The sequence below is a fragment of the Microbacterium aureliae genome, from assembly GCF_054780155.1.
The window spans coordinates 623,144-738,486 of record NZ_BAAGWW010000002.1 but is presented as its reverse complement, the minus strand read 5'-3'; the positions used below and the strand labels follow the sequence as shown (position 1 = coordinate 738,486).

Sequence of the window (115,343 nt, the reverse complement as noted above, 5' to 3'; positions counted from 1 at the left end):
CACGGTGTCCTACTGGATGTTCTCCACGGCGCTCGTCGGCCTGTGGATGTGGTCGCTGAGCCTCGCCGATTCCCGCAGCGACCGTGCCATCGGCACCGGAGCCAGCGAGTACGTCCGCATCATCTCGGTGAGCACCCGGCTGTTCGGCTTCATCGCGATCTTCGCCTTCCTGCTGCGCGTGGACGTCGCGCGGGGGTATCTGCTCATCTCCCTTCCGCTGGGGATGCTGGTGCTGCTGCTCGAGCGCTGGCTGTGGCGCCAGTGGCTGGTGCGCCGCCGCGCGCGCGGCGAGTACAGCGCGCGCGTCGTCCTGGTGGGATCGGACCGCTCGATCGCCCAGATCGGCGCGGCGCTGCAGCGGACCCCGAGCGCGGGGTACCGCGTGGTCGGCGCGTGCATCCCCGGCGGGCGGGCGGGCGGCGAGATCGCCGGCACCGGCATCCCGGTGCTGGGAGACGTCGCGTGCGTCTCGGCGGCGATGACCTCGGTGAACGCCGACACCGTCGCGGTGACGAGCACCGACGAGCTGCCGCCCTCGAGCGTCAAGCGCATGGCGTGGGAGCTGGAGACCGGCCGGCAGCACCTCGTGCTGGCGCCGAGCATCGTCGACGTGGTGGGTCCCCGCATCGGGACCCGGCCGGTCGCGGGCCTTCCCCTCATCCACGTCGAGACACCGCGCTACAGCAAGGGCCAGCGAACGGCGAAGCGCACGATGGACATCGTCCTCGCCTCGATCGGCGTCACGTTGCTGGCGCCCGTCATGGCGGTGATCGCGCTCGCGATCCGCGCGCGCACCGGCGGCCCCGCCCTGTTCATGCAGACGCGCGTCGGCCTGGACGGCGAAGAGTTCCGGATGCTGAAGTTCTGCACGATGGTGCCCGACGCCGAGAACCTGCTCACCGGGCTCGAAAACCGCCAGGACGCCGGCAACGAAGTGCTGTTCAAGATGCTCGACGATCCGCGCGTGACCCGCATCGGCCGGTTCCTGCGGCGCTACAGCCTGGACGAGCTGCCGCAGTTGTTCAACGTCCTCGAGGGGACGATGTCGATGGTAGGCCCGCGGCCGTCCCTCCCGCGCGAGGTGAGCCGGTACGCCGACCATGTCCACCGGCGGTTCATGGTCAAGCCGGGCATCACCGGCTTGTGGCAGGTGAGCGGCCGGTCGAGCCTGTCGTGGGAGGAGTCCGTGCGGCTGGACCTGTCGTACGTCGAGAACTGGTCGCTCATCGGCGACGCCGTCATCGTCTTCAAGACGGCCCGCGCGGCGCTTCTGCCCGGACGCACCGCCGCCTGAGCGCCGCCCGCCGGGACGACCCTCAACCGCGGTCCGGCGAACCGGACCGCGGCCGAGGGGGTCGTTCAGGCAGCGAGTGCGCGCACGCCCGCGTAGAGCTCCACCCACGCCCGGATCTTCTCGATGAAGACCGACGTGTCGAACTGACGCGCGCGGGCGACGCAGTCCTCGGGGCGGACCTCGAGCGCACGGCTGACGGCGTTTCGCAGCTCGTCGGGGTGCCACGTGTAGACGTGGACACCCGTGCGGCCGTTCAGCACGGTCTCGGCGGCGCCGCCGACGCCGTTGGCGATGACCGGCGTCCCCGAGGCCATCGCCTCGACCGGCACGATCCCGAAGTCCTCGACGGGTGCGAACACCAGCGCCGACGCCCGGCGGTACAGCGCGCGCAGCAGCGGAGAGGATGGCGTCCGCAGCACGCTCACCCGCACCCCGGACGAGTCCGCGTAGGCGCGCAGGTGCTTCTCTTCGGGCCCGGTGCCGGCGATGACGACCGGCAGTCCCGAGGCCGCCCCGGCATCCACGACCGCCTCGAGCCGCTTGTACGGCACGAAGCGCGAGACGCCGAGCAGGAACTCGCTCGGCAGGGCGTCGAGAGTCCGCTGGTCGGCCTGACCGAGCACCGGCGACGTCATGAAGCGCGCCACGTCGATGGGCGGGTGGATCACGTCGGCCTCGCGGCCCCACGTGTCGGCGATGCGCTCGGCGATGTAGGCGCTGTTGGCGACGATCGCCGTCGCCTCGGCCGCGCGCTGGCGGTCCAGCAGCTTCAGCACGCCCGATGCGGCCCTGGCCACGACGTTGTCGCCGCGGTGGTCCAGCTCGGGCACCCAGATGTAGCGCGCGGGCGTGTGTGCGTACACGAGCTTCGGAGCATCGTGGGCGCGGCCGCCGAACCGGGCGTGGTGGGCGAACACGTGGCTGCTGCACAGCACCCAGTCCGCGTTGCTGGCCGGCAGCTTCCGCCACATCGCAGGCATCAGCGGCAGCGCAGCGGCCTTGCTGTGGCGCAGCGGCGAGCGCGCGAGCGCGCTCTCGGCGACGTCCGTGAACCGGCCGGCGCTGTCATTCCACAGGCAGAAGCGCTCGGCATCCGGGAAAGTCTCGATGAGCGCGTCGAAGACGTTCTCCACTCCCCCGTGCGGCTCGAGCCACTCGTTGACGATCACGCCGCTCATGGCCGCGCGCCGCTTCTGCGCGTACGCGCGCCGTCCCCAAATACCGATACCCCAGACATCAGCCCCCCAGAGGCTCTTTCCCAGTTCGCCTGTCACGACGGTCCATCGGGTCGGTCCGTCGTGCCCAGTACAGGCACTCTCATGGTAGCCACGCCGGGCGTGTCGCGGCCAGGGGCGGCGACGAAATCTTGCGCAGATCTTGCGGTCGGCTCACCCGGTGAAGGTGCCGACCACCTCGCCGCACGATTCCGCGATGCTCACCGGGGTGTCGGTGACCGTCGGCGTGTACCGCAGCGAGATCGCGCCGAGATCCTGCTCGGGCAGCGCGCTGGTGAAGGACACCGTGCGCGTCTGCCCCCGGTCGACGAGGACGGTCACGCTCTCGGCCGCCCGTCCGGCCTCTTCGCCGCTCCGCGCCAGCGCGTCGACGGCTCCGCCGGGGACGTCGATTCGATCGACCGACGCCCCGACGGGGGCGACGTAGACGACGTCGAGCATCATGGTCGTCTTGGCCCCGCCGTAGGTGGGCGAGCGCCGCGCGAGCATGTGGAACGTCAGGTCGTCGCGCGACAGCCGGTTGGCCAGGGTGTACGTCGTCGTCACGGTGCGCTCGGCGGGGTCGCAGGTCACCGCGATCGAAGTGTCCAGGTAGTACTCGAGCTTGCCCACCGCGGAGTCGTTGAGGAAGACGCCGAGCTGGGTCGACTGGTCGTTGTCGATCGCGAACCCGCCGTCGATGCCGAGCTCGACGGCCACCTTCTGCTCGCCCTCGCGCGGGAACCATGCGTACACGCGCTGCTCCCCCACAGAGGTGCGCAGGACCTCGATCATCTGCAGAGGGTCCCAGCGCCCCTTCACCAGGGTGTCGAACACGGCGGCCGAGGCCGCCGCGAAGAACGCGTCGGCCGGGGCCTGATCCCCCGGGAAGCGCAGATAGGTCTCTTCGAGCAGCACCCGCACGACGTTGTCGGACGTGATCCGGATGCCGTCGACGTCCACAGGACCGGCGATGGCCAGCATGTGCGAGAGGGCGACGGGATCCAGCGACAGCACGCCGTCGATCTTGCGGCCCGTCTCGGCGAGGATCCCCTCGAACAGCCGCGCGGCGGTCGGGAAGCTCGGGGTCTTCGTGTAGTTCTGCGAGTACCGGGTCCACTCGTCGTCGTACAGCGCCGCCTGCTCGGCGGGTACGTCGACGAACTGCCGGCCGGTGAGCCCGGGAGCGGCGAAGGTCGTGGAACTGGCCTGCCCCTCGAGGCGAATGCGTCCCTGGTCGACGCGGATGAGGACGGATGCCGCGGGGTTGCCGCCCGTGGCGCGGATCTCGGCGTTGTTCTGGAACATGACGAAGTAGGTGCGCGGCTCGTCCTCGCCCATGATCGTCAGCGCGGTGGGCAGGACCTTCGTCGCGGTGCGGACGAGGGGTGCCGTCTCGTCGATCACCTCGACGATCTGCCCGACCGCCTCGTCCACGACGGGGAGCAGGGCGTCGCGGTCGATGCGCTCGACCCGCTGCTCGGCCGACGCGAACGCCTCGTCGATCTGCGGCAGCACGGCGAGCACCTGACGGAACGGCTCCAGATCGAACCCGCCGTCGGCGAACCGGATGCGGTCGATGTCCACGGCCCCGAGCACCTCGAAGCTCGCGGGCAGGGCGTCCCGGACGAGGATGTGGGTGGCCTCGGTGGCGCCGCGGACGGCGGCGACATTCGGGCCGACCCCGGGCACCCAGGATGCGAACTCCCACAGCGGGCCCTGCACGGTCTCGTCGGCGCGGGAGGTGTGGGAGAGGATGCTTGCCGCGGCCGTGTCGAACCGGGCGGTGTCCCCCTCGCGGACCAGCGCGGGGACGGAGCTCAGCTCGGATCTCGCGGCCTGCAGGTCGTCGCGCACCTCGAGCGCCTGGCCCGCCAGAGCGGCCCCGGCCACCGCGAGACCCCCGAACAAGAGGAGCAGCACGCCCAGGATGCCCAGCACCCACGGCCAGCGTCGACGCCGGCGTCGACGGGGCGGCGCCTCGAGGTCGTCCAGCGAGTCGGGCACGCTCGCATCCTACTGACGGCCCATGGATACCGGCAGGGGCCGTCGCGGCGCACCCCGGCGCCCGGTATACCGCCTGGTACCCTCGAACACGACATCGGCGGCGATGGCGGCTCGCGAATCCGCCGGCACGTGCCACATCGCAGCTCGATGCGCCGACGTGGGGGTGGAAGAATGGCGATCGACGAGCGGCCGGCGACCGCGCAACGGCCGGCTGGCGTGCCCGTGACCACGTCGTCCTACGGCTTCAGCTCACCGGCTGCGCGCGTGCGACGCTGGCAGCGCCTGTTCGCGACGCTCCTCGCGATCACCGACACCCTCGTCATCACCGTCGCCGTCTTCGGCGCCCAGTTCGTGCGATTCGGCTTCGGCGGTCAGCAGCTGCAGATCCCGGGACTGCGCGAGAACGACGTCGCCGTGGCCTACTTCCTCGTCTCGGTCGTCCTCGTCGTCGCGTGGGCGGCTTCGCTGCACCTGTTCGGCACGCGCGACTACCGGATCGTCGGCACGGGCATGCTCGAGTACAAGCGGGTTTCGAACGCGACCTTCGCCTCGTTCGGGCTTTTCGCGATCATCGCCTTCGCCCTCCAGGTGCAGATCGGCCGCGCCTATCTGCTGATCGCCCTGCCGCTGGGGTGGGTCCTGCTGCTGACGAGCCGTTGGCTCTGGCGCCGATGGCTCATCGGCCGCCGGCGACTCGGACGCCTGCTGAGCCATGCCGTGCTCGTCGGCGATCGATCGAGCTCCCTCCACGTGGCCGCGCAGATCCGCCAGGATCCCGGCTGCGGCCTGCAGATCGTCGGCGCCGTCACCGAACACGGCAGCACCCAGCGGTCCTTGACCGAGGACATCCCGGTCCTCGGCGACTGGGACCACGTCATCGACCATGTCGACCGCGTCCGCGCCGACACCGTCATCATCACCGGGAACCACACGCTCGAGCCCCGCCAGCTGCGCGAACTCGGCTGGGCCCTGGAGGAGCGTCGCGCGAATCTCATCGTCGCCCCCGCTCTCACCGACGTCGCCGGCCCCCGCATCCACTCGACGCCCGTCGCGGGTCTGCCCCTCATCCACGTGTCCTACCCGGAGTTCACGGGCGTCAAGCTCGCGCTCAAGCGGGCCTTGGACATCGTGATCGCCGCGGCCGCGCTCATCGTGCTGTCGCCCGTCCTGCTGGGCATCGCGGTCGCCATCCGCGCGACGAGTCCCGGACCGGCGCTGTTCCGGCAGGAGCGCGTGGGTCTGCGAGGGACGCCCTTCCGCATGCTGAAGTTCCGGACGATGGTGGCGGATGCCGAGAACCGGCTGTCCTCGCTGCTGGATGCCTCGGAGGGCAACGGAGTGCTCTTCAAGATGCGCAACGACCCGCGCATCACCCCCGTGGGCCGCTTCCTGCGCCGCTACAGCATCGACGAGTTCCCCCAGCTGTGGAACGTGGTCCGCGGCGACATGTCGCTCGTCGGCCCCCGCCCGCCGCTCGCCAGCGAGGTGGCCACCTACGAGGAGTGGGCCCACCGGCGCCTGCTGGTCAAGCCCGGGATCACGGGTCTGTGGCAGGTGAGCGGGCGGAGCGATCTGTCCTGGGAAGACAGCATCCGCCTGGATCTCTACTACGTCGAGAACTGGTCCATCACGGCCGATCTCGTGATCCTGTGGCGGACCGTGCGCGCCGTTCTGGCGAAGAAGGGCGCGTACTGACGCCGCCCGCACCGCGTTCCCGCCTATCCCGAAGGAAGCTATGTTCGAGATCCTCACCGTCTGCACCGGGAACATCTGCCGGTCCCCGCTCGCCGAGAGCCTGCTGCGCACGCGGCTGGCCGCGTACGATCCCCAGGTCCACAGCGCCGGGACCATGGGACTGGATGCCGCACCGATGACTCCCGAGGCGGTGCGGCTGGCCGTCGGCCTCGGAGTCGCCCAGGACCTGGCCGACCAGCACCGCTCGCGGTACCTGACCGAGGCCGAGCTTCGCTCGCCGGACCTCATCCTCGCGATGAGCCGTGAACACCGCCGACGCGTCGTGGAACTCGCCCCCGCCCGGCTGCGCTCGACCTTCACCGTCCGGGAGTTCGCCCGACTCGCCGCGGACACCCCCGATGAAGAGATCGCCGAGGCGGTCGCGGGCGCCGGTACGGACGGCTCCGCGCGGGCCCGCGCGGCCGTCGCCGCCGTCGCCGCCCAGCGTGGCATGAGCGCGCCCCCGGCCGATCCGGTCGACGACGACGTCGTCGACCCCTACCGGCGGTCGTGGGAGACGTATCAGCGATCCGCCGGGCAGCTCGTGCCCGCGATCGATCAGGTGGTCCGGGTGCTGTCGCTGGCGATGACTGCGCGCTGACTCAGCCGCCGCCCGGTCCCGGCGTCGGGAGCGGGATGACCGGGTCGGTCGGGTCGCTGGGGTCCGTCGGGTCGGACGGCGGGACGGGATCGGTCGGCTCGACGGAGTCGGCGGGCGGGGCCGGGTCGGTCCCGCCGCTGTACTGCTGCTCCTGCTGACGGCGCAGCTCCTCCTCCCACGCGAGGCGCTGGGCCAGTTCCAGCTCGAAGCGGGCCTGGTCCTCGCGAAGCGCGGTGACGGCGTCGGCGAACGCGGTCAGCGACGCCGCGGCGCCCGCCTCGGCGAGATCAGCGCCGGCGACCGCGGACCCGGCGGCCGTGACGGCCTCGCGGAGCTCCTCCGCGGCATCCGGGTTCTCTTCGACGATCACCGCGGCGCGGTCAGGGACGCCGGCGGCGAACTCGGCCATCGCGGCGCGGAACGAGCGCTCGAGCGCGTCGAGGTCGTCCCGGACGGCACGGACGTCCGCCGCGGCCTTCGACACCTCCGTGGCGCGCTCGCTGACCGCGTCGATCGCGGCTCCGATGGAGGCGAGGGAGTCCTGCTCGAACGGCGGCGTCGCATAGTCCTCGAGCGGCGCGGGCAGCACCAGTGCATCCAGTGCGACACGATGCTCGACGACGGCGCGCTCGACGTCTGCAAGCGCGTCCTCGTCGACCATTCCCGCGGTCGCCGCCAGCGGCCCCCGCAGACCCTTCGCGACGGCGATCCCGGCTGCACGGGCTTCGTCGATGCGGACGAGGCCGGCGTTGACCGCGCGGGTCTCGTTGGCCAGCACCGCCTCGCTGCTCGTCAGGGTCGCGAGCGCATCGCGCTCCGGCGACGCCGACGTGATCGAGATCCAGCCGACGACGACGGCCGTCACCAGTGCCGCGACGGAGAGGACGGCGGTGACGACGTTGAGGATGTCGACGGAACCACCCACCCGACGGATGCGAGTCGGCCCGGAGACCGCGCCGGCGGCGGCGGGAATCGCCTGTCCCCTGCCGCCCACCAGCGCCTGAAGCGCCGGAGTGTCGTCGACAGCCGCCGGGGCGGATGCCAAGGCCGACGTCCGCGGCCCCGCGAAGAGCGCACCCACCCGCTCGGAGGACCCGGCGCGGGGAGCCGGTTCGCCGCCCGCGCGCGCCGTCGACTCTTCGGCGAAGAGGTGCGCGAGTGAGCTCATGGGGGCCGTTCGGGATATGCGAGGATCGAGAGCGGATGGGGCTGCGGCATCCGGAGAGGCCGCAGCCAGGATAACCCGGCGCCCGAGCTGCGACCGGCGACACAGTGGGGGCGGCGTGCAGCTGAGGGACTATCTCGCGCTTCTGCGCCGCAGTTGGCTCCTGGTGCTCGCCTGCACCGTCCTGGGCGGATCCGTCGGCGCGCTTGTGGCGCTGACGACCCCGACGACGTATCAGTCCACCGCGCAGCTGTTCGTCTCGGTCCGCAACAGCGGCGCCGCCGGTGACCTCGCCCAGAGCACGAACTACGCCCGTCAGGCGGTCACCAGCTACGTGCGTGTGATTCCGACGGCGATCGTCCTCGAACCCGTCATCGACGACCTCGGGCTCGACGTCACGGTCGGCGAGCTCGCCACCAAGGTCAGCGCGTCCGCCCCCCTGAACACGCAGCTGATCACGATCTCCGTCGTCGATGCGAATCCCAGCTTCGCGTCTCAGCTGGCCAACGCCATCAGCGACAGCTTCGCCACCGCTGTCGCCACCGAGCTCGAGGCACCCACCGCCGGCGAGACCGAGAGCAAGGTCCGCGTCGAGGCGATCTCGCCCGCGAAGGTCCCCACGACTCCGTCCTCGCCGAACCTGCGGCTGGACATCGCGCTCGGGCTGCTCGTCGGCCTCGCCGCCGGGGTCGGCCTGGCGGTCCTGCGGTCCGTCCTCGACACACGCGTGCACACCGTCGCCGACGTGGAGTCGACCGTGCAGGCGCCGATCCTCGGCGGCATCCCGATAGACCCGGAGTCCGCCGAGCGGCCCCTCATCGTGCAGGCCGCACCCCGCGACCCCGGCGCCGAGGCCTACCGCCGACTCCGGACGAACGTGCAGTTCCTCAACATCGACTCCGGGACGCCGAGCTTCGTCCTCACCAGCTCCGCGCCGGCGGAGGGCAAGTCCACCACGGCGGCCAACCTCGCCCTGACGCTGGCCGAGACGGGACTGCGCGTGGCCCTGGTGGACGCCGACCTGCGAAAGCCGCGCCTCGCCGACAACTTCAACATCGAGGGCGGCGTCGGGCTGTCGGACGTCCTGGCCGGGCGTATCCCGCTCTCGGGGGCGATGCAGCCGTGGGGGCGGAGCAAGCTCTTCCTGCTGCCGGCGGGCACGCTGCCCCCCAACCCCGCGGAGCTGCTCGGATCGCGGCGCATGTGGCAGGCACTCGAAGAGATGCGCCGCGCGTTCGACGTCATCATCATCGACGCCCCTCCCCTGCTGGCGGTGACGGATGCCGCGGTCCTGGCCCGCCTGACCACCGGCGCCGTCCTGGTGGCGGCGTCGGGATCGACGCGCAAGCCGCAGCTGGCGGCGGCAGCCAAAGCCATCGAGGCGGCCGACGCGAAGGTGCGCGGCGTCGTCATCACCAAGCTCCCCACGAAGGGCCCCGACAGCGCGGCCTACAGCCAGTACACCTACGGCGTGACCCACGCGGGGGCGTAGCCCTTTCAGGGGCGGCACAGGGGCTGTGGAAGAATTGCCCGCGGCGCGATCTCTCGCGATCCCGCCCGACGACGAAGGACGATACTCGGTGGAACTGCGCGACTACATCAGGATTCTGCACAAGAACTGGATCATCATCCTCGCGCTGACCGTGCTGGGCGCGGCCGTCGGCGCCGCGTACTCCCTGACGCGAACCCCGACGTACGAGTCCACCACGCAGCTCTACGTCTCGGTGCGCTCCGAGGGCGCCGCCACCGGAGACCTCGTCCAGGGCACCACCTTCGCGCGGCAGATCGTGGCCAGCTACGTCGACGTCGTCGACACCGCGCTCGTGCTCGAGCCCGTGATCGAGGAGCTCGGTCTCGACACCACCGTGGCGGAGCTGAGCGGCCAGATCGCGGCATCCGCCCCCCTCAACACCGTGATGATCGACATCACCGCCACCGACACCGACCCCGCGCGCGCCGCGGCGATCGCCGACGCGACGGCGACGAGCCTGGCCACAGCGGTGCAGACCACGCTCGAGCAGCCCGCCACCGAGGACGCGGCCAGCCCCGTGCAGGTGACCACGGTGCAGCCGGCGGTGATGCCGGCGCGCCCGTCGAGCCCGAACACCCCGCTCAACATCGCGCTGGGCACGCTGCTCGGCCTGGCGCTGGGTGTCGGCGTGGGCGTGCTGCGCACGGTGCTCGACACGCGCGTGCGCACGCTGCACGACATCGAGCAGCTGACCACCGCGCCCTTGCTGGGCGGGATCGCGTTCGATCCGGGTGCGCAGAAACGTCCGCTGATCGTGCACGCCGACCCCCGCAGCCCCCGCGCGGAGTCCTTCCGGTCGCTGCGCACCAACCTGCAGTTCCTCAACATCGAAGGCGGTCCGCGGTCCTTCGTCGTCTCGAGCGCGGGGCCCGGTGAGGGCAAGTCCACCACGACCGCGAACCTCGCGATCGCCCTCGCCGAGACCGGCGCGCGCGTCGCGCTCGTCGACGGCGACCTGCGCCTGCCGCGCGTGGCCGACTACATGGGGATCGAGGGCGGCGTCGGGCTGACCGATGTGCTCATCGGCCGCGTCGAGCTCGCCGACGCGCTGCAGAAGTGGGGCCGCGGCAAGCTGTTCGTCCTCGGGTCGGGCCCGGTCCCGCCGAACCCGAGCGAGCTGCTCGGGTCCGTCGCGATGGATCACGTGCTCGCCTCGCTCACCGAGCACTTCGACTACGTGCTGATCGACGCTCCGCCGCTGCTGCTCGTGACCGACGCTGCCGTCCTCAGCAAGAAGACGCGCGGCGTGATCTTCGCCGCCGCGTCGGGCAAGACGCGCAAGCAGGACCTCACCGGCGCCATCCGCAGCCTCGAGACCGCCGGCGGTCAGCTGCTCGGTCTCGTCGTGACGATGCTGCCCACGCGCGGACCCGACAGCTACGGCTACGGCGCGTACACGTACGGTGCGACGCACGAGACCGACGGCTCCAAGAAGCCCGTCGGGCGGCGGCGCCGCTCCGGCGCCCGCAAGACGCGCGCCACCGCCTGACGCTGCGGCGCCCGCGGCGCCATCGCGAAGCGACGAGCACCCCCTGACGAGGCGTCAGGGGGTGCTGCATCCCGCCGGTGATCGGCGGAGCCGGGTGCTTCCCGAGCGGTCCTACTTCGAGGCGAACAGCGCGTCGCACCCGGCGTCGATCGTCACGGCGGTGTCGCGTGCCGTGGGCGTGTGCCGCAGGTTGAGCGGACCCAGGTCGCCCTCGGGCAGCTTGATGGTGGCCGACACCGTGACCGTCTCGTCCTTCGGCACGAAGACCGTGCGGCTCACGGCGGTGTTGCCCTTCTCGCGGCCCGCCCGGTCCCACACCGGGGCATCCCCGCTGGCCGGCGTCGTCTGGGTGATCGACGCGCCCGGCGGGGCGAAGAAGAGCACGTCCAGCATGAGGGTCGTGCGCGGCAGGCCGAAGCGGCCGTTCCGCCACCCCAGGGTGTAGTTGCTGCGGATGTCATCGGTGATGCTGTTGTGCAGCGTCATGGTGGTGGTCATGGTCCGCGCGCCGGCGTCGCACGACGCCGAGATGGCCGACGTCAGGTGGAAGTCGAGCTTGCTGACCGAGGAGTTGTTGAGGTACACGCCCACCTGCGTCTGGGACTCGGTGTCGGGGGCCAGCGCGCCGTCCACGCCGAACTCGGCCGCCAGCGCCTGCGCCTCGGGGTCGGTGAACGCGAGGTACACGCGCTGCTCCTCGGCCGAACGCTGCAGGGCGGCGAGCATCTGCATGGGGTCCCAGGACGAGGACGTCAGGTGATCGAAGACACTCTTGGCCGCGCCCTCGAAGAAGAGGTCCGAGGAGCGCGCGTCGGGGTACCGCTCGTACGACTGGCTCAGCAGCATCCGGACCGCATTGTCTGCGGTCAGCGTCTCTCCCGTGGCGAGCTTCACCGGTCCCGCAACCCCGAGCATGTGCGAGAGCACCACCGGGTCGATCGAGATGACGCCGTCGAACGAGGCACCCGACGTGGCATCCCACACCGCCTGGAAGAGCGTGGCCGTCGTGGGGAAGTCCGGCGTGAAGGTGTAGTCCTGCGAGTAGCGGTTGAGCGTCGGCAGGTAGAGCCCCGTCGTCTCGGCGGGGAGCGGCACGTACACGTTGCCGGCGACGCCTGCCTGGTAGAACGTGGTGGAGCTTGCCTGGTCGGCGTAGCCGAGCTTGCCGTCGGTGAACGTCAGGATCATGCTCGCCGCCGGGTTGCCGCCGGTGGCGCGGATCTCGGCGTTGTTCTGGAAGATCACCAGGTAGGTCTTCTTGCCGTCCGCGCCCGCGATGTCCAGCAGGGTCGGCAGGTACTTCTCGGCGACACCCAGCGCCGGCGTCGCCTGATCGATGACCGTGGTGATCTCATCGACCGGCTGCGCCACCTGCGGGAGCAGCGACTCCGCCTGCAGCGGCGCGATGACGTCCTTCGCGGCGGCGAAGGCCGCGCGGATCTCGGGGATCGAACCCTGCACCTGCCGGAACGGCTGCAGATTGAGCCCGCCGCCCTCGACGGTGAGCCCGTCCAGATCGACGGCCGTCATGAACTGCAGGCCCGGCGGAAGCGCCTGCTGCACGAGGATGTCGACGGCGCGGGTGACGCGCTGCACGGCATCCACGTTCTGGCCCACGAACGGGACCTTCGCCGCGATGTCCCACAGCGGGCGCTCGACGATGTCGGCCGCGAGCGTGACGTTGGCCGAGATGTCGTCGGCGGTCGCCTGGATGGTCTCGGGATCCTTCTCGCCGAGCCCGGTCGTCAGCGAGGTCAGATCGGCTTTGGCGCGCTCCAGCGCGTTCTGGGCGGTGCGCACCTCGGAGAGGAACTGGAACGCCACGACACCGGCCGCGACGGCCGCGGCGACGAAGACGGCGAGGATGACCCAGGGCCACACCCGACGGCGCTTGCGCGGGCCGCTGCCGTCGACGACGCTCTCGAGCGAGGGATCCAGCTCCTGGGTGTCCCAGAAGTCGTCGAGCGTCGCCGCCCGGCGGGAGCGGCGGGTGGGGCTGTCAGGCAAGCGCGAGGGGGTGTCTGGCACTCAGCCATCGTAATCGGCGCCGGTGTGAGCCCCCGGTGAGCCGCCCCACCGGCATCCGTCGCCGTCGTCCTCGTTCTGCCGCCCGTGTCCGCCCGCGGCGCGGTGCGGTGGCTGGTGTCCGCGCGCGGCGCGGTGCGCCGGCGAGTGTCCGCCCCCGGCGCGGTGCGGTGGCGAGGAGAAATGAGGGAGGGAAGGATGCCGGTGCCCGCCGGGATCCTCTCGAGTGCGAATCTCCTCGCGAAGGGTTCGGAGCGGGCCCCCGGTTTCGCGGAGGGGCGGGCAGAGTCTCCGGTGCGGGCGGGATGGGCAGGCGGGGCGGGCGGGGCGGGCGGGCGGGGTGGGCAGGGTCGAGGTCTCCTCCCCAGGGGGCGGCGCCGGCGGATTCCTCCACAAGGTCGCGTCGGGGGTCAAGACGGTCGGCGTGGCGAGGACGATCGAGCGATGGTGCTCCTCGACCCCGACAGCGACACCCAGCGCCGCCGCACCGCGAGCGCTCGGCGGCGCCGCGACGCGGCGGTGAAGACGCTCACCGAGCTCGGGGGAATCGCGCGCGTCGCTGCACTCAACGACGCCGCGCACTCCCGCCGCACGCTCGACATGCTGCGTGCCGAGGGACGCATCGTCACCGTATGCCGCGGCTGGGTCGCCCTTCCGGGAACCGCGCCCGAGCTGCTTGAGGCGGCACGCCACGGCGTGGTCCTCTCGTGCGTGACGCAGGCCAAGCGCCTCGGCCTGTGGGTGCCGCACGGGCTGTCGGACGCCGAACCCCACGTGGCGGCGCCGGCGCATGCCGGCAAGGCGCACCTGCTGCCCGGCCGGGTGCACTGGGGGCGGCCGGTGATCGCGCGGACTCCGAGCGCCGTCGTCGATCCCATCGAGAACGTCCTGGCCCTCGTCGCGATGTGCCAGCCCTACGAGGACGCCCTGGCCACGTGGGAATCTGCGCTCGCCAAGAAGCTGTTCGAGCCGGCGGCACTGAGCCGGCTCGACCTGCCCGCCCAAGCTCGACGGCTGCTCGACGATGCGGCGCTGTACGCCGACTCGGGGCTCGAGACGATCGTGGATCTGCGCCTACGCTGGCTCGGGCTTCCCCTGCGCCGCCAGGCCATGATCGCCGGTCACCGCGTCGATCTGCTCATCGGCGACCGTCTCGTGCTGCAGATCGACGGCGGTCACCACGTCGGCGCGCAGCGCGACGAGGACAACCGGCACGACGCGCAGCTGCGGCTGCTCGGCTACCACGTGATCCGCGTCGGCTATGCGCAGATCCACTTCCGCTGGCATGAGGTGCAGGATGCCGTGGTGCACGCGATCGCGCAGGGGCTGCACCGCGCCGCGTAACGGGCCTCAGGCCCCGCGCATTGCGGCGCCCGCACCGTGACGGCGTCGTCCGCCTGGCACCTACCGCCGCGGCATCCGCCCGCCCTTGCGGCAACGGCACGCCACAGCATCTGCCCCGCGCAGCGCGCGAGGGCAGGGCAGGAGAAATGAGGCTGGGAAGGATGCCGGGGGCAATCTGCATCCTCAGGAGTGCGCATCTCCTCGCGAAGCGGCCGCGGGGACGCGGGGACGCGAAAGGGGCCGGACCCGAAGGTCCGACCCCCTGAAGCCCCGGAGGGCTCAGATCACTTGAGGATCTTGGTGACGGTGCCGGCACCGACGGTGCGGCCACCCTCACGGATCGCGAAGCCGAGGCCCTCCTCCATGGCGATCGGCTGGATCAGCTCGACCGTCATGTCGGTGGTGTCGCCGGGCATGACCATCTCGGTGCCCTCGGGCAGCGTGATGACGCCGGTGACGTCGGTGGTGCGGAAGTAGAACTGCGGACGGTAGTTCGTGAAGAACGGGTTGTGGCGGCCGCCCTCGTCCTTGGACAGGATGTACGCCGTGCCCTCGAAGTTGGTGTGCGGGGTGACCGAACCGGGCTTCACGACGACCTGGCCGCGCTCAACGTCGTCACGCTTGGTGCCGCGGAGGAGCAGACCACAGTTCTCGCCGGCCCACGCCTCGTCGAGCTGCTTGTGGAACATCTCGATACCGGTGACGGTCGTCTTCTGCGTCGGGCGCAGACCCACGATCTCGACCTCGGAGTTGATGCCCAGGGTGCCACGCTCGGCGCGGCCGGTGACGACGGTGCCACGACCGGTGATCGTGAAGACGTCTTCGATCGGCATCAGGAACGGCTTGTCCTTGTCGCGCACCGGGTCCGGGATGGACTCATCGACGGCGTCCATGAGCTCGACGATCTTCTCGACCCACTCCGGGTCGCCCTCGAGAGCCTTCAGGCCCGAGACGCGGACGACGGGGGCGTTGTCGCCGTCGAAGTCCTGCGACGACAGCAGCTCGCGGACCTCGAGCTCGACGAGCTCCAGGATCTCCTCGTCGTCGACCATGTCGGCCTTGTTCAGCGCGACGAGCAGGTAGGGCACGCCGACCTGCTTGGCGAGCAGAACGTGCTCACGGGTCTGAGCCATCGGGCCGTCGGTGGCGGCGACCACGAGGATCGCGCCGTCCATCTGAGCGGCACCGGTGATCATGTTCTTGATGTAGTCGGCGTGACCGGGAGCGTCGACGTGCGCGTAGTGGCGCTTCGGCGTCTCGTACTCGACGTGCGAGATGTTGATCGTGATACCGCGCTGACGCTCCTCGGGAGCCGAGTCGATCGACGCGAAGTCGCGCTGCACGTTGGTGGCCGACGGGTACTTGTCGGCGAGCACCTTCGAGATCGCTGCGGTGAGCGTGGTCTTGCCGTGGTCGACGTGACCGATCGTTCCGATGTTCACGTGCGGCTTGGTCCGCTCGAACTTGGCCTTAGCCACTGGGTCCTCCTCAGGACTGTCGTGTAGATGGTCCGGGCGCTGGTTTGCGACCGGATCGCTACGGGGATGGTTCTCAGTCTAGTTATGAAGTTGTGTGTCTTCCGAGCGAGTGTTCACTCGCCCTTGGTCTTCTGGATGATCTCGTCCATGACGTTGCGCGGGACCTCGGCGTAGCTGTCGAACTCCATCGAGTACACAGCGCGACCCGAGGTCTTCGAACGCAGGTCGCCGATGTAGCCGAACATCTCGGACAGCGGCACGTTCGCGCGGACCACCTTGACGCCGGCGGCGTCCTCCATCGACTGGATCTGACCGCGGCGCGAGTTCAGGTCGCCGATGACGTCGCCCATGTACTCCTCGGGAGTACGGACCTCGACGGCCATGATCGGCTCGAGGATGACGGGGTTCGCCTTGCGGACCGCCTCCTTGAAGCCCATCGAGCCGGCGATCTTGAACGCCATCTCGGACGAGTCGACGTCGTGCGAGGCACCGTCGATGAGGGTCGCCTTCACGCCCACCATGGGGTAGCCGGCGAGCACGCCGACAGCCATCGCGTCCTGGAAGCCCTGGTTGGTCGGCTCGATGTACTCGCGCGGGATACGGCCACCGGTGACCTTGTTCTCGAACTCGTACGTCTTGTCGGCCGTGACCTCGAGGGGCTCGATCGCGAACTGGATCTTCGCGAACTGACCCGAACCACCGGTCTGCTTCTTGTGGGTGTAGTCATGACGCTCGACGGTCTTGCGGATCGTCTCGCGGTAGGCCACCTGGGGCTTTCCGACGTTGGCCTCGACCTTGAACTCGCGCTTCATGCGGTCCACGAGGATGTCGAGGTGCAGCTCGCCCATGCCCTTGATGACCGTCTGGCCGGTCTCGGCGTTCTGCTCGACGCGGAACGTCGGGTCCTCTTCGGCGAGCTTCTGGATCGCCAGACCCAGCTTCTCCTGGTCGGCCTTGGTCTTGGGCTCGATGGCGACCTCGATGACCGGCTCGGGGAAGGTCATCGACTCCAGCACCACCTGGTTGGCCGAGTCCGACAGGGTGTCGCCGGTCGTGGTGTCCTTCAGACCGATGACGGCGTAGATGTGACCCGCGGTGACCGAGTCGACCGGGTTCTCCTTGTTGGCGTGCATCTGGAAGATCTTCCCGATGCGCTCCTTCTTGCCCTTGGTCGAGTTGACGACCTGGGCGCCGGAGTCGAGGTGACCGGAGTACACGCGGATGTAGGTGAGGCGGCCGAAGAACGGGTGCGTCACGATCTTGAACGCGAGCGCCGCGAACGGCTCGTCGCGGTCGGCGTGACGCTCGATGATGTTCTCTTCGTTCTTCGGGTCGTGCGCCTCGATGGCCGGAACGTCCAGCGGCGAGGGCAGGTAGTCCACGACCGCGTCGAGCATGGGCTGCACACCGCGGTTCTTGAACGCCGAGCCGCACAGCACGGGGTAGACCTCGCTGGAGATCGTCATCTTGCGGATGGCGCCCTTGATCTCCTCGGGCGACAGCTCCTCGCCGCCGAAGTACTTCTCCAGAAGCGCCTCGTCGGATTCGGCGACGGTCTCGAGCAGCTTCTCGCGGTACTCGGCGGCCTTGTCGGCGAGGTCGGCCGGGATCTCCTGGATCTCGTACTTGGCGCCCATGGTCACGTCACCCTTGGCGTCGCCGGGCCACACCAGTGCGCGCATGTAGACCAGGTCGATGACGCCGATGAAGTCGTTCTCGGCGCCGATCGGGATCTGCAGCACGAGGGGCTTGGCCTTCAGGCGGTTGACGATGGTGTCGACCGTGAAGTAGAAGTCCGCGCCGAGCTTGTCCATCTTGTTGACGAAGCAGATGCGGGGGACGTCGTACTTGTCGGCCTGGCGCCACACGGTCTCGGACTGGGGCTCCACGCCCTCCTTGCCGTCGAACACCGCGACCGCGCCGTCGAGCACGCGCAGCGACCGCTCCACCTCGACGGTGAAGTCGACGTGGCCGGGGGTGTCGATGATGTTGATCTGGTTCTTCTCCCAGAAGCACGTCACCGCAGCGGAGGTGATGGTGATGCCACGCTCCTGCTCCTGCTCCATCCAGTCGGTGGTGGCAGCGCCGTCGTGGGTTTCGCCGATCTTGTGGTTGACGCCCGTGTAGAACAGGATGCGCTCGGTCGTCGTCGTCTTGCCGGCATCGATGTGCGCCATGATGCCGATGTTGCGGACCTTGTTGAGGTCGGTGAGCACTTCTTGTGCCACGGGGTGTCCTTACGTCTGGATCGGTACAGGGGGCGTTTCGTCTCGCGGCTTCGCCGCCCGCTCGACGGCCGGATCTCCGGTCGCCGAGCGGGCGAAGCGAGACGAAACGATTACCAGCGGTAGTGCGCGAAGGCGCGGTTCGACTCGGCCATCTTGTGGGTGTCCTCGCGGCGCTTGACCGCGGCACCCAGGCCGTTCGAGGCGTCGAGGATCTCGTTCTGCAGCCGCTCGGTCATCGTCTTCTCACGACGACCCTTGGCGTAGCTGACGAGCCAGCGCAGCGCGAGGGTGTTCGCGCGGTGCGGCTTGACCTCGACCGGAACCTGGTAGGTCGAACCGCCGACGCGGCGGCTCTTGACCTCGAGGGTGGGGCGGACGTTGTCGAGCGCCTTCTTGAGCGTGGCGACGGCGTCCTGGCCGTTCTTGGCCTCGACGCCGCGGAGGGCGTCGTAGACGATCGACTCGGCGAGCGACTTCTTGCCGTCGACGAGGATCTTGTTCACGAGCTGGGTGACGACGGGGGCGCCGTACACCGGGTCGTTGACGACGGGACGCTTCGGGGCGGGACCCTTACGAGGCATCTAACTCAACCCTTCTTCGCGCCGTAGCGGCTACGGGCCTGCTTGCGGTTCTTGACGGCCTGGGTGTCCAGGGCGCCGCGGACGATCTTGTAGCGGACACCCGGAAGGTCCTTCACACGACCGCCGCGCACGAGCACCAGCGAGTGCTCCTGCAGGTTGTGGCCCTCACCGGGGATGTACGCGGTGACCTCGGTGCCGTTGCGCAGCTTCACACGGGCGACCTTGCGCATCGCCGAGTTCGGCTTCTTGGGGGTGGTGGTGTACACACGGGTGCACACGCCCGCCTGCTGCGGGTTCGCCTTCAGCGCCGGCGCCTTGGTCTTCGAGACCTTCGGCGAGCGCCCCTTGCGAACCAACTGCTGAATGGTTGGCACGTTCTCTCCTCAGTAGTGCTGCACGGTGACAGCGTCGTGGTTTCACCACAGATCCACCGTCGCGCCATGACTGTCGCGGTTTCGTGGTGGATATGCCGTGGGGGTGGTCTGTTCGCAGACCGTTCCCTTCAGATCGCGGCGGCCGCGGCTCCCTTCTCGGCACCGGGGCACGTCGCAGGGCGCGCGCGAGCGCACACCCGATCAATGATACGCGGGATGCCGAGGGTCGGTCAAACGCGGACGGGAGGGGTCCCGGCATCCGGTGTCGACGCGGTCAGGCCCGCCGGCGCAGCATCGCCACGGACGCGGCGACCGCGCCGGCGGCGAGCAGCGCGAACACCGTGAAGATGATCGCGGCGACGATCGCCGGCGTCTCGCCGGACCCGGTGCCTCGCCCGGAGGTGTCCACCGCCGTCCCCGCGCCCTCGGCGAACACCGTGATCCACGACGAGACCGCGCCCCAGCCGAGGAACACCAGCAGCAGGGCGCCGAGGACGAGGAGTCCGATCCGCAGGATCATGACGCCGCCTCCGCGGTCGCGACGGGTCCGGCCGTCTCGCGCAGCCGGATCGAGCGGAACAGGGTCTCGAGGACCGGCTCGAGCTCCTCGACGACGGCGGTGTGCTCCTCGATCAGCTCGAGGACGAAGACGCACCCCGCCCGCAGGCCGAGGCAGCGCAGCACGGTGAGGGTGCGTCCGGGGATCTCGGTGAGCACGACGGCCCGCATGGCCACGTCGAAACCGGTGTCCTCCAGCACGGTCACGGTCTGGACGTAGCCGCCGACGCCCGCGCGGGCGAGCTCGGCGAGGTCCTCGGCGGTCGTCGCCTCGGTCGTGGTGACGTAGAGGTGCACCAGCCGCTCGGGGCCGCCGTGCTCGGGCAGGTGCCAGAACCGCTCGATCGGCCCCGGGAGCGGGGGCTCGACCTCGGCCATCGCCCGCGCCGAGTCTTCGAGGCCGTCGCGCACCTCGGCCGGCGCATCCACGCCGCGCGTGAGGGCGATGGCGAGGTCGGCCGCCCAGGCGGCGGCGTCGTCGTAGCCGTTCCACGGGAATGCCAGCGGCACCGGGATCCACACGGTGTGGTCGAGTTCGATCGTGTATTCGAGGTTCATCGCCAGCGGAAGGTCTCCATGATCGTGTCGACGCGCTCGGTCAGCGCGGCGACCATGTCGGCGGACGTGTCGTCCAGGTAGGGGGTGGACGCGAGGAAGACGAGTCCGCGCCGCTCGCCCGGTCCGGGCAGCGGGAAGCCGTAGCCGACCTGCCGGCTGCGGATCTCGGCGATCTCGCCCTCGCCGCGCACCTCTTCCACCCAGCGCAGCACGGTCCCGATCTGCGTCTCGAACCGCTCGACGGGCGCCGAGGTGACGGCGGTGAGCGACCCGGCGAAGTCGATGTGGGCCGGCGCGACGTGCTGCCGGACGGCGATGCTCGCCGTCGGCAGGACGGGGTCGGCGGCTCCCGGAAGGTACACCGCGGTCACGCCGGCGGCCCGGAGCTTGCGCCACTGCACCTCGACGAGCGTGCGCGCCTGCGCGTCGAGGTCGGGACGCGAGAGCTCGCGCATGCGCGCGCTCGTCCGTGCGATCAGCGCCTGCTTTCCCTCGTCGTCGACGAGGTACCGCGCCCAGCCCGGCGGCATCATGATGTGGAAGCCCGTGGGCGACGGCGCGGTGGCGGCCCGGTCGGTCATGACCGACTCCTCTCGACGTTCGTGCTCTCGCCGCGGATGCGCGCGCCGGCGATGACGGATGCCGTCACGACGACGATCAGGGACGCCCCGGTGACCGCCAGCGGCAGGAGGTAGGGCTCGGGCGGCGCACCCTCGTACGCCAGGACCAGGAATCCGGGGGTGACCGCGGCGGCCACAGTGGGACCGATGGCGCCGGTCAGGGCCCCCGCGTCGGCGGCCCGCGCGGTGACCGCCCAGATCACGGCGAGGGCGAGGCCGGCGGCGGCCGGGATCGCCGGCATCCACGCCGGCACGGGGAAGACCGGGAACGGCACGAGCGCCTCCCACGCCGGCGAGGCGCTGCGGGTGACCTGCGCGCCCGCGAACAGCAGTGAGGCGACCAGGAAGACCACGAGGATCCCCGCCTGGACGATCTGGCACGCCAGGTACGCCACCGCGACGGCGCGCAGGGGGGCCGAGCCGGAGGTCACCGTCCCCACGGTACCTGGATGTCCTCCAGCACGGGGATGTCGGGCTGGATGCCGGCGACCCCGACGGCGTCGTTGGCGGTGAACGTGGTCCACAGTCCGGCGTTGAGCAGCTGCTCGCCGCGTCCGGGCAGCGTCCCGGTGGTGCGGACGATGAAGTCGCGGACGGCAGGGTTGGACCCCCACTGCGAGGAGCGCATCGTCTGGAGGAAGTTCTGCACCTGCACCGCCTCGGCGCCCCCCATCGCGATGGAGCGGAACGGGTTGACGAACATGCCCGGTCGCGGCAGAGCGAGCCACGAGCGGACGGGGGCGACGAGCGAGCGCAGGGGCGACACCCATGTCGTGGGCCGGCGCAGTGCGACGGCCGGGATGCCGGAGCGGATGGCGGCGGTGACCGTGCCCCGCCCGGAGCGCACGATCGTCGACAGCACCGGCGCGCCCTTGGAGAGCACCTTGCCGATGCCGAAGGGCAGAAGGCCGACGAGGCTCCAGGCCACGTCGCTGAGGGTCGCGCGGCCGAAGGCGAACTTCAGCGCCGTGAGCGCGACGGTCAGGAGCGTGAGCCCGAGGATCACCATGCCCAGCAGGCCGACCAGTGGCGCGCCGATGATGAGGGCGATGACGCTCAGGACGATCAGCACGATCGCGATGACGTTCAGCGCCGAGTCGACGAACTCCCAGAAGCCGTCGTTGTTGTCGGCGCTGTCCATGGCCTTCTGGATGTCGCCGACGGCGTCGTCGTACGCCTCCGACCACGCCTCGAAGACCTGGTCGAACTCGGTCCACAGGTCGTCCCGCCGCGTGGTCGCCCCGGTGAGCGCGCCGTCGGCGTCGGACACCGCGTCGCGTGCGGCCGACAGCTCGGTCTGCGAGGGGTCGTCCTCCCACGGCCACACCCGCTCGAGCGACTCCTGCGCGTCGACGGCCTCGGCCTTGGCGTCGATGGCCGCCTGGTAGTCGCGCTCGGCCCGCTCGACGTCGTCCTTGTTGTGGCGCAGCCACGACTGGGCGGTGTCGAGGGCGTTGCCGTACCGGCGCAGGGCCCGGCCCGTCTGGTCGTACCGGACGGCGGCCTTCTCGAGGTCGCCGGCGCTCTCGGAGGCCATCTCGGCGAGCTTGTCGGTGCCCTTGCTCTTGTGGATCGAGGAGTCCCCGATGGCCTTCAGCTCGGTCGCGGTGGTGTCCATGACGGCGGCGAGCTTGACCCAGGCGTCCCCGCGCTCCCACACCTCGGCGGCGTTGCCGGCGAGTTGGCGCAGTTCGTGTCCTCCGACCGGCGAGCGCATCAGCCGACCCGGTTCACGGTCGTGGTGGCGGTCTGCTCGGTCGCCGAGGCGAGGTCGGCGGCCGTCGTGGTGTCCCACTCGGTCCAGCCGTCGATGATGCTGCGCAGCTGCTTGTCGATGTTCTCGAGGTTCTCGGTGAGCTTGTCGCGCTTGCCGTTCCAGGCCGACTCGAAGTCGCCGACCTTGTCGCGCAGCGCACTGCGGTCATCGGGGCGGTCGATCGCCGACTCCAGCCCGTTGTTGATCTTCGACGCGTCCTTGAACTCCGCCACGGCCGCGGCGACCCCCGCCTGCGCCTGCCGGAGCCGTTCGAGGTCGAGCATGATGTCGGCCATCGTTCCCCCTGATCGTTGTCTGGAATCCACGACGCGGGCGCCGGCGGTCGCCGGCGCCCGCGGATCGGAGTCAGTTGCCGGCGAGCGCCTGGTCGGTGTCCTTGATCGCCTGCATCATCTTGCGCAGCGACTCACCCATGTCCGAGATGCCCTCGATGGCCTTCTCGAGACCCGTGGTCAGCTCGTTGTAGCCCTCACCGAACTTGCCCGACGCGTGCTGGGTCTTGAAGTCGTCGCCCAGCAGACGGTCGACGTCGCTCTTGAGACGGCGCAGCGTGTCGCCGATCTCTTCGCGACCGGAGTCGAGCTTGCCCGCCATGGCTTCCATCTCGCCGTACGAAGCCTTGAAATCAGCCATTGGAAATCCCCTCCAGAAGTCACCGGTCTCTCCGGCTGAACCCACGCTAACCGAACCCTCCGAAAGAGCCGATGGGGAGGAATACCCATCCCCGGGTCCGCCGGCCTCAGCCGGTCACGAGCGGCAGCTGCACGGTGACGATCCGCCCGTTCTCGACGAACAGGCCGCGTCCGGCCGGATACTCGTGCCGCTGCACCTTGGGGAAGGGCAGCTTGAACAGCGCCTCGCCATCGTACGAGTCCGGCCGCAGCGCCACCCCGTGACGGCCCGCCTTCAGCTCGCCGATCAGGCCGAACCCGCTGCCGAGCTGCGCGACGTCGCCGTCGGCCACGAGGAAGTGATCGCTGCGGTTGACCGCCTGGAAGAGCTCCTTGAGGGGCCGCTCGGCGTCGGTGTCGCTGAACTCGGTGACGTTCTCGACGACGATGACGATCCGCCCGGCCGCGGGCTCCTGGCCCACCAGTTCCTTGAGCTCCTTGGCGAGGGCCCGCACCTCGTCGATCTGGGACTCCGCGCGCTCCCAGGCGCGGTGGTCGCGGAGCGCCGCGCGCCGGCCGCCGATGTGGAAGAGGCGGACGGCGGGGTCGAAGCGCTCGAGAGCGGTGAGGATGCCCCGCACCGCCGTGGTCTTGCCGCTCTGCGGGGGTCCGGCGACCACGAACGTCCCGATCGGCTCGAAGCCCTTCGGGCCGAGGGTGTCGTCGCCGATGCCGAGGACGGGGAGCTCCCCCGCCCGCGCGGGCAGCCGTTCCGGATCGAGGTCGGTGGGGAGGGAGCCGACGTTCCCGGCCTCGACCGCGCCCGCGGACCGCAGCGCCTGGGCGAACGCCTCGGCGGCGGCGTTCTGCTCGGCGACATTCGTGGTGCCGCCGATGACGGCGACCTGCGTCTCGAGCCCGTCGACGATGGCGCGCCCGGGAACGCTCCGCTCGTCCAGGACATCCTTGGGCACCCCGAGGATCGAGTACGCCCCCTCGTCGCTCATCCGCAGCACGATGCGCTTGGTGACGTTGGCGCTGACGGCGGTGGGGACCGCGCCGTAGCGGTCGGCGGTGGCGACCACGTGCACGCCGAGCGGCCGGCCCTCCCCCAGCATCCGCATGAAGATCGCGTAGAACGGGGCGCGGCTGGACGTGGTCTCCCAGTCCTGCTTGAACACCCCGAACCCGTCGATGAGCACCAGGATCCGCGGCTCGGCGGTGTCCCCGGTGATCGTGCGGTACTCGCTCAGAGTGGCGGCATTGACCGCCGAGAACCGCTTCGCGCGGTCGTCGAGGACTCCCCGCAGGGTGCGCAGCAGCCGCTGCACGCGCTCGGTGTCGTCGCCCGAGACGATCGAGCCGACGTGCGGCATGATCTCGAGCGACCGCAGAGACCCGGTGCCGAAGTCGATGCCGTACACCGAGGCCCGGCCGAGGTCGGGGCGGGCCCCCGCCCCGATCGCGACCGTGCGCAGGGCCGCCGACTTGCCGGCGCCGCTGGTGCCGTAGACGAGCATGTGGCCGTCGGTGTCGGGTGTGAAGAACACCGCCTCCTGCAGCTGGCGCTGCGGGATGTCGGCCAGGCCCAGCGGGATGCGCCCGTCGCCGTCCAGCGGCAGGTCGCGCAGGTCGATCGTGGTGGCGAGGTCGTCGAGCCACGGGCGGCGCGGGGCGGGGATGCCGGCCTCCTGCGCCGCGTGGACGAGGTTGGCCACGAGGCGCTTCTGGTCGTTCGGCCCGAGGTCCTCGTCGTGGGTGTCGGAATCCCGCTCCCCCTCGGACTCCCACAGCGTCACCGACCCGAAGCGCAACTCGGCGACCCGCACCTGCGCCCGCGCGGGCTCCTCGGTCGTCCAGCCGCCGGCGTAGCCGGACTGGAAGGGGACCAGTCGTCCCGGACCGGTCTTGGCGATGCCGCGGCCGGGGAGGGAGGGGTCGAACGTCGAGGCGACGACATCGCCGACGACGTCCTGGGAGTCGGCGGCGTCGGCCATCCGCAGGGCCACCCGCAGGTTCGTGTTCGCCCGCAGGTTGTCCTTGATGACGCCCGCCGGCCGCTGGGTGGCCATGATGAGGTGGATGCCGAGGGAGCGGCCCCGCTGAGCGATGTCGACGACCCCGTCCACGAACTCCGGGACCTCGGTGGCGAGCGCGGCGAACTCGTCGATGACCAGGACGAGCGCGGGCGGCGTCTCGGGGTCCTGCCGCTTCTCGAGCTCGAGCAGGTCCTTGGCCTTCTTGCGGTTGAACAGGTGCTCGCGGTGGTGCAGCTCGGCACGCAGGCTCGTGAGCGCCCGGCGTACGAGGTGCGGGCTGAGGTCGGTGACCAGGCCCACGGTGTGCGGCAGGTCCACGCAGTCCGCGAAGGCGGACCCGCCCTTGTAGTCGACGAAGAGGAAGGTCACCCGGTCGGGGCTGTACTCGGCGGCCATGCCGAGCACCCACGCCTGCAGGAACTCCGACTTGCCCGACCCGGTGGTGCCGCCGACGAGGGCGTGCGGCCCCTGGGTGCGCAGATCCAGGGTCATCGCGTCGGGACTGCCCTGGCCGACGTAGGCCTTGAGCGTGCCGGCCCGCTTCAGGCGAGGACGGGGCCCGCGCGTGCGGTCGATGACGGAGTTGTTCTGCCGCCACCGCTCCACCGCGGCCTGCGGCTCGGTGGCCATGTCGCCGCCGATGAGGCGCAGCAGCGAGACGCTGGCCGGCAGGTCGGACGAGTCCGCGGCGACCGAGCTGGAGTCCACGACCGGCGCGAGGCGCTTGGCGAAGATCTCGGCGTACTCGCGCGAGACGCCCTCGATCGCGACGTCCTGCGCGCGCTGACCGGCGCGCACCCAGCCGACGACGGCGTCGTCGAGACCCTCGGTGACGTCGATGAAGGTGCGGCACGAGGCCGGGAGCGACTCGACGGTGGGGGCGACGAAGATCGTGTAGACACCGGCATCCGGCCCTCGTTCGATCACCTGGGTCAGTCGCGGCCGGTCGACGGGGGCGTCATGCGTGACGAACAGCACGAGCGAGACGTCGCCGACCGTCGCGCCGCTGTCGGCCTGCTCGCCGACGTACTTGCCGAGCGACATCGAGGCGTTCTTCTCGGCGAGGGGGCCGCGCCGCGTGGCGGAGCCCGACAGCCGCTCGAGGATCGCCTCTTCGAGGCCGTTGAGCAGCGCGGTGCCGGCGGACTGGCTGTCTGCGAGCGCCATCTCGGCGAACGGCGACCGTGGGCTGGTGGTGTGCGGCAGCCACTTCATCCACTCCATGTCGCCCGTCCAGCCGGGGTCGACGATGGCGGCGGTGACGACCTCGTTGGGGGCGTGCAGCCCGAACAGCTGCACGCCGAGGCCGCGCACGACGTCGGCGGCGTACTCGCGCGGCCCGGCGATGCCGATGGCACCCGCAGACGGCAGCAGCTCGATCACCGGGACGCCCTCGATGGTGGCGAAGCGCTCCCGGACGCGCGAGACCTCGCCGGCGTACTGGGCGATGCCGCGCTGATCCGTGGGCTCCTGCACGGTGTTGCGGCTGGTCCCGGTCCCCACGCCCAGGCGCAGGCACAGGAAGTTCCAGTGCTCGGGGCGCCTCGTCCACAGCAGCGGGCCGAGCCCCGTGGCGTCCTCGTACACGGTGGCCGTCGCGGGTGCCTCGGCCCGACGGCGTTCCCGCTCGACGCCCTCCTCGTGCGCGAGGGTGTCCTCGAGCTCCTCGAGCTGGGCCTCGAAGGTCTCGATCTCGAGCCGCAGCTTCTTGCCCTGCTGCGTGCGCTGCCCGATGAAGTTGCCCAGCATCATCAGCGGCGCCATCGCGACGATCAGCAGCGAGGTGGGGCGCTGCGTCAGCGCGAACATGCCGAGGCCCAGCAGCACCGGGGCCATGATCATCGGCCAGGGGAAGATGCGGGGGTCGGCCTCGGTCGGGATGATCGGATGCCGGAACTCGCGGCCCGCGTAGCGGTCCTCGACGCGCGGCGAGCGGTTGAACATCAGGGCGCCGCCCCGCTCGAGCACCCGCGCCTCGCCGGCGCGCGGCACCAGCTCGAACGACACCTCGGTCGCGCCGATCGTGATGGTCTTGCCGGGGATGACCCGCACGCGCTGCACGAGCCCGCCGTCGACGAGGAGCCCGTTGGCGGAGTTGAGGTCGATCAGCTCGATGCCCTGGTCGACCTCGACGCGGGCATGGCGCTTGGACACGAGGGGATCGTCGAGGATGACCTGGGCGGGCGCGACGCGCCCGATGACCGTCGCACCTGCCGAGAGGGCCACGGTCCGCCCGGCCTCGGGGCCGCTGCGGATGCGCATGAGCGCCGCCGCGGGGCCGCCCGCCTCGGCGGCGGGCACGGCGGGGACGATCGACGCGTCGAAACCCGAGCCCAGGGGCGCCTCGCCCACGAGCGCCGCGGGATCCAGCTGGACGGCGCGTCCTGCGGGAGGCGCGACCAGCAGCGTCGGCACCTCGCTGGCGTTGACGCCGCCCGCCCCGGCCAGGGCGTCGCCCTCGCTCAGCGCACGCGCGACGTCCTGCACGGTGGCGGTGGCGTCGGCGGTGACGAGGACGTCGACGGAGTGGCCGACGCCGCGGCGGAGTCCGAGCTTGAGCTTCACGAATCGGCACCTCTCGCAATGACCGTGAACGAACGGCCGCCCACCCGGACGGTCCAGCCCGCGGGGGCGCGCATCGCCTGATCGGCGGGCACGTCGATGCTCTCCCCCTCGGGACCCTCGAGCAGCGTGCCGTTGCGCGAGGCGCGGTCGCGGACCCACACGCCGTCGGCATCCTGCCCGAAAGCGGCGTGCGTCTTGGACATGAGCCGCTCCGGGTCCTCGAGCCGCACGAGCGCGTCGACGTTCTCGCCGGGCACCGCCTCGGGATCGCGGCCGAGCAGCCCGAACACCGGCACGCGCACGAGCGAGCCGTCGTCGAAGCGGACCACCTGCTGAGCGCGCCGCGTCGCGGCGGCGGGGGCGGCGGCACCCGCCGGGAACGCCACGTCGGGAGCTGGCGCCGGCGCGGCCGGCGCGGCGGGGGGGGCGGCGGCACCCGCCGGGAACGCCACGTCGGGAGCTGGCGCCGGCGCGGCCGGCGCGGCGGGGGCGGTCTGGGCGGGTGGGGCGGCAGCAGCGGCCGGCACCGCCGCGTCCGCCGGCGAGACCCCCGGGACGCCGTCGATGAGCGCCGGCTCGGGCACGGCGTGCGCGAGAGACCACCGCGCACCGGTGCCGCCGGGCCCGACGACGCCCGAGCGGGAGCGGTCGTCCGGAATGCGCAGGCCGTCCTCGACGCCGATCCCCGACGCCATCGACGGCAGCTTCTCGTCGAGGTCGTCCCGGCGCGGCCGCAGGGCGCGGCGGGCGTGGCGCAGCGCCTTGGCATCGAACGGGTCCAGGCCCGCGCGCGCATCGATGAGCCAGCACCGGCCGACACGGTCCAGGATGCTGCGCCCGCGGCGCTCGGGATCCCACAGCCCCGAGGCCAGCAGCACCGCGGGACCGGCGACCGGGACGACGCCGCTCACCCACAGCACGAGGGCGCGCAGCAGCACCCGCCGGACCCCGGGCCTGCCGAAGCCGTCGACCGCGACCGACCGCAGGCGCATGGCGGCCTTGCCGGTGGTCACCCCGCGGCGGCCGTGGACGATCAGCTGGATGAGCCCGAACAGCGTCGCGGCGCCCGCGCCGGCTGCCACGAGGACCACCGGAAGGATGCCGGCGGCGCCCTCGGCGCGAAGGATCAGGGCGCCGGCGACAGCCGGCGAGGCCAGCGCGGCGTAGATGACGGCGTCGATCGCGAAGGCGAGGGACCGCACGCCGGGCGGGGCCGGGACGAGTCCGAGCCGGGCGGCGACGGCGGGGTCGGCGTCCTCGAGATGATCTGCCGGTGGCTCGTCGGGGCCGGGAAGGGGCGGCGCGGCGGCGAGATCGGTCATGTCATTCCTCGAGAAGCGCGTCACATCGTCAGCAGAACCAGCAGTGCGAGCGCGGTGAGGACGACCCCCGCGCCCACGATCACTCCGACGACAATACGTCGTCGCGCGCGTGCGCGCGCGCTCCGCCGCGCGGCCTCGTGGTCGACGGCCGGGCCCCCCGAGCGCGGCGGGGCCGGACGTGGGCGCTCCACGCGGACGACGTCGTCGGGTCGCGGGGCGCGCGGCGAGCGCAGGGCCTGGGCATCGGGGACGACCGCCCGGCTCGCCCCGGACTCCGGCTGCGCGGGGGGCTCGGACGCGCGCCGGCGCCCGGTCTGCGTCGTCGCCGGCGCCGTGTCGGCCGACTCCCGGCGGGCCGAGCGGATCGTCCGCTCCGCCCCTCGCGACGACACGATCGTGTCGTCGGCGGGAGCGTCACCCCCGGGGGCCGCGGCGCGCGGGACGCGCCGCGAGATGACGGTGTCGTCGTCCGGGTTCATCGCCCGTGGTGGTCGTCCGTCACCAGGCGCACCTCGGCGTCCCCGACCAGCAGCGTGGCCGATGCCGGGTGCGAGGTGCCGGGTGCGATCTCGGTCTCGGCGCCGTCGGGCCCCACGAGCACCGTGCCGTTGGTGGAGTGCAGGTCCACCACGCGCCACAGCTCGCCGTCCTTCTCGAGCCGCAGATGAGTCTTGGAGACCGTGCCGTCGTCGATCTCGACCAGCTGCGCCCCGGGGAAGGCCGAGGACCGCGCGGGCCGGCGGCCGACGAGCACGACCTCTTCGGTGAGGGGCACGTGCGCCCCGGTGGGGAGGACGAGCGCCCACGCCATCCGGCGGCGGCTGGCGATGACGGTGTGGTCGATGTCGTCGGGGATCCCCGGCATGGCGAACTGCGCCGACACCGACGACAGCGCCGATCGCGGCGTGCCCGACGTGGGAGCGCCGGCGACCGCCGACACCTCGCCGGACGCCTCGGGGAAGCCGTCGGGGTCGGGAAGCGGCGAGCGCGCCGGGGACCAGGGCTGCGCGTCCGGGCGCGCCGGAGCGCGCATCACGGGCGGCGCGAAATCCCCGGATGCCGCTTCCGGCGCCGCCCCGGCCGCCCGGGCGGGCGGGGTCTGGGCGGGCGGGGTCTGGGCGAGGTGCGCCGGTTCGGCGGGTCGCGCCGGATACGCCGGCTCGGCCGGACGCGCCGGGCGGCCCGGCACCGCCGCGATGGGCTCGGGAGCACCGCTGATGGCGCCGGTCACCTCGTCGGCGCGGTCGGCGTCCGCCCAGGACGCCGGCATCGCCGGCGCAGGCGTCGGAGCCCACTCGGCCGATGCCGGGCGCGCAGGCGGCGCGGCCGGGCGCGCGGCAGCCGCCGGCGGGTCGGCGGGTGCGGCCGGCCGGCCGGCCTGACCCGGCAGCGGCGCGGGTCTGGCCAGCACCACCGGCGCCGAGTCGGCAGGCGGCGTCCCGAACAGCGGACCGGGGGTGCGGGGCGGCGGAGTGAGTGCGGCGTCGCCGGTCCGGCGCGGCCCGGCCGCGTCGGTGCCGAGCCAGCGCGCCGGCCCGAAGCCGACGATGGTCGCCCACACCGGCAGCAGGAGCGCCGCGAGCACGGTCATCCCCACGCCGAGCCCGAAGGACGCGTTGATGCGGTGGCACGCCACGATCAGGGCGATCCACAGCGCCACCGGGCCGAGGAACGGAAGGAAGATCAGCAGCACCAGCCAGCCGGACATGCCGCCCAGCTGCAGCAGCGTGAAGACGTTCAGGAAGGGGATCCACGCTTTGAAGGCCTCTTCGCCGCTCTTGCGGAAGACCGCGCTCAGGGCGACGGCGAGCCACACGTACAGCACGATCGACAGCAGCGTCGAGGTCCAGACGATCGTGGTCAGCGCAGAGGTGTCGGTGCTCATGGCTCTGGTCGCACGCGGGCGGCGCGCTTCCCCCTCTCGGCGAGGCGTTTGGCGGCACCGGCGGGCGCCGCGGGGCGGACGAACGATCTCAACGATACGGTCATGGCGAGCCGGCGCCAGAACCCTTGCGCGCGGGCCAAGGTGCGTCTCTCGTCGTCGACGATGCGCCAGAAGGCCGCCGCGTCCTCGTCGCCGAGGGGCACGTCCGAGAACACCGCGCGGTCGGCGGCGGTCGCCAGGCGCGTGCCGGCGGGTGTCGCGAAGGCGGTCGCGAGCTCGGTGCGGGTGGCGCGGGCGGGGGCCTGGCGCCCGGCATCCACCGCCGCATCGACGTACTCGTCCCAGCCGCCGGCGACGCGCGCGACGGGACCGGCGGCACGTCGGCGCGCCCGGCGCCGGACGGCCTTGGCCAGCAGCACGACGGCGAACGGCCCCGCCACCAGCAGCAGGATCAGCACCCCGATCGCCGCGGCCCGCACCGCCGCCCAGAGCGCCGTCAGATCTGCGCCGTCGTCGGCGACGTCGTCGCCCCGCGCGCCGGAGTCCTCTTGCAGCGAGTCGGGCGGGACGACCTCTTCGACGGCGTCGGGGCGGACCTCGGTGACGTTCTCGGGATCACGCTGCTCGGTGACCTCGAGCGCGGGCGACTGCGCGTGCTGCGGCGTGACGTCCACCGGCACCCACGTGCCGTCGACGTCCTGCACCTCGGTCCAGGCGGTGATGTCCTGCGCACGGCACACGCCCTGCTCGCACACGGCGAGCCCCGGATCGTCGGTCCACAGGCGCGCACCCACCACCACGCGGGAGGGGAAGCCGAGCTCGCGCGCGAGGAGCGCGGTCGCCACGGCGAACTGCTCGTCGTCTCCGACGGCGGCCACATACGACCCGGATGCCGCGGCCCGGGGATCCGCCTCGCGTTCGAGCAGCCGCGTGAACATCGCCTCGATGCGGGCGAGCGAGTGACCCGCCGCGCTCGGCTGGAAGGCGTAGTCCTCGAGCGCGGTCATCCACACGGCGGGCTCCTCACCCACCGACAGCGCGTGGCTGAGGTAGCCGCGGTCGCGCAGGAGGGCGACGGCGCCGGCGAGGGCCGCCCCGGACTCGTCCGCCTCGCGGCGCTCCAGCCACGTGCGCAGCGCGTCGGGCGTCTTGTCGCCCGCCGCCACCCCCGGCGCCGCCGACGCCGCGAGATCGGGCACCGCCGGCTCCACGGCCTCCACGTGCACGACGTCGCCCGCCGCCAGGCCGCCGCCGGCGGTCTGCACGCCCGCGGCGGCGGCGGGGTTGTAGTAGAAGCCGTCGGCGAGCTCGGCGGCCCGGGGACCCTCGAACCGCACGGAGCCGAGGCGGCCGGCCGTCGGCATCCAGATCCCCAGCGAGTCGTTCATCGTCACGGTCATCTCGACCGGGTCGCCCGGCCCGGCATCGAGCCGGGCCGGGACGCGCTCATACCGCGCGTCCTGGGCGGCGGCTGCTCCCCCGGCGCGGAAGACCGTGCCGTCGTAGTCGTCGAGGGTGGCCAGCCGGACCCGCTGCGGGAGCACGCCGTCCGCCGCCTCGACGGTGAACAGCACATCGTCGGCGCGGTCGTCGGCGAACAGGGACCGGTACTCCACCAGCGGGCTGATCGCGCGGGCCAGCGCGACCTCGGGACCGGTCGCCGCGCGCAGCACCTCGCGCTCGGTGCCGCGCGCCGCGAAGGGCACCACCGCCACGGCCACCACGAGCGCGGCGACGACGATGCCGGCGCCCAGAGCGGTGCGGCGGCGGTCTGCTCCCGAGGACCTGCGCGAGGTCCGCAGCCCGCCCGCCTCGACGGCGCGCGCGAGCGCCCGCATCCGCTCGTCGTGGCTGCGCCACGACAGCCACAGCAGTCCCGCCACCAGGGTTCCCGCCCCGATCGCGGTCTCGCGCGGCGCGGGCAGCGCGACGCCCGCCGCCACGAGCGGGTCGCTGACCTCGCGGCTGCCGAACAGCAGCCCGAACGCCACCATCGCGATCGACACCGCCACGGCGGCGTAGGCGAGGCGACCCGGACGCCACGCCAGGCGCAGCAGGGCGCACGTCCCGACGAGGAAGACGGCGAAGGCGGGCACGAGAAGGTTCCGGTAGGTGCCGACGGGCAGGTCCACCGTCAGCAGGTCCTTGCCGCCCGTGACCAGGCCCGCCCCGAGGTCGAGCAGGCCGCGGGCGAACCCGGCGGGATCGGTCGCCTGGGACGGGACGGCCAGCGGCACGCCGAGGACGGCGAAGACGACCAGCAGCGCGGCGGCCGTCGCCCACCCGCCCCACTTCAGCCGCGCCGTCACGGCGGCGACGATCACCGCGGCCGCGACCGCCCCGCCGGCCGTGACCGCGAGCCACCCCGTGCGGTACACCGGCCACGCCGACGCCGCGGCCAGCAGCACGGTGGCCGCGGCGAACGCCGACCCCGCGATCACCCGCGCCCCGGCGGCTCCGCGCTCCGCGGCATCCGCCCTCACGATGCCGCCCCGCGCAGCAGCAGGCCCGACAGGTCGTCGGGGGTGCCCACAGTGAGGACGGTCATCCCCGGCAGCGACTGCATCCGCGGGTGGGCGCGCTCGTCGCAGACGACGGCGACGACCACGGTGTCGCCTGAGAACGCCAGCGCCGCCTGCTGCAGGACCGGGAGCCCGACCGGCGACCCGGCCACGATGACCGCCACCGACAGCTGGGCGCCGCTCTCGGCGACGGAGCGGCACACCTCGGCGACGCCCATCGTGCTCTCGAGCTGCGCCGTGGCGCTGAACCCGTCCAGCAGGGTCCGCGCCGAGGTCGACGGCAGGTGGCGCAGCGCCCGCAGCCGCCCGCGGACGGCACGCGGGATCTCGCTGCCGGTGACCACCGCGACCTCGCGCGCATCGCGGACCGCCCGCAGCCCGAGGGACGCCGCGCACGAGACGGCGAGCTCGAACTCGTCGGCATCCAGGTACTCCGCCTCGGCGACGCCGAGCACCACCGCCATGCGCGAGCGGCGCGACTCCTCGTACTGGCGCACCATGAGCCGCCCGGTCTTGGCCGTGGACCGCCAGTGGATCTGCCGGCGGGCATCCCCGGGGGCGTATTCGCGCAGCGCGTGGAACGACATGTCCGCGTCGACGAGGCGCCGCGTGGGGCTCCCCTCGAGGTCGCGGATGAGACCGGCGCTCATCGAGGGCAGCGGCACGGTCCTCGGGTGGACGTACAGGTCGTGCACATCGGCGAACGCGTGCTCGCGCCGCAGCAGCCCAACCGGGTCGCCCCGCACGGTCGTCACCGGGCCCACCCGGACGATGCCGCGCCGCAGCGCCGGGATCTCGAACGGCTCGGCGACGTGGTGGCCGGGCCGCAGCAGGGGCACGCCGAACTCCACCAGCCCAGACCCCACCGGGATGTCCAGGCGCCCGGGCAGCGCGGGGCGGCGACCGGTGTTGCGCACGACGATCCGCCCCGTCACGCCGTCGCCCGCGACGACCCGCTCATGGGCGAGCGTGAGGTCGACGTCGTACGCGCGCGCGCCGAAGAGGAACGGCACGGCGGCCAGCAGCAGCAGAACGGATGCAGTCCCAGCCGTGAGCGCTTCGACCCACCCGAACAGCCATCCGAGGGCGAGCCCCGCGGTCGCGGCGAGCGCCACGAGCACGCCGGCGGGTCGGATCGTGCGGGCGCTCCACTCCGTCGCCCGCACCAGGGCCTCGTCGACCACGCGCGACGCCTCGGTCCACCCCACGACCGCGCGGACGAGGGCGCGGTCGCGACCCGGCGCGGCGATCGCGGTCGCCGTGACGTCGGTGCGCCCGGCGGTGGTCGCCCCCGCCGAGGTGCGGGTGAGGCGGGATTCGGTCAGGCTCATGCGGCCTCGGGCGCGCTCATCCGGCCTCGCGGCGGCGAGGGGGCTCGACATCCAGCAGCACCTGTCCGATGACGGCCTCGGGGGTCACGCCGTCGAACTCCGCTTCGGGATGCAGGATCAGCCGGTGGGCGAGCACGGCCACCGCGAGCGCCTTGACGTCGTCGGGCGTGGCGAAGGTGCGCCCCTGCGAGGCCGCGCGGGTCCTCACCGCCCGGGTGAGGGCGAGAGCCCCGCGGATGCTGACCCCCAGCCGCACCTCGTCGGCCGACCGCGTCGCGTCGACCAGCCGCGCGATGTAGTCCAGCACGAGCGCGTCGACGTACACCTGGGCTGCGAGGTCGGCCATCCCCACCAGCGACTGCGGGCTGATCACCGCCTCCAGGTCCGCCGTGGCGACGGCGGCGCCGTCCAGGATGCGGACGGTGGCGGCGTGATCGGGGTAGCCGAGCGAGGTCCGCATCATGAACCGGTCCAGCTGCGCTTCGGGCAGCCGGTAGGTGCCGGCCTGCTCGACCGGGTTCTGCGTGGCCAGCACGAGGAAGGGCACACCCACCGGGCGGCTGACGCCGTCGATGGTCACGCGTCCCTCCTCCATGACCTCCAGCAGCGCCGCCTGCGTCTTCGGGCTCGCGCGGTTGATCTCGTCGGCCAGCACGATGTTGGCGAACACCGGTCCGGCGTGGAACTCGAAGACGCCCTGCTTCTGGTCGTAGACGCTCACGCCCGTGATGTCCCCGGGGAGCAGGTCCGGGGTGAACTGGATGCGTGTGTTGGTCCCCCGCACCGACTGGGCCATCGCCCGGGCCAGCGACGTCTTGCCGGTGCCGGGGACGTCCTCCAGCAGCACGTGCCCCTCGCTCAGCATCGCCGTGAGCACGAGTTCGACCACGCGCCGCTTGCCGAGGAGGGCGCGCTCGACGTTGTCGGCGAGCTGGGCGAACGTGCCGGCGAACCACGTGGCCTGTTCTGCGGTGATGCTCATGCGCGAAAGTTCCTCAGGGTGTCAGGGCTTTGCGGGCCCGGGCTCGTCGGGGGGCAGGTTGGGGGTGCAGGCGGCCGAGAAGGCGGTGGCCGCGGGGGCGAGGTTCCATCCTTGCGCGTTCCAGTTCGCCGTGACCGAGATCCCGTCCACGCGGGCGGCGCCGACGGGCACATCCCACGTGCCGGCGGTGTGCGGCAGCAGGACGCCCGCGGCGTCGTAGTAGCGCAGCGCGGTGTTGCCGAAGGCGATGGCCGCGGTGCCGCCGCCCGGGGCGCTCGAGGAGTCCCCGCGGGGGGTGAGCTGTCCCCCGCCGACGCAGGACTCCACCCACCAGCGCGCCTGCACCTGGTAGGGCGCGCTGCCGGCGGCGGGCACGACGGTGGCCCACGGCGTCGCGCGGTCCCAGAACCGGTGGACGTATCGGACCTGGATGCCCGGGTCCTGCCCGAACACCGACGTGGGCGGTCCGCCGACGATCTCGACGTCGTTGTTGTTGGGCACGCGCTCGGTGGACGTCGGCTGCTGACGGATGATCCAGTCCGCACGCTCGGCCGCGACGTTCGGGACGGCATCCACCACGAACGTCCAGCCGCGGGGAGCGCGGCCGGTCTGCTGGGCCTGAACGGTGGCGGTCGCGGTGCTGCGCCCGAACGACGTGCCGTCCACCACGCTGTCCACGCACGCGGTGTAGCGGTACTCCTCGCCGTCGGGGAGGTTGGGGAAGGTCGCCGTGGCGCCGTCCGCCGAGGGCAGGCAGGGCGCGCCGTCGGGCACGATGTCGTAGCGCAGGGTCGAGCCGTCCCCGTTGAGGCGGGCGGTGGCCAGCGCGGTGACCGTCGAGGTGCCGTCGCCGTTGGAGACCGAGCTGAGGCTCAGCTGCGGGTCCAGGGGCCGGCCGACGCCGTTGGTCTGGATCGTCACGCCGGCCCCGGACGTCGACCCCTCCAGGCCCGGCGGCAGCGAGAAGCGCGACAGCGGGGTGACGGTGACCGCCGTGCGGGTGTTGGCGCCGACGCGGAACGAGCCGATCTCGACGCGGGTCTGCCCGCGCCCCACCGGGACGCGGACCGTCTCGCCCACGGGACTCGCGACCTCGATCGCGCCCGTCTGGGCGCCGTCGATGCCCTGCACCGTGACCGAGACGAGACCGCCGGCGCCGTCCGAGGTGACCACGGGGCGGGCCGACACGCTCTCGGGGGCGGGCGGCGGGTCGTACGCCCAGGCGGTGGTGCGCACGGCCTGGCGCGACTCCCCCACCGCGTTGACGGCGACGGCCGAGTACGAGCGCTCCTCGCCGTTGGGCGCGGCGATGGCCGGGCACGCGCCGTCCGCGCCGCAGCGGGCGACCACCTGATCCCCCGCACGGACGAGGAAGCCGGTGAGCGCCGGGTAGGCCTGCCGCGCCGGCCCGGGGTCGACCCGCAGAGTGACCGAGCCGTTGTCGTAGCCGGTCTGGCTCAGGCTCGCGGGAGCCTTCGGATACCCCTGCAGGTCGAGGGTCAGCGAGCCGTCCCGCGCACCGTTGGTGCGGCGCTGCTGGGCGTCGCGGACCGAGAAGGACGCGGTGCACGTGGCGCCCGGGGCGTCGTCCCGCCACGAGGCGACGACGGAGTCGGTGCCCGCCACGCGGAAGCTCACCCCGATGCACTCGCCGGTGGGACGGACGTCCACGACCTCGAGCGGCGTGCCCGGCAGCGGATTGACCTCGCCGGCCGCGCCGATGACGGCGATCGTGCACGACGAGCCGGCCGCCTGCGAACACTGCTGCGCCACCGCGCCGCCGCGCGGCAGCGCCTGCGGGGCGGCGCCGACGCGCAGGATGAGCCGGACGGGGGCCACGGCCGGGTGCGAGGTGACCGACACCACCGCCGCCTCGTCGGTGCCCGGGACGGCACGGTCGGCACCGGTGATGGTGAGGGTCGAACCGCTGCGGGTGACCTCGAACGCGCTTCCGCCGTAGTCGAGGCCGTACTCGATCCCCTGCCAGTCGGCCCGCAGCTGCCAGGTCGTCATGACGCGCAGGTCGAAGGTCGACGTCTCGCCGGGACCGACGGTCAGCGACGCCGCGCGCAGCTCGGGCTGCGGATCCAGCGCCCGGATGACGATCGGGACCGACAGGTAGGTCCAGTCCTCCTGCCCGGCCAGGCGCACCGGGACGCGGCATGCGTCCGACCAGGGCGCACCGGCGCCGGCCTCGTAGCGCACGACGGTGCCGGCCTCGACGCGGCAGGTCGCGTCGGCGCGCGCGCCCGAGCCCACGACGTCGTCGCCGACCTCGAGTCGCGTGCCGCGGGGTGCGGCGACGAGGCCCGCCATGTCGAAGGTCACCTCGTCGAGTTCGTCCACCTCGATGGCCGCGGCGTCGGAGCGCAGGGCGAGCGAGAGGTCGTCGTCGCCGGGCACCCGCAGGAAGGCGTAGGTCGTGACCTCGCCCGCCGATCCCTCACCGGTCACGGCGAACGGGATGACGCGCGTGGTGCGCGGCAGCGGACCGCTCAGCGTCGTCCCCGAGACGGCGACATCGTCGGGGTCGCCCCACAGCGACACCTCGAGGTCTGCCGCGTCGCCGCCGGACCACGAGACGTTGCCGTCCAGGACGTCCACCCCCGACGGGAAGTCCTCGCGCGTCTCGGCGGTGAGCACGGTGTCCGCCACCACCGGGTAGTCCGGGACGCTCTCGCGCACCACCTCGACGACGATGAGGCCGCGTCCGGTGTTGCCCGACGAGGATTCGACGTCGTAGAGGAAGGACATCGTGCCGGGGTCGGAACCCGCCGCGATGATCACGGCGCGCTCGCCCTGCGAGCGGATGCGGGACGACAGCCGGGTGTGCTCCGGATTGCGCGTGCCGTCCTCGAGCGTCGGGGCGAGGTCCGGGCGCACGCCGGTCAGCGTGAGCTCGCCCATCGTGGGATCGACGTCGTTGGCGAGGGGGCTCACCCGGATGACGCTGTCGGCCCCCGCCTGGACCTGCACGTAGTCGGTGTAGGTGACCGGGCTCGGATTGGACTGGGCGTCCAGCACGCCGATCCGCACCGTCCCTTCGCCGGTGGCCCCCAGAGCGTCCACGACGCGGTAGCGGAAGGAGACCTGCCCGCTGTCGCCCGGGACGCTGGTGTACACGATCGACGAGCCGTCCGCGGCGATGGTCGCCGCACCGCGCTCGGGCTGCGACAGGATGCGGTCCAGCGATGTCGCGTCGCCGTCGGGGTCGCCGCCGAAGCCGTCGAAGTCGATCACCGTGGACTGACCGCTCAGCACGCGACCCTCGAGCGTCTCGGCCAGCGGCGGGCGGTTGGACTCCTCGTCCAGCACGCGGATGCGGACGGTCGCGGCGTCGGCGAGCGACGGCGCCCCGACGGTGTAGACGCCGTACTGCACGGTGTAGTCGCCGGGCTCGGCCGGCGCGAGGTAGCGCAGCTCGTCGCCCGAGGCGAACGCGAGGGCGGACGGCGACGACGACGTCACGGTCCCGGGGTCCAGCAGGGGGCGGCCCCCGGCGGGCGCGATGTCGTTGTCGAGCACGGGGATGTCCAGCTGCGCGCCGGCGCGCACCACCACCCGGTCGTCGACGGCGATGGGGGCGAGCTCGGGCGCCGGCGGGAGCAGATAGACCGTGGCCTCGCCGGTGACGCGGGAGCCGGCATCCTCGGTGCCGTCGCTCACCGCGTAGGTGACGGTGCCGAGGCGTCCGGGGGCCCCGGACGCGGTCGTCCCCGACACCCGCAGATGGTTCTGGGCGACCGCGTCCACCGACAGCGACGCCCCCCCGTCGGGGCGCGCGACGACGTCGCTGAGCAGCAGGACGCGGCGGGTCGGATTGGAGACCGCGGCGAAGACGTCGAGCGTCGCGTCACGCTGCGGGTGCACGAAGGCCACCACGGGCGAGGTGGCCAGCTGCGCGGGCGCGTCGGCGTCGAGGATCGTGATGCGGACCGTGCCGGAGGCGGTGGCGACGCCGTCGGTCACGGTGAAGCCCACGCGGAAGACCCCCGCCGTGCGGGCGACGAAGTCGAAGGACGTCGATCCGGCAGAGACGGTGGCGCTGGCCGCGGCGTCGTCGAGGACGCGGGCCGACTCCAGCGCGACCGACCCGGCGGTGCCGGTCACGTGCCGCGAGACGTCGACGGCGAGGCCGGCATCCAGCGAATCGACGACGGCGAAGGACTGCACCGCGAGCGCAGGCTCGGGCGAGACGCGGATGACGAGCGGCTTGGTGGCCGTCGCCCCGGCGGTGTCGGCGACGGTGACCGCCAGCTCGACGAGCTCTTCGCCGCCCGAGCCGTCGTCGCTGTGCTGGTAGACGACGTCTCCGGACGGCGTGGCGGCGACGCTGCCGATTCCCGACGGGTTCTCGACGCCGAGCAGCAGCAGCGGGTCCCCGTCGGGGTCCACCCACCCCGACAGCACGGGGACGGTGACCGTGCCGCCCCGGGCCACCTCGGGCTCGGGCCACGGGGCAAGGCACCGCTCGACGCCGCACCACTGCGGTGCGGCGTTGGCGCCGGCCCCCGACACCGTGAGCGTGACCGACACCGGCTCCGAGCGCAGGCCCGCGGCCGACGTGCCGTCGGTCACGGCGTACGAGAACGTGGCGGTGCCGCTCGCGCCGGGCTCGGTGCGCACCGCCAGCCGCTGCCCGTCGTCGGTGATGGTGACCGCGCCGAAGCCGGGGTCCAGGCCCGTCACCGACTCGGGGTCCACCGCGAGCACGTCCTCGTTGGGATCGTGGTCGTTCAGCAGCACGGGCAGCGTGGCCAGGCTCGCCGCCCGCACGCCGAACGCGTCGGGCTCCGCCACGGGAGGCTTCGGATCGATCACGACGCTCAGCTGCTCGTCGCTCGGGACGGCGTCGGGGTCGGTGCGATCGTCGAGAGACCAGTCCTGGCTGGACGGCACGAGGCGGCCGTCCGGCACGGTCCACACCCATCCGGTGCGGGTCTCGTTGAGGATCACCGCGGATCCGCTCGCGACGAACGTGGGCCGCCGTTCGTCCGGCAGCTCGCCCGCGGCGTAGTCCAGCGGCGACGGGCCGGCACGGGAGGACCACAGGACGCCGCCCGCCGCCCCCTGCGCGAGCCACGCCGCGAACACCTCGCCGTCGTGGACGACCGGCTGCGCGGGGGTGCCCAGCACGGTGGTGCCCGTACCCGTGACGGTGTCGATCGCCGAGCCGTCGACCGCGACCCGCACGAGCGAGGTCTCGTCGGCGAGATAGACCGCGTCGCCGTCCGGATCGGGCTGGCCGACGACGACCGAACCAGTGGTAGGGGCGGATGCCGGGCCCTCGCCCCCGGGAAGCCACACGTCGCCGTCGTCGGCGTCGACGACGGCCCACACCTCGCCGGCGGCCGACACGGCGGGGCGGGTGAGCCCTTCCGCCCGCAGCCCGTCCCGCGAGAGCACCCGGCCGCCGGCGACGTCGTAGCGCACCACCGACGCGTCGGCGCGGGAGTACGCCACCAGGACGCCCGCGGAATCGATCGCCACGGCATCCGCCGTCCACGCCCGGGCCGCAACTCCGCCGGTCTCGCCGGCGGGCTCGGACGGCTCGATCCGCACCGTGTCGTCCTCCGACAGCCGCCCGGCGAAGACCGTGCCCGCATCGGTCCGGTAGGCCACGAAGTCCCCCGCGGTGGCGACGTCGACGGTACCGGCGGGCGTCGACGGCGCGTCCCGCAGGGCCTCGGCGTCCAGGTCCACCGGAAGGGCCGGGTCGATGCGGGTGAGCTTGCCGTAGCTGTCGGTGAACAGGAACGCGCCCGCCTCGCTCTGCACGACCTGACTGGGATTGGCGATGCTGCGGACCGTGTCCAGCTCGCCGATGGCGGTGTTCACGCGCGCATAGCGCCGGCCATCACCGGTCTGCAGCGCCCACACGGCCGTGTCGACGTCCGGGGTCTCGCGCGCATCCAGCCCCGGCCACACCACCCCGATCCCCACCAGCAGAGCCGCCGCGGCGGATCCGGCCACGATGCCGGCGAGGGCGCGGCGATGCATCACAGGATCCCCGTCGCCACGAGCGCCCCCGCGACGGCCGCGCCCGCGGCGATCACCGCGATGCCCGCGGCCAGCCACGGCCACGCGCGGCGCCGCCGCCGGTCCGGCGCCGAGATCTCGGCGTCCTCGTCCCGCGCGTACGAGGTGGCGTCCAGGCCCGGCGCGCGCTTGCGGCGCTCCTCGCGCTCGATGCGGCTGCGGGCGGGACCGCGCAGGTCGCTGTCGTCGAAATCGACGTCGCGCGACACCGGCGCCCACCCCGCCTCGGGCACCTCGACGGGCGTGCGGGCGAGGCCGAGCTCGGCCTGGACGTCGCGCAGCGCCTCGGCGAAGGCCAGCGCCGTGGGCTGCCGGCGCCCCGGATCGCGGCTCATGGCCGTGGCCAGCACGGTCTGCAGCGACGCGGGAACATCGGCGCGCGGGATGTCGGTGTACGAGGCGCGCGCGATGCGGCGACGCAGCAGGTCGCGGGAGTTCTGCCCGCGCTCGCGACGCTCGAAGGGGCTGTGGCCGGCCAGCAGCGAATAGACGGTGGCGCCGAGACTCCACACCTCGCTGGCCACGGTCCCCGACGTGGTCTCGGCGACGACCTCGGGCGCGCTCCAGGGGATCGACATCGCCAGCACCTCGCCGGGTCGCACCCGCAGCAGCGACGACGAGATCCCGAAGTCGGCGAGGACCGGCGTCCCGAACGTCGTGATGAGGATGTTGCTCGGCTTCACGTCACGATGGATGAGCCCGGCGCGGTGGGCGGACTCCAGCGCCCCCGCCATCCGGACGCCGATGGCGAGCACCTCGTCCACCGGCATCCGCTCGATGCGATAGCGCTGCGCGAGCGAACCGGGGCAGTACTCCATGACGATGTACGGCCGGCCGTCGGCCGAGATGCCCGCCTGGTACACCGTGACGATGGCGGGGTGGGCCGAGAGGTGGGCGAGGACGTCCGCCTCGCTGTTGAACATGCGCCGCAGGCCCGGGTCGCGGATGTCGCTGGGCAGGACCTTGACGGCCACGTCGCGGCGCGGCATGTCCTGCTCGTAGAGGAACACGTCGGCGAAGCCGCCGGACCCGAGCGGGCGGATGTAGGCGAGCCCCGGCAGGATCGGGGGCGACGACGGCAGTCGAGCGGCCACTCATCCTCCCCCCGGGAACGCCGCCGAGACGAGGCGGGCGCGGGCGACCTTCTCACCCGCGAGCCCGCCCATGCTAACAAAGGCGGTCGGCCGCGCCGCGACGGCTGTGGACGGGGTGCGACGACGGATGCCGCGGGTCATTCCCGCGGCGGATCGTTGGGGTCGAACGGCGCGTCCAGCGACTTGGTGAGCTCCTCGAGCATCGCCTCGATCTGCGGCTCGACGTAGGTGGCGACGGCCGACTGGATCCGCAGTCGGTGGTGGAGCAGGATCGCGCACACCTCGCGGCCGATCATGTTGGCGTAGTCGTCGGCGAGCCCCACCTCCTGACGCAGCGCGGCCTTGGCCTCGTCGCTCAGCGGCGGCAGATCGGGCACGTGCGCGGCGGCCTCTTCGGCGAGCCCCGCGATCGTGAACAGGAACGGCGAGCCCGGCACCGGGTCGGGGTCCAGCGGCAGCCCGTCGAACTCCGGCTCCAGCCCCTCGCCCGGCTGGTACGTGCGGGCGCGGTTGCGGGCGGCCTGCTGATCGAGCTCCGCCTGCAGCATCGGCAGGTTCAGCGCGGTGTACTCGGCGACGGCGTGGTCGACGATCGTCTTGATCCGGGTGGACAGCCCGTGCTGCACGCCGTGCGGCACATCGGCCCCGAGGCCCGCGGCGGACAGGACGGGCGACCCGAAGCAGCGTCGGCACGGAGCGACCCGGCCGCGGTGGGTGGCGGGCTGCCAGCGCGGGAGCCAGCGCAGCCAGGCGTCCACGGCCTGGCTCACCTGCGTCTCGAGCGAGCGCTCCACACGTTCACGGTAGCGCCGCGGGACCGCCGCGGGCGGGATATCCCGCCGGACCCGCCCTACAGATCGTCCTCGGACTCCCACGGCCACCGCGGGCGTGCCGCGCGCGTGCGCACGAGCGCGACCCCGCCCCAGCCGCATACGAGCCCCACCGCGGCCACCACGACGCCGAACCACGACGTCGCCACCGCGCCGGCGGCTCCCAGGGCCGCCGCCGGACCGCCGCCTGCGAGCAGGGCGCCGAACCACACGCCGCCGAGGTAGGCCAGGAACGCCGCCGCCGCGCACCACACCGCGGCGAGGTACGAGGGGCGACGACGGATGCCGGCCCACAGCCCCGCCGCGAACGCCACCGTCGCCGCGGTGGTCGCCGAAACGCCGGGGGCGAGGCCCAGGCCGGGCGTGGCCACCACGTCCGCGTTCAGCAGCAGACTCAGCATCCCGAGCCCGAAGATGAGGAGGGCGACGAACGAGACCGTCGCGAGCGCGAGCGCGACGGCCGGCCTCACGGGGCCGGCTTCGCCGGGCGCGCGCCCTGTCACCGCGGCTGCCTGGTCAGGGGCGGACGAGCTGCGGCCCGGCCTCGAGCGTGCGCTCGTACTCGCGCTGCGCGGCGACGTTGAGCTCGGTCACCCGGCGACCGCGCGAGGCGACCCACGCCCCGAACCAGATCGTGAGCTCGCGGGCGAAGACGAACGCGGCGATCGCGAGGGGCGCCAGGTACTGCCCCTCGAGCAGTTCCGCGCCCTCGCGGGCGGTGAGCATCCAGAAGGGCGCCTGGAAGAGCTGCCCGAGCAGGTGCCCGCCGTACGCGGCGAGTCCCACGAGCAGGCCGAGGATGACCCACAGCCCCCAGCGGCCGCGGTTGATCGCCGCGCCCAGCAGCCAGAAGGCCAGGAAGAAGACCACGACCGGCACCCAGAACGACCACGTGGCGAGCGCCTCGAGGGCGGTCGTGCCGACACCGGCGAGATCGACGTCGCCCTCGAGCGCGCCGATGCCGAGCCACGCCGCGAGGTACAGGGCGCCGAAGGAGAGGGCGGCGAGGATGCCGATGCCGGCGGCGGCGGCGCGGTTACTGCGCGGCCGCGGCGCCTCGGGCGCCTGCACGAAGATCGGCTGACCGCCGAAGCCCGACGTCGCGGCGGCGCCCGCACCGAGGGCGCCGCCGGTGGCGGCCGGAGCGGCGTACACGTCGTGATCGCGACGCTCGGGAGCGGCAGCGTACGTGTCGTGCTCGTGGTGCTCGCCCGACGGCTCGCTCGCCGTGACGCGCGGCGCGTCGCCGGTGCCGGGAGCGTCGTACACCGAGGTCGCGGGGGCGTCGTACGCCGAGGCGTGCACGGCCGACGCCGGCTCGGGCGCGTCGCTCACGGGCTGGTCGCTCACGGGCTCATCTGCAGCGTCGGCGGAGCGACCGTTGAGGTCGGCGCGCAGCGGACCGGTGGACGTGCTGGGCGCGGCGTCGGCCGCCTCGCGCGCGGCGGCGTCACGGCGAGCGGCCTCGGCGTCGGCCAGGCCCTCGTTGGCGCGCCCGACGACGTCGCCGTCGTGGGTGGGCTCTTCGACGGGTTCGCCGTACGTCGACTTGGGGTCGCTCATCGGATGCACTCCTCACGCGGGACCGGTTCCCGCAGTGCGAGGGTAGCGCCCGCACCGCCCGCCGCCCGGCAGGCGTGCCGCGCGATTCCCAGCGCGCCGCACCGGCGCGTCCCGCCGCGTCGCTAGGGTGTTCGCCATGCGAGGCATGATCGCGCGGATGCTGTCGGTCACCGCGGCGCTGCTGACCGCGGCGGCACTCGCGGGGTGCGCCCCCGATGCGGACGCACCGCCGGCATCCACCCCCATGTCCGCCCCGGCCACCCCTACGCCGATCCCGACGCGGACGCTCGAGGCGACCGCCACCCCCGCAGCCTCGGCCCGGATCCCCACGGACTGCCGGGCCATCCTGTCGGCCGCCGTGCTCGCCCAGCTCGAGGACGTGCCGCTGAACGATCCCGCCTTCGGCCCTTCGGGCGCGCAGTCGGACGGCAGCCTGGTGTGCGTGTGGGGCGACCCGGGCGCCGACACCACCCGTCTGGTGACAGAGATCACGCGCATCTACCGGGGACCCGCGTTGGATCTGCTGAACGAGCTCGCCGACGACGAGGACTTCACGTGCTACACGCCGGACGGCGGGACGCGCTGCGAGAAGTCGTGGAAGAACGACACCTACCCGGTCACCGACGGGCGGACGCTGTTCTGGCGCGACGACGTGCTCATCGACACGCGTTACTCCAACCTTGCCCCGAGCGGCTACACCGACGCGATCGTCACCGCCGTCTTCGGCGGCTGAGCCTCACCCGAACAGGAACCGGTCCAGCCGCGGGCCGTACGCCTCGGGCTGCCACGTCGTCTCGACGCTGGACAGCCACAGCCCCGCGCGGAACGTGTGCTCCTCGCGCACCCGCCCGACGTCACGCGCACAGCTGAGGGCGGGGCGGTCGGCGACCGGGCTCGCATCGCACGCGAACCCCTGCGAGCGCAGTGCCGCCTCGGCCACCGGCAGCGAGGCGGAGTCCACCGACGACAGGGTGGTCACGATCGACCCGGGCGTCTCGCGCGCCCAGCGGCACGTCACGCGCACCTCGGGTGCCAGCGCCTCGGTCACCGAGCCGGCGGCCGTGTCGGGCGGCGTGCGGTCCTGCCGCAGGACGACCCCGGCCGTCCAGGTGAGCTCCGCCCACAGCGAGTCCGGGTACAGGCCCCGGCAGTCCACGGCGTTCAGATCGATGGTCTCGGATGCCGGCGGCGCGGGCACGCGGGCCGCCCGTTCGCTCGCTCCGCGCAGGGTGTCGCCGACCCACGTGACGGCGACGGGCAGCATCGGCACCGCGAGCCACAGCAGGGCGGCCACGACGGCGAAGCACGCGAGCGTCGCGGGCACCGCGATCCACGTGCTTCGTCCCCCCGTCCGAGCCATGGCTCCACGGTAGATCGGCATCGCGCCGACTGCCCGGCGCGGCACGCGAAACGACCGAGGGCCCCGGTGTGAACCGGGGCCCTCGGTGTGACGGGTGTCTCAGTTGTAGTTGCCCGAGAAGTCGTCCGTGGTGAAGCTGTCGAAGTCGACGTAGCTCAGGTCGGCGTCCGAGTAGGCGCCGTCCGAGGCGAAGATGCGGTTGGGGTACCGCTCGCTCTTGGCCTCCTCCGTCGCCTCGACCGTGACGTTGCGGTACTTCGCAAGTCCGGTTCCGGCGGGGATGAGCTTTCCGATGATGACGTTCTCCTTGAGGCCGACCAGCGGGTCGCTCTTGCCCTCCATGGCCGCCTGGGTGAGCACCCGGGTGGTCTCCTGGAACGAGGCGGCCGACAGCCACGACTCGGTCGCCAGCGACGCCTTGGTGATACCCATCAGCTCGGGACGGCCCGAGGCGGGGCGCTTGCCCTCGGCGACGGCCTCGCGGTTGATCGACTGGTAGCGCTTGAGGTCCACCATCTCGCCGGGCAGCAGCGTGGTGTCGCCGTGGTCGACCACGGTGACCTTCCGCAGCATCTGGCGCACGATGACCTCGATGTGCTTGTCGTGGATCGGCACACCCTGCGAGCGGTAGACGCCCTGCACGCCGCCGACGAGGTACTTCTGCACCTCGCGGGCGCCCATGACACGCATGACCTCCTTGGGGTCGAGCGTGCCGACGAGGATCGGCTGGCCGACCGTGACGTGCTGGCCGTCCTCGACCAGCAGCGTCGCGCGCTTGAGCACGGGGTAGACGTGCGGCTCGTCGCCGTTGTCGGGCGTCAGGATGACCTTCTTGGCCTTGTCGGTCTCGTCGATCGTGATGCGGCCGTCGGCCTCGGCGATCGGCGACGCGCCCTTGGGGGTACGCGCCTCGAAGAGCTCCTGCACGCGGGGCAGACCCTGCGTGATGTCATCGGCCGACGCCGAGCCACCGGTGTGGAAGGTACGCATCGTCAGCTGCGTTCCGGGCTCACCGATCGACTGGGCGGCGATGATGCCGACCGCCTCGCCGATGTCGACGAGCGATCCGGTGGCCAGCGAGCGGCCGTAGCACAGCGCGCACACGCCGACCGCGGAGTCGCACGTGAGGACCGAGCGGACCTTGATGGACTCCACGCCCGACTCGATCAGCTGGTTGATCTCGGGGTCGCCGACGTCCGAGCCGGCGGCCAGCAGCACGGTGCCCGCCTCGTCGACGACGTCGACCGCCAGGGTCCGTGCGAACACCGAGTTCTCGACGTTCGGGTCGCGCACGAGCGCACCGTCGGCGCCCGCGGCGGCGATCGGCATCTCGAGGCCCTTCGACGTGCCGCAGTCCTCCTCGCGGATGATGACGTCCTGCGAGACGTCCACCAGACGACGCGTGAGGTACCCCGAGTCGGCGGTACGCAGCGCGGTGTCGGCCAGACCCTTTCGGGCACCGTGGGTGGCGATGAAGTACTCCGCCACCGACAGGCCCTCGCGGTACGACGAGATGATCGGACGCGGGATGATCTCACCCTTGGGGTTGTTCACCAGGCCTCGCATACCGGCGATGTTCCGGATCTGCAGCCAGTTACCACGGGCACCCGACGACACCATGCGGTTGATGGTGTTGTCCTCGGGGAAGTTCTCCCGCATCGCGGCCTGGACCTCGTCGGTCGCCTCGGTCCAGATCTTGATGAGCTCCTGACGACGCTCGGCGTCGGTGGTGAGACCCTTCTCGAACTGCGCCTGCGCCTTGGCCGCGGCCTTCTCGTGCTTGGCGACGATCTCCTTCTTGCTGGGCGGCGTGAGGATGTCGCTGAGCGCCACGGTGACACCCGAACGGGTGGCCCAGTAGAAGCCGGCGTCCTTGATGCGGTCCAGCGTCGCGGCGACCTCGACCTTGGGGTACTCCTCGGCCAGCTTGTTGACGATCTGCGACAGTTTGCCCTTGTCGGCCTGCTCGCGCACGAACGGGTAGCCCTTGGGCAGCGCGTCGTTGAAGATCGCCTGACCGAGCGAGGCGTCCACGAGACCGTGGCGCTCGTAGCCCTCGGGGGCGTCGCCCTCGAGGAAGGCCAGACCCGGGATGCGGATGCGCACCTTGGCCTGCAGGTCGAGGGCGCCCTCGTCCTTGGCCAGGATCGCCTCGGACACCGAGCCGAACACGCGACCCTCGCCGGCGGCGCCCTCCCTGACCGTGGTCAGGTGGTGCAGGCCGATGATCATGTCCTGCGAGGGCAGGGTGACCGGACGGCCGTCCGACGGCTTGAGGATGTTGTTCGACGCCAGCATCAGGATGCGGGCCTCGGCCTGGGCCTCGACCGACAGCGGCAGGTGCACGGCCATCTGGTCACCGTCGAAGTCCGCGTTGAAGGCGGCGCACACGAGCGGGTGCAGCTGGATGGCCTTACCCTCGACGAGCTGCGGCTCGAAGGCCTGGATGCCGAGGCGGTGCAGCGTGGGTGCGCGGTTGAGCAGCACCGGACGCTCGCGGATGATCTCTTCGAGCACGTCCCAGACCTCGGGACGGTAGCGCTCGACGGCGCGCTTGGCGGCCTTGATGTTCTGCGAGTGACCGAGGTCGATCAGGCGCTTGATCACGAACGGCTTGAACAGCTCCAGCGCCATCTGCTTGGGCAGACCGCACTGGTGCAGCTTCAGCTGCGGACCAACGACGATGACCGAACGGCCCGAGTAGTCCACGCGCTTTCCGAGCAGGTTCTGGCGGAACCGGCCCTGCTTTCCCTTGAGCATGTCGCTCAGGGACTTCAGCGCGCGGTTGCCGGTGCCCGTGACGGGGCGACCGCGGCGGCCGTTGTCGAACAGCGCGTCGACGGCCTCCTGCAGCATCCGCTTCTCGTTGTTGACGATGATCTCGGGGGCACCGAGGTCGATCAGGCGACGCAGGCGGTTGTTGCGGTTGATCACGCGGCGGTACAGGTCGTTGAGGTCCGACGTGGCGAAGCGGCCACCGTCGAGCTGGACCATCGGCCGGAGCTCGGGCGGGATCACCGGGACGACGTCGAGCACCATCGCGGCCGGGCTCATGCCGGTCTGCAGGAAGGAGTTCACGACCTTCAGGCGCTTGATCGCGCGGATCTTGCGCTGCCCCTTGCCCTCGGCGATCTGCAGGTGCAGGTTCTCGGCCTCGGTGGCCAGGTCGAACGACAGCAGGCGCAGCTTGATGGCCTCGGCGCCCATGTGGGCCTCGAAGTACTGGCCGAAGCGGTCCTGCAGCTCGTGGAAGATCTCGTCCTCGCCCTTGAGCGCGCCGACCTCGAGCGTGCGGAAGTCCTCCCACACGCGCTCGAGCTTGGCGATGGAGTCGTCCGCCTGCTTGCGGATCTGCGCCATCTCCTTCTCGGCGGCGTCCTTGACCTTCTTCTTCTGGTCGGCCTTGGCGCCTTCCTCCTCGAGCGCGGCGAGCTCCTCCTCCAGCTTGGCCAGACGCGTGGCGATCCGCGAGTCGCGGCGGTCGCCGAGCGTCTTCAGCTCGAGGCGGATGTTGTTCTCCTGCGTGGCGAGGTCGCGGTGGCGCGCGTCCTCGTCGACCGAGATCACCATGTAGGCGGCGAAGTAGATGACCTTCTCGAGGTCCTTCGGCGCCATGTCCAGCAGGTAGCCCAGGCGCGAGGGGACGCCCTTGAAGTACCAGATGTGGGTGACGGGCGCGGCGAGCTCGATGTGGCCCATGCGCTCGCGGCGGACCGAGGACTTGGTGACCTCGACACCGCATCGCTCGCACACGATGCCCTTGAAGCGGACGCGCTTGTACTTGCCGCAGGCGCACTCCCAGTCGCGGCTGGGTCCGAAGATCTGCTCGCCGAAGAGGCCGTCCTTCTCGGGCTTGAGCGTGCGGTAGTTGATGGTCTCGGGCTTCTTGACCTCGCCGTAGGACCAGCGACGGATGTCGTCGGCGGTGGCCAGGCCGATGCGAAGCTCATCGAAAGTTGTTGCGTCGAGCACTAGTTCTCCTGTGTCGGAATTCTTGCGTTGCCTGGCGAGATCAGATCTCGTCGATGGACGAGGACTCGAACCGGGTCGAGATGTTGATGCCGAGCTCCTCGGCGGCGCGGAAGGCGTCGTCGTCGGTGTCCCGCAGGTTCACCGCGGTGCCGTCGGCCGAGAGGACCTCGACGTTCAGGCAGAGCGACTGCATCTCCTTCATGAGGACCTTGAACGACTCCGGGATGCCGGGCTCCTGGATGTTCTCGCCCTTGACGATCGCCTCGTACACCTTGACGCGGCCGAGGATGTCGTCGGACTTGATCGTCAGGAGCTCCTGCAGCGCGTACGCGGCACCGTAGGCCTCGAGGGCCCACACCTCCATCTCACCGAAGCGCTGGCCGCCGAACTGCGCCTTACCACCCAGCGGCTGCTGCGTGATCATCGAGTACGGGCCGGTCGAGCGCGCGTGGATCTTGTCGTCCACGAGGTGGTGCAGCTTCAGGATGTACATGTAGCCGACCGAGATGGGCGCCGGGAACGGCTCGCCGGAGCGGCCGTCGAACAGGCGGGTCTTGCCGCTGGAGTCGATCAGCCGGTCGCCGTCGCGCGTGGGGAGCGTGGAGTCCAGCAGGCCCGCGATCTCCTCCTCGAACGCGCCGTCGAACACGGGGGTGGCGACCTTCGTGCCGGGGGCGGCCTCGCGGGCCTCGTCCGGAAGGCGCATCGCCCACTCGGGGGTGCCCTCGACCTTCCAACCCTGCTTGGCGATCCAGCCGAGATGCGTCTCGAGCACCTGGCCGAAGTTCATGCGACCGGGGATGCCGAGCGGGTTGAGGATAACGTCGACCGGGGTGCCGTCGGCGAGGAACGGCATGTCCTCGACGGGGAGGATCTTCGCGATGACGCCCTTGTTGCCGTGGCGGCCGGCGAGCTTGTCGCCCTCGGTGATCTTGCGCTTCTGGGCGATGTAGACCACGACGCGGCGGTTGACGCCCGAGCCGAGCTCGTCGTCGCCGTCCTCGGCGTTGAACTCCTTGACCGCGATGATCGTGCCGGCCTCGCCGTGGGGGACCTTCAGCGACGTGTCGCGGACCTCGCGGCTCTTCTCGTTGAAGATCGCGCGGAGCAGACGCTCCTCGGCCGACAGCTCGGTCTCGCCCTTGGGCGTGACCTTGCCGACGAGGATGTCGCCGGGGCGGACCTCGGCGCCGATGCGGATGATGCCGCGCTCGTCGAGGTCCTTCAGCAGGTCGGGGCTGACGTTGGGGAGGTCACGGGTGATCTCCTCCTTGCCGAGCTTGGTGTCGCGGGCGTCGACCTCGTACTCCTCGATGTGGATCGACGAGAGGGTGTCGTCCTTCACCAGGTCCTGGCTGAGGATGATGGCGTCCTCGAAGTTGTGGCCCTCCCACGTCATGAACGCCACGAGCAGGTTCTTGCCGAGCGCGAGCTCGCCGTTCTCGGTCGCGGGGCCGTCGGCGATGACCTCGCCGGCCTCGATGCGGTCGCCCGCCGAGACGATGACGCGCTGGTTGTAGGACGTGCCCTGGTTGGAGCGGTCGAACTTGCGCAGGAAGTAGTCCTGCGTGCCGCCCTCGTCCAGCTGCACCGTGACGACGTCGGCCGAGACCTCCAGCACGACGCCCGCCTTCTCGGCGGTGATGACGTCACCGGCGTCGATCGCGGCGTAGCCCTCCATGCCCGTGCCGACCACCGGCGACTCCGAGCGCAGCAGCGGCACGGCCTGGCGCTGCATGTTCGCGCCCATGAGCGCGCGGTTGGCGTCGTCGTGCTCGAGGAACGGGATGAGCGAGGTCGCCACCGACACCATCTGGCGCGGCGAGACGTCCATGTAGCCGATCTCGTCGGCGGGGATGAGGTCCACCTCGCCGCCCTTGGAGCGGGCGAGGACGCGGTCCTCGGCGAAGTGGCCGTCGGCCTTCAGCGGCGCGTTGGCCTGGGCGACGATGAAGTCGTCCTCCTGGCTCGCGGTGAGGTACTCGATCTCGTCGGTCACGCGGCCGCCGACGACCTTGCGGTACGGCGTCTCGATGAAGCCGAACGAGTTGATGCGGGCGAACGACGCGAGCGAGCCGATCAGGCCGATGTTCGGGCCTTCCGGCGTCTCGATCGGGCACATGCGGCCGTAGTGCGACGGGTGGACGTCACGGACCTCGACGCCCGCGCGCTCACGCGACAGACCGCCGGGGCCGAGCGCCGACAGGCGGCGCTTGTGGGTCAGCCCCGCGAGCGGGTTGTTCTGGTCCATGAACTGCGACAGCTGCGACGTGCCGAAGAACTCCTTGATCGCCGCCACGACGGGACGCACGTTGATCAGGGTCTGCGGCGTGATCGCCTCGATGTCCTGCGTGGTCATGCGCTCGCGGACGACGCGCTCCATGCGGGACAGACCGGTGCGGACCTGGTTCTGGATGAGCTCGCCCACCGCGCGGATGCGGCGGTTGCCGAAGTTGTCGATGTCGTCGACGTCCAGGCGGATCTCGGCGGTCTTGCCCGAGCGCAGGCCCTCGAAGGTCGTGTCGCCGCGGTGCAGGCGGACGAGGTACTTGATCGTGGCGACGATGTCGTCGACGGTCAGGACCGAGTCGGACAGCGGAGCGTCCAGGCCCAGCTTCTGGTTGATCTTGTACCGGCCGACCTTCGCCAGGTCGTAGCGCTTGGGGTTGAAGTAGAAGTTGTCCAGAAGCGCGCGGGCGGCCTCGGCGGCGACCTGCTCGCCCGGACGCAGCTTGCGGTAGATGTCGCGGAGCGCGTCCTCCTTGGTGAGGATCGTGTCCTTGGACAGCGTCTCTTCGATCGAGTCGAAGCCCGCGAACTCGTTCAGGATGTCCTCGCTGGACAGGCCGAGGGCCTTGAGGAAGACGGTGACCGACTGCTTGCGCTTGCGGTCGATGCGCACGCCCACCTGGTCGCGCTTGTCGATCTCGAACTCCAGCCACGCGCCGCGGCTGGGGATGACGCGCGCCGAGACGATGTCCTTGTCGGACGTCTTGTCGGGGGTCTTGTCGAAGTAGACGCCGGGCGAGCGCACGAGCTGCGAGACGACGACGCGCTCGGTGCCGTTGATGATGAACGTGCCCTTGTCGGTCTGCAGGGGGAAGTCGCCCATGAAGACCGTCTGCGTCTTGATCTCACCGGTCTGGTGGTTCATGAACTCGGCCTCGACGTAGAGCGGGGCGGCGTAGGTCTTGCCGCGCTCCTTGCACTCCTCGATGGAGTACTTCTCGGGCTCGAGGTAAGGGTTCGTGAACGACAGCTGCATCGTCTCGCTGAGGTCCTCGATGGGCGAGATCTCCTCGAAGATCTCCTCGAGGCCGCTCTTGAGGGCGACGTCGGTGCGGCCGGCAGCCTGCGCCTCGGCGAGGCGCTGCTTCCAGGCCTCGTTGCCGACGAGCCAGTCGAACGATTCCGTCTGCAGCGCCAGCAGGTCCGGGACCGTCAGCGTGTCGGAAATCTTGGCGAACGAAAGACGGGAAGCTCCGCGTCCGTTCTTGAGGGTGGTGGTGGATGCGTTGCGCGCAGCAGCCAAGGGGATTACCTCCGTGGGCCCGGGTGGGGCTCGTTTCCTTGTCGTCAGGTGGAGTGCTCGATCGTCCCCGAAGCCCACACGTCACGCGCCGCGTTTCCGCGGGGACATGTGGACACAGCCGACCACCATATGAGGGCAGGGGGAATCCAGAGCGCAACTACCAACTATACGTCGCGGGACGCGCCGTGTCCACTTGGATTCTTGAAAAGATCCGGATGCTGCGGTATAAACGCGCCGTTCCATGCTCAGCGCGAGGCGGCCCAGCCCGGACCGTAAAGGTCCTCGCCGGCGACCACACCGAACCGGCGCATCAACTCGGGCACCGAATCCGGCACCATCTCGAGTCCGTAGCGTTCTGCGAGCGCCAGCTCTTCGGCATCCGCCGCGGCCCTCGAGGATGAAGCTGTATTCGTCCTCTTTGGTATGCCGGTGCAGCGGGGCGGCGAGCGCCCGGGACGACATGAGGTGTTCGACGAGCGCGAAACGCTCGCCGGCTTCGGGACCATCGAGCATGAACCGCACTCCGATGCTGCCGAGGAATCCGGCCGCGCGGTCGGTGGGCCGGACGATCAATCACCGAAAGCGCGGTGGCGCTGCACGGGAGCCTCGGCCCGTCGCGGACGTCGATGAGCGCGGTGGCCGAGCATGCCGGCGTCCGGCGGTCGACGCTGTACCGGCACTTCCCCGATGAGCAGGCACTGTTCGCCGCGTGCTCGAGCCATTGGTCCGAGATGCAGGTACGTCCGCTCACGAACGGCCCGCCCTCTCGGCGAGAAGGCGGGCCGTGGTCTGGCGCTCGATTCTCCTCTCAATGCGTCGCGTTGCCGCGGCACGCCTGGCCGGGGTGCAGCCCGATGCTCGTGAGGAAGTCGCTCGATCCGTAGACCACGTAGGCCCCCCAGTTCTGCACACCGTGGTAGCGATCCTTGCCGCCGGGGGCCTGGTTGCCCCGCTTCGACGACGCGTCGTCGTTGAAGGCCGGCGGATTGCCCTCGATCGCGTCTGCGACGTCGAGGCCGGAGTAATGGCACTCCGAGTGGGCCTTGCCCTGATTGTCGTTGGGCTCGCCGTTGCCGCGCGTCTCGCCGGCGAACGCCGCCGATCCGCTGCCGAACACCAGGCCCAGCGCCAGGACGCCGGTGATCACCGCACGCCTGTCCATATCGACACCTCCTCCGCCGAGGGCGGCCCCAGTGTCCCCTCGGCCGTGCGGCTCCTGTGCCGCCAGGCCGCACAGTACTCCCGCCCGGGGGTGTCCGGTAGAGGGTTTGCCGCGCGGGCGAACTGCCTCTGGAACCGCTCCCGCCTCTTGCGCCACAATGTCCCCATGGCTGGGGGTCATCAGCCCGTCATCCGCACGCCAGACCAGCGGATCCGGGTGTTCGTGAGTTCGACGCTGCGCGAGCTCGAGCAGGAGCGGCGCGCCGCGCGCGCCGCCATCGAGCGGCTGCGCCTGGCGCCGGTGATGTTCGAGCTCGGCGCGAGACCGCATCCGCCCCGCGAGCTGTACCGCTCCTACCTCGCGCAGAGCGACGTGTTCGTCGGCATCTACGCCGCCAGCTACGGCTGGGTGGCCCCGGATGAGGAGGTGTCGGGCCTCGAGGACGAGTACAACCTCGCGCCGCGCGACATGCCGAAGCTCATCTACATCAAGGCCGTCGACACCCGTGACGATCGCCTCGAGGAGCTCATCGCCCGCATCCGCGACGACGACACCGTCGCCTACCTCCCCTTCCACGACGCCGACCGGCTCGAGGAGCAGGTCGCCGGCGACCTGGCGACGCTGCTCGCGGAGCGGTTCGACGAATCGCGCACGCCCATGGATGCCGCATCCGCCGACCCCGCCGACGCCGCGGCGCTGGCCACGCGCCTGCCGACGCCCTACACCACCACGATCGGGCGCGAGGCGGACATCGTCGCGATCCGGGATCTGCTGGCGGCCGGATCGTCCCGGGTGATCAGCCTGATCGGCCCCGGAGGCATCGGCAAGAGCCGCCTGGCGATCGAGGTGGCACTGGCCACGACCGACCTCTTCCCCGACGGCACGTCGTTCGTCCCGCTGGAGGGCGTCCTCGAGGCGGGACTGCTGCTGCCGACCATCGCCTACAGCCTCGGCATCCGGGACAACGGCGAAGCCGCCCTCGAGGAGCGCGTCTCGCGCGCGCTCGAGGGCAGGCGCGTGCTGCTGGTGCTGGACAACTTCGAGCAGATCGTCGACGCCGCCCCGATATTGGTGCGCCTCTACAACGCCGCGCCCACCGCGACGTTCCTGGTCACCAGCCGCATCGTCCTGCGGATCCGCGGCGAGCAGGTCTACGAGGTCAAAGCGCTGTCCACGCCCGTGGACAGCCTTCCCGCCAGCACCGACCCCGCGACGCGCTCGTCGGCGGTGTCCCTCTTCGTCGACCGAGCCCGCGCCGTCAAGCCCGGCTTCGACATCACCGGCGACAACGCCGCCGACGTCGCCGACATCTGCCGCCGCCTCGAGGGGCTGCCGCTGGCGATCGAACTGGCGGCGGCGAAGATGCGCGCGCTGACCCCGCGGGACATCGCCGACCGGCTGCAGCGCAGCCTGCCGCTGCTGACGGCCGCCGCGCGCGACCTGCCCGAGCGCCATCGCACCATGCGGGCCGCGATCGAATGGAGCGTAGGCCTGCTGCCCGCCCCGCAGCGGGCCATGCTGGAAGATCTCGGCGTCTTCGCCACCCGGTTCACGCTGGATGCCGTCGAGGCGATCGGCCGCGGCCGGGTCTGGCAGGACGACGCGGTCGATCTGCTGGAGGCCCTGATCGACGGCTCGCTGGTGAGCCAGACCGACATCGAGGGCCGCGCGATCTTCTCGCTGCTGGCCATCGTGCGGGAGTACGCCATCGGCGCGCTCGAGGAGCGCGGCGAAGCCGACACGATGCGCGCGGCGCATGCCGATTATTACGTCGACCTCGTGGCGCGCACCGCGCCGGGCCTGCGCGGTCGCGGCCAGATCGAGGCGGTGGGCCGGCTGGGGCTTGAGCTGTCGAACCTGCGCGCGGCGGTGCGCCACCTCATCTACACCGACCGCCTGGACGACGCAGGCGACTTCGCGTGGAGCCTGCTCATCTACTGGTGGATCTCGGGATTCTTCGCCGAGGTGAGGCTGTGGATGCTGGAGCTGCTCGAGAAGCAGGAGCCGCCGATCTCGCAGCACACGCGCGCGGTGGCGTGGTTCTACGTGCTGTGGGGCGAGATGTGGCAGCGCCCCAGCGAGCAGATGGTCGCCGGATTCGGCGAGTGCGTGCGGCTGTTCACCGAGTCGGGCGACGAGGACGCCGCCGCGATGGCGCTCGCGGCCCGGGCGACCTCCCGCGTGCAGCTCGCCGACGTCGACATCGACAAGGCCGACGGCGAGCTTCGCGAGGCCGTGGGCAAGCTGCGCGAGTTCGGCAACGGATGGGCCGAGGCGATCACCGAGGTCTCGCTCGGTCGCCTGGCGTGGCTGCGCGGCGACACCGCCACCGCGCTGGCGCACTTCGACCACGCGACCGAGGTGGCCGTCGACGGCGAGGACCTCTTCACGACGTCGGTGGCCGGCAACCTGCGTGCACGGCTCAACTTCGTGCGCGGAGAAGTCGACGCCGCCGAGCGCGAGTTCGTCGAGACCCTGCTGCTGTCGATCCGGCTGCACTACGACGAGGGCGTCGCGTACGGCCTCGAGGGGGTGTGCGCGGTGGCTGCCGCGCGCGGCGAGGCCTGGCGCGCCGCGGCGCTCGCGGTGGCCGCCGGCGTCATCCGTCACCGCGTCGGCGTCTTCGACGTCGAGGCCTTCACGGTCCACACCCCGCACCTCGAGATCCTGCGGGCGCGCGATGCCGAGGCCGTCGCGACCGGCGAGCGCGCCGGGGCGGAGCTGAGCGTCGCCGAAGCCGTGGAGCTTGCCCTGCCGGCCGAAGCCTGGGAGCAGGTGCGGGAGCGCATGGCCCGCTGGTGAGGCGGCCGCTCAGATCGCGCTGCGCGCGTGCCGGAAGCGGACGCGCGTGCCCGGGCGGGCCTGGGCGAGGGCACTCTGCGCCGCCTCGGTCGCCACCGCGATGACGGGGTAGCCGCCGGTGACCGGGCCGTCGGCCATCAGCACGGTGGGCCGGCCGCTCGGCGGCACCTGCAGCGCGCCGGGCACCATTCCCTCGCTCGGCAGCTCCCCCGTACGCGTGCGTTCGAGCTCGGGTCCTTCGAGGCGGATGCCGACGCGGTCGGCCCGCGAGGACACCGTCCACACCGAGTCGAACAGCCCCTCGAGGGCGGATGCCGCGAACCAGTCCGCGCGCGGACCGGGGCCGAGCTCGACCTCGATCTCGTCGTCGACGGGTCCGCTCCACGGGGCGATCTGGGCGGCGGGAACGTCGCCGGCCACGTGCCGGCCGAGGTCCAGGACGTCGCCGGCGGCGAGCGGGGCGGGGCCGAGCCCGGCGAGCAGGTCGGTGGAGGCCGACCCGAGCACCGGCCGCGCCCGGATGCCGCCCCGCACCGCGACGACCGCCCGTGCACCGTGCGCGAACCACCCGACCGACAGCTCGGTCCCCGCGCACCACGGGTGCGCGGCATACGGGTCCACCTCCGCACCGCCGAGCCGCAACGGGCCCCAGGCCCCCGTCACGGCGACCCACGTGTCGGCCGTCGCCACCGCGCGGAAGCCGCCCATCGTCACCTCGATCGCCGCTGCATCCTCGCGGTTGCCCACGAGACGGTTCGCCGTCCGCAGGGCGCGGCGGTCGAGCGCGCCGGAGCGGGCGACGCCGAGCGCGGCCGCGCCGGGCCTCCCCAGATCCTGGACCGTCGCGAGCAGGCCCGGCTCGACGACCCGCAGCACCGAGCCTGTCGCGAACGCCGCCGGTCGTCCCGGCGCCCCGGCGGGCGCGTCCCGCTCGGGCACCGGCTCGACCGGCCCGCCCGCCGCGGCCGAGACCGATCGCCCGGCCACCGCCTCGAACCGGACGACCGCTCCCGGTGCCAGGAGCGCCGGGCTGTCGGCATCCGGATCGAACAGCGCCGCGACGGCGGTGCCGATCAGGCGCCAGCCCCCCGGGGTCTCGCGCGGGTAGGCGCCGGTGAAGCCCGCCGCCAGCCCCACCGACCCCGCCGGGACGCGCGTGCGCGGAGCGTCGAGCCGCGGCACCTCGAACGGCCAGTCCTCGCTCACGAGATAGCCGAAGCCGGGGGCGAAGCCGGTGAAGGCCACACGCCACCGGGCCGCCGAGTGGTGCCGGACCAGCGCGTCGACGTCGATTCCGAGCAGGTGCGCCGTGTCGGCGAGGTCCGGCCCGTCGTACCGGATGGGCAGGTCCACGGTCCGCCCGGCGGCCGGACGGTCCACGCCGCCGCCGGCGGCCGCCCCACGGATCCAGGCGCGAGCCGCGGCGAGCGTCAGCCGCGCCGGGTCGAGGGTCACCAGCACGGTGCGCGCGGCGGGCACCAGGTCGACGACGCCCTCGGGGCGGGATGCCGCCAGCGCGGCGTGGAGCGCGAGGACTTCGGCCAGGCCGTCGACCTCGGCCAGGAGAGCGCGCTCCCCCATCGGCAGGATGCGCGTGGTCACCACGGCGCCCGCACCTCGACACCGGCGTCCTCGAGCGCCACCCGGACCGCGCGCGCCATGGCCACCGCGGCAGGGGTGTCGCCGTGGACGCACAGCGACGCCGCCTCGACCTCGACCCGTGCGCCGTCGACCGAGGCGACGACGCGCTCGCGGGCCAACAGCACCGCGCGCTCCGCGACCTCGCCGGCGTCCTCGAGCAGCGCGCCCGGCTCCCCGCGCGGCACGAGCGTGCCGTCCGCGCGGTACCCGCGGTCCAGGAACGCCTCCTGCACGAACGGCAGGTCGCGCTCCCGGGCGGCGCGCGCGATCGCCCCGCCGAGCCCCAGCACCGGCAGGGCGCGACCGAGCGCCGCCGACAGGTACGCCACCGCGTCGGCGACCACGGCGGCGTCACCGGCATCCGACACGATGCGGTTGTACAGGGCGCCGTGCGGCTTGACGTAGCGGATGTCTGCGCCCGCGCGCCGCAGCCGGGTCAGCTGCTCGTCGAGAGTCGCGCGCAGCTCGTCCGCCGCCAGCGCCATGACCGTCCGGCCGAAGCCCGCGGGGTCCGGATAAGAGGGGTGCGCGCCGATGACGACGCCGTGGCGCCGCGCGCGCTCGACGGCTTCGGCCACCGACGCCGCATCGCCGGCGTGCCCGCCGCACGCGATGCTGGCGCTCGTGACCAGCGCGAACATCGCCTCGTCGTCGGCGGTCGGGATGCCGCCGACGGTCTCGCCGAGGTCGGCGTTGAGGTCGATCGCGCTCACCGTTTCACGCTAGCCCTTGGTCGGCCCGCCAGGCAGGATGGTGCAATGCCCCGATTCACCGAACGCGCCGCCGCGGGATCACCCCTCCTGCAGGTGCGCGACGTCGCCGTCCAGTTCCAGACCGTCGACGGGCCCGTGCGCGCCGTCGAGGCCGTCGATCTCGACCTCGCCGCGGGCGAGACGCTCGCCATCGTCGGCGAGTCGGGGTCGGGCAAGTCCACCACGGCGATGGCGGTCATCGGGCTCCTTCCCGGCAACGGCCGGGTCACCCACGGCAGCATCCGGTTCGAGGGCGAGGACCTCGTCGGCGCGCCCGAATCGGTGATGCGCAGCATCCGCGGCGGATCGATCGGCCTCGTCCCCCAGGACCCCATGTCGAACCTCAACCCGGTCACGCGGATCGGGACGCAGGTCGCCGAGGCGCTGCTCGCGCACGGCGCGGCGACGAAGAAGGACGTCGACCGTCGCGTCGTCGAGACCCTCGAGGCCGCGGGGCTGCCGAACGCGGCCGAGCGCGCCAAGCAGTACCCGCACGAGTTCTCGGGCGGCATGCGCCAGCGCGCCCTCATCGCGATCGGGCTGGCCTGCCGCCCGCGGCTGCTGATCGCGGACGAGCCGACCAGCGCCCTGGACGTCACCGTCCAGAAGACGATCCTCGACCAGCTGCAGCGCATGACGGACGAGCTCGGCACCGCCGTCATGCTCATCACCCACGACCTGGGCCTCGCCGCCGAGCGCGCCTCGCGCGTGGTCGTCATGCATCGCGGGCGCATCGTCGAGCAGGGACCCGCCCGGCAGATCCTCGAAGACCCGCAGCAGCCCTACACCCAGGCGCTCGTGAAGGCCGCCCCCTCGGTCGCGGCCGTCCGGCTGCGACCCGAGGTGTTCCCCCTCGGGGGCGCGGATGCCGCACCCGCCGTCACGCCGGCACCGGCATCCGGAACCGGCGCGGCGACCGCCGACCACATCGTCGAGGTCGAGGGGCTGACGAAGGTGTACCCCGTGCGAGGGCAGAAAGAGGACTTCGTCGCCGTCACGGACGTCTCGTTCGCGATCCCCCGCGGGCGCACCGTGGCGATCGTGGGTGAGTCCGGCTCGGGCAAGACCACCACGGCGCGCATGCTGCTGAAGGTCGTCGAGCCCACGAGCGGCACCATGACCTTCGACGGCCAGGACGTCGCCTCGCTCAAGGGCCGGGCGCTGCGGGAGTTCCGCCAGAAGGTGCAGCCGATCTTCCAGGACCCGTATTCGTCGCTGAACCCGATGTTCACGATCGAGCGGATCATCTCGGAGCCGCTGGACTTCTACAAGCGCGGCTCGGCGAAGGAGCGCGCCGCGCGCGTGCGCAAGCTCCTCGACGACGTCGCCCTGCCCGAGGCGATGCTGCGGCGCTATCCGTCGGAGCTGTCCGGCGGTCAGCGCCAGCGCGTCGCGATCGCCCGCGCGCTCGCACTCGAGCCGGAGCTCATCGTGTGCGACGAGCCGGTGTCGGCCCTCGACGTGCTCGTGCAGGACCAGATCCTGCGCCTGCTCGGAGACCTGCAGCGCGAATACGGCCTGAGCTACCTCTTCATCTCGCACGACCTCGCCGTCGTCCGCCTCATCAGCGACTACGTGTGCGTCATGAAGGACGGCGCCCTCGTCGAGGCCGCCTCGAGCGAAGAGATCTTCACCAACCCGCGGGACCCGTACACCCGCCGCCTGCTCGCCGCGATCCCCGGCAACGAGCTCGACATCGCCGTCTGACCGCGCGAGCCGGATGCCGGGACCACCGGCATCCGGTCAGCGCTTGCGGGTGCGCGGGTCCATCGCCTCGCGCAGCGCCTCGCCGAAGAGGGTGAAGCCGAGCGCCGTGATCATGATGCACAGGCCCGGCAGGAACGCCAGCCACGGAGCGATCGCGAGCTCGTTCTGCGCGTAGGTGAGCATACGGCCCCACTCGGCGGTCTCGGGGCGGCCGCCGCCGAGGCCCAGGTACGACAGCGCGGCGGCGTCGATGACGGCGGTCGCGAGGGTCAGGGTGCCCTGCACGATGACGGGGCCGACGCTGTTGGGCAGCACGTGGCTCATCGTGATGGTGCCGCGGCCGAGGCCGAGGGTCTGCGCTGACAGCACGTAGTCGCTCGAGCGCTGCTGCAGCATCGACGCCCGCAGCAGGCGCGCGAAGATCGGCACCTGCGAGGCTCCGATCGCGATCATCACCGCCAGCGGCGTCTGGCCGAGGATCGCCGCGATCGAGACCGCCAGCAGCAGGTTCGGCACCGACAGCAGGATGTCGACGATGCGCATCACGACGGTGTCGACCCATCCGCCGAACATGCCGGCGATGAGGCCGAGCAGCATGCCGCCGGCCAGGCCGAAGAGCGTGGAGATGACGCCGATCAGCAGGGACGCCCGTGCGCCCCAGATGAGCTTGGAGTACACGTCGCCGCCGAAGCGGTCCAGCCCCAGCGGGAACTCGGCGATCTCTCCCGGCCCGGGGATGCTGGTCGGGGTGATGAAGCGCGCGCCCGGCAGCGCCGTCTCGGGGTAGGGCGCGAGCAGCGGGGCGAGCAGGGCGACGACGACGAACGCGAACACGATGACCGCGCCCGCCCACGCGACGGGGTTCCGGCGCAGGCGCCGCAGCACATCGTGCCAGAAGCCGCCGCGGGTGCGTGCGCCCTGCAGCAGGCTCTCGTCGACGGCGCTCTCGCCGGCGGGGCTGCCGCCGGGAGCGGGGGGCAGGGCATTTGAGCTCATGACACCCTCACTCTCGGGTCGATGAAGCTGTACGAGACGTCGACGATCAGGTTGATGACGGCGTAGATGATCGCGATGAAGATGATGAATCCCTGCAGGACGGGGAAGTCCCGCGCGCTGATCGCCCGGGCCATGAACGATCCGATCCCGGGGAAGGCGAACACCGTCTCGGTGAGGATCGCCCCCGCCAGCAGCAGGCCGACCTGCAGGCCGACGGTGGTCACCACGGGCAGCATGGCGTTTCGCAGGATGAAGCGGCTGCGGAGGGTTCCGCTGGAGATGCCTTTGGCCCGCCCGGTGCGGACGTAGTCGGAGTTCTGCACCTCGAGCACCGACGCGCGCGTGATGCGCACGATGATCGCCAGCGGAATCGTGCCGAGGGCGATCGCCGGCAGCACCAGGTGCACGACGGCATCCCAGGCTGCGTCGAATTCGCCGGTCAGGATGCCGTCCAGCACGTAGAAGCCGGTCGGATGGGTCGCGTCGATGCGGGGGTTCTGCCGGCCGTCGCTGGGAAGCCATCCCAGCTGCACCGCGAAGACGTATTTCAGCAGGAACGCCAGGAAGAACACCGGGATCGTGATGCCGACCAGGCTCAGCACGACCGCGGTGTGGTCGGCGATGCGGCCGTGGCGGCGCGCGGCCCAGTAGCCGAGCGGGATGCCGATGCCGACGGCGATGATGAGCGCCGCGAGCGACAGCTCGATGGTGGCGGGGAAGCGCCGCCAGAACTCCTCGGTGACGCTGCGGCCCGTCTCGATGGACGAGCCGAAGTCGCCGACGAGCAGGCGCCCCATCCACGTGAGGTACTGCTCGAGGACGGGACGGTTGAAGCCGTAGAGCTCGTTGACCCGCTCGACGGCCTCGGGGGTGGCGCGCTCGCCGAGCAGGGCCACGGCGGGCCCCCCGGGAAGGGCGCGCACCCACAGGAACAGCAGGATGCTGAGCCCGAAGAGGGTGGGGATGAGCAGCAGGAGCCGGTTGCCGATCGTGCGCAGCACTGGGGTCTTTCCAGGTCGAGGCGGTGCGCGGCGCGGACGGACCGGAGGGTCCGCCCGCGCCGCGCCGGACAGCGCGTCGGATTACTCCGTCAGCACGATCTCGCTGAACACCTCGTCGTTGACGGGGCTCGCCGGGTAGCTCTCGACGCGGGGCGAGAACGCCAGCGTCGGGGCCGGGTGGGCCAGCGGCACGCCGGGGATGTACTCGGCGACCATCTGGTTGATCTCCTCGTAGAGCGCCGCCTGCTCGTCGGCGTCGGCGATCCCGCGCGCCTCTTGCAGGGCCGCGAACAGCTCGGGGTTGTCGAAGCCCCACTCCGCCGACGGTCCGCCGAAGAACACCCCGAGGAAGTTGTCGGTGTCGTTGTAGTCACCCGTCCAGCCGAGCAGGTGGATGCCGTGATCCGTGGTGCCCGTGATCTTGTCGAGGTAGTCGGGGTTCCAGGCATCCGTGATCGGGGTGATCTCCACGCCGACCTCGCTCAGCTGCGACGAGAGGACCGTGAAGGTCTCTTCGGGCGTCGGCATGTAGGGCCGCGAGATGTTGACGGGGTAGTTGAAGTCCAGCTGCAGCGGGTTGGACTCGTCGTAGCCGGCCTCGGCGAGGAGCTCGCGCGCCTTGTCGGGGTCGTACTCGTACGTGGTGACGTCGGGGTTGAACCCGTTGGTCCCCGGCGGCACGAACTGCGAGGCCTTCTCGGTGCCCTCGGGGAGGACCTGCGTGATGAGGGCGTCCTTGTCGATCGCGTAGGACAGCGCCTCGCGCACGAGCGGGTCCTTCAGCTCCTCGACGGCCTGGTTGAAGGCGAGGTAGAGGATCGTGAAGGGCGGGCGCGAGACCATCGTGAAGCCGGCCTCTTCGAGCGCGCCGGTGTCGGCCGGGCTCACCAGGTCGTAGCCGTCGATCGAGCCGGACTCCAGGGCCTGCCGGCGAGCGGTCGGCTCGTCGATGATCCGGAAGATGATCTCGTCGATCTGGCCGGGCTCGCCCCAGTAGTCGTCGTACGAGGTCAGGGTGACGTTCTCGCCCGGCGACCAGGATTCGAACTGGAACGGGCCGGTGCCGGTGGGGTGGCCCTGGCCGTACTCCGACAGCGAGGGCGCGTCGGCCGAGCCGCCGATGCCGTCGGCGTCGTACTCCTCCAGCGCGGCGGGGCTCTGCATCGAGAACGCCGGCAGCGACATGGCGGGGATGAACCCGGCGAACGGCTGGTTGAGCTCGATGGTCACCGTGTAGTCGCCGTCGGGCGTGCAGGACTTGTAGACGGCGTCGTCGGGGTTCTCGACGTAGCCGCGGAAGAGCTTGCCGTAGTAGTACGACAGCGCCTCGCTGGCGGCCAGCCCCGTCCAGTTGTACCAGCGGTCGAAGTTCGCGCACACCGCCTCGGCGTTGAAGTCGGTGCCGTCGTGGAAGGTCACGCCCTCCTTCAGCTGGAACGTGTGGCTCATGCCGTCCTCGGCGGACTCCCACGACTCCGCCAGCAGCGGCGCCGGGTCGGCGGTGCCGGGCTCGGTGCCGACGAGGCCCTCGAAGATCTGGCGGGCGACGCGGAACGTCTCGCCGTCCTGGGCGAAAGCGGGGTCGAGGGTGGCCGGATCGGAGGCCGCGCCGAAAACGAACGTGCCGTCAACGTCGGCGTCCGCGCCGCCGCCGTCGTCCTGCCCGCGCTCGCTGGCGCAGGCGGTGAGGACCATGGCGCCGATGGCCAGCGCGGCTGCGCCGGCGGCCCATCGCCGTGTGGAGGAGTGGAGCATGTGGGGTGCACCTTCCATGTGAGTCCGGCGACGGCATGGTGGCGCCATCGCCCTGGGGAGTGATCCCCCGACGCTACCTGCGGGATGCCGCCGGGAACATCACACAATGGTTTCGATTGTGTTTCGGCGTGTTGGATCGCTCCACGATCATCAGATTGCGCAAGGGACGGCGCGAAGACGAAGCAGAACCGTCATGGGCGCCTGAACCGGCCGGCGCGGCGGCACTACGCTGGACCCGTGGCGCGCGCAAGGGTGGAGGATCCCGGCGCGTCCGCGCGCCTGTCCGACGGCAGCCTCGCGCGGATCGCCCCGTCGGCGTACGCGGGCGGGTGGGAGCTCGTCGTAGACGGCACCCCGCAGTCGCACGTCGATCTGGCCGACCCAACCCACCTGCACTTCGAATACATCGCCCGCATGGGCGCCGTCATCGACCTGCTCCGGATGCCGGGGCAGCCCCTCACCGCGGTGCACCTGGGGGCCGGCGCGCTCACCCTGCCGCGGTACGTCGAGGCGACCCGGCCGGGCTCGCGCCAGCAGGTGGTCGAGATCGAGCCCGCCCTGGTGGAGCTCGTGCGCGCGCACCTGCCGCTCCCCCGGGGCGCATCGATCCGCGTGCGGATCGGCGACGCGCGCGACGTCGCCGGGCGCCTGCCGGCGGGCCTGGTCGGCAGCGTCGACCTGCTGGTGTCGGACGTCTTCTCGGGGGCCCAGACGCCCGCCCACCTGACCACGCGGGAGTTCTACGCCCAGGCCGCGGGCCTGCTCGCGCCCGAGGGCGTGCTGCTGGTGAACGTCGCCGACGGCGCGGGCCTCGCCTTCGCCCGCCGGCAGGTCGCGACCGTGCGCTCGGTGCTCGAGCACGTCCTGGTGCTCGCCGAGGTGCAGACCCTCAAGGGCCGGCGGTTCGGCAACCTCGTCGTGGCGGCCTCGCCCGCACCGCTCCCCGTCGCGTGGCTGCCGCGGCTCATGGCCGCCGGCCCCCACCCCGCCAAAGTGGCTCACGGCGCCGAGCTCGACGACTTCGCGCGCGGCGCGGGGATCGCCACAGATGCCGACGCGACCGCGTCGCCGAAGCCCGCGGCATCCGTCTTCGAACGCTGAAGCGCGGCGAGCCGCACCGGCCGCCGCGCGAGGGCGTTGCACACTGGAACGCGAGGCGCCGGCGCGCGGCGGAAGGAGACATCTTGAGCTACATCCTCGGGTACGACCCCGACACCCTGCGCGAGAAGGTCGATCCCGCCCGGTGCCTGGAGCGGCTCGACGAGATCGGCCCGCAGCGGAGCCTTCCCGCCCTGCTGGAGCGCGTGTGGCTGCTGAAGGTGCTGGACCGCCTCGACGAATCGCTCGTGCTGTCCGAGCAGTCGGTGCGCGTGGCCCGCATGGCGGGTACGCGCCGCGACCTGCTGCGCGCCCGCATCCTGCACGCCTCGGTGCTGTACTGGAAGGGCGCCTACGCCGCCGCCGAGCAGGAGCTGTCGACGTGCGCGCAAGAGGCGGAGGGCCAGGGATGGTCCGGCATCGCGGCCTTCGCCTACCAGCACCGCGGCAAGTCCTTCTACAGCGCCGGCGACTACGACCTCGCGCGGGCGGACTTCAAGCGCGCGCTGTTCCTGCGGCAGGACGCGGGGGCCAGCGACGAAGAGCTGCAGGCGATCCTGCTGGCCGTCGACGCGGCGGACCGGCGGCGCATGTCGGCGTCCGTCGCGAGCTGAGTGTCGTAGGTACGTTCTAGTCTTCGGGCATGTCGGAACTGCGTGATGTCCGCCGCTGGGCGGAAGCTCTCCTCTCCCTCCATCTCGACGAGTCATGGACCTTCGGGTTCGACAACGCCAAGCGGCGCGCCGGGCTGTGCGACTACCAGCGCAAGCGGATCAGCGTCTCGCGCTACCTCGCCGCGCGCTACGACGACGACACCAACCACCAGACGCTGCTGCACGAGGTCGCGCACGCCCTCGCGGGGGCCCGCGCCGGCCACGGCCCGGTGTGGAAGGCGCAGGCGAGGGAGCTCGGGTACGTCGGCGGCACCACCCACCACGGCGAGACGGCCACCGAGCTCGCGCGCTGGGTGGGGGTGTGCCCGTCGGGGCACGTCGCCTACCGGCACCGCAAGGTGACGCGGGCGACGTCCTGCGCGAAATGCGCACCGCGGTTCGACCCGCGGTTCCTGTTCGCGTGGACCCAGCGCGAGATCACGCCGGCCACGCGGCTGGCCGCGCTGACGCCGCGCTGAGGGCTGCAGGGTTCGCTGACGGCGCTGCGGGCTGCCTGACGGTTGCTGCGGGCGGGGTTCGCTGACGGCTCGCTCACGCGAGGCGCGAGGGCCGGACGGTCAGCGGCGGCGGAACGCGCCGTCCTGCAGGACGGGCACGACGGATGCCGCGTCCACGTCCGCCGCGGCGGCGACCTCGTCGCGGCGTCCGATCGCGAGAAGCTCCTGTCCCGACCCGCTCGCGCTGACCAGGTGCCGCACGGCCCGCCCCAGACCGCGGAAGGCCTCGCACGCGGCCGCCGCCTCGGGCGAGGTGTGGTCGATGCCGAGGTCGGTGAGCGCGTCGACGACGGCGCCGGCGCCGAGCAGGTCCTCGACGGCGAAGCGGAGCGGCGCGTCCGGCTCCCGCGAGACGAGCTCGCCCGCCGCGATGACCGCGATGCTCGTGCGGTCGCCCCGGTCGCGCTGGATCGCCAGGACCGCGTCGGCGACGGCGCGACGGTTGCGCAGACTCCCCAGCACGACCGTGGCACCCGTCGCCGCGGCGGCCCGCGCCACCGCGGCCCCGTTCAGTGACTCCGCGTCGGCCGCGGAGCCCAGCGGGACGACGCGGCCGGCGGCCACGGCATCCGTCACCGTCGTCGAGAAGCGCAGCACATCGACGACGACCACGACGTCGGCCGGCGCGAGGCGGGCGAGCCCGGCCGCACCCCACTCGAACCGCACCTGGTACCGGTGCTGGTCGAACGGCGGCGTAGGGGCGGGATCCGGCATCCGTCAAGCCTAGATCCACCCCTTCGCGGGGGTGCGACACTGGCGGCATGCGCATCCTGCTGAAGTTCGTGATCGACTGCGACGCCGACGCGGCCTGGCGCGCTCTGCACTCGCCCCGCGCCGTCGCCGAGTTGTACGGCCCCCTGCTGCAGATGCAGCCGATGGCGCCGGAGGGACTGCCCACCTCGCTCGAGACCGGAGCCGACGTCCCCGTGCAGCTGTCGGTCGCCGGCGCGCTGCCCGTCGGGCAGCAGCTGATCCATGTCAGCGAGCGGTACGTCGAATCCGCCGACGGGCCGGTGCGGATCCTCCGGGACTCCGGCATCCCGCTGACCGGCCCCCTGGCCGCGCTCGACGTGTGGGATCACCAGATGGCGGTCTCACCCGCCCCGGGCGACCCCGGCAGGACGCTGTGGCGGGACCGCCTGGTCATCGGCGGCGCCGCCGCACCCGCCCTGTGGCCGGTGCTGTGGGCGACGTGGCAGTGGCGCGGCGCCCGCATCCGCGCGCTCGCCCCGTCGTGGGCCCACGACCCCGCCCCCGTCGCCGCGCCGGCCGCCGTTGGCGGCCCCGCCGACGCGCCCACCCCCGCCGCCGCTGCTGACGACCCGACCGCGGCCGCCCCCGCCGCGGTGACCGCGCCGCCCGCCCCCCTCTGACACTTCGCTTGCCCTGGATGTACGCCGCGGACGCGATCCCCCGTACATCCGGGGCAAGCGAACGGGTGTAGGTGTGGCGACGAGCTCCGGGGGGGGCTCAGTCCGCTCCGCCATCCCCACGAGCCCGTGACCGCGATGACCGGCGGGGCCCGCAGCCCCCGCGCCCGCGCCGGGTACCGCCGGCGTCGCCGGGCCGCTGGGGCCGCCGGGCACCGGGTTCCGGACCTCGAGTTCGACGCGATCGGGATGCCAGGACAGCCGGACGGACACCGAGGAGCCATCGCCGTGGCGCAGCGCATTGGTGAGCGCCTCCTGCAGGATGCGGTAGACGGCCAGCTGGACCGCGGCGGACGGGTCGTCTCGCGGCGCCGGGTCCACCTCGACGCGGACCGCGACACCGGCGGCGCGCACCTGCGCGTACAGCTGCTCGAGGTCGGCGAGGGCGGGCTGCGGGCCGTCCGCCTGACTGTGTCGCAGACGCGTCAGCAGGACGCGGACGTCGGCCAGTGCGGCCCGCGCCGTGGACGAGATCGTCTCGAGAGCGGCGGACGCAGCGGCGGGGTCGGATGCCGCGGCGTAGCGCGCACCGTCTGCCTGCGCGACGACGACGGCCAGGGAATGCGCGACGACATCGTGCATGTCCCGGGCGATGCGCAGGCGCTCCTGCTCGACGACCGCCTCGGACTCGGCCCGCTCCTGCGCGACGCGGGTCTCGCGCGCGTCGCGCCGTGCGCACCAGTGCTCCCAGCGTCCAGGACAGCGCGAGCGCGAAGCCTGCCGCGACGAGCATGACGAGCGCGAGGGGAAGGGTCTGCACGCTGAGGCCCCCGCCGTAGGACTGCCCCAGGGTGAGGTACGCGGTGATGACGATCGCCCCTGCCACCGCCGACGCGAGCCCCAGCCGGAGCACCAGGGTCGACCCATAGGCGGCGGTGGCGTAGAGGACGCCGAAGATCGCCACGTCCGACACCGTCGGGGGCCGTCCCAGTCCCATCTGCACGAGTGCGCCGACCCAGGCGGTCGCCAGCGAGAGGGCCGGCGACATGCGGCGGAACGCGAGGGCACCCGCGAAGACCACCGCGATCAGCAGTCCGGCCCAGTTCGAGAAGGCGTCCGAGAAGCCCGAGCGCGCGAGGACCGTGAACTCCGTCGGAGCGGCCACCGCGAAGAAGAGCACGGCGACGACGACGTCGGCCACGTCCGGATGGAAGCGGCGGGGCAGCGCGGGGACAGCGCGGCGGGGGCGCCAGCCGGCGCGGGCGCGGGTACCCCTTGTCGCGCGACGCCCGCAGGCTTTACTGTCCGGACACAGGCCGAAATCGGCGGGAAACGTCGAGGCAGAAGGATCGGGTCAGCCCGGGGAACCCGCCGGACCCGACGTGACGAGGACGGAAGGCACGATGACGACGGTACGCGCGGCGATCTCGCAGACCACCTGGACGGGCGACAAGGCGTCGATGCTCGACAAGCACGAGGGCTTCGCGAGGGATGCCGCGGCGCAGGGCGCGCAGGTGATGAGCTTCCAGGAGCTCTTCTACGGCCCGTACTTCGGCATCACGCAGGACCAGAAGTACTACCGCTTCGCCGAACCCGCCGACGGACCGATCGTCACGCGCTTCGCCGCGCTGGCGAAGGAGCTCGGGATGGTCATGGTCCTGCCCATCTACGAGGAGGCCGGGACGGGGATCTACTACAACACCGCCGTGCTCGTCGATGCCGACGGGACGATCCTCGGCAAGTACCGCAAGCACCACCTGCCGCACCTGGACCGCTTCTGGGAGAAGTTTTACTTCCGCCCCGGCAACCTCGGCTACCCGGTGTTCGACACCGCCGTCGGGCGCATCGGGATGTACATCTGCTACGACCGGCACTTCCCCGAGGGGTGGCGCGAACTCGGGCTCGCCGACGCCCACATGGTGTTCAACCCCAACGCCACCAAGCCCGGGCTGTCCAACCGCCTGTGGGAGGTCGAGGGTCCGGCCGCAGCCGTCGCCAACGGGTACTTCGTGCTCCAGCCCAACCGCGTGGGCCGCGAGGACAACGAGTACGGCGACCTCGCCGTGGACTTCTACGGCACGAGCCAGGTCATCGACCCCCGCGGCAACTTCGTCGGCGAGCGCGGCTCGAGCGAGCACGAGGAGGTGCTCGTGCGCGACCTCGATCTGGACATGGTGCGGCAGATGCGCGACGACTGGCAGTTCTACCGGGACCGCCGGCCCGACTCGTACACGACGATCGCGAAGCCCTGACATGACGCGGTCGTCGAGCGAGCGAAGCGAGACGACCGAGCTCTAAGGAACGACCGGCCTCTAAGGAGACAACGCATGGCAACCACCCTCATCACCGGCGGGACCGTCGTGTCGGCGACCGGCCGCGGCGAGGCGGACGTGCTGATCGACGGCGAGACGATCGCCGCCGTCCTGGCACCCGGCTCGCAGCTGCTCGGCACCGACCTGCGCGGTTCGGTCGACACCGTCGTCGACGCCACCGGCAAGTACGTCATCCCCGGGGGCATCGACGCCCACACCCACATGGAGCTGCCCTTCGGCGGCACCAACGCCTCGGACACCTTCGAGACCGGCACGCGCGCGGCGGCGTGGGGCGGCACGACCTCGATCATCGACTTCGCCGTCCAGCGCTACGGCGAGCGCGTGCAGGACGGTCTGGCCGCGTGGCACGAGAAGGCGGCCGGCAACTGCGCGATCGACTACGGCTTCCACCAGATCGTCGGCGGTGTCGACGACGACTCCCTCGCGGCGATGCGGGGCCTGCTGGACGAGGGCGTCTCGAGCTTCAAGCTCTTCATGGCCTATCCGGGCGTCTTCTACTCCGACGACGCGCAGGTGCTGAAGGCCATGCAGGTCTCGGCCGAGACGGGTCTGCTCACGATGATGCACGCCGAGAACGGCCCCGCGATCGACGTGCTGGCGGCTCAGCTGGCGGATGCCGGCAAGAAGGCGCCGTACTACCACGGCATCGCGCGCGCCTGGCAGATGGAGGAGGAGGCCACCCACCGCGCGATCATGCTGGCGAACCTCACCGGCGCCCCGCTGTACACCGTCCACGTGTCGGCGAAGCAGGCGGTCGACCAGATCGCGTGGGCGCGGGACCAGGGCTGGAACGTCTTCGGCGAGACCTGTCCGCAGTACCTGTACCTGTCGCTCGAGGAGCAGCTGGGCGCGTTCAGCGACGAATGGGGCCAGTTCGAAGGCGCCAAGTGGGTGTGCTCCACGCCGCTGCGCAGCCGCGACGAGGGCCATCAGCACCACATGTGGCAAGCGCTGCGCACCAACGACATCCAGATGGTCTCCACCGACCACTGCCCGTTCTGCATGAAGGGGCAGAAGGAGCTCGGGGCCGAGGATTTCCGCGCGATCCCCAACGGCATCGGCTCGGTCGAGCACCGCATGGACCTCATGTACCAGGGGGTCGTGACCGGCAGGATCACCCTCGAGCGCTGGGTGGAGCTGACCAGCACGACCCCCGCCCGCATGTTCGGGCTGTACGGGCGCAAGGGCGTCATCCAGCCCGGGGCCGACGGCGACGTGGTGGTGTACGACCCGAACGGGCACACCTCGATCTCGGCGTCCACCCATCACATGAACATGGACCATTCGGCGTGGGAGGGCTTCGAGATCGATGGGCACGTGGACACCGTCATCTCGCGCGGCAAGGTGATCGTCGACGGCGGGACCTACCACGGCGCCAAGGGCGACGGCCGGTTCCTCAAGCGCGGCCTGAGCCAGTACCTGATCTGATGGCCGCCCCGACCGCCGCGTTTCGTCTCGGGCCTTCGGCCCTCGCTCAACGACCGGGATGGAGGTGATCCCATGGACTTCGGAGTGGTGCTGCAGACCAATCCGCCCGCCGCGCGCACCGTGCAGCTGGCGACCCTCGCCGAGGCGCACGGATTCAGCCACGTGTGGACGTTCGACTCCCACCTGCTGTGGCAGGAGCCCTACGTCATCCACTCGGCGATCCTCGCCGCGACCAAGCGGGTGACGGTCGGCCCGTTCGTGACGAACCCCGCCACGCGGGACTGGACGGTCACGGCATCCGTCTTCGCCACGCTCAACGAGATGTACGGCAACCGCACGCTCTGCGGGATCGGCCGCGGTGACTCGGCGGTGCGCGTGACCAACGGCAAGCCGGTGACGATGGCCGAGCTGCGCGAGTCGATCCACGTGATCCGCGAGCTCGGCAACTCCCGCCCCGTGGAGTACAAGGGCGCGACCCTGCAATTCCCGTGGAGCCGCGGATCCGAGCTCGAGGTGTGGGTCGCCGCGTACGGGCCGATGGCGCTGAAGCTCACCGGCGAGGTGGGCGACGGCTTCATCCTGCAGCTGGCGGACGTGGACATCGCGGCGTGGATGATCAAGACGGTGAGGGATGCCGCGGCCGCCGCCGGCCGCGACCCCGACGCCATCGCGTTCTGCGTCGCCGCGCCGATGTACATCGGCGAGGACCTGCCCCACATGCGGGACCAGTGCCGGTGGTTCGGCGGGATGGTCGGCAACCACGTCGCCGACATCGTCGCGAAGTACGGCCAGGGCGGCAGCGCCGTGCCGCAGGCTCTCACCGACTACATCGCGGGGCGCACCGGCTACGACTACAACACGCACGGCAAAGCCGACAACGACCACGTCGACTTCGTCCCCGACGAGATCGTCGACCGGTTCTGCATCCTGGGCACGGCCGAGCAGCACATCGCCAAGCTCGAGCAGCTGCGCGAGCTCGGAGTGACGCAGTTCGCCGGCTACCTGCAGCACGACAACAAGGAAGAGACCATGCGGGTGTACGGCGAGACCGTCATCCCCGCCCTCTCGGCGCACGTGACGGCAAAGGCATGAGCTCCCGCGCCCCCGCCGAGCCCCGCCGGGGGCGCGCGGTCGGCTGGGGCGCGCTGGGCGTGATCGCCGTGATCGCGCTGTGGGAGCTGTACAAGCTCCTGGGCCCGGCCGAGGGCGTCGTGGTGGGAGCCGTCGACGGGCAGGCGGGCTCGGGCGTGATGATCCTCCCCCGCACGCACGATCGCGCGATGCCGCACGTGTGGGACATGGTGGCGCGCCTGTTCGCGTCCACCAGCGGCGGCCAGACCCCGCCGCTGTGGGTGTCGGTCGCCGGCGCCGCCGCCGTCACGCTCGGGATCGCCTCGGTGGGCTGGCTGATCGGCGTGCTGGTGGGGGCGGCGCTAGGGCTGGCGATGCAGCGGTGGCGGCTGGTGGAGTGGGGCCTGCTGCCGTGGATCGTCGTCAGCCAGATCGTGCCGCTGATCGCGTTCGCCCCGGTCGTCAACGCCATCGGCAACCAGATCGACCGCGGCGGCACCCCGTGGCCGCAGTGGCTCTCGGTCGCCGTCATCGCCTCGTACCTGGCCTTCTTCCCCGTCGCCGTGGGCGTGCTGCGGGGGCTGGCGGCACCCGACCGGATCCACCTGGACCTCATGCGCAGCTATGCGGCCGGCTACGGCACGACGCTGCTGCGCCTGCGCCTGCCCGCGGCGGTGCCGTACCTGCTGCCCGCGCTGCGCCTCGCCGCCGCCAACGCCGTCCTCGGCGCGGTCGTCGCCGAGGTCTCGATCGGGATGCGGGGCGGCATCGGCCGCATGCTCATCCAGCTCGCCGGGCAGGCCTCCTCCGATCCCGCCGCACCCTGGGGCCCGACGTTCGGATCGATCGTCCTGGGGCTCATCGCCGCCGGTTCGGTCGCCCTCATCGGCCTGGGACTGAAGAACTACCGCAGAGGGGAAGCGACCGCATGACGACTGCCACCGCCGTCCGCGCGACAGGCGTCGACAAGATCTTCGGCACCGCCAAGGGCGACGTCACCGCCCTCACGGGCGTCGATCTCGACGTCGCCGCCGGGGAGTTCGTCTCGCTCATCGGGCCGTCCGGGTGCGGCAAGTCGACACTGCTGCGCCTGATCGCCGACCTCGACCACCCGACGGCGGGGACGCTGGAGATCTTCGGCAAGCCGGCCGCGAGGGCCCGCGTCGACCAGGACTACGGCATCGCGTTCCAGCAGGCGGGACTGCTGCCGTGGCGCACGGTCGCGGCGAACATCGCCCTGCCGCTCGAGGTCCACGGCGTCTCGCGCACCGAGCGCGCCGCGCGCGTGACGGAGCTCGCCGCCCTGGTCGGGCTGTCCGACTTCGTCGAGCGGTACCCGGACCAGCTGTCCGGCGGCATGCAGCAGCGCGTCGCGATCGCCCGCGCCCTGGCCTCGCGCCCCCGCCTGCTGCTGATGGACGAGCCCTTCGGCGCGCTCGACGAGATGACCCGCGAGTACCTGCAGTCCGAACTCGCGCGCATCGCGGTCGAGACCGGCGCCGCCGTCGTGTTCGTGACCCACTCGATCCCCGAGGCGGTCTTCCTATCGGACCGCGTCGTGGTGATGAGCCCCCGCCCCGGACGCATCACCGACGTCGTCGTGACGGATCTGGGTGCGTCCCGCGACGAGCAGCTGCGGGAGTCCCCCGCCTACTTCGACCGGGTGACCGCCGTGCGCGAGGCCCTCCACGGCACCCGCATCACCCGGGCGGACGAGCGATGACCGGCACCGAGTCGCTCACCCGCGTGCGGCCGACACGCCGGCCGCCGGGCGAGCGCCCGCTGCCGGCGTGGGTGCGCGTGGCCGCCCCCGTGACGGTGGGTGTGCTGGGCGTGGCGGTCTGGATCCTCTACGTCGACGTCATCGGCGCCGCCCCGCGCATGCTGCCGAGTCCCGCCGCCATCGGCGCCGAACTGGTGGCCCGGTGGGGCATCATCGCCGAGGACATGGCGGTGACGGCGGTCAACGCGCTAGTCGGCCTGGCGTTCGGCGCTCTCCTGGCCGTCGTGCTGGCGGGGCTCGCTGCAGCCTCGAGGCCCGTCGACGGGATGCTGGCGCCCCTGGTCGCGGCCCTCGCGGTGATCCCGATCGTCGCCGTCACGCCGATCCTCAACACCATGTTCGGCGCGTCCAGCCAGTTCGGCCGGCAGGCGGTGGCGACGATCGCGGCCTTCATCCCCGTCTTCGTCAACGTCCTCCGCGGTCTTCGGCAGACTCGCGCGGTGCACCGCGACGTGCTGCGCGCATCCGCCGCCACGCCCGGACAGACGTTCCGGCTGCTGACGCTGCCCACCGCCCTTCCCTACCTGCTGACCGGCCTGCGGATCGCGAGCTCGCTCGCGGTGATCGCCGCGCTCGTGGCCGAGTACTTCGGCGGACCCGCCGACGGCATCGGCACCGCCATCGCCACCTACGCCAAGTCCGGCCGGGCCGCCCTCGCGTGGGCGTACGTGGCCGGCGGCATCGGGATCGGCCTGGCCTTCTTCCTCGGCACGTCGCTGCTGGAGCGTCTCGTGTCGCGTCGGACCCCCACCTGAAAACCCGCACCAACACTCGAGAGGAACCACCCATGAGACACAGCATCCGACGCGGCCTCGTCGCCGCATCCGCCCTCACCGCCACCGCGCTCGTCCTGGCCGCCTGCTCCGGTTCGGGGTCGTCGACCGACGGCGGCGACACCGGCGACGGCGACGGCGACTTCGAGCCGCTCACCGAGGTCTCGCTGCAGCTGCAGTGGCTGCCGCAGGCCCAGTTCGCCGGCTACTACGTCGCACTCGACCAGGGCTACTTCGAGGAGGAGGGCTTCGACTCGGTCGAGATCATCCCCTCGGGCGGTGACATCGTGCCGCAGGACGCCCTGGTCGCCGGCGACGTGGACTTCGCCATCGCCTGGGTGCCCAAGGTGCTCGGCACCCTCGAGGCCGGCGGCGTCGAACTCACCGACATCGCGCAGGTCTTCCAGCGCTCGGGCACGCTGCAGGTGTCGTGGGCCGAGGACGGCATCGAATCGGTGGCCGACTTCGAAGGCAAGCGCATCGGCTCGTGGGGCTTCGGCAACGAGTGGGAGATCTTCGCGGCGATGGCCGCCGAGGGCCTCGACTCCACCACGGTGTCGATCACGACCCAGGACTTCAGCATGAACGCGCTGCTGGACCGCGACGTGGATGCCGCCCAGGCGATGACCTACAACGAGTGGGCGCAGATCCTCGAGGTCGTCGACCCCGAGACCGGCGAGCTGTACCAGCCCGAGGACTTCAACGTCGTCAGCTACGAGGACACCGACGGCGCCATGCTGCAGGACGCGATCTGGGCCGACACGCAGCGCCTGGCCGACGACCCGGCCTACGCCGACGCCGCCGTGCGCTTCCTCAAGGCCGTGACCAAGGGCTGGATCTTCGCGCGGGACAACCCCGAGGAGGCCGCCGAGATCACGTACGACGCCGCGATCAACGCCGAGGCCGCCTTCCCCGTCGGTCCCGTCCACCAGCTGTGGCAGATGAACGAGGTCAACAAGCTCATCTGGGCCGGCGGCGACTTCGGCCTGATCGACGCCGCCGCGTGGGACAAGACCGTCGCGGGCGCCCTGTCGGCGGTCAACCAGGACGGCCTGGAGCTGATCACGGCCGAGCCCGCCGATTCGGCCTACTCCAACGAATACATCGAGCAGGCGCTCGCAGAACTCGCCGAGGAGGGCGTCGAGGTCGGCGGCGAGTACACGCCGATCGAGGTGGAGCTCACCGAGGGCGGGCAGTAGCCGGCGTCCGGACGATCTGTCCGCTCACGTCGCTCGACGACCGGGATCGTGTCTTGACCCCCGGTCGTCGAGCGACGAACGTTGCCACAGACGACTCGTCCGGCGCCCGCAGGAAGGACCCCTCGATGACCGAAGACCTCGACGCTCGAGCCAGAGAACTGGACCGAGCACACGTCTTCCACTCCTGGCTGGCGCAGGCCGGGCTGGACCTGCCCGTCGTCGCCGGCGGGTCCGGCAGCACGGTGTGGGACCACGCGGGCAACCGCATGCTCGACTTCTCGAGCCAGCTCGTCAACGTCAACATCGGCCACCAGCATCCGGCCGTGGTCAAGGCGATCCAGGAGCAGGCGGGTCAGCTGGCGACCATCGGCCCCGCCACCGCCCATCTGAAGCGCGGCGAGGCCGCCGCGCGGATCCTGGACCGCGCCCCCGCCGGCTTCGACAAGGTCTTCTTCACCAACGGCGGCGCGGACGCTATCGAGAACGCCATCCGCATGGCGCGAATCCACACCGGACGCGACACCGTCCTGTCGACGTACCGGTCGTACCACGGCAACACCGGTGCGGCCATCGTGGCCACCGGCGACTGGCGACGCCTGCCCAACCGCTACGCGCGCGGGCACGTGCACTTCTTCGGTCCCTACCTCTACCGCAGCGAGTTCTGGGCGACCACCCCCGAGCAGGAGTGCGAGCGGGCGCTGCGCCACCTCGAGCGGGTCATCCAGTCCGAGGGGGCGGACACCATCGCCGCCGTGCTGCTGGAGTCCATCCCCGGCACCGCCGGCATCCTCGTCCCCCCGCCCGGCTACCTCGCCGGCGTGCGCGCGCTGTGCGACCGCTACGGGATCATCCTCATCCTCGACGAGGTGATGGCGGGGTTCGGCCGGACCGGGCGCTGGTTCGCCTTCCAGGGCCACGACGTCGTCCCCGACCTCATCACCTTCGCCAAGGGGGTCAACTCCGGCTACGTGCCGGTGGGCGGCGTGATCATCTCGGCGCCGATCGCCGCGACCTTCGACGAGCGGGTGTTCCCGGGCGGCCTGACCTACTCCGGCCACCCGCTGGCCGCGGCATCCATCGTCGCCGCCCTCGACGCCATGGAGCAGGAGGGCATCGTCGACCACGCCCGCGCGATCGGCGAGGACACCCTGGGCCCGGGCCTGCGCGACCTTGCCGACCGCCACCCGGTCATCGGCGAGGTGCGCGGCGAGGGCGTGTTCTGGGCGCTGGAGTTCGTCGCCGACCGCGAGAGCCGCGAGCCGGTGCCGGCGAGCTTCATCGGACGCCTCAAGGGCGAGCTCGTCTCGCGCGGGCTGCTGCCCTTCGTCGCCGAGAACCGCGTCCACGTCGTGCCCCCGTGCGTGGTCACCGCCGACGAGGTGGGCCAAGCGCTCGAGATCTACGACGCCGCCCTGACCGCCGTGTCCTGACCGGGGCTTGCATCCCCGGCATCCGCACGCAGACTGAGACAAGACCCCCACGAGGGGCATCCACGAGAGGACGAAGATGACCGACACCACCACCCTCGAACACGAGGCGCCCACCGCCACCGCGATCGTCGACCACTGGGTCGGAGGCCGAGCGTGGCAGGGAGAGTCCGACCGCACCGGCGACGTGTTCGACCCCGCCCGCGGCGTCGTCCAGCGCGAGGTGCGGATGGCCGGCGCCGCCGACATGGACCACGCCGTCCAGGTGGCCACCGAGGCGGCGGCCGTGTGGGGCGACACGTCGATCGCCAAGCGCCAGCAGGTGATGTTCGCCTTCCGCGAGATCGTCAACCAGCGCAAGGACGAACTCGCCCGCATCCTCACCAGCGAGCACGGCAAGGTACTCTCGGACGCCCACGGCGAGATCGCGCGCGGCCTCGAGGTCGTGGAGTTCGCGTGCGGACTCGGCCACCTCACCAAGGGCGCGTACAGCGAGAACGCCTCGAGCGGCATCGACGTCTACACGCTGCGCCAGCCGCTCGGGGTGGTGGGCATCATCAGCCCGTTCAACTTCCCCGCGATGGTGCCGATGTGGTTCTTCTCGGTCGCCCTGGCCGCAGGCAACGCGGTGATCCTCAAGCCGAGCGAGAAGGACCCCTCCGCGGCGAACTGGATGGCCGCCGCCCTCACCGAGGCAGGCCTGCCCGACGGCGTGTTCAACGTCGTCCACGGCGACAAGGTCGCGGTGGACGCACTGCTGGAGCACCCCGACGTCCGCGCCGTCTCGTTCGTGGGCTCGACCCCCATCGCGCGCTACGTGTACGAGACCGGCACCCGCGCCGGCAAGCGCGTGCAGGCGCTCGGCGGGGCGAAGAACCACATGCTGGTCCTGCCCGACGCCGACCTCGACCTCGCCGCCGACGCCGCCGTCAACGCCGGGTTCGGCTCGGCCGGCGAACGCTGCATGGCGATCTCGGTCGTGCTGGCCGTCGACACCGTCGCCGACGCGCTGGTCGAGAAGATCTCGCAGCGCATGGCGGGCCTGCGCACCGGCGACGGCATGCGCGGGTGCGACATGGGGCCGCTCATCACCGGCGCCCACCGCGACAAGGTGGCCTCGTACGTCGACGTCGCCGCCGGCGACGGCGCGTCGGTGGTCGTGGACGGCCGCGGGATCGACGTCGACGGCGACCCGAACGGGTTCTGGGTCGGGCCCACGCTGCTGGACAAGGTGCCCACCTCGTCGGCGGCCTACCAGGACGAGATCTTCGGCCCCGTCCTCTCGGTCGTCCGCGTCGAGGGCTACCAGGAGGGCCTGGACCTGATCAACGCCGGCGCCTTCGGCAACGGCACGGCGATCTTCACCAACGACGGCGGGGCCGCCCGGCGATTCCAGCGCGAGGTGCAGGTCGGGATGATCGGCATCAACGTCCCGATCCCCGTCCCCGTCGCCTACCACTCCTTCGGCGGCTGGAAGGCGTCGCTGTTCGGCGACGCCAAGGCGTACGGCCCGCACGGCTTCGAGTTCTTCACCGCCGAGAAGGCCGTGACCTCCCGGTGGCTGGACCCGTCGCACGGCGGCATCAACCTGGGGTTCCCGCAGCACACCTGAGTCGGCCGGCCCGGAGCGGTTCAGTGCGCGCCGGGCGCGGGGGCGAACACCGTCACCGCGTCCGGCACCGCACGGCATCGCAGCGTGAACCCGCCGTCGGGCTGCGGCTCGATCTCGCCGTCGTGGACGAAGACCGACGGATGCCCGGCGCCGGGGCGGACGGTGAGGTCGAACTGGCCGCGGATGAGGCGCTCGACGTCGGTGCGGGGCGGCATGAGCCCGAACACGCGGAGGACCGCGGCCGTCCGCCGGCCGAACGCGAGGGCCGCCACGGCACGCAGCCGCGACCCGCGCGCGTGGTGGATGCGGATGTCCAGAACGGGGTCCGTCGGGCTCTCGCGACGCATCGTCGCCACCCGGCGGGGGTCGTTGCGGCCGGCCCCGACGAACACCGACCACACCCGCGCGCGCCGCGCATCGTGGACGACGACCAGCGGGTCGGCCTCGTGGAGCGCGCGCCAGGCGGCCACCACCGCGCCGAGCCACTTGCCGAGCTGCGCGCGCCGGCGCTCGCGCTCGTCGATCAGCTCGGGGTACGCGCCGACGGACACCGCGTTGAGGACCAGGCGGCGGCGCCCGTCGTCGGTGACGACCTCGAGTGCGCTCACCGACCGGGTCGCGCCGTCGGCCCAGGCCGTCGCCGCCACCGAGACGTCGGCGACTCCGACAGAACGCGCGAAATGGTTGTAGGTGCCGCCGGGCAGGACCAGCAGCGGCCGCTCCCAGCGCCGCGCGAGATCGGCCATGATCGCGACCGATCCGTCGCCGCCGTACACCCCGAGGACCGCGGGCGGCGTCGCGCCTGCCATCTCCCGCTCCACCACGGCGGCCATGTCCTCGTCGTCGGCGAGCTCGTGGACGCGCGCGCCGGGGAAGGACGCCGACAGGTCGGCGGGGACGCGCAGCACCGCGGTGCCCGCGCGGGCGTTCCGCACGATGAAGAGGCCGCGGGCGTCCTGCGCCGGCGCGTCATCGGTCGTCGTGGGCATCGCCTGAGGCTACCCTCCCCGTCTGCTCAGGCGGGGAGGAGCGGCCGGTTCTCGAAGAAGGTCTGCAGGACCACGGTCGTCCGCGTGCTCACCGACGCGGCCTGCCGGATGTCGCGGATGAGGTCCTCGAGCGCGCGGGGTGTCGCCACCCGCACGAAGAGGATGTAGCTGGCGTTGCCGGCGATCGAATGGCACGCCTCGATCTCGGCGAGGTGGGCGAGCTGCTCGGGAGCGGTGTCGGGCTGCGCGGGATCCAGCGGCGTGATCTCGATGAACGCCGCCAGCGGCTTGCCCGCCGCGGCCGGATCGACCATGGCGCGGTATCCGGTGATCACGCCTCGGCTCTCGAGACGGCGCAGGCGGGCCTGCACCGCCGACACCGACAGGCCGACGGCGCGGGACAGCTCGGCGAGGGTCGTCCGGGCGTCCTGCGACATCCGGTGCACGATGCGGCGGTCGACCGGGTCGTCCAGACGCGGGGAAAGGTCGGTCACGACAGCGAGACTAGCAGTCTCAGGCGCTCTGGACAGGAAACTTTCCGGTGTACGAGCGGCTGAGACGGAGGATCTTTAGAATTCTTCCAGACCTGACCCCCGGAGCGACATGACCCTCTCTCTTCCCGCCGACCGCGATCTCGCCGCCGTCGGCGACGTCCGACACACCCCCTCCTGGCTGACGCTGAAATCCGCCGTCACCGCCCTGCAGTCGCTGCAGGCGAAGGATGGCTCGGTGCCGGATGCCGGCCAGCACGCCCACGCCGCCCGCCTGGTGGACGACATCATCGCGGCGATCGAGGAGCTGCGACCGAGGTTCCCGCACGACGACGCCTACCTGGGTGCCCTCGTGGTCGACTTCGCCCGCTGGGCGCGGGAGGGCTTCGCCGTCCCGGACTTCCTCGATTCGCTCGTGGCCTTCCAGCCGCAGCAGCACCGCGTGGACGGGCTGCAGCATCTGGTCGTCTTCCCGATGTACACGCAGAACGGCTCGCCCGACCGGCACGTCGAGGCGGTGCTCGTCGAGGTGATCTGGCCAGAGTTCATCGACCGCCTCGAGACCGAATACACCAACAAGCTCTTCGTCTCGCTGCGATTCATCGACTTCACGGCGGGCTACGACACCAACTCCGCCGTGCTCTTCCCCGAGACCGTCGCCATGCGCGAGATCCCCACGTTCACGTGGGGCGCGATCTTCCAGGACCGCGAGGCCGCGCGGTACCGCCGGGTCGTCCGCGCCGCCGCCGGGATCACGAAGCTCGAGCTGCCCGTCGAGGCCGCGCGCCTGCTCGAGGACCAGGAGCTGGCCGAGAAGACCTTCGTGATGTGGGACATCATCCACGACCGCACGCACATGCGCGGCGATCTGCCGTTCGACCCGTTCATGATCAAGCAGCGGATGCCGTACTTCCTCTACTCGCTGGAGGAGCTCCGGTGCGACCTCACGGCGTTCCGCGAATGCGTCTCGATCCAGCAGCGGCTGCGCGCGCGCCGCGAGGAGGGCGCCGAGCTCGACGCCGCCGAGCGCGAGATGCTCGAGCACGCGGGCCTCGTGCAGTACGCGGTCCTGTTCGACCGGATCTTCCGCTTCGCCATCACGGGCACCCGCGTGCGCAATTACGACGGGCTCGGCGGGCAGCTGCTCTTCGCGTGGCTCCACCAGCGCGGGGTCCTGCACTGGACCGATACGGCCCTCGCGTTCGACTGGGACGACGTCCCGGCTGCGGTCGTCGCGCTGGCCGACGCGATCGACGAGCTGTACTGGCGATCGATCGATCGTCCGAAGACCGCGCACTGGCTCGCGGCCTACGACCTGGTCCGCGGTGTGCTGACCCCGCACCCGGCCTCGATGTGGGCGCGGGGACTGCCCGAAGAAGTGCTGGCCGGCCCGCCGAAGGGCTACACCGACGCCGTCCTCGACGACGAGTTCCCGCTGTCGATGTTCTATGAGGCGCTCGAGAAGAAGATGCGCCCGGTGATCGACGGGGTCGCCGGGATCACGGGCCGATGAGCGGGGTCGCCGGTCGCACCGTCGTGCTCGCCGGCGCCACGAGCGCCGCGGGACTGGCCGTGGGCCGCGCGCTGCGAGAGGCCGGCGCTCGCGTGATCGGCGTCGGCCGCGACCGCGGGAAGCTCGACATCCTCGCCGAGGCCGTTCCCGGCCTCGTCACCGAGCAGTGCGACCTGACCGACGAGGCCGACGTGCGTACGCTCGCGGCCCGGATCATCGATGCCGAGCCCGCGATCGACGGCATCGTGCACCTGGTCGGCGGATGGCGGGGCGGCGGCGGCCTGGCGGGTCAGAGCGACGAGGACTACCGCTTCCTGGAGCGCTCCCTGACCGCGCTCCGCCATGTCTCCCGGGCCTTCGACGGCGCGCTCCGCTCGTCCGACGCCGGACGCCTGGCCATTGTGTCCTCCACCGCCGTCGCGCGGCCGCTCGCCGGCGGCGCGAACTACGCCGCCGTCAAGGCCGCGAGCGAGGCGTGGGCGCACGCGGTCGCCCACGGTTTCGCCAAGGACGCCCGCGATCGCGGTGCGCCGCTGCAGGCGGCATCCGTCATCTTCCGCGTCGAGAGCCTCGACCCGGTGACCGAGCGCCTGGCCCAGGCGATCGTGGAACTGTGGGACGCCGAGACCGCCGACCTCAACGACTCCGTGCGCGAGCTGGCGTAGCGCTCAGCCCGCCGGGGACCCGGGAACCTGCGGAGTCCCATCGGGCGACCCGGGCAGATCCGGCGCCCCCGCGGCGACGGCGCGGGCCGTCACGTCGTCGGCGGGCCCCTCGGGCCGGAGGGACCCGGTCGTGCCCTGGAACTGCGCCGACAGCAGCCGGTAGGACCTCGTCGTGAAGGCCAGCAGGGCGAGGACGACCATGATGAGGCCGGCGAAGAGGAACACCAGGGCGATGCCGCGCGCCTCGCCGTCGCCGAGCAGCCAGCCCCACGTGCGCGCGCCGTCGTCGGAGCGCATGAACGGGATGATGGCGAACTCGGCGATCGGGGCGATCAGGAAGGCGGTCACGGGTGCGGCCGCGGATTCCACCGCCGCGGCGAAGCCGAACACGCGGCCCTGCCTGCGATAGGGCACGACCTTCTGGATGACGGTCTGCTCGGCGGCCTCGACCACCGGGATGATCATCATGTAGACCCAGATGCCCAGCGCGTACAGCCACCACCACTCGCGGATGGTGAAGAAGGCGCCGAGCAGGCCCATCACGATCACGATCCGCAGCATCGTGCGGATGGGGTTGCGGCCCAGGCCGAACTTCGCGACGAACAGCCCGCCGATGATGAAGCCGGTCGCCGTGACGCCCAGGACGACGCCCCAGATCTCGACCGCGAAGAGCGTCAGGCCGTACGGGTCCATGAGCGCCATGTAGACGCCCCCGATGAGGTTGTTGAACGTCGAGAAGACGATGAGCGCGAACAGCCCGCCGACGGCGCGCACGGCGGCGATCGAGCCCTTGAGGTCCACCGCCGAGCGGCTGCCGTCGGCGACCGGCTGCTCCTCGGGGATCCGCAGGAAGAGCAGGTGGGCGAGCGCGGCGGCGGTGAGGACGATGGCGATCAGCAGCGTCCACCCCATGCCGAGGAATCCGATCGCGAGCCCCGAGAACACGCTGGTGACGATGAAGGCTACGCCCTGCACGGTGCCGACCAGGCCGTTGGCGTTGGCGTGCCGTTCGACCGGGACCAGCAGCGTCACCGTGGTGGACAGGGCGATGTTGCGCATGTGCTCGACGACGGATCCGAACAGGATGATGCCGGCGAACAGCCAGAACCACGGACCGCCGAGATCGACCAGGGAGGACTCGGGCTGCAGCAGGTAGGTCACGCCGGCGAGGAGGAAGGACGCCAGGCTCACCACGCTCGAGAGCACCATCACGGCGTGCTTGCGATGCCGGTCGACGATGGTGCCGAAGAGCATCGCGAAGAACGCGATGAGCAGCATGTACGCGCCGCCGATGACCCCCGTGGCCAGCACCGAGCGGGTCTCGAGATAGACCCAGAAGGTCAGCGCGAACCATAGGAAGCTGGTGGTGACGTTGGCCGCGGCGGTGTTGACCAGCACGTGCCCGAACGTGCGCATCCCGCCGGGAGGAGGGGTGATCCCGGCATCCGGGCCGTGTCCCGCCGGGGCGGTCGAAACGCTCACGAGGGCGAGGGTACTCCCCGTCGCCGACATCCGCCGGGGACCCGGCGCCGGCCGCGAGGCCGGCGGGGACGGCGCGGGACGTAGGCTGGGATCTCGTGACCACGATCCACGACCCGAACGTCCGCGGCTTCGCCTCGGACAACTACTCCGGCGTCCACCCCGAGGTGCTCGCGGCCATCGCCGCCGCCAACGACGGCCACCAGATCGCCTACGGCGAGGACGACTACACCGCCCGGCTGCAGCAGGTCTTCACGGGGCATTTCGGCGAGGGCGTCGTCGCCTTCCCGGTCTTCAACGGCACCGGCGCCAACGTCGTCGGCCTGCAGTCGATGCTGCCGCGCTGGGGAGCGGTGATCGCCGCGTCGACCGCGCACATCAACGTCGACGAGGGCGGGGCGCCCGAGCGGGTCGCCGGGATCAAGCTGCTCACCGTTCCCGCCCCCGACGGCAAGCTCACCCCCGACCTCATCGACCGCGAAGCATGGGGCTGGGGCGACGAGCACCGCGCCCAGCCGCTCGTCGTCTCGATCACGCAGTCCACCGAGCTCGGCACCCTGTACACCGTCGACGAGATCCGCGCCATCGCCGACCACGTGCACACCCGCGGCATGCGCCTGCACATGGACGGCGCGCGCATCTCCAACGCCGCCGCGGCGCTGGAGATGCCCGTGCGCGCCTTCACGCGGGATGCCGGGGTGGACGTGCTGAGCTTCGGCGGCACCAAGAACGGGGCCATGCTCGGCGAGGCGATCGTCGTGCTCGAGCCCGCGGCATCCGAGGGTCTGCTGTTCCTCCGCAAGCTCAACATGCAGCTGTCGTCGAAGATGCGGTTCGTCTCGGCACAGCTGATCGCGCTGCTCGAGGGCGACCTGTGGCTGCGCAACGCCCGTCACGCCAACGCCATGGCTCAGCGCCTGCGGGCCGGGGTCGAGGCGGGTCTGGCCGACGGCTCGATCCAGGGGGTGTCCTTCACCCAGCCCACGCAGGCCAACGGCGTGTTCGCGACGCTGCCCGACGGGATCGCCGACCGCCTGCGCGCCTCGTTCCGCTTCTACGACTGGGATGCCGCCCGCAACGAAGTGCGCTGGATGTGCTCGTTCGACACCACCGAGGACGACATCGACGCCTTCGTCGCCGCCATCGCCCGCGAGACCACGCGCGGCTGAAGCCCGGCTACTCGCCGGCGAGCCACGCGCGGTAGGCCTCGAACGACGTCGGCCGGCCGAGGAAGCCCTCGACCAGGTCGCGCGCGTCGCGGCTGCCGCCGGGCTCGAGGATCTGTGCGCGGTAGCGCGCGGCGGTGCCGGCATCCATCAGCCCGTCCGAGAACGCCGACAGCAGATCACGGGCGATGACCAGGCTCCACTGGTACGTGTAGTAGCACGCGCCGTAGCCGGTGAGATGCCCGAATCCCGCGTAGGAGTGCCGACCGGGAAGCGGCTGGACGGGACTCGTCTCGGCGTAGATCCGCTCGGTCGCCGCCTGCAGGTCCGCTGGGCGCTCGACGTGCAGGCGGTACGAGACGCCGGCGTGGCCCAGCTGGCGGCGCACCTCGAGCGCGCGCCCGAAGGCATCGGCCGTGCGCATGCGCTCGACGAGTGCGGCGGGGATCGGCTCCCCCGCGTCGTTCGCGGTGAAGGTCGCCAGGACCGCAGGGTCCCACGCCCACTCCTCGAGCAGCTGGCTGGGCGCCTCGACGAAGTCCCACTCGGTGGCCACGCCGCTGAAGCGCGCCCACCGCTGGTCGCCGCCGAGGATCGCGTGGACGAGGTGGCCGAACTCGTGGAAGAAGGTCACGACCTCGTCGTGCGTCATGAGGCCCCGCGCGAAGTTGCACAGCAGCACCGACTCCGGCAGCCGGCGCCCGCGGATGCCGGGCACCAGCCCGAAGCACGCGGCGTGGCTGAACTTGCCGTCCCGGGGGTGCAGATCCAGGTGGATGCGCCCCAGCCGCTCCCCCGCCCGGACGACGTCGAAGCTGTGGACGTCGTCGTGCCACGCCGGGTCGGACACCGGCTCGTACGCCACGTCCACCAGCGCGCCGGTGGTCCGCAGCACGCCCTCGAGGACGCGATCGAACCGGAAGTACGAACGGACCTCCTGCGCGTCGACGTCGAAGCGCTCACGCTTGAGCACGCCCAGCAGGTACCAGAAGTCCGCGATGGTGACGGCGTCCGCGGCGGGGTCGTCCTGGCGCAGCCGCTCGAGCAGCGCCGGGTACTCCGCAGCGGCGGCGGGGGCGGATGCCGCGTCCAGCCGCTCCAGGAAGCGGACGATCTCGGCGCCCGAGCCGATCATGCGCGGCTCGGTCTCGTAGTCGGCCCACGTCTCGTAGCCCAGCAGCCGGGCCCGCTCCGCACGCACCTCGAGGAGCTCGGCGAGCACGGCGTCGTTCTCGGGCCACGCCATGTCGCTGTACGCACCGACCAGCGCCAGTCGGGTCTCGCGCACCGAGGCGTACTCGCGCACGGGCATGAGGTCGGGGTAGTCGGTGGTGAGCGTCACGAGGCCGTCGTCCTCGGCGGGGTGGGCGTCGACGAAGTCCTGCGGCAGCCCGGCCAGGGCGTCCGGGGCGACGCGGACCTCACGGCGGCCCTCGCGGATGTTCCGCGAGAAGGCGAGGCTCAGCGCGGTGTCGCGTTCGGTCAGCTCGCGCACGCGCACGCGGTCGGCCTCGGCCAGGTCGACGCCGCCGCGCCGGAAGTCGCGGCGGATGTGCTCCAGCAGGCGCGCGGACTGCGGGTCCAGGTCCGCGTCGAGGGCCGTCGCGAAGGCCGCCCACAGGCTGCGGTCGAGCAGGCGCCCGTTCGAGAGCGCCTCGGTCAGCTGGACCTGCTCCTCCGCCGCGGCGCGCACCGCGGCATCCGGGTGGGATTCGCTCACGAGGTAGGACTCGTGGAGGGCCTCGGCGAGGGCGAGCTCGGCGTCGTTCCAGAGCTCCAGCAGCCCGGCGACGTCGAGACCGGCGGGACGGCGCAGCCGCTCGTCGACCCGCTCCACCAGCGCGCGGCGCTCCGCGGGCCGCGCGGTGGCGAAGGCGAGCCAGCCGTCGGAGTCGGTGGGGAAGCGCAGCGGTTCGAGGCCGGTCATCCCCCGAGCCTACGGGCGCGGGTCAGCGCAGAGCGCCGACGCTCGCCAGCGCCAGCCGGATGAGGGTTCCCCGGCCGCCCTCCATCTCGGAGGCCAATGCGTCCGACCAGGCCTCCTCGGGCGAGAGCCACGTGACCTCGAGCGCATCCTGGCGCGGCTCGCACGTGCCGGTGACCGGCACGACGAAGGCCAGCGACACCGCGTGCTGCCGGTCGTCGTGGAAGGCGCTGACGCCCGGGATCGGGAAGTACTCGGCGACCGTGAACGGCACCGGCTGCGGCGGCAGCAGCGGGAAGGCCATGGGCCCGAGATCGTTCTCGAGATGGCGGAAGAGGGCGTCGCGCACCGTCTCGCCGTAGCGCACGCGGCCCGAGACGATCGTGCGGGTGATCTCGCCGATCGGGGTGGCCCGCAGCAGGATGCCGACCTCGGTCACCTGACCCATGCCGTCGGTGCGCACCGGGATGCCCTCGACGTAGAGCATCGGCATCCGCCGCCTCGCCTCGGCCAGCTCGATGTCGCTCAGCCACGCCGGGTTCGACACGTTGCCGGGCGGGGGACCGAACGGCTCGTCGCCGGCAGGCTCGGGATCTGGGGTGCGCACGGACATGCCTCTTGTATACCCCGTTCCCGGCTTCTCGCCATCCCGCCCGCGGGCGGACGGATGCCGCGTCGGCGGGTCGTGGCAGGATGTCGGCCATGTCCGCTCCTCTGTCGCTCGACGCCGACGCCGTGCTGTGGTCGCACGAGACCGCCGACCTCGCCGGCCGCCCTCTGCTGGTGCTGCTGCACGGCTACGGCGCGGACGAGAACGACCTGTTCGGGCTGCGCCCGTACCTGCCGGCGGAGTTCGCCGTGGCGGCGCCGGCCGCCCCCCTCACTCCCCCGTGGCCCGCCCCGGGCCGCTCCTGGTATCCGATCGAGGGCCTCGACGGCCGCGACGCCACACACGTGACCGCCGCCGCCGAGGCGCTCGTCGCCTGGGCGGACGAGCACGCGGCGGGCGCGGCATCCGTGGGTCTTCTGGGGTTCTCGCAGGGGGCCGCCGTCGCGCTGCAGGCGATGCGGCTGGCGCCGGCGCGGTTCGCGTTCGCGGTGAACCTCAGCGGCTATGTCACGCCGGGCGACCTGCCCGGCGACGCCGAGCTGGCAGAGGTCCGCCCGCCCGTGTTCTGGGGGCGCGGATCCCGCGACGACGTCATCCCCGCGGCGCTGGTCGAGCACACCGTCCAGTGGCTGCCGGCGCATGTCGAGCTGTCCGGGCGCGTGTACGAGGGGCTCACCCACAGCGTGTCGCAGCAGGAGCTCGACGACGTCGGCGTCTTCCTCGCCAAGCGCCTCGAGGTCCCCTGAGTCCTCCGGACACTGTCAAGCCCGCCTGCGTGTCCGAGGTGGGGGCGAAGATGGGGGCATGGCCCATGTGCTCGAGCGGTTCGGTCCCGCCACGCAGGACTGGTTCCGCGGCGCGTTCTCGGGCCCCACCGACGCGCAGACCGGCGCCTGGCAGGCGATCTCAGCCGGCCGCCACGCCCTCGTGGTCGCCCCGACGGGTTCGGGCAAGACGCTGTCGGCGTTCCTGTGGGCCATCGACCGGGTGTTCCGCGAGAAGTCCGAGCCGGATGCCGGGGGCACGCGCATCCTGTACATCTCACCGCTGAAGGCGCTCGGGGTCGACGTCGAGCGCAACCTCCGCTCCCCTCTTGTGGGCATCGGCCAGGCCGCCCGGCGCCTGGGGATCGCCGTCCCCGACATCACGGTCGGCGTCCGTTCGGGCGACACCTCCTCGGCGGACCGGCGGAAGCTCGTGCAGGCCCCGCCCGACATCCTCATCACCACGCCCGAGTCGCTGTACCTCATGCTCACGAGCCAGGCGGGGCAGACCCTGGGCGACGTGCACACGATCATCGTCGACGAGGTCCACGCGGTCGCCGCCACGAAGCGGGGCGCCCACCTGGCGGTGAGCCTCGAACGGCTCGACGCGCTGCGCCGCGAGCACGATCCGCACGGCGCTCCTGCGCAGCGCATCGGACTGTCGGCGACCGTGCGCCCCATCGACGAGGTCGCGCGGTTCCTGGGCGGGGCGGCCCCGGTCGAGATCGTGGCTCCCCGCGCCACGAAGGCGTTCGACATCGACGTCGTGGTCCCCGTCGAGGACATGCTGAACCCGCCGCCTCCGCCGGGCACCGCGGTCGACGGCGTCGCGGCCGACAGCGGGATGGATGCCGCGTCCGCCGCCGAGGACTGGTTCGCAGACGGCGGGGGCGGGGGCGGGGGCCGTGCCGCCGCGTCCGAGGCCACCGGTTCGGTATGGCCGCACGTCGAAGAGGCCATCGTGGAGCGCATCCTCGCGCACCGCTCGACGATCGTGTTCTGCAACTCACGCCGCCTCGCCGAACGGCTCACCGGCCGGCTCAACGAGATCTACGAGGAGCGGCTCGGCCTCGAGCGGCCCGGCGGGGACGGCGGGCCGCCGGCGGCGATGATGGCGCAGGCGGGGTCGAGCGCGGGGGCCGCGCCCGTCCTCGCCAAGGCCCATCACGGGTCGGTCTCGAAGGAGCAGCGGGCGCAGGTCGAAGAGGAGCTGAAGTCCGGCGTGCTGCGCTGCGTGGTCGCGACCAGCAGCCTCGAACTCGGCATCGACATGGGGGCGGTCGATCTGGTCATCCAAGTCGAAGCGCCGCCGAGCGCGGCATCCGGACTGCAGCGCATCGGCCGCGCCGGCCACCAGGTCGGCGAGGTCAGCCGGGCGGCGCTGTTCCCGAAGCACCGCAGCGACGTGCTTCACACCGCGATCGTCACCGAGCGCATGCTGGCCGGCCGCATCGAGGCGATCTCGATCCCGCAGAACCCGCTGGATATCCTGGCCCAGCAGACCGTCGCCGCGTGCGCGCTGGGGCCGATCGATGTCGAGGGCTGGTTCGAGACCCTCAAGCGCAGCGCGCCGTTCCGCTCGCTGCCGCGGTCGGCGTACGAGGCCACGCTCGACCTCATCGCCGGGCGCTTCCCGTCGGACGAGTTCGCCGAGCTGCGTCCGCGCGTGGTGTGGGACCGCGACGCGGGGACCCTGACCGGCCGCCCCGGGTCGCAGCGCATCGCCGTCACGAGCGGCGGCACCATCCCCGACCGCGGCCTGTTCGGCGTCTTCATCGCCGGCGAATCCCAGAACGCCCGCGTCGGCGAGCTCGACGAAGAGATGGTGTACGAGTCCCGCGTGAACGACGTCTTCACCCTCGGGACGACGAGCTGGCGGATCGTCGAGATCACCCACGACCGCGTGAACGTGCTGCCGGCGTTCGGCCAGCCCGGCAAGCTGCCGTTCTGGCACGGCGACGGCATCGGCCGTCCCGCCGAGCTCGGCGAGGCCCTCGGCGCCTTCTCGCGCGAGGTCTCGGCAGCCGAGCCCGCGCGAGCGCAGGAGCGGCTGCGCGAGGCGGGGCTGGACGACCGCGCGATCGGCAACCTCACCGCCTACCTCGCCGAGCAGCGCGAGGCCACCGGGACTCTGCCGACCGACCGCAGCCTGACCGTCGAGCGCAGCCGGGACGAGGTGGGCGACTGGCGCGTGATCCTGCATTCGCCGTACGGGATGCAGGTGCATGCGCCGTGGGCTCTCGCGGTCAACGCCCGCATCCGCGAGCGCCTGGGCGTCGAAGGCTCGGCCGTGGCCAGCGACGACGGGATCATCGCGCGCATCCCCGACGCCACGGCCGAACCGCCCGGAGCCGAGCTGTTCGTCTTCGACCCCGACGAGCTGGAGCAGATCGTCACCGCCGAGGTCGGCGGCTCGGCGCTGTTCGCGTCGCGGTTCCGCGAGTGCGCGGCCCGCGCCCTGCTGCTGCCCCGCCGGAACCCCGGTCGTCGCAGCCCGCTGTGGCAGCAGCGCCAGCGCTCGGCGCAGCTGCTCGAGGTCGCCCGCCGCTACCCGACGTTCCCGATCATCCTCGAGACCCTGCGCGAGGTGCTGCAGGACGTCTACGACGTGCCCGCCCTGCTGACGCTCGTCCGCGGCATCGGCGAGCGCCGCATCCGCCTCGTCGAGACGACGACCTCGCAGCCCTCGCCGTTCGCCCGCGACCTGCTGTTCGGGTACGTCGGGGCGTTCATATACGAGGGCGACTCGCCGCTGGCGGAGCGCCGTGCCGCGGCGCTGTCGGTGGACCCGGCGCTGCTGGGAGAGCTGCTGGGCAAGGTCGAGATGCGCGAGCTGCTCGACCCGGACGTCATCGCGCAGTTCGAGCGCGAGGCGCAGCGCCTGGCCCCCGAGCGCCGGGTGCGCGGCGTCGAGGGCGTCGCGGACCTGCTGCGACTGCTCGGCCCGCTCGACGCCGCCGAGGTCGCGCTGCGCCTGCGCTCGGATGCCGGCGCCGCCGACGCCCCCTCGGGCGACGACTCCGTCGACGGGGGCGACGCGGCGCCCGCCGCCGAGGGCGACGCGGCGGCGCTTCTGGACGAGCTCGTCACCGCGCGGCGGGCGATCCCGGTGACGGTGGCCGGCCGCACCCGCGTCGCGGCGATCGAGGACGCCGGCCGGCTGCGCGACGGGCTGGGCGCGGCGCTGCCCGTCGGCATCCCGAACGCCTTCCTCGAGCCCCTCGACGACCCGCTCGGCGACCTCGTCGCCCGCTACGCGCGCACCCACGGGCCGTTCCGGACGGATGCCGTCGCCGAACGCCTCGGCGTCGGCACCGCCGTCGCACGGCACACGCTGCAGCGCCTGGAGTCGCAGGGACGGCTGGCCAGCGGCTACTTCCTGCCCGCGGGAACCGGCGACGACGAGATGGAGTGGTGCGACGCCGAGGTGCTGCGCCGCCTGCGGATGCGCTCGCTCGCGGCCATCCGCGGCAGCGTCGAGCCGGTACCGCAGGACGCCTTCGCCCGCTTCCTGCCGATGTGGCAGCACGTGACGAGGCCGCTCGACGGGGTCGACGGCGTCGCGGCGGTCCTCGAGCAGCTGGCCGGGGTGCCGTTGCCGGCCAGCGCCTGGGAGTCGCTCATCCTTCCCGCCCGCGTCGCCGACTACGCACCGGGGATGCTCGACGAGCTGACCTCGACCGGCGAGGTCGTATGGTCGGGGCACGGCAGCCTGCCGGGGCGCGACGGCTGGATCGCGCTGCATCCGGCAGACGGCGCGGCGTTCACACTGCCCGAGCCGGACGAGGAGCTCGCCCCGGATTCCCTCGACGCGCGCCTCGTCGCCGCCCTCGAGGGCGGTGGGGCGTACTTCGCCGCCCAGCTGAAGACCCTGGCGGATGCCGAGAACGAGCAGTCGGTGATCGAGTCGCTGTGGCGGCTGACGTGGGCGGGCCGCGTCACCAACGACACCTTCGCCCCCGTGCGGACCCTCCTGGCGGGCGGACGCACGGCGCACCGGACGGCGCGGCGCGCGCCCCGGGCCCGGATGTACCGGGGCGCCGCGGTGCGGACGGTCGCCGCGTCCGTTCCCGCCCGGCCCTCGGCGATCGGCGGGCGGTGGTCGCTGCTGCCGGCGCCCGAGGCCGACGCCGCCCTGCGGGCCACCGCGACGGCGAGCCTGCTGCTGGACCGCTACGGCGTCGTCACGCGCGGATCGGTGCAGGCCGAGTCGGTGCCCGGCGGCTTCGCGCAGACCTACCGCGTCCTCGCCGGATTCGAGGAGGCCGGGCACTGCCGCCGGGGCTACATCATCGAGAAGCTGGGCGCCGCGCAGTTCGCGGCGTCCGCCACGATCGACCGCATCCGGGAGTTCGCCTCTGCCGGTGACCCGCCGCCGCACCGTGCCGTGACGCTCGCCGCCACCGATCCGGCGAATCCCTACGGCGCCGCGCTGTCGTGGCCGGCGCTCGAGGGGGTCTCGCACCGTCCGGGCCGCAAGGCGGGAGCCCTGGTCGGGCTGGTCGACGGCTTCCTCACGCTGTATCTGGAGCGCGGCGGGAAGTCGGCGCTGGCGTTCACCGACGACGCCGACCGGCTGGCCGCGGCAGCCGCGGATCTCGCCGCGACTGCCCGCAGGCGCCGCCTGGACACCCTCACGATCGAGCAGGTGAACGGGGCCTTCGTCTACGGCACGCCCGTCGGGCAGGCCCTGCGCGACGCCGGGTTCGTCGAATCGCCCCGGGGGCTCACCCTCCGCCGCCTGACGGCGGGCGACGCCGCGCGGGAGGCGGCGCGTGCCTGAGGGCGACACCGTCTACCGTGCCGCCCGACGGCTCGACGAGGTGCTCGCCGGAGCGACCGTCACCAGGTTCGAGCTGCGGGTGCCGCAGGCGGCGACCGTCGATCTCACCGGGCAGGTCGTCCGCGCGGTCGTGCCGCGCGGCAAGCACCTGCTGCACCGCATCGGGGATCTGACGCTGCACTCCCACCTGAAGATGGAGGGGCGCTGGGACATCTACCGTCCGGGCGAGCGGTGGCGGCGCCAGGCCCACACCGCCCGCGCGATCATCTGCGCGAGGCGGCCCGACGGCACCGAGTGGGAGACCGTCGGCTTCGACCTCGCCGACATCGCCGTGGTCCCCACCCGCCACGAGGACACCCTCATCGGCCATCTCGGCCCCGATCCGCTGTCGGATTCGTGGGACCCGGCAGAGGCCGCTCGGCGCCTGGCCGCCGACGACCGCCCCGTCCACGTCGCGCTCCTGGACCAGCGCAACGTCGCCGGGTTCGGCAACGAGTACGTCAACGAGATCCTCTTCGTCCGCGGCACCCGCCCCGATGTGCCGGCCTCGGCGACCGACACCGCGGCGATCGTCGATGTCGGCGCGCGGATGATCCGCGCGAACCGCGATCGGCGGGGGCGCACCTTCACCGGGGACACCCGGGCCGGACGGTCGACCTGGGTGTACGGGCGCGAGGATCGCGCGTGCCGGCGCTGCGGCACCCGCATCCGCAGCGGATCGCTGGGCGCGGACCCCACCCGCGAGCGCAACACCTTCTGGTGCCCGCGGTGCCAGCCCGGTCCCGCACGCGAGGGCTGACGGACGATTTGTCGGCATCGCCGCCGCGGCGCCGGAGCAGACGCACGTGCCACCGATGAAACGCCGGGGTTTCCACGGCGTTACGGGATGCCGGACGGATTGTCGGGCGCGCTCGGATGAGGCCCCGGATCGTCCGGTTCGACAGCCGAACCATTGCACCGCCGCGCGCGCCGTGTATTGAATGACCCAAACATCCACGCCGGGCGCCGTCGCCCGCCGCGATCAGGAGGACCGCCCACGTGACCACGGCCACCGGAACCAGTACCGAGACGGGGACGGCGAACGCCGCGGGCACGGCGGGCGCACGGGGATCGGTCCAGCTCGACGGCGTCACCAAGCGCTACGGCGACGCCGTCGCCGTCGACGACCTGTCGCTGTCGATCCGGCCGGGCGAGTTCATCTCGTTCCTCGGGCCGTCCGGGTGCGGCAAGACCACGACCCTGCGCATGATCGCGGGCTTCGAGAACCCGGATGCCGGAGACATCCGCATCTCGGGCGAATCCGTCCTCGGCGTCCCGCCGTACCGCCGCGACGTCAACACCGTCTTCCAGGCCTACGCGCTCTTCCCCCACCTGTCGGTGGCCGAGAACGTCGCGTACGGCCTGCAGCAGCGCCGGACGCCCAAGAGCCAGATCCGCGATCGGGTGAGCGAAGCGCTCGACCTGGTGCAGATGCGACGCTTCGGCGACCGCAAGCCCACGCAGCTGTCGGGCGGCCAGCAGCAGCGGGTCGCACTCGCGCGCGCCCTCGTGAACCGCCCGGCCGTCCTGCTGCTGGACGAACCGCTCGGGGCGCTGGATCGCCAGCTGCGCGAAGAGATGCAGCTCGAGCTGAAGCTGCTGCAGTCGCGGCTGGGCATCACGTTCGTCTTCGTCACGCACGATCAGGGCGAGGCGCTGTCGATGAGCGACCGCATCGCGATCATGCGGGCGGGACGCATCGAGCAGCTCGCCGACGCCGACACCGTCTACGCGCGCCCCGCCTCGGCGTACGTGGCCGCGTTCGTGGGGCAGCAGAACTTCTTCCGCGGCGAGGTGGCCGAGTCGGGGGCGGCGGTGGCCACGCCGCACGTCCTCGCGCGGGGCGCGTCCGCGGTGCTCGCGGGTCGTCGCACGGGCGAGGCGGCGGTGCGGCCGGAGTACATCCGGATCGCGGCCGACACCGGCGAGCCCGACTCGCGCCCGAACAGCGCGCGGGGCCGCCTCATCGGCATCTCGCACCTGGGCGACACCATGCAGTACCTCGTGCGGCTCGGCGACGACCAGAGCCTGATCGTCCGCCGCCCCACGCCGGATGCGCCCTCGCTCCGCGTCGACGACCCCGTCGTGTGCACGTGGGCCGCCGAGCACGTACTGCTGTTCCCCCTCGACGACACCGCCGCCGAAGAGGGCGGATACGTCGCGCCGCCCACGAGCTGACCCGCCGCCCCCACCCCTGCCCACCCCGCCCGACCCCAGGAGATCCCGATGACCGATCCTCGCAATCCCCTCCGCATCCTCGCCCCCGAGGGGAGCGCCCCCACGATCCTGCGCGAGCTGTCGCGCCGCCGCTTCCTGGGGCTCGCGGCCATGACCGGCGGCGCCGCCTTCCTCGCCGCGTGCAGCGCGGGCGGCGGGAACTCCCCGCAGCCGCAGGCGACCGGCGGCAACCTCGAGAACAGCCTGTCGGTCTACACGTGGGGCGACTACGACTCGCCCGAGGTCGTGGAGTCCTTCACGTCGGAGCTCGGTCCGCGCGTCACGCTGGACTCGTACAGCTCGAACGAGGAGCTCATCGCCAAGCTCATCGCCGCGAAGGGCACGTCGGGCTACGACATCGTCGTCCCGACCGGCGTCTTCGTCCCGCAGATGATCGAGAACGGCCTGCTGCTGCCATTCAACAAGGACCTGCTGCCCAACATGTCCAACATGGACCCCGCCTACCTCGGCCGGGCGTGGGACCCCGAGAACGAGTACTCGGTGTGCAAGGCGTGGGGGACGACCGGATTCGTCTACGACAAGACCGTCATCACGCGCGAGCTCACCACGTGGGGCGACTTCTTCGACGCGGCGCAGAACGAGGCCAGCGGCCGCACCTCGATGTCCGACGACCCCGCCGGTATCCTCGGCGCGTACTTCTGGGCCAACGACATGGACTGGAACACCGAGGACCCCGCAGAGCTCGACGCATGCGCGGACTTCCTGGTGAAGACGATCGCGCCGCACATCACGGCCTTCGACTCGTACGCCGGCAGCAACGCCCTGCCGCAGGGCACCCACGCCCTCATGCAGTGCTGGAACGGCGACGCGCGCCTGGGCCTCATGGAATCCAGCGAGCCCGAGCGCTGGCAGTGGGTGCTGCCCGGCCCCATCACCGAGCTGTGGATGGACAACTGGGCCATCGCCGCCGGAGCGCCCCACCCCGAGGCCGCGCACGCGTTCATCGACTGGTCGATGTCGCCCGAGAACCTCATGCTGAACCTCGACTACATCGGGTACAACGTCGGCGGCAAGGACATGGAGCAGGCGGCCGCCGACGAGGGCCTCGAACTGCTCGACCTGATCTTCTTCACGCCGGAGCAGATCTCGACGATGAAGGAGCAGGTGCTCAACGACTCGCAGTCGCGCCGCGTCGAGATCTGGAACGAGATGAAGGCCGCCGCTGGTGCGTAGCCGCTCGGCAGGAGCCGCGCTCGCCGTTCCGGCCTGGACGTGGCTCCTGCTCTTCTTCGTCGCGCCGGTGCTGATGGTGGTGTGGTTCAGCTTCGGCTACAAGCCCGGCATCTTCGGCACGCACGCCAACGACGTGCTGTCCTTCGACCGCTACGTCGAGGCGATGTCGCCGACGTTCTTCGCCACCTTCCAGAACACCCTGTGGGTGGGCGTCCTCGGCACGATCATCTGCTTCCTCATCGGCGCCCCCGTGGCGTACTGGATGGCCTTCAAGGTCAAGCCCCAGCGGCGGGGTCTGCTCATCGCGCTCGTCCTGGTCCCGTTCTGGACGAACTTCCTCGTCCGCACGATCGGCTGGCAGGTGATCCTCTCGCCCGAGGGCGCGGTGTCCGACTTCCTGCAGACGGTGGGTCTCATCGGCGGGCCGCTGGACATCCTGTACTCGCGCACGGCCGTCCTCATCGGCGTCGTCTACAACTACCTGCCCCTGATGATCCTTCCGCTGTTCGTCGCGTTCGACCGGGTCGGCCCGGCGCTGCGCGAGGCGTCCAAGGACCTGGGCGCCGGCAAGATCGCCACGTTCTTCCGGGTGACCCTGCCGCTGTCGCAGCCCGGCATCATCGCCGGCGTCCTGCTGGTGTTCATCCCGCTGATGGGCGACTACATCACCGCCACCGTCCTCGGCGGCGCCAAGGGCAACATGGTGGGCCAGCTGGTGGCCAGCCAGTTCCAGACCGCGCAGAACTGGGCGCTGGGCTCGGCGATGGCCGTCGTGCTGATGCTCGTCATCACCCTCACCATCGCGGTCGCCGGGTTCATCCTGTGGCTGGCGACCCTGCCCTTCCGCCTGCGCAACCGCCTCGAGCTCGGCCCGGCCGATGAGGGCCGGGCGGATGCCGCGACCGCCGAGCCGGCGAAGACCCCCGCCGAGGTGACCACGTGAGCCAGACCAAGACCGAGTCGTTCCTGCGGCGCGAGGGCGCCAGCGGGCCCAACCGGCGCAGCCGCATCGTGCGGCGCCCGTGGACCGACATCGCGATGAACGTGTGGGGCGTCCTGGTGATGCTCTTCCTGTTCGCGCCGATCATCGTGATCGTCATCTACTCCTTCAACACCGGCCGCCTGCTGGTGGCGTGGGACGGCTTCGGGATCGACGCGTTCCTGACGATCCTCGAGAAGCCCGCCATCCAGAGCGCCGTGCGGGTGTCGCTGATCACCGCCTTCATCGCGGCGATCATCGCCACCGCGCTCGGCACCCTCGCCGGGATCGCGATGGCGCGGCATCCCGGCAAGTGGACGTGGTGGTTCCTGGGCCTGCTGCTGTTCGTGTCGGTGACCCCCGAGATCGTCGACGCCGTCGCCCTGCTGCCGTGGATGGTCTTCCTCGGTCAGGACCTCGGCCTGTCGATGTTCAACGACGGCATCGTGCGCCTGTCGGTGGGCTCATCGCTGTTCGCGACGGCGGTGGTGTCGTACATCGTCCGCGCCCGGCTCGTCGGGCAGGACGCGAACCTCGAAGAGGCCTCGGGCGATCTGTACGCCAAGCCGATCGCCACCTTCCGCCGCGTGACGCTGCCGCTGGCGATGCCGGCCGTCCTCGCCGGCTTCCTGCTGGCGTTCACCCTCAGCCTCGACAACACGATCATCGCCGCGTTCGTGCAGGTCTCGGGCACGACGCCGTGGCCGGTGTACGTCCTGAGCGCCGTCCGGTCGGGACTGCGCCCCGAGATCGCCGCGGTGTCCACCATCATGCTGCTGCTGACGCTGGTCGCCCTCGCGCTCGTCGCCCTCGTGCTCAAGCGGGCCGGTGACAACGCCACCCAGATCGCCCGCACGATGACGGGCGGATGACCCGATGACCGACGCCGACCTGGTCTTCACCGGCGGGCCGGTGTTCACCGCCGACACCGTCCGCTCCCGCGCGCACGCCGTCGCCGTCCGCGGCGGGCGCATCATCGCCGTCGGCGGCGATGACGTGCGCGACCTCATCGGCCCCCGCACCGAGGTGGTCGACCTCGCCGGCCGCATGCTCGTGCCCGGCTTCCAGGACGCCCACGTCCACCCCGTGTGGGGCGGGCTGGACATGCTGCGGTGCGACCTGTCGGCGCTGCACACCGCGGCGGAGTACCTCGACGCGATCGCCGCGTACGCGGCATCCCGGCCCGGCGAGCCGTGGGTGCTCGGCGGCGGCTGGCAGATGTCGGCCTTCCCCGGCGGAACCCCCGCCGCCGCCGCATTGGACCGCGCCGTGCCCGACCGGCCGGCGTTCTTCCCCAATCGCGACGGCCACGGCGCGTGGGTCAACTCGGTCGCGCTGCGCCTGGCGGGCATCGACCGCGGCACCCCCGACCCCGCCGACGGGCGCATCGAGCGCGACGCCGACGGCGAGCCGACCGGCACCCTGCACGAGGGTGCGATGTCGCTGGTGAACCGGCTGCTCCCCGAGGAGCCGGTGGAGCGCCTGACCGAGGCGCTGCTGGTCGGCCAGCGCCACCTGCGCTCGTTCGGGATCACCGCCTGGCAGGATGCCATCGTCGGCAGCTACGGGGATGCCGGCGACCCGGGGCCGGCGTATCTGAAGGCCGCCGCAGACGGCACCCTCACCGCGCGCGTGGTCGGCGCCATCTGGTGGGACCGCACGCGGGGCATCGAGCAGCTCCCCAGCCTTCTCGAGCGCCGCGAGCGCTACCGGGGCGGCCGCTTCGCCGCGACCAGCGTGAAGATCATGCAGGACGGCGTGGCCGAGAACTTCACCGCCGCGATGCTGGAGCCGTATCACGACGGCCACCACCACCCCACCGACAACTCGGGCATCTCGTTCGTCCCTCCCGAGATCCTGCGCGAGGCCGTCCCGCTGCTGGACGCCGAGGGCTTCCAGGTCCACTTCCACGCCATCGGCGACCGCGCGGTGCGGGAGTGCCTGGATGCCGTCGAAGAGGCGCTGCGCCGGAACGGGCGCGGGGACAACCGGCATCACATCGCGCACATCCAGGTGGTGCACCCGGACGACATCCCGCGGTTCCGGAGCCTCGGCGTCGCGGCGAACATGCAGTCGCTGTGGGCGACGCTGGAGCCGCAGATGGTCGAGCTCACCCTGCCGTTCCTCGGCGAGCCGCGCAGCGCCTGGCAGTACCCGTTCGGGGACCTCCTGCGCTCGGGCGCTGTGCTGGCCGCCGGCAGCGACTGGTCGGTGAGCTCGCCGGATCCGATGGCGGCGATTCACACGGCGGTGAACCGCACGGCGGCGCCCGGCTTCGAGGAGGGGGAGTACGAGCCCTTCCTTCCCGAGCAGGCCATCGACCTCGCCTCGTCGCTCACCGCGTACACCGCCGGGTCGGCGTGGGTGAACCATCTCGACCACGTCACCGGCACCATCCGTCCGGGCGCCTACGCCGACCTGGCGCTGCTCGACCGCGACCCGTTCGCGGGCCCGGCAGATGAGATCGGCGCGACGCGCGTGCTGCAGACCTTCGTCGAGGGCGAGCGCGTACACGCCGCAGCCGACGCATGATCATCCCCGCGACCGACCCGCACTGAACCAAGGAAGTGATAGCCGTGGGCACCACGGTCTTCGAACGTCACCGGCCGACGGCATCCGTCATCGATTCCAGCCTCGAGACCACGCGGCAGGGCGTGTTCTGGCTCGACGACCTGCCGGCCGGCCTGCGGCCCGGCCGCGCCCCGCTCGTCGGCGAGCACACCGCCGACCTCGTCGTGGTGGGGGCCGGCTACACCGGCCTGTGGACGGCGATGCACGCCCTCGAGCGCGACCCGGGGATCACCGTGGCGATCGTCGAGGCGCGGACGGTGGGGTGGGCGGCGTCCGGGCGCAACGGCGGCTTCTGCGAAGCGAGCCTGACGCACGGCCGCGACAACGGCGCACGCCGCTGGCCGGACGAGATCGACCGGCTCGATGAGCTGGGGATGGCCAACCTCGATGCGTTCGAAGCCGACCTCGCGCGGTGGGGGGTGGACGCGCAGTTCGAGCGGGTCGGCGCGCTCGACGTCGCCACCGAGCCCCACCAGCTCGCCTGGCTCCACGAGGAGCTCGAGGGGGCGGGGCCCGGCACCGTCTACCTCGACGAGTCCGCCGTGCGCGCATCGGTCGCCTCGCCGACCTACCTCGGGGCGGTGTGGCACACCCGCAGCAACGCGATCCTGCATCCGGCGCGCCTGGCGGCGGGGCTGGCCGCCGCTGCCGAGGAGCGCGGGGCGACCGTGTTCGAACGATCCCCGGTGCGGGCGCTCGACACGAGCGGGCCCGGGGTGCGCGTGGTCACCGCCGACGGCGCCGTGACCGCCGACCGGGCGGTGCTGGCCACCAACGTCTTCCCGTCGCTGCTGCGCCGCAACGCCCTGATGACGGTGCCCGTGTACGACTACGTCCTCATGACCGAGCCGCTGTCCCCCGAGCAGTGGGATGCCGTCGGCTGGCGGGACCGGCAGGGCATCGGCGACATGGCCAACCAATTCCACTACTACCGGCCAACCCAGGACGGGCGCATCCTCTTCGGCGGCTACGACGCGATCTACCACGCCGGCGGTCGCGTGCGGGAGGCGTATGAGGACCGCCCGGAGTCCTTCCGGCGGCTCGCGAGCCACTTCTTCACGACATTCCCGCAGCTCGAGGGCCTGCGGTTCTCGCACCGGTGGGCCGGCGCGATCGACACCTCGACGCAGTTCTGCGCGTTCTTCGGCACCGCGCGTCGCGGCCGCGTCGCCTATGCCGCCGGGTTCACCGGGCTGGGCGTGGGCGCCGCGCGCTTCGCCGGCGAGGTGATGCTCGATCTGCTCGACGGCCGGCCCACCGAGCGCACCGAGCTCGAGATGGTCAGGCGCCGCCCCCTGCCCTTCCCGCCCGAGCCGGCGGCATCCGTGGGCATCAACGCCACGCGGTGGTCGCTGGATCGCGCCGACCACGACCGCGGGCGACGCAACCTGCTGTTGAAGACCCTCGACGCCCTGGGGCTGGGCTTCGACTCCTGAGGGCGGCCGCTCAGCGGCCCGCGCTCCGGCGGACGAGGAGCGCCAAGTGCAGCGCCGTCTGCGTCTCGCCGTCGTCGAGGTCCACTCCGAGGAGCTCCTCGATGAGGGCGATGCGCTGGTAGAACACCGACCGCGACAGGTGGGAGGCCGAGGCGGCGGCGGTCCGGTTGCCGGGGTGGGCGAGCATCGCCTCGAGGACGTCGAGCAGGTCGCCGCCCCGCGCCAGGTCGTGCACGATGAGAGGCTCCAGCATCCGCTCGCCGTGATCGAGCACCCGGTGGTCGTCGCGGAGCGCAGTCACCAGCTGCACCAGCGGACGGTTCTCGGCGCGGCGCAGCTGCGGGCCGCGCCCCGACCGGCGCCGGCGGCCCCGTGCCAGGTCGACCGCTTCGTGGAGCGAGACGAGCGCGGCATCGATGTCGGCGCCGGCGCGCCCGACCGAGACGACGGCGCGCTCGCCGTCGGCGCCCGGGTCGATCGCGGCACGGGCGAAGGCGAGCGCCGCGTCGTCGTCGAACGGTACCTCCTCGGGGATCGCCAGCAGCAGCGCCGCAGCGGGCGAGGCCACTCCGTCCGGCGCCGAGCCGGACAGCACCCGGCCGCGCAGGGCGCGCGCGGCCGCCTCGGCGCCGTCGGCGGCGAGGGGGGCGCCGCTGATCACGACGCCGTAGAGCCGCGAACCGCGAACCGGCAGACCGGCAGCCTCGAGCCGCGCCGCCGCTCCCCCGAGTCCCGCGAACCGTCCCGCGAGCAGCCCGTCCACGAGCCGGCGGCGCGCGATGCGGCCCCATTCGTCCGCGTCTCCGTCGGCCAGCCGGCCCACCGCGAGCGCGATCGCGCCCTGTTCGAGCACCGAGGTGCGCCCGGCGGCGTGCTCGGGCCCCGGCAACGCCAGCAGATGACCCCATCGGATGCCGCGCGCCTCGACCGGGATGACCATCCAGTCGTCGTCGGCCGCGGCCGACCCCCTCTCGCGCCGCTGCGCGGCGCGGCGGTGGGCGGCCCGGGACCGCAGCTCCCAGTCGGTGAACAGCTCGTCCTCGAGCGAGAGCGGCACCTCGGCGGCGACGACCTCGTGGCCGAGGTTCTCGAGCACCACGGGAGCGGCGAGGGTCTGCCCGAGCTGGTGGACGATGAAGTCGGCCGGCGAGCCGCGCAGCGCGAGCGCGGTGAAGCGCTCGCGCACCTCGTCCCGGGCGCGCAGCGCGTCGGTCTGCCCGGTGATGATGCGGCGGTGGACGGCCTCGGTGATGTTGACGAACTTCAGCTCGCGGTGCAGGATCACCAGCGCCAGGTCGCGCTCCCGCGCCGCCTCGATGACGACCGCGGGCGTGCGGTGGTAGTGGGTGCCGAGTTCGAGGATGACCCCGGACACTCCTGCGTCGGCGAGCTCGTAGATGAACTCGCGCAGCTCGCCGGGATTCTCGGGCCACGACGTGCCCGTCGACAGCAGCAGCTCGCCGCCGTAGAGCAGGCGCCCGACGCCGGCGTTGTCGGACACGTGCAGCCACCGCACCGGCGCATCCAGCAGGTCCCCTCCGACCACCACTTCGGGCACGCCGGCGGCGACGGCGTCGAGCGCGATGACCTCGCGCACGGTGGGCAGGTTCTCGGTGGCGATGCGCGCTGCCGGACGATCCGTCTGGCCCGCTCGCTCCTCAGCGCGCTCGAACACGGCGTCGACCCCTCTCGCGACCTTCTTCGGCTTCGGATCAGCCTAGTCGTGCACCGGTCGATGTGTCCGGAACACCCGGTCGGGCGCACACCGTGGCGCGAATGCAATCCGCGCATACTCCCTTGCCGAACAACCTGCAAGACCGTGCATCCAGAACGGTCGATGCGGGGGAATGAATAAGCACAGTGCCGGGTTTCACCTTTACTCGACACCGTCTGCGCCGGAGGAGGGAATCGTGGGCAAGAACTACGTCGACATCGAGAATGAGCAGGGCGAGACGCTGCGCTACCGCAAGCACGCCAACGGCCGGGGTCTGATCGCGCATGGCGCGAAGGTGCACCCGAGCGCCGTCATCGAAGCGGGCGCGTACATCGAACCGGGTGTGCAGGTCGCCGCCGGCGCCCGGGTGTGCCGCGGTGCGTGGATCGAATCGGATGCCGTCATCGGCCCCGAGGTGATGATCGCGCCGCACGCGCACATCGGCCCGAAGGCCGCGATCGGCGCCGGCTCGAAGATCGGCATCCGCACGCAGGTGGGAGAGGGCGCGCGCGTGGCCGTGGGCTCGCTCATCGGCGACGACGAGACGATCGGCGACGGCGAGCGCGTCGCCACCGACCGACGGGGACTGCGTCTGGCTGCGTGAGATCCCCGGAACGTCGGCGGCCACCGCTATCGTTCCGGTTGTGAAACGACCCCTGGCACTGGCGAGTGTGCTCATCCTCGCCGCGCTGCTGGGGGTCGCTGTCGTTCTGACGAGCGACCGTGTGGACGCCCCCGGCGCCGCCGGGACCGGCGACCTCGCCGGTCCCGTGCCCGTGCCCGCCGATTCCTTCCCGGTGCGCATCGACCGCATCACCGACGGCGACACCGTCCGGGCGACGCTGACCGAGCCGCTGGCCGGGATCCCCGCCGGCGAGTCGGTCCCGGTCCGCCTGATCGGCATCGACACCCCCGAGGTGTACCCCGACCTCGAGTGCGGCGGCCACGAGGCCACCGCGTTGCTGGCCCGACTGCTGCCCGAGGGAGCGACGGCCTGGGCGGCGCTCGACGCCGAGCCCGCCGACCGCTACGACCGGGCACTGCTCTACCTGTGGACCGAGGACGGCCGCTTCGTCAACCACGCGCTCATCGCCGGCGGCTACGCCACGTCGCTGGTCGTCGAGCCCAACGACGCCTACGCGTCGGTGCTCGCTGCCGCCGAGGCCGAGGCCCGACGTGCGGATGCGGGGCTCTGGGCCGCATGCGGGACGCCGTGATCCGCGCCGCAGCACCGGGGGTACGCTGAACGCCATGGCTCACCGCGGCGGACCCCGCCGATCCTCGCGCGGCACCCGCGCCGGCGGCGGGTCCCGCGGAGCGGCGAAATCCCCCCAACCGTCTACCCGCCCGAAGCAGAAGCCGCAGCCCGCCCGGGCCGAGCCGGCACCTCTTCCCGCGGGTCCCTTCCGCCTCGGCGTGATCCCGGGGGCGACCCCCGGCCGGTGGATCGACACGTGGCACGAACGGATGCCGGGCGTCGAGCTCGTCCTGCATCCGCTGGCCGTCGCCGACCAGGATCGCGCGCTCGCCGAGGGCGACGTCGACGCCGCCCTCGTGCGCCTGCCGGTCGCCGCGGAGGGCCTGCACGTCATCCGCCTCTACGACGAGATCCCCGTCGTGGTCACCGGCGCCGACTCGCACCTGACCGCCGCGGACGAGCTCACCCTCGACGACCTCGCGGGCGAGATCGTCGTCACGCCGCGCGACGACGTCCTGGGGGTGAGCGTCCCGTCGGGGACCACCCCGTCGTTCGCGCCGCCCGAGGACACCGAGCAGGCCGTCGCCACTGTGGCGGCGGGGGTCGGCATCCTGATCGTGCCGATGTCGCTCGCGCGCCTGCACGCCCGCAAGGACGTCGCCCACCGCCCGCTCACCGACGGACCGACCTCCACGGTCGCGCTGGCGTGGCCGGCGGAGGGCGCCACCGAGCTCGTCGAGATCTTCGTCGGGATCGTGCGGGGACGCACCGCGAACTCCTCGCGCTGAGCGCGCGGAACGGGGGATGTCGCGGACCTGGGTCTCTCCGACATCCCCCGGGAGCGACCCGACGATCGCGCCCCCCGCGCCCCCCAGGATCGTCGGTGCCCCCAGTGCTCACTCCCCCCCACAGGGCGGGCTGCATGGTCGCTCCGATGATCAAGAGGCGTGCGGCACCACCCTGATACACCGCGTGCGGAAATTCTTCGAGAAGCCTCAGAACCCGGCGCCGTGGGCCTGGAACGGTGCCGTGACGCCGGTGCGCCCGGATGCCGCGGCGAGCGCCTCGGCCGGCTCGGCGCCGCGGGCGAGTTCGTCGTGCAGAGCGCCGAGCAGCTCGCAGGCATGGTCGTCGGCGACGACCACCGGCGCCGCGATCACGCACCCCGCGCCGGCGTGCAGCCACACCCGGGTCATCCCCAGCGCCTCCTCGCCCCAGCGCACCGAGGATCGCCCCACCTCGCACGCCGACAGCACGACGGTCTGCGGCACGGCGGCGACGCGGTCGATGTCGTAGCCGAACAGCGTGCCGTCGGCGAGCTCGAGGCCCGAGAACAGCGGGTTGTCCACCGCGTGGCGTCCGTGGGCGGCGACGTGGAGCACATCCACCCGCGACGCCAGCCGCGTGACGGCGTCGACGCTCGCCGCCTGGTCCCGCAGCGTCGGCGGCGTCCCCCACGCGCGCGCCGCCCGCTCGATCTCCTCGGCGCCGCGCGCGACGCGCGGTCCGACGGCGAACCCCGCCGTCGCACGCAGCCGTGCTCCGCGGTCGGCCCGGGCCCACCGCGACGCCGAGACCGCCACCGTGAACACGCGGCCCCGCAGGTCCGGGAGCATGGCCCACGGCATCCCGTTGAGGACGCCCGGCGCGGTGATCACGAGACGGCGCTGCGCGATGCCGGCGAGCGCCGGAGCGATGAGCACCCGCGACAGAACCCCCAGCCGGTCCTCGAGCGATGCCCGCACGGCGGCGGCCAGCGGCCCCGAGCGCACGGCGGCGCTCACGTCGAGGTCCGCCCGGAGCCCGGCGGACACCGCGCGCACGCGCGGCCACTCCGGGATCTCGCGGACGACGGCTCCGCCGGAGGTCACCACCACGCACGCCACGCGCTCGGCGCTCCACACGTAGCTGAGGACGGCGGTGTCGTCGTCGAGCATCGCGGCGAGCTCTGCCATCGATACGTGGTCGTCGAGTCCGTCGGACCCCGTCGCGCTCCACTGCCGGCGCCGCACGCGGTCGTGGAGCTCCGCCGCGCGGGGAGTGGCCAGCCAGTCGCCCGGTCCCGACTCGGCGCGCAGCGACCGCAGCTCGGCGAGGTCGGCGGCGGCGGCGGGATCCGGGGACGGCCGCACGGGGACCACCCGCTGGCTGAAATGCCGCGCCCGCTCCGACCACTCGAACAGCACGTCGGCGCGCCCGGTGCGCATCGCCGACGACAGGCCCGCCATCATCAGGGGCAGACCGTGCACCGCCACCGCGCTCTGCAGGTCGAGGCTCGCGAACGCGGACTGCCACCGCGCGAGCTCGTCCAGACCTGCCGCGGCGCGGCGGCGGGCCTCGGTCTCGCGCCCGGCGTCGAGCGATGACCGCACCGCGACGCGGTGGGCGAGCAGGCGCACATCGATCGGCGCGGCGGCGGGGAGCCGGCCGGGCGCCCGGCGGCGGCCGCCGTCGGTCGCGCCCCGCAGGCGTCCGGCGAGCTCCACCGCGGTGGCGTCGGCGGCGAGGCCGTGGGCGCGCAGCGCCCGGGCGACCTCCGCGATCTCGTCGGCGCCGGGCGTGCGCCGCGACGCGGGGGCCGGCATCCCGTCACGATCGACGACGCCCTCGGCGAGCTCTGCCCTCACGCGGACGCCGTCGGCGCGCGCCGCCCACGCCTCGCTGTCGACGGTGCGGAAGCGCCGTGCCGCGGCGGCGGCGACCTTCGCCGCGCGGGCGGGGTCGTGCGCCAGCAGCGACCGGGCGAGGTGGAGTTCGGCCTCGCCGCGCGCCTGCTGCATGCGATGGGCCCCGAAGACGCGCGCGACCCGCTCGAGCGACTGCTCGGCCTCGGTGGTGAGTCCGGCATCGCGGAGGACCTCTGCCCGGTCGAGGTCGCAGATCGCGGCGTTCACCGCCGACGCCTGCTCCATCACCGCGCGCGCCTCGGCCATCGCCGCCAGGGCGCGGACGAGGTCTCCCTCCAGCAGCGACACGTACCCGGCGTTGTGGACGGCCATGGCCCGCTCGACGTCGTCGCCGGCGGCGGCGTAATCGGCGGCCGCGCGCTCCAGGTCGGCGCGCGCCGAGGCGAAGTGCCCCGCCTGCATGTGGGCGACGCTGCGGTTGATGAGCATCGGCGTGCGGTGCTCGCGGTCCTCGCCGATACCCGCGATGCCGCGGTCGAACCGGGCGATCGCGGCGGCCAGGTCCCCGCGCTCGAGGGCGAGCAGTCCCAGCTGACCCTCGAGCATCGCCGAGGTCGCGCGCGAGAGACCCGGGCGGCTCAGAGCGTCCGCGCACATCCGCTCCGCCGTCTGCGGGTCGCCCTGTCGGATGACGAGGGCGGCGAGGGAGCCGTCGATGCGGGCGATGAGGTCGGGGTCGTCGGTGCGCTCGGCGGCGCGCAGCAGCAGACGACGGGCGGCGGCGTTGCGGCCGGCGTTCAGGTGTGCGCGACCGCGCTTGTAGAGCTCCTGCGCCGAGAGCGTCATCCCCTCAGCATGGACCGACTGTCACCCCTCGCGCGAGTGGTCGTCCTTCGCGAGCTCCTCGGCGACCCGTGAGACCGCTTCGTCCCACGTGAGGCCGTCGGCCAGCCGGCGCGCGATCCTGCCGGCGACGACGGGCGCCGCGAACGACGTCCCGCTCCAGACGGCGAAGCCGGCGCTGAAGTCGTCGGCGTCGAGAGTCTCACGACGCCGGTGGAAGCGGTCGTCGCGGAGGCCCGGCTGCACGCTGCCGTTGAACGAGACCGGGACGGCGGACACCAGCGAGACGCCGGGCGCGTACAGGTCGACCCAGTCGCCGACGTTGGAGAACATCGCCACCGAGGTGCCCGACGGGTTCAGGGCCCCGACCGCGAGGTGTCCGGGATCCTCCGGGGCGAGGGCGGCCGGCACCGTCGGCCGGTCGGTGGCCTCGTTCCCCGCCGAGCACACCACGACGCACTCCCGCTCGCGCAGGCGCGCGAGAAGGCTCGCGATCTCGGAGATGGTCTGCGGGTCCTCCGGGGTCTCGTGGAAGAAGCCGAACGACAGGTTCAGCACCGAGACGGGCTCCCGCTCGGCCGCGAACTGCAGCAGGCGGCCGAGCGCGGCGATGACCTCGCTCTCGAGGATGACGCCGTCGCCGTCCGCGATCCGCACGGCGAGGATGCGGGCATCCGCGCACTGCTGACGGATGAGTCCGGCGATGAACGTGCCGTGACCGGCGGCGTCGTCGAGGAAGCCGTCCAGCGGCTGGCCGAGCGCGGGATGCTTCTCGGGGTCGGTCGCGGGGTCGTCGAGACCGATGGGCTCGCCGCCCGGCAGGAAGGGCCGGATGCGGACCTCGGGGCCGAGCCACGGATGCGTGCCGCAGCCCGTGTCCAGCACCGCCACCACCGGACCGTCCTTGCGGGACGGGCGCGCGGGGTGCGGGCCGACGAAGGCCACCGGCTGGCGGCCGCCGAAGCCGAGCGAGGCGTAGCTGTCGATCCCGACGCCGGCGGCGTTGGCCTTGAACGGATTCGCTTTGAACGGGTTCGCTTTGAACGGATTGGCCTTGAACGGGTTCGCCTTGAACGGGTTCAGCCCCATCGAATCGACGCTCAGCACGTGATTGAGGCTGACGCCGGCGGCCGTGCCGTTCAGGCGCGCCTGGCGCAGCAGCTGCCACGCATCGGGCGTCGCCGCCGGGGCGGGCCTGCCCTCGACGGTCGAGATCCGGGCCAGGACGGACTGCGCCTCGCCGGTGGACCGCTCGGTCCACTCCGGCAGTGGCGCCGACAGCCCCGGGTACTCCAGCTGCCAGCCCGCGGCCTCGGCGAGCTCCTCGATGCCTCCGCCCGCATTCGCCGCGAACCGCGCGGGGTCCAGCAGCAGTTCGTCGGCGACATACAGGGTCGGGAAGACCGTCCCCTTCGGCTCGCCGGCCGGATCCAGCTCCGCGATCCGCAGCGTCTCGCTGTCACGCCAGCCCATGTGCTCCCCCTTGCTCTCGCCGGACGACCCCGTCATGCCGCCCGCTCACACCTCGAACTGCGGGGTCTGGAACTCCCGCACGCCACCCTCGGTCGTTCGCACCGCGATGCGAAGGCGCGACACCCCGGCCGGCAGCTCGTCGAAGGCGAAGCGGCCGTGCTCGCTCGGCTCGGCCGCCCACTCCCGCTCGCCCTGCACGATGCGGATGGCGAGGGCTTCGGCATCCGTCCAGCCGTCGATGCGGCGCCCGCCGCCCTCGGTGGCCGTCACGTGCAGCAGCACGCTGGTGGTGCCGTCGCTGAACTGCAGCGTCGCGGTGTCGGCCTCGCCGCGCACCGCCTCGAGCGCGGATCCTTCGACGAGGGTCAGCAGGGCGTACTCCCTTGACAGGTCCGCCACCGCGACGGCGGCGACCATGCGGTCCACCAGATCCGCCGGAACGGGATCCACCTGCTGCCACATGCGGCGGAGCCGCGCGAAGAGCGCGGCGTCGGCGGCGAAGTCTTCAGTGTCCATGGTCGTCCTCCTTCAACCCGGACCCGGCCAGAGCGGTGCGCAGCTTCCCCAGGCACCGCTGCCGGGTCGGCCCGATCGACCCCACCGGCATCGACAGGTCCTGTGCGATACGGGCGTAGTCGGGGCGTTCCTCGAAAGCCACGATGCGAAGCAGCCGGCGGCAGCGCTCGTCGAGCGTTCCCACGGCCCCCCACAGGCGGCGACTCTCGTCATCGGTCGCGGCCGTGTCCTCGGCCGACTCGTGGACGGGCAGATGCGGTTCGAGCGAGGCGACCTCGGTCGCGTCGGCGCGGCGGTGCGCCTTGCCCACGCGCCACGCCTCGCGTCTGGCGCACATCGTGAGCCACCCCGACACCGCCTGGGCGTCGAGGATCGACTCGTGGCGGCGCACCAGCGTCATCCACGTGGTCTGCACGACGTCCTCAGCGAGGGCGGCGTCCAGCCCGTAGGCGCGGACGACGTGCCACAGCGGCGGCGACATGAGCCTGACGAGGGCGTCCATCGCCCGCGCGTCGCCCTCGCGCCAGCGCACGAAGAGCACCGCCGCCTGCTGCCAGCGCGGCGGCTCGACCGGTTCGTCGGGTACGCCCGGCCCCGCGTGCGTCATGACGCCCATTGTGTCCACACCGATACAGAGTGCGGTAGGGGGTCGCTGATACATCGCGCGTCACGACTTCGCGGATGCCGGCACGTGACGAACGGCTACGGCCGCCCCGCCGGGGCGCGACGCCGCCGAAATAGAATCGGGCGCATGACGACCGCGCCGCTGCTCTACGTGTGCGTGCGGCCGCAGCAGCAGGCCGCGCACGCCGAGTACGAGTCCTTCCGTACCGCCATGGGCCTGGAGCCCGGGCAGCTGGGCCGGCTGGACCTCGTCACCGAGACGGTGCCGGCAGACTTCGCCGACCGCTTCAGCGGCGTCGTCGTCGGCGGGAGCCCCTTCAACGTCACCGACCCCGAGAGCTCCAAGACCGACGCCCAGCGCCGCGTGGAGTCCGGCCTCGAGCAGATCGCCGCCGCCGTCGCCGGGGGCGCGGGCCCCGCGGCGATGTTCACGTGCTTCGGGATCGGCGTGGTGACCCGGATGCTGGGCGGCGAGGTCAGCCGCGGATTCCCCGAGGACACCGGGCCCGCGGCGGTCGAGCTGACCGAAGCCGGCGCCACGGATCCCCTCTTCGGTGGCCTGACCGCGCGGTTCGACGCGCTGACCGCCCACAAAGAGGGGACGAGCACGCTCCCCGCCGGCGCGGTGCAGCTCGCCCGCAACGACGCGTGTCCCGTGCAGGCCTACCGGGTCGGCGACCGGCTGTACACGACGCAGTTCCACCCCGAGCCGACCCCCGAGGCCTTCGTCGAGCGGATGACGGTGTACCGCAACGACGGCTACTTCGACTCCGGGGCGTTCGACGCCGTGGCCGCGAGGGTGCTCGCGGCATCCGTCAACGAACCGACCGAGCTGCTGCGACGCTTCGCGCGCCGATTCGGCCCTTCCCCGAGCGGCCCTCGCGCGTAGCCCGCACCGAGAACGCCAGGCCGGCCGCGAGGATGGCCACGGCGACGGCCGCCGCCGTCCAGCCGATCATCGCGCTCGGCGGCTCGTAGACCAGGCGGCCTGCGGCGATCCAGGCCAGGCCCCACGACATCGCCAGCGCCGGTGAGAGGCGGCCCGAGATCGCGGGGATGGCCACGCCGATGACGGCGACCGCCATCAGCACCGTCACGCCCCAGAAGTTCGCGGCGCGCGCCCACGACTCGTCGCCCGCCTGCGTCAGCCACGCGGTCGTGTTCGCCACCGTCGCCAGCGTGACCCACCCGAGGTGGAGGCCCGTCACCACGTCGATCAGCGCCCGGTCGAGGAAGCCCCGCGGGGGCGCGACCACGACCGTGCGGCGGAACGTGGCCGCCAGCAGCGCCGCCAGCAGCGCGATCATGAGGACCGTCAGGGGCAGCGTGAGGAACTGCGCGGTTACCAGCCACAGACCGTTCAGCACCATCGTCAGGGCGATCCACCACCCCAGCGAGCGCTGGCGCCCGTCGGCCCGCTGCGACGGCAGCGCCTGCCACACCGTGTACGCGAGGAGCCCGGTGTAGATGACGGACCAGATCGAGAAGGCCTGGGTGGCCGGGGCGAGGTACGAGCCGTCGGCGTCGAGGGCGCCGTCCTGCAGGTCCTGCACCGGCGTGCCGCCGAAGGCGCCCGTGCCGACCATGGCGGCGATGAGCATGAAGACCGCCGCCGAGATGACTCCGATCTGGCGGACGACGTCACGCGACGAGTCGTTCATGAGGTGAATCTACGGATGCCGCCGCCTGCGTGTACAGGCTTGACACCGGGTCGCGGCGCGGTCATGTCGATCCGGCGGGCGGGTGCTGCAACAGCTCGATGCGCTCGTCGAGATAGGCGTCGAGCGGGCGCCAGCCCCCCGCCGCGCTCCAGCGCACGTGGGGGACGCCGTCGCGTACCACGAGGATGCCGGCCTCGTCGACCGGGCGCCAGCCGATGTGGACCGGCGTTCCGTCGGCGAAGCCGCCGCGCGAGGCGGCGGCGGCGAGGGCCGCGCGGTCCCGCTGGGACTCGGCGGTGTACCCGCGCCGCGCCTCGGCTCTGGCCCGCACGACGTCGCCGGTGGCCAGCGCCGCATCCTCGGTCAGCAGCACCACCCCGAGGTGCCACGCCGTCCCGGCCGGCACGATGCGCGGCGCCCGCGGGATGCCGAGCAGCCGTCGCGGCTGGACCTGCTCCCCGAGGGCCTCGCGCGGCGCGTCCGACCCCGAGAGCCGCGCGCGGGCGGCGGCGAAGAGGGCATCGGGCTCCACGCGTCCAGCGTACGGCGGGTGGGGGTGGG

At 72.3% G+C, this 115,343-nt stretch carries 88 protein-coding genes and 2 pseudogenes (1 of these 90 cut by a window edge); 39 read left to right on the top strand and 51 right to left on the bottom strand.

Annotation, left to right across the window (positions count from 1 at the left end; all coding sequences use genetic code 11):
* On the top strand, nt 1-1,294 hold the 3' portion of the coding sequence (locus ACYVF4_RS09500; RefSeq protein WP_460722056.1) for a sugar transferase. 245 nt of this gene lie to the left of the window's left edge; only the last 1,294 of its 1,539 coding nucleotides appear in the window; its start codon lies beyond the left edge, outside the window; it ends in the stop codon at nt 1,292-1,294.
* A gap of 65 nt (nt 1,295-1,359) precedes the next feature.
* On the opposite strand, the gene ACYVF4_RS09495 is transcribed toward ACYVF4_RS09500, so the two are convergent.
* Together ACYVF4_RS09495 and ACYVF4_RS09490 are read right to left on the bottom strand one after the other, a co-directional pair.
* Nucleotides 1,360-2,472 (bottom strand): glycosyltransferase, encoded by a 1,113-nt coding sequence (locus tag ACYVF4_RS09495; protein WP_460722054.1) that lies wholly within the window; start codon nt 2,470-2,472, stop codon nt 1,360-1,362.
* Nucleotides 2,473-2,682: 210 nt separating this feature from the next.
* Entirely contained in the window at nt 2,683-4,515 is a 1,833-nt protein-coding gene (locus ACYVF4_RS09490; protein WP_460722052.1) for a DUF4012 domain-containing protein, read from the bottom strand.
* A 171-nt stretch (nt 4,516-4,686) separates the two neighbouring features.
* On the opposite strand from ACYVF4_RS09490, the gene ACYVF4_RS09485 reads away from it, so the two are divergent.
* Nucleotides 4,687-6,210, top strand: coding sequence for a sugar transferase (locus ACYVF4_RS09485; RefSeq protein WP_460722050.1), 1,524 nt, complete (start codon nt 4,687-4,689; stop codon nt 6,208-6,210).
* Between the two features lie 40 nt (nt 6,211-6,250).
* On the top strand, nt 6,251-6,850 hold the full coding sequence (locus ACYVF4_RS09480) for an arsenate reductase/protein-tyrosine-phosphatase family protein (RefSeq protein ID WP_460722049.1): 600 nt from the start codon (nt 6,251-6,253) through the stop codon (nt 6,848-6,850).
* 1 nt (nt 6,851) lies between these two features.
* Here ACYVF4_RS09480 and ACYVF4_RS09475 read toward each other — a convergent pair whose 3' ends face one another.
* Complete coding sequence (locus tag ACYVF4_RS09475; protein WP_460722047.1) at nt 6,852-8,018, bottom strand: hypothetical protein; 1,167 nt, start codon at nt 8,016-8,018, stop codon at nt 6,852-6,854.
* Nucleotides 8,019-8,133: 115 nt separating this feature from the next.
* Here ACYVF4_RS09475 and ACYVF4_RS09470 point away from each other — a divergent pair, with 115 nt between their 5' ends.
* Together ACYVF4_RS09470 and ACYVF4_RS09465 are read left to right on the top strand one after the other, a co-directional pair.
* Complete coding sequence (locus ACYVF4_RS09470; protein WP_460722045.1) at nt 8,134-9,507, top strand: tyrosine-protein kinase domain-containing protein; 1,374 nt, start codon at nt 8,134-8,136, stop codon at nt 9,505-9,507.
* Nucleotides 9,508-9,595: 88 nt separating this feature from the next.
* Nucleotides 9,596-11,035 (top strand): tyrosine-protein kinase domain-containing protein, encoded by a 1,440-nt coding sequence (locus ACYVF4_RS09465; protein WP_460722043.1) that lies wholly within the window; start codon nt 9,596-9,598, stop codon nt 11,033-11,035.
* 111 nt (nt 11,036-11,146) lie between these two features.
* Here the strand turns inward: ACYVF4_RS09465 and ACYVF4_RS09460 are convergent, their stop codons facing one another.
* Nucleotides 11,147-13,063 (bottom strand): DUF4012 domain-containing protein, encoded by a 1,917-nt coding sequence (locus ACYVF4_RS09460; RefSeq protein WP_460722042.1) that lies wholly within the window; start codon nt 13,061-13,063, stop codon nt 11,147-11,149.
* Nucleotides 13,064-13,504: 441 nt separating this feature from the next.
* On the opposite strand from ACYVF4_RS09460, the gene ACYVF4_RS09455 reads away from it, so the two are divergent.
* Complete coding sequence (locus ACYVF4_RS09455; protein ID WP_460722040.1) at nt 13,505-14,404, top strand: endonuclease domain-containing protein; 900 nt, start codon at nt 13,505-13,507, stop codon at nt 14,402-14,404.
* 284 nt (nt 14,405-14,688) lie between these two features.
* Here the strand turns inward: ACYVF4_RS09455 and tuf are convergent, their stop codons facing one another.
* The 23 genes from tuf to ACYVF4_RS09340 form a co-directional block, all read right to left on the bottom strand.
* Nucleotides 14,689-15,882 (bottom strand): elongation factor Tu, encoded by a 1,194-nt coding sequence (gene tuf, locus ACYVF4_RS09450; protein ID WP_460722038.1) that lies wholly within the window; start codon nt 15,880-15,882, stop codon nt 14,689-14,691.
* A gap of 113 nt (nt 15,883-15,995) precedes the next feature.
* Nucleotides 15,996-18,110: an elongation factor G gene (fusA, locus tag ACYVF4_RS09445; RefSeq protein WP_460722036.1), complete on the bottom strand. Its 2,115-nt coding sequence runs from the start codon at nt 18,108-18,110 to the stop codon at nt 15,996-15,998.
* A gap of 110 nt (nt 18,111-18,220) precedes the next feature.
* Nucleotides 18,221-18,691 carry a 30S ribosomal protein S7 gene (gene rpsG / locus ACYVF4_RS09440; protein WP_460722034.1) on the bottom strand — a complete coding sequence of 157 codons (471 nt, stop codon included), beginning with the start codon at nt 18,689-18,691 and terminating at the stop codon, nt 18,221-18,223.
* 5 nt (nt 18,692-18,696) lie between these two features.
* Nucleotides 18,697-19,065, bottom strand: coding sequence for a 30S ribosomal protein S12 (gene rpsL, locus ACYVF4_RS09435; RefSeq protein ID WP_018171438.1), 369 nt, complete (start codon nt 19,063-19,065; stop codon nt 18,697-18,699).
* 274 nt (nt 19,066-19,339) lie between these two features.
* A complete protein-coding gene (locus tag ACYVF4_RS09430) occupies nt 19,340-19,585 on the bottom strand; it encodes a hypothetical protein (protein WP_460722032.1) in 246 nt (81 codons plus the stop codon).
* Nucleotides 19,582-20,181, bottom strand: coding sequence for a hypothetical protein (locus ACYVF4_RS09425; RefSeq protein ID WP_460722030.1), 600 nt, complete (start codon nt 20,179-20,181; stop codon nt 19,582-19,584). Before ACYVF4_RS09425 ends, ACYVF4_RS09430 begins: the two co-directional genes overlap by 4 nt.
* Complete coding sequence (locus ACYVF4_RS09420) at nt 20,178-20,762, bottom strand: hypothetical protein (protein WP_460722028.1); 585 nt, start codon at nt 20,760-20,762, stop codon at nt 20,178-20,180. The genes ACYVF4_RS09425 and ACYVF4_RS09420 overlap by 4 nt, the downstream gene beginning before the upstream one ends.
* Nucleotides 20,759-21,232: a hypothetical protein gene (locus ACYVF4_RS09415; RefSeq protein WP_460722027.1), complete on the bottom strand. Its 474-nt coding sequence runs from the start codon at nt 21,230-21,232 to the stop codon at nt 20,759-20,761. The genes ACYVF4_RS09420 and ACYVF4_RS09415 overlap by 4 nt, the downstream gene beginning before the upstream one ends.
* A complete protein-coding gene (locus ACYVF4_RS09410; protein WP_460722025.1) occupies nt 21,229-22,518 on the bottom strand; it encodes a hypothetical protein in 1,290 nt (429 codons plus the stop codon). The genes ACYVF4_RS09415 and ACYVF4_RS09410 overlap by 4 nt, the downstream gene beginning before the upstream one ends.
* Complete coding sequence (locus tag ACYVF4_RS09405; RefSeq protein WP_460722023.1) at nt 22,518-22,853, bottom strand: hypothetical protein; 336 nt, start codon at nt 22,851-22,853, stop codon at nt 22,518-22,520. The genes ACYVF4_RS09410 and ACYVF4_RS09405 overlap by 1 nt, the downstream gene beginning before the upstream one ends.
* A gap of 70 nt (nt 22,854-22,923) precedes the next feature.
* Nucleotides 22,924-23,211 (bottom strand): WXG100 family type VII secretion target, encoded by a 288-nt coding sequence (locus ACYVF4_RS09400; RefSeq protein WP_460722021.1) that lies wholly within the window; start codon nt 23,209-23,211, stop codon nt 22,924-22,926.
* 106 nt (nt 23,212-23,317) lie between these two features.
* Nucleotides 23,318-27,793 carry an FtsK/SpoIIIE domain-containing protein gene (locus ACYVF4_RS09395; RefSeq protein WP_460722019.1) on the bottom strand — a complete coding sequence of 1,492 codons (4,476 nt, stop codon included), beginning with the start codon at nt 27,791-27,793 and terminating at the stop codon, nt 23,318-23,320.
* A complete protein-coding gene (locus ACYVF4_RS09390; protein WP_460722017.1) occupies nt 27,790-29,115 on the bottom strand; it encodes an RDD family protein in 1,326 nt (441 codons plus the stop codon). The genes ACYVF4_RS09395 and ACYVF4_RS09390 overlap by 4 nt, the downstream gene beginning before the upstream one ends.
* A 20-nt stretch (nt 29,116-29,135) precedes the next feature.
* A complete protein-coding gene (locus ACYVF4_RS09385) occupies nt 29,136-29,594 on the bottom strand; it encodes a hypothetical protein (RefSeq protein ID WP_460722015.1) in 459 nt (152 codons plus the stop codon).
* Nucleotides 29,591-31,000, bottom strand: coding sequence for a DUF5684 domain-containing protein (locus ACYVF4_RS09380; protein ID WP_460722013.1), 1,410 nt, complete (start codon nt 30,998-31,000; stop codon nt 29,591-29,593). The genes ACYVF4_RS09385 and ACYVF4_RS09380 overlap by 4 nt, the downstream gene beginning before the upstream one ends.
* Nucleotides 30,997-33,483 (bottom strand): transglutaminase-like domain-containing protein, encoded by a 2,487-nt coding sequence (locus ACYVF4_RS09375; protein WP_460722011.1) that lies wholly within the window; start codon nt 33,481-33,483, stop codon nt 30,997-30,999. Before ACYVF4_RS09375 ends, ACYVF4_RS09380 begins: the two co-directional genes overlap by 4 nt.
* Nucleotides 33,480-34,853: a DUF58 domain-containing protein gene (locus ACYVF4_RS09370; protein ID WP_460722009.1), complete on the bottom strand. Its 1,374-nt coding sequence runs from the start codon at nt 34,851-34,853 to the stop codon at nt 33,480-33,482. Before ACYVF4_RS09370 ends, ACYVF4_RS09375 begins: the two co-directional genes overlap by 4 nt.
* Before the next feature lie 16 nt (nt 34,854-34,869).
* The gene (locus tag ACYVF4_RS09365; RefSeq protein ID WP_460722007.1) at nt 34,870-35,835 is read right to left on the bottom strand and encodes an AAA family ATPase; all 966 of its coding nucleotides are present in this window, start codon (nt 35,833-35,835) and stop codon (nt 34,870-34,872) included.
* A 21-nt stretch (nt 35,836-35,856) separates the two neighbouring features.
* Nucleotides 35,857-41,835 (bottom strand): Ig-like domain-containing protein, encoded by a 5,979-nt coding sequence (locus tag ACYVF4_RS09360; RefSeq protein WP_460722005.1) that lies wholly within the window; start codon nt 41,833-41,835, stop codon nt 35,857-35,859.
* Nucleotides 41,835-42,968 (bottom strand): serine/threonine-protein kinase, encoded by a 1,134-nt coding sequence (locus tag ACYVF4_RS09355; protein ID WP_460722003.1) that lies wholly within the window; start codon nt 42,966-42,968, stop codon nt 41,835-41,837. The genes ACYVF4_RS09360 and ACYVF4_RS09355 overlap by 1 nt, the downstream gene beginning before the upstream one ends.
* A gap of 137 nt (nt 42,969-43,105) precedes the next feature.
* Nucleotides 43,106-43,762, bottom strand: a complete 657-nt coding sequence (locus ACYVF4_RS09350; RefSeq protein ID WP_460722001.1) for a spermidine/putrescine ABC transporter substrate-binding protein — start codon at nt 43,760-43,762, stop codon at nt 43,106-43,108.
* Nucleotides 43,763-43,818: 56 nt separating this feature from the next.
* The gene (locus tag ACYVF4_RS09345; protein WP_460721999.1) at nt 43,819-44,268 is read right to left on the bottom strand and encodes a hypothetical protein; all 450 of its coding nucleotides are present in this window, start codon (nt 44,266-44,268) and stop codon (nt 43,819-43,821) included.
* 46 nt (nt 44,269-44,314) lie between these two features.
* Complete coding sequence (locus tag ACYVF4_RS09340) at nt 44,315-45,361, bottom strand: ABC transporter (RefSeq protein WP_460721997.1); 1,047 nt, start codon at nt 45,359-45,361, stop codon at nt 44,315-44,317.
* A gap of 136 nt (nt 45,362-45,497) precedes the next feature.
* Between ACYVF4_RS09340 and ACYVF4_RS09335 the strand changes: the two genes are divergently transcribed.
* A complete protein-coding gene (locus ACYVF4_RS09335; protein ID WP_460721995.1) occupies nt 45,498-46,094 on the top strand; it encodes a hypothetical protein in 597 nt (198 codons plus the stop codon).
* Nucleotides 46,095-46,097: 3 nt separating this feature from the next.
* Here the strand turns inward: ACYVF4_RS09335 and ACYVF4_RS09330 are convergent, their stop codons facing one another.
* The 3 genes from ACYVF4_RS09330 to rpoB all read right to left on the bottom strand — a co-directional run bounded on the left by ACYVF4_RS09330 (nt 46,098) and on the right by rpoB (nt 54,225).
* The gene (locus ACYVF4_RS09330; protein WP_460721993.1) at nt 46,098-46,721 is read right to left on the bottom strand and encodes a hypothetical protein; all 624 of its coding nucleotides are present in this window, start codon (nt 46,719-46,721) and stop codon (nt 46,098-46,100) included.
* 99 nt (nt 46,722-46,820) lie between these two features.
* Nucleotides 46,821-50,693, bottom strand: coding sequence for a DNA-directed RNA polymerase subunit beta' (rpoC, locus tag ACYVF4_RS09325; RefSeq protein WP_460721991.1), 3,873 nt, complete (start codon nt 50,691-50,693; stop codon nt 46,821-46,823).
* A 40-nt stretch (nt 50,694-50,733) separates the two neighbouring features.
* Entirely contained in the window at nt 50,734-54,225 is a 3,492-nt protein-coding gene (gene rpoB, locus ACYVF4_RS09320; RefSeq protein WP_460721989.1) for a DNA-directed RNA polymerase subunit beta, read from the bottom strand.
* A gap of 539 nt (nt 54,226-54,764) precedes the next feature.
* Between rpoB and ACYVF4_RS09315 the strand changes: the two genes are divergently transcribed.
* Nucleotides 54,765-55,109: a helix-turn-helix domain-containing protein gene (locus ACYVF4_RS09315; RefSeq protein ID WP_460723105.1), complete on the top strand. Its 345-nt coding sequence runs from the start codon at nt 54,765-54,767 to the stop codon at nt 55,107-55,109.
* Here the strand turns inward: ACYVF4_RS09315 and ACYVF4_RS09310 are convergent.
* Nucleotides 55,034-55,387, bottom strand: a complete 354-nt coding sequence (locus ACYVF4_RS09310) for a hypothetical protein (protein ID WP_460721987.1) — start codon at nt 55,385-55,387, stop codon at nt 55,034-55,036. The genes ACYVF4_RS09315 and ACYVF4_RS09310 overlap by 76 nt on opposite strands.
* A gap of 165 nt (nt 55,388-55,552) precedes the next feature.
* Between ACYVF4_RS09310 and ACYVF4_RS09305 the strand changes: the two genes are divergently transcribed.
* On the top strand, nt 55,553-58,189 hold the full coding sequence (locus ACYVF4_RS09305) for a DUF4062 domain-containing protein (RefSeq protein WP_460721985.1): 2,637 nt from the start codon (nt 55,553-55,555) through the stop codon (nt 58,187-58,189).
* A 9-nt stretch (nt 58,190-58,198) separates the two neighbouring features.
* Here ACYVF4_RS09305 and ACYVF4_RS09300 read toward each other — a convergent pair whose 3' ends face one another.
* Both ACYVF4_RS09300 and ACYVF4_RS09295 read right to left on the bottom strand, forming a co-directional pair.
* Nucleotides 58,199-59,794 (bottom strand): 5-oxoprolinase subunit B/C family protein, encoded by a 1,596-nt coding sequence (locus ACYVF4_RS09300; RefSeq protein ID WP_460721983.1) that lies wholly within the window; start codon nt 59,792-59,794, stop codon nt 58,199-58,201.
* On the bottom strand, nt 59,788-60,543 hold the full coding sequence (locus ACYVF4_RS09295; RefSeq protein ID WP_460721981.1) for a 5-oxoprolinase subunit PxpA: 756 nt from the start codon (nt 60,541-60,543) through the stop codon (nt 59,788-59,790). Before ACYVF4_RS09295 ends, ACYVF4_RS09300 begins: the two co-directional genes overlap by 7 nt.
* 45 nt (nt 60,544-60,588) lie before the next feature.
* Between ACYVF4_RS09295 and ACYVF4_RS09290 the strand changes: the two genes are divergently transcribed.
* On the top strand, nt 60,589-62,289 hold the full coding sequence (locus tag ACYVF4_RS09290; RefSeq protein WP_460721979.1) for an ABC transporter ATP-binding protein: 1,701 nt from the start codon (nt 60,589-60,591) through the stop codon (nt 62,287-62,289).
* A 36-nt stretch (nt 62,290-62,325) separates the two neighbouring features.
* On the opposite strand, the gene ACYVF4_RS09285 is transcribed toward ACYVF4_RS09290, so the two are convergent.
* From ACYVF4_RS09285 to ACYVF4_RS09275, 3 genes are all read right to left on the bottom strand, one after another.
* On the bottom strand, nt 62,326-63,285 hold the full coding sequence (locus tag ACYVF4_RS09285; protein ID WP_460721976.1) for an ABC transporter permease: 960 nt from the start codon (nt 63,283-63,285) through the stop codon (nt 62,326-62,328).
* Complete coding sequence (locus ACYVF4_RS09280) at nt 63,282-64,286, bottom strand: ABC transporter permease (protein WP_460721974.1); 1,005 nt, start codon at nt 64,284-64,286, stop codon at nt 63,282-63,284. Before ACYVF4_RS09280 ends, ACYVF4_RS09285 begins: the two co-directional genes overlap by 4 nt.
* A gap of 81 nt (nt 64,287-64,367) precedes the next feature.
* Complete coding sequence (locus tag ACYVF4_RS09275; RefSeq protein WP_460721972.1) at nt 64,368-66,041, bottom strand: ABC transporter substrate-binding protein; 1,674 nt, start codon at nt 66,039-66,041, stop codon at nt 64,368-64,370.
* Between the two features lie 237 nt (nt 66,042-66,278).
* On the opposite strand from ACYVF4_RS09275, the gene ACYVF4_RS09270 reads away from it, so the two are divergent.
* The 3 genes from ACYVF4_RS09270 (at nt 66,279) to ACYVF4_RS09260 (ending at nt 68,271) form a co-directional block, all read left to right on the top strand.
* Complete coding sequence (locus ACYVF4_RS09270; RefSeq protein ID WP_460721970.1) at nt 66,279-67,142, top strand: spermidine synthase; 864 nt, start codon at nt 66,279-66,281, stop codon at nt 67,140-67,142.
* Nucleotides 67,143-67,225: 83 nt separating this feature from the next.
* On the top strand, nt 67,226-67,753 hold the full coding sequence (locus ACYVF4_RS09265) for a hypothetical protein (RefSeq protein ID WP_460721968.1): 528 nt from the start codon (nt 67,226-67,228) through the stop codon (nt 67,751-67,753).
* A gap of 29 nt (nt 67,754-67,782) precedes the next feature.
* A complete protein-coding gene (locus tag ACYVF4_RS09260; RefSeq protein ID WP_460721966.1) occupies nt 67,783-68,271 on the top strand; it encodes a SprT-like domain-containing protein in 489 nt (162 codons plus the stop codon).
* A 99-nt stretch (nt 68,272-68,370) separates the two neighbouring features.
* Here ACYVF4_RS09260 and ACYVF4_RS09255 read toward each other — a convergent pair whose 3' ends face one another.
* The gene (locus ACYVF4_RS09255; RefSeq protein ID WP_460721964.1) at nt 68,371-69,024 is read right to left on the bottom strand and encodes a 2-phosphosulfolactate phosphatase; all 654 of its coding nucleotides are present in this window, start codon (nt 69,022-69,024) and stop codon (nt 68,371-68,373) included.
* A gap of 47 nt (nt 69,025-69,071) precedes the next feature.
* On the opposite strand from ACYVF4_RS09255, the gene ACYVF4_RS09250 reads away from it, so the two are divergent.
* Nucleotides 69,072-69,683, top strand: coding sequence for a hypothetical protein (locus tag ACYVF4_RS09250; protein ID WP_460721962.1), 612 nt, complete (start codon nt 69,072-69,074; stop codon nt 69,681-69,683).
* 255 nt (nt 69,684-69,938) lie between these two features.
* Here the strand turns inward: ACYVF4_RS09250 and ACYVF4_RS09245 are convergent.
* A pseudogene (locus ACYVF4_RS09245) lies at nt 69,939-70,322 on the bottom strand (sensor histidine kinase); the annotation flags it as partial.
* Between the two features lie 142 nt (nt 70,323-70,464).
* A pseudogene (locus ACYVF4_RS09240) lies at nt 70,465-70,845 on the bottom strand (DUF7134 domain-containing protein); the annotation flags it as partial.
* Between the two features lie 238 nt (nt 70,846-71,083).
* Here ACYVF4_RS09240 and ACYVF4_RS09235 point away from each other — a divergent pair.
* The 9 genes from ACYVF4_RS09235 (at nt 71,084) to ACYVF4_RS09195 (ending at nt 81,306) form a co-directional block, all read left to right on the top strand.
* The gene (locus ACYVF4_RS09235) at nt 71,084-71,932 is read left to right on the top strand and encodes a nitrilase-related carbon-nitrogen hydrolase (RefSeq protein WP_460721960.1); all 849 of its coding nucleotides are present in this window, start codon (nt 71,084-71,086) and stop codon (nt 71,930-71,932) included.
* Between the two features lie 75 nt (nt 71,933-72,007).
* The gene (hydA, locus tag ACYVF4_RS09230) at nt 72,008-73,441 is read left to right on the top strand and encodes a dihydropyrimidinase (RefSeq protein WP_460721958.1); all 1,434 of its coding nucleotides are present in this window, start codon (nt 72,008-72,010) and stop codon (nt 73,439-73,441) included.
* A gap of 72 nt (nt 73,442-73,513) precedes the next feature.
* Nucleotides 73,514-74,533 (top strand): TIGR03842 family LLM class F420-dependent oxidoreductase, encoded by a 1,020-nt coding sequence (locus ACYVF4_RS09225; RefSeq protein WP_460721956.1) that lies wholly within the window; start codon nt 73,514-73,516, stop codon nt 74,531-74,533.
* Nucleotides 74,530-75,444, top strand: a complete 915-nt coding sequence (locus ACYVF4_RS09220; protein WP_460721954.1) for an ABC transporter permease — start codon at nt 74,530-74,532, stop codon at nt 75,442-75,444. The genes ACYVF4_RS09225 and ACYVF4_RS09220 overlap by 4 nt, the downstream gene beginning before the upstream one ends.
* On the top strand, nt 75,441-76,235 hold the full coding sequence (locus tag ACYVF4_RS09215; protein WP_460721952.1) for an ABC transporter ATP-binding protein: 795 nt from the start codon (nt 75,441-75,443) through the stop codon (nt 76,233-76,235). The genes ACYVF4_RS09220 and ACYVF4_RS09215 overlap by 4 nt, the downstream gene beginning before the upstream one ends.
* Nucleotides 76,232-77,050: an ABC transporter permease gene (locus ACYVF4_RS09210; RefSeq protein WP_460721950.1), complete on the top strand. Its 819-nt coding sequence runs from the start codon at nt 76,232-76,234 to the stop codon at nt 77,048-77,050. The genes ACYVF4_RS09215 and ACYVF4_RS09210 overlap by 4 nt, the downstream gene beginning before the upstream one ends.
* 32 nt (nt 77,051-77,082) lie before the next feature.
* Nucleotides 77,083-78,267, top strand: coding sequence for an ABC transporter substrate-binding protein (locus tag ACYVF4_RS09205; RefSeq protein WP_460721948.1), 1,185 nt, complete (start codon nt 77,083-77,085; stop codon nt 78,265-78,267).
* Nucleotides 78,268-78,392: 125 nt separating this feature from the next.
* On the top strand, nt 78,393-79,697 hold the full coding sequence (locus tag ACYVF4_RS09200) for an aminotransferase class III-fold pyridoxal phosphate-dependent enzyme (protein ID WP_460721946.1): 1,305 nt from the start codon (nt 78,393-78,395) through the stop codon (nt 79,695-79,697).
* A 76-nt stretch (nt 79,698-79,773) separates the two neighbouring features.
* Nucleotides 79,774-81,306, top strand: coding sequence for a CoA-acylating methylmalonate-semialdehyde dehydrogenase (locus tag ACYVF4_RS09195; RefSeq protein ID WP_460721944.1), 1,533 nt, complete (start codon nt 79,774-79,776; stop codon nt 81,304-81,306).
* A 20-nt stretch (nt 81,307-81,326) separates the two neighbouring features.
* Here the strand turns inward: ACYVF4_RS09195 and ACYVF4_RS09190 are convergent, their stop codons facing one another.
* Both ACYVF4_RS09190 and ACYVF4_RS09185 read right to left on the bottom strand, forming a co-directional pair.
* Nucleotides 81,327-82,295 (bottom strand): diacylglycerol/lipid kinase family protein, encoded by a 969-nt coding sequence (locus ACYVF4_RS09190; RefSeq protein ID WP_460721942.1) that lies wholly within the window; start codon nt 82,293-82,295, stop codon nt 81,327-81,329.
* 26 nt (nt 82,296-82,321) lie between these two features.
* Nucleotides 82,322-82,768, bottom strand: coding sequence for an Lrp/AsnC family transcriptional regulator (locus ACYVF4_RS09185; protein ID WP_460723103.1), 447 nt, complete (start codon nt 82,766-82,768; stop codon nt 82,322-82,324).
* A 130-nt stretch (nt 82,769-82,898) separates the two neighbouring features.
* On the opposite strand from ACYVF4_RS09185, the gene ACYVF4_RS09180 reads away from it, so the two are divergent.
* The gene (locus ACYVF4_RS09180; protein WP_460721940.1) at nt 82,899-84,299 is read left to right on the top strand and encodes a DUF6421 family protein; all 1,401 of its coding nucleotides are present in this window, start codon (nt 82,899-82,901) and stop codon (nt 84,297-84,299) included.
* Entirely contained in the window at nt 84,296-84,964 is a 669-nt protein-coding gene (locus ACYVF4_RS09175) for an SDR family NAD(P)-dependent oxidoreductase (RefSeq protein WP_460721938.1), read from the top strand. The genes ACYVF4_RS09180 and ACYVF4_RS09175 overlap by 4 nt, the downstream gene beginning before the upstream one ends.
* Nucleotides 84,965-84,967: 3 nt before the next feature.
* Here ACYVF4_RS09175 and ACYVF4_RS09170 read toward each other — a convergent pair whose 3' ends face one another.
* Nucleotides 84,968-86,380, bottom strand: coding sequence for an MFS transporter (locus tag ACYVF4_RS09170; protein ID WP_460723102.1), 1,413 nt, complete (start codon nt 86,378-86,380; stop codon nt 84,968-84,970).
* Between the two features lie 161 nt (nt 86,381-86,541).
* On the opposite strand from ACYVF4_RS09170, the gene ACYVF4_RS09165 reads away from it, so the two are divergent.
* Complete coding sequence (locus ACYVF4_RS09165) at nt 86,542-87,612, top strand: threonine aldolase family protein (protein ID WP_460721936.1); 1,071 nt, start codon at nt 86,542-86,544, stop codon at nt 87,610-87,612.
* 7 nt (nt 87,613-87,619) lie between these two features.
* Here ACYVF4_RS09165 and ACYVF4_RS09160 read toward each other — a convergent pair whose 3' ends face one another.
* The gene (locus ACYVF4_RS09160) at nt 87,620-89,536 is read right to left on the bottom strand and encodes a M3 family metallopeptidase (protein WP_460721934.1); all 1,917 of its coding nucleotides are present in this window, start codon (nt 89,534-89,536) and stop codon (nt 87,620-87,622) included.
* Nucleotides 89,537-89,558: 22 nt separating this feature from the next.
* Entirely contained in the window at nt 89,559-90,146 is a 588-nt protein-coding gene (locus tag ACYVF4_RS09155) for an NUDIX hydrolase family protein (protein WP_460721932.1), read from the bottom strand.
* Nucleotides 90,147-90,235: 89 nt separating this feature from the next.
* Here ACYVF4_RS09155 and ACYVF4_RS09150 point away from each other — a divergent pair, with 89 nt between their 5' ends.
* The 9 genes from ACYVF4_RS09150 (at nt 90,236) to ACYVF4_RS09110 (ending at nt 104,126) form a co-directional block, all read left to right on the top strand.
* A complete protein-coding gene (locus ACYVF4_RS09150) occupies nt 90,236-90,889 on the top strand; it encodes an alpha/beta hydrolase (RefSeq protein WP_460721930.1) in 654 nt (217 codons plus the stop codon).
* Between the two features lie 58 nt (nt 90,890-90,947).
* The gene (locus tag ACYVF4_RS09145) at nt 90,948-95,690 is read left to right on the top strand and encodes an ATP-dependent helicase (RefSeq protein WP_460721928.1); all 4,743 of its coding nucleotides are present in this window, start codon (nt 90,948-90,950) and stop codon (nt 95,688-95,690) included.
* Nucleotides 95,683-96,489 carry a DNA-formamidopyrimidine glycosylase family protein gene (locus ACYVF4_RS09140; RefSeq protein ID WP_460721926.1) on the top strand — a complete coding sequence of 269 codons (807 nt, stop codon included), beginning with the start codon at nt 95,683-95,685 and terminating at the stop codon, nt 96,487-96,489. The genes ACYVF4_RS09145 and ACYVF4_RS09140 overlap by 8 nt, the downstream gene beginning before the upstream one ends.
* A 239-nt stretch (nt 96,490-96,728) precedes the next feature.
* Nucleotides 96,729-97,907, top strand: a complete 1,179-nt coding sequence (locus ACYVF4_RS09135) for an ABC transporter ATP-binding protein (protein ID WP_460721924.1) — start codon at nt 96,729-96,731, stop codon at nt 97,905-97,907.
* 48 nt (nt 97,908-97,955) lie between these two features.
* The gene (locus ACYVF4_RS09130; RefSeq protein ID WP_460721922.1) at nt 97,956-99,140 is read left to right on the top strand and encodes an ABC transporter substrate-binding protein; all 1,185 of its coding nucleotides are present in this window, start codon (nt 97,956-97,958) and stop codon (nt 99,138-99,140) included.
* Nucleotides 99,133-100,083 carry an ABC transporter permease gene (locus ACYVF4_RS09125; RefSeq protein WP_460721920.1) on the top strand — a complete coding sequence of 317 codons (951 nt, stop codon included), beginning with the start codon at nt 99,133-99,135 and terminating at the stop codon, nt 100,081-100,083. The genes ACYVF4_RS09130 and ACYVF4_RS09125 overlap by 8 nt, the downstream gene beginning before the upstream one ends.
* Complete coding sequence (locus ACYVF4_RS09120) at nt 100,080-100,991, top strand: ABC transporter permease (protein WP_460721918.1); 912 nt, start codon at nt 100,080-100,082, stop codon at nt 100,989-100,991. Before ACYVF4_RS09125 ends, ACYVF4_RS09120 begins: the two co-directional genes overlap by 4 nt.
* Nucleotides 100,992-100,995: 4 nt before the next feature.
* Entirely contained in the window at nt 100,996-102,651 is a 1,656-nt protein-coding gene (locus ACYVF4_RS09115) for an amidohydrolase (RefSeq protein ID WP_460721916.1), read from the top strand.
* A 44-nt stretch (nt 102,652-102,695) separates the two neighbouring features.
* Nucleotides 102,696-104,126 (top strand): NAD(P)/FAD-dependent oxidoreductase, encoded by a 1,431-nt coding sequence (locus tag ACYVF4_RS09110; protein WP_460721914.1) that lies wholly within the window; start codon nt 102,696-102,698, stop codon nt 104,124-104,126.
* Between the two features lie 10 nt (nt 104,127-104,136).
* On the opposite strand, the gene ACYVF4_RS09105 is transcribed toward ACYVF4_RS09110, so the two are convergent.
* Complete coding sequence (locus tag ACYVF4_RS09105; protein WP_460721912.1) at nt 104,137-105,801, bottom strand: PucR family transcriptional regulator; 1,665 nt, start codon at nt 105,799-105,801, stop codon at nt 104,137-104,139.
* A gap of 235 nt (nt 105,802-106,036) precedes the next feature.
* Between ACYVF4_RS09105 and ACYVF4_RS09100 the strand changes: the two genes are divergently transcribed.
* Genes ACYVF4_RS09100 through ACYVF4_RS09090 form a run of 3 tightly spaced genes read left to right on the top strand, consistent with a single transcriptional unit; the run spans nt 106,037 to nt 107,826 of the window.
* Nucleotides 106,037-106,444: a transferase gene (locus tag ACYVF4_RS09100; RefSeq protein WP_460721910.1), complete on the top strand. Its 408-nt coding sequence runs from the start codon at nt 106,037-106,039 to the stop codon at nt 106,442-106,444.
* 40 nt (nt 106,445-106,484) lie between these two features.
* Nucleotides 106,485-107,057 (top strand): thermonuclease family protein, encoded by a 573-nt coding sequence (locus tag ACYVF4_RS09095; RefSeq protein ID WP_460721908.1) that lies wholly within the window; start codon nt 106,485-106,487, stop codon nt 107,055-107,057.
* Entirely contained in the window at nt 107,023-107,826 is an 804-nt protein-coding gene (locus ACYVF4_RS09090; RefSeq protein ID WP_460721906.1) for a LysR family substrate-binding domain-containing protein, read from the top strand. The genes ACYVF4_RS09095 and ACYVF4_RS09090 overlap by 35 nt, the downstream gene beginning before the upstream one ends.
* A gap of 207 nt (nt 107,827-108,033) precedes the next feature.
* On the opposite strand, the gene ACYVF4_RS09085 is transcribed toward ACYVF4_RS09090, so the two are convergent.
* From ACYVF4_RS09085 to ACYVF4_RS09070, 4 genes are read right to left on the bottom strand one after another with little or no spacing between them, the layout of a single operon-like run.
* Complete coding sequence (locus ACYVF4_RS09085) at nt 108,034-110,511, bottom strand: CHAT domain-containing protein (RefSeq protein WP_460721904.1); 2,478 nt, start codon at nt 110,509-110,511, stop codon at nt 108,034-108,036.
* A 21-nt stretch (nt 110,512-110,532) separates the two neighbouring features.
* Complete coding sequence (locus ACYVF4_RS09080) at nt 110,533-112,017, bottom strand: S8 family peptidase (RefSeq protein ID WP_460721902.1); 1,485 nt, start codon at nt 112,015-112,017, stop codon at nt 110,533-110,535.
* Between the two features lie 9 nt (nt 112,018-112,026).
* The gene (locus ACYVF4_RS09075; protein ID WP_460721900.1) at nt 112,027-112,497 is read right to left on the bottom strand and encodes a hypothetical protein; all 471 of its coding nucleotides are present in this window, start codon (nt 112,495-112,497) and stop codon (nt 112,027-112,029) included.
* Nucleotides 112,487-113,104, bottom strand: a complete 618-nt coding sequence (locus tag ACYVF4_RS09070) for an RNA polymerase sigma factor (RefSeq protein ID WP_460721898.1) — start codon at nt 113,102-113,104, stop codon at nt 112,487-112,489. Before ACYVF4_RS09070 ends, ACYVF4_RS09075 begins: the two co-directional genes overlap by 11 nt.
* A gap of 144 nt (nt 113,105-113,248) precedes the next feature.
* Here ACYVF4_RS09070 and ACYVF4_RS09065 point away from each other — a divergent pair, with 144 nt between their 5' ends.
* The gene (locus ACYVF4_RS09065) at nt 113,249-114,010 is read left to right on the top strand and encodes a glutamine amidotransferase-related protein (protein ID WP_460721896.1); all 762 of its coding nucleotides are present in this window, start codon (nt 113,249-113,251) and stop codon (nt 114,008-114,010) included.
* Here the strand turns inward: ACYVF4_RS09065 and ACYVF4_RS09060 are convergent.
* Both ACYVF4_RS09060 and ACYVF4_RS09055 read right to left on the bottom strand, forming a co-directional pair.
* Entirely contained in the window at nt 113,937-114,782 is an 846-nt protein-coding gene (locus tag ACYVF4_RS09060) for a tryptophan-rich sensory protein (protein WP_460721895.1), read from the bottom strand. The two genes, ACYVF4_RS09065 and ACYVF4_RS09060, sit on opposite strands and share 74 nt — an antisense overlap.
* A gap of 61 nt (nt 114,783-114,843) precedes the next feature.
* Nucleotides 114,844-115,314 (bottom strand): glutaminase, encoded by a 471-nt coding sequence (locus tag ACYVF4_RS09055; protein WP_460723100.1) that lies wholly within the window; start codon nt 115,312-115,314, stop codon nt 114,844-114,846.
* Nucleotides 115,315-115,343: the final 29 nt, after the last annotated feature.

Excerpts from the sequence above, each read along its gene's own strand:
- ACYVF4_RS09455 (WP_460722040.1), top strand. The coding sequence starts at position 13,505 with ATGGTGCTCCTCGACCCCGACAGCGACACCCAGCGCCGCCGCACCGCG.
- rpsG (WP_460722034.1), bottom strand. The coding sequence starts at position 18,691 with ATGCCTCGTAAGGGTCCCGCCCCGAAGCGTCCCGTCGTCAACGACCCG.
- ACYVF4_RS09425 (WP_460722030.1), bottom strand. The coding sequence starts at position 20,181 with ATGAACCTCGAATACACGATCGAACTCGACCACACCGTGTGGATCCCG.
- ACYVF4_RS09065 (WP_460721896.1), top strand. The coding sequence starts at position 113,249 with ATGACGACCGCGCCGCTGCTCTACGTGTGCGTGCGGCCGCAGCAGCAG.
- ACYVF4_RS09255 (WP_460721964.1), bottom strand. The coding sequence starts at position 69,024 with ATGCCGGATCCCGCCCCTACGCCGCCGTTCGACCAGCACCGGTACCAG.
- ACYVF4_RS09400 (WP_460722021.1), bottom strand. The coding sequence starts at position 23,211 with ATGGCTGATTTCAAGGCTTCGTACGGCGAGATGGAAGCCATGGCGGGC.
- ACYVF4_RS09085 (WP_460721904.1), bottom strand. The coding sequence starts at position 110,511 with ATGACGCTCTCGGCGCAGGAGCTCTACAAGCGCGGTCGCGCACACCTG.
- ACYVF4_RS09155 (WP_460721932.1), bottom strand. The coding sequence starts at position 90,146 with ATGTCCGTGCGCACCCCAGATCCCGAGCCTGCCGGCGACGAGCCGTTC.
- ACYVF4_RS09275 (WP_460721972.1), bottom strand. The coding sequence starts at position 66,041 with ATGCTCCACTCCTCCACACGGCGATGGGCCGCCGGCGCAGCCGCGCTG.
- ACYVF4_RS09145 (WP_460721928.1), top strand. The coding sequence starts at position 90,948 with ATGGCCCATGTGCTCGAGCGGTTCGGTCCCGCCACGCAGGACTGGTTC.
- ACYVF4_RS09385 (WP_460722015.1), bottom strand. The coding sequence starts at position 29,594 with ATGAACCCGGACGACGACACCGTCATCTCGCGGCGCGTCCCGCGCGCC.
- ACYVF4_RS09070 (WP_460721898.1), bottom strand. The coding sequence starts at position 113,104 with ATGACGCACGCGGGGCCGGGCGTACCCGACGAACCGGTCGAGCCGCCG.
- ACYVF4_RS09200 (WP_460721946.1), top strand. The coding sequence starts at position 78,393 with ATGACCGAAGACCTCGACGCTCGAGCCAGAGAACTGGACCGAGCACAC.
- ACYVF4_RS09225 (WP_460721956.1), top strand. The coding sequence starts at position 73,514 with ATGGACTTCGGAGTGGTGCTGCAGACCAATCCGCCCGCCGCGCGCACC.
- ACYVF4_RS09310 (WP_460721987.1), bottom strand. The coding sequence starts at position 55,387 with ATGGACAGGCGTGCGGTGATCACCGGCGTCCTGGCGCTGGGCCTGGTG.
- ACYVF4_RS09380 (WP_460722013.1), bottom strand. The coding sequence starts at position 31,000 with ATGAGCACCGACACCTCTGCGCTGACCACGATCGTCTGGACCTCGACG.
- ACYVF4_RS09210 (WP_460721950.1), top strand. The coding sequence starts at position 76,232 with ATGACCGGCACCGAGTCGCTCACCCGCGTGCGGCCGACACGCCGGCCG.
- ACYVF4_RS09330 (WP_460721993.1), bottom strand. The coding sequence starts at position 46,721 with ATGGCTCGGACGGGGGGACGAAGCACGTGGATCGCGGTGCCCGCGACG.
- ACYVF4_RS09115 (WP_460721916.1), top strand. The coding sequence starts at position 100,996 with ATGACCGACGCCGACCTGGTCTTCACCGGCGGGCCGGTGTTCACCGCC.
- ACYVF4_RS09430 (WP_460722032.1), bottom strand. The coding sequence starts at position 19,585 with ATGATCCTGCGGATCGGACTCCTCGTCCTCGGCGCCCTGCTGCTGGTG.
- ACYVF4_RS09495 (WP_460722054.1), bottom strand. The coding sequence starts at position 2,472 with ATGAGCGGCGTGATCGTCAACGAGTGGCTCGAGCCGCACGGGGGAGTG.
- ACYVF4_RS09260 (WP_460721966.1), top strand. The coding sequence starts at position 67,783 with ATGTCGGAACTGCGTGATGTCCGCCGCTGGGCGGAAGCTCTCCTCTCC.
- ACYVF4_RS09370 (WP_460722009.1), bottom strand. The coding sequence starts at position 34,853 with ATGAGCCTGACCGAATCCCGCCTCACCCGCACCTCGGCGGGGGCGACC.
- ACYVF4_RS09475 (WP_460722047.1), bottom strand. The coding sequence starts at position 8,018 with ATGAGCTCACTCGCGCACCTCTTCGCCGAAGAGTCGACGGCGCGCGCG.
- ACYVF4_RS09410 (WP_460722025.1), bottom strand. The coding sequence starts at position 22,518 with ATGCGCTCGCCGGTCGGAGGACACGAACTGCGCCAACTCGCCGGCAAC.
- ACYVF4_RS09150 (WP_460721930.1), top strand. The coding sequence starts at position 90,236 with ATGTCCGCTCCTCTGTCGCTCGACGCCGACGCCGTGCTGTGGTCGCAC.
- ACYVF4_RS09340 (WP_460721997.1), bottom strand. The coding sequence starts at position 45,361 with ATGAGCGACCCCAAGTCGACGTACGGCGAACCCGTCGAAGAGCCCACC.
- ACYVF4_RS09180 (WP_460721940.1), top strand. The coding sequence starts at position 82,899 with ATGACCCTCTCTCTTCCCGCCGACCGCGATCTCGCCGCCGTCGGCGAC.
- ACYVF4_RS09480 (WP_460722049.1), top strand. The coding sequence starts at position 6,251 with ATGTTCGAGATCCTCACCGTCTGCACCGGGAACATCTGCCGGTCCCCG.
- hydA (WP_460721958.1), top strand. The coding sequence starts at position 72,008 with ATGGCAACCACCCTCATCACCGGCGGGACCGTCGTGTCGGCGACCGGC.
- ACYVF4_RS09060 (WP_460721895.1), bottom strand. The coding sequence starts at position 114,782 with ATGAACGACTCGTCGCGTGACGTCGTCCGCCAGATCGGAGTCATCTCG.
- ACYVF4_RS09205 (WP_460721948.1), top strand. The coding sequence starts at position 77,083 with ATGAGACACAGCATCCGACGCGGCCTCGTCGCCGCATCCGCCCTCACC.
- ACYVF4_RS09220 (WP_460721954.1), top strand. The coding sequence starts at position 74,530 with ATGAGCTCCCGCGCCCCCGCCGAGCCCCGCCGGGGGCGCGCGGTCGGC.
- ACYVF4_RS09360 (WP_460722005.1), bottom strand. The coding sequence starts at position 41,835 with ATGCATCGCCGCGCCCTCGCCGGCATCGTGGCCGGATCCGCCGCGGCG.
- ACYVF4_RS09170 (WP_460723102.1), bottom strand. The coding sequence starts at position 86,380 with ATGCGCACGTTCGGGCACGTGCTGGTCAACACCGCCGCGGCCAACGTC.
- ACYVF4_RS09390 (WP_460722017.1), bottom strand. The coding sequence starts at position 29,115 with ATGACCGATCTCGCCGCCGCGCCGCCCCTTCCCGGCCCCGACGAGCCA.
- ACYVF4_RS09075 (WP_460721900.1), bottom strand. The coding sequence starts at position 112,497 with ATGGACACTGAAGACTTCGCCGCCGACGCCGCGCTCTTCGCGCGGCTC.
- ACYVF4_RS09285 (WP_460721976.1), bottom strand. The coding sequence starts at position 63,285 with ATGAGCTCAAATGCCCTGCCCCCCGCTCCCGGCGGCAGCCCCGCCGGC.
- ACYVF4_RS09190 (WP_460721942.1), bottom strand. The coding sequence starts at position 82,295 with ATGCCCACGACGACCGATGACGCGCCGGCGCAGGACGCCCGCGGCCTC.
- ACYVF4_RS09335 (WP_460721995.1), top strand. The coding sequence starts at position 45,498 with ATGCGAGGCATGATCGCGCGGATGCTGTCGGTCACCGCGGCGCTGCTG.
- ACYVF4_RS09405 (WP_460722023.1), bottom strand. The coding sequence starts at position 22,853 with ATGGCCGACATCATGCTCGACCTCGAACGGCTCCGGCAGGCGCAGGCG.
- ACYVF4_RS09215 (WP_460721952.1), top strand. The coding sequence starts at position 75,441 with ATGACGACTGCCACCGCCGTCCGCGCGACAGGCGTCGACAAGATCTTC.
- ACYVF4_RS09130 (WP_460721922.1), top strand. The coding sequence starts at position 97,956 with ATGACCGATCCTCGCAATCCCCTCCGCATCCTCGCCCCCGAGGGGAGC.
- ACYVF4_RS09235 (WP_460721960.1), top strand. The coding sequence starts at position 71,084 with ATGACGACGGTACGCGCGGCGATCTCGCAGACCACCTGGACGGGCGAC.
- ACYVF4_RS09080 (WP_460721902.1), bottom strand. The coding sequence starts at position 112,017 with ATGACGGGGTCGTCCGGCGAGAGCAAGGGGGAGCACATGGGCTGGCGT.
- ACYVF4_RS09090 (WP_460721906.1), top strand. The coding sequence starts at position 107,023 with ATGCGGGGCTCTGGGCCGCATGCGGGACGCCGTGATCCGCGCCGCAGC.
- ACYVF4_RS09250 (WP_460721962.1), top strand. The coding sequence starts at position 69,072 with ATGCGCATCCTGCTGAAGTTCGTGATCGACTGCGACGCCGACGCGGCC.
- ACYVF4_RS09195 (WP_460721944.1), top strand. The coding sequence starts at position 79,774 with ATGACCGACACCACCACCCTCGAACACGAGGCGCCCACCGCCACCGCG.
- ACYVF4_RS09290 (WP_460721979.1), top strand. The coding sequence starts at position 60,589 with ATGCCCCGATTCACCGAACGCGCCGCCGCGGGATCACCCCTCCTGCAG.
- ACYVF4_RS09175 (WP_460721938.1), top strand. The coding sequence starts at position 84,296 with ATGAGCGGGGTCGCCGGTCGCACCGTCGTGCTCGCCGGCGCCACGAGC.
- ACYVF4_RS09305 (WP_460721985.1), top strand. The coding sequence starts at position 55,553 with ATGGCTGGGGGTCATCAGCCCGTCATCCGCACGCCAGACCAGCGGATC.
- ACYVF4_RS09365 (WP_460722007.1), bottom strand. The coding sequence starts at position 35,835 with ATGAGCATCACCGCAGAACAGGCCACGTGGTTCGCCGGCACGTTCGCC.
- ACYVF4_RS09420 (WP_460722028.1), bottom strand. The coding sequence starts at position 20,762 with ATGACCGACCGGGCCGCCACCGCGCCGTCGCCCACGGGCTTCCACATC.
- ACYVF4_RS09485 (WP_460722050.1), top strand. The coding sequence starts at position 4,687 with ATGGCGATCGACGAGCGGCCGGCGACCGCGCAACGGCCGGCTGGCGTG.
- ACYVF4_RS09160 (WP_460721934.1), bottom strand. The coding sequence starts at position 89,536 with ATGACCGGCCTCGAACCGCTGCGCTTCCCCACCGACTCCGACGGCTGG.